At 47.4% G+C, this 115,343-nt stretch carries 90 protein-coding genes, 2 tRNA genes, 1 pseudogene and 1 riboswitch (1 of these 94 running past the window's edge); of the genes and pseudogenes, 49 read left to right on the forward strand and 44 right to left on the reverse strand.

Annotated elements, in window-relative coordinates; genetic code table 11:
• Window positions 1–448: 448 nt before the first annotated feature.
• The 7 genes from AC2204_RS13775 to AC2204_RS13805 form a co-directional block, all read right to left on the reverse strand.
• Window positions 449–2,155 carry an AMP-binding protein gene (locus AC2204_RS13775; protein ID WP_318926259.1) on the reverse strand — a complete coding sequence of 569 codons (1,707 nt, stop codon included), beginning with the start codon at window positions 2,153–2,155 and terminating at the stop codon, window positions 449–451.
• A gap of 30 nt (window positions 2,156–2,185) precedes the next feature.
• The gene (locus AC2204_RS13780) at window positions 2,186–3,319 is read right to left on the reverse strand and encodes a Glu/Leu/Phe/Val family dehydrogenase (protein ID WP_318926260.1); all 1,134 of its coding nucleotides are present in this window, start codon (window positions 3,317–3,319) and stop codon (window positions 2,186–2,188) included.
• Between the two features lie 505 nt (window positions 3,320–3,824).
• A tRNA-Leu gene (locus AC2204_RS13785) sits at window positions 3,825–3,909 on the reverse strand.
• A gap of 195 nt (window positions 3,910–4,104) precedes the next feature.
• Window positions 4,105–5,100, reverse strand: a complete 996-nt coding sequence (locus tag AC2204_RS13790) for a LacI family DNA-binding transcriptional regulator (RefSeq protein ID WP_318926261.1) — start codon at window positions 5,098–5,100, stop codon at window positions 4,105–4,107.
• 181 nt (window positions 5,101–5,281) lie between these two features.
• Entirely contained in the window at window positions 5,282–6,022 is a 741-nt protein-coding gene (gene chbG / locus AC2204_RS13795) for a chitin disaccharide deacetylase (protein ID WP_318926377.1), read from the reverse strand.
• A 70-nt stretch (window positions 6,023–6,092) separates the two neighbouring features.
• On the reverse strand, window positions 6,093–7,406 hold the full coding sequence (locus AC2204_RS13800; RefSeq protein ID WP_318926262.1) for a 6-phospho-beta-glucosidase: 1,314 nt from the start codon (window positions 7,404–7,406) through the stop codon (window positions 6,093–6,095).
• Between the two features lie 197 nt (window positions 7,407–7,603).
• On the reverse strand, window positions 7,604–8,935 hold the full coding sequence (locus tag AC2204_RS13805; protein ID WP_318926263.1) for a PTS sugar transporter subunit IIC: 1,332 nt from the start codon (window positions 8,933–8,935) through the stop codon (window positions 7,604–7,606).
• Window positions 8,936–9,513: 578 nt separating this feature from the next.
• Here AC2204_RS13805 and AC2204_RS13810 point away from each other — a divergent pair.
• Window positions 9,514–10,005: an RDD family protein gene (locus AC2204_RS13810; protein WP_318926264.1), complete on the forward strand. Its 492-nt coding sequence runs from the start codon at window positions 9,514–9,516 to the stop codon at window positions 10,003–10,005.
• Window positions 10,006–10,065: 60 nt separating this feature from the next.
• Here AC2204_RS13810 and lptG read toward each other — a convergent pair whose 3' ends face one another.
• Window positions 10,066–11,136, reverse strand: a complete 1,071-nt coding sequence (gene lptG, locus AC2204_RS13815) for an LPS export ABC transporter permease LptG (RefSeq protein WP_318926265.1) — start codon at window positions 11,134–11,136, stop codon at window positions 10,066–10,068.
• Window positions 11,136–12,236, reverse strand: a complete 1,101-nt coding sequence (gene lptF, locus AC2204_RS13820) for an LPS export ABC transporter permease LptF (protein WP_318926266.1) — start codon at window positions 12,234–12,236, stop codon at window positions 11,136–11,138. The genes lptG and lptF overlap by 1 nt, the downstream gene beginning before the upstream one ends.
• A gap of 193 nt (window positions 12,237–12,429) precedes the next feature.
• Here lptF and pepA point away from each other — a divergent pair, with 193 nt between their 5' ends.
• The 5 genes from pepA to AC2204_RS13845 all read left to right on the forward strand — a co-directional run bounded on the left by pepA (window position 12,430) and on the right by AC2204_RS13845 (window position 19,005).
• Entirely contained in the window at window positions 12,430–13,938 is a 1,509-nt protein-coding gene (pepA, locus tag AC2204_RS13825) for a leucyl aminopeptidase (protein ID WP_318926267.1), read from the forward strand.
• 82 nt (window positions 13,939–14,020) lie between these two features.
• Window positions 14,021–14,473, forward strand: coding sequence for a DNA polymerase III subunit chi (locus AC2204_RS13830; protein WP_318926268.1), 453 nt, complete (start codon window positions 14,021–14,023; stop codon window positions 14,471–14,473).
• A gap of 28 nt (window positions 14,474–14,501) precedes the next feature.
• Complete coding sequence (locus AC2204_RS13835; protein ID WP_318926269.1) at window positions 14,502–17,363, forward strand: valine--tRNA ligase; 2,862 nt, start codon at window positions 14,502–14,504, stop codon at window positions 17,361–17,363.
• Window positions 17,364–17,598: 235 nt separating this feature from the next.
• Window positions 17,599–18,006 (forward strand): DUF2061 domain-containing protein, encoded by a 408-nt coding sequence (locus AC2204_RS13840; protein WP_318926270.1) that lies wholly within the window; start codon window positions 17,599–17,601, stop codon window positions 18,004–18,006.
• 93 nt (window positions 18,007–18,099) lie between these two features.
• Window positions 18,100–19,005: a bifunctional helix-turn-helix transcriptional regulator/GNAT family N-acetyltransferase gene (locus AC2204_RS13845; protein ID WP_318926271.1), complete on the forward strand. Its 906-nt coding sequence runs from the start codon at window positions 18,100–18,102 to the stop codon at window positions 19,003–19,005.
• A 69-nt stretch (window positions 19,006–19,074) separates the two neighbouring features.
• On the opposite strand, the gene AC2204_RS13850 is transcribed toward AC2204_RS13845, so the two are convergent.
• Complete coding sequence (locus tag AC2204_RS13850; RefSeq protein WP_318926272.1) at window positions 19,075–21,513, reverse strand: beta-mannosidase; 2,439 nt, start codon at window positions 21,511–21,513, stop codon at window positions 19,075–19,077.
• Between the two features lie 201 nt (window positions 21,514–21,714).
• A complete protein-coding gene (rraB, locus tag AC2204_RS13855; protein ID WP_318926273.1) occupies window positions 21,715–22,110 on the reverse strand; it encodes a ribonuclease E inhibitor RraB in 396 nt (131 codons plus the stop codon).
• Window positions 22,111–22,862: 752 nt separating this feature from the next.
• On the opposite strand from rraB, the gene AC2204_RS13860 reads away from it, so the two are divergent.
• The 9 genes from AC2204_RS13860 to AC2204_RS13900 all read left to right on the forward strand — a co-directional run bounded on the left by AC2204_RS13860 (window position 22,863) and on the right by AC2204_RS13900 (window position 32,700).
• Window positions 22,863–24,308 (forward strand): YfcC family protein, encoded by a 1,446-nt coding sequence (locus AC2204_RS13860; protein WP_318926274.1) that lies wholly within the window; start codon window positions 22,863–22,865, stop codon window positions 24,306–24,308.
• Window positions 24,309–25,177: 869 nt separating this feature from the next.
• Window positions 25,178–26,398 carry an arginine deiminase gene (gene arcA / locus AC2204_RS13865; protein ID WP_318926275.1) on the forward strand — a complete coding sequence of 407 codons (1,221 nt, stop codon included), beginning with the start codon at window positions 25,178–25,180 and terminating at the stop codon, window positions 26,396–26,398.
• Window positions 26,399–26,486: 88 nt separating this feature from the next.
• The gene (gene arcC / locus AC2204_RS13870; RefSeq protein WP_318926276.1) at window positions 26,487–27,398 is read left to right on the forward strand and encodes a carbamate kinase; all 912 of its coding nucleotides are present in this window, start codon (window positions 26,487–26,489) and stop codon (window positions 27,396–27,398) included.
• Between the two features lie 127 nt (window positions 27,399–27,525).
• Complete coding sequence (locus AC2204_RS13875) at window positions 27,526–28,536, forward strand: ornithine carbamoyltransferase (protein ID WP_318926277.1); 1,011 nt, start codon at window positions 27,526–27,528, stop codon at window positions 28,534–28,536.
• A 534-nt stretch (window positions 28,537–29,070) separates the two neighbouring features.
• A complete protein-coding gene (gene pyrB, locus AC2204_RS13880; RefSeq protein ID WP_318926278.1) occupies window positions 29,071–30,000 on the forward strand; it encodes an aspartate carbamoyltransferase in 930 nt (309 codons plus the stop codon).
• 16 nt (window positions 30,001–30,016) lie between these two features.
• Window positions 30,017–30,481: an aspartate carbamoyltransferase regulatory subunit gene (pyrI, locus tag AC2204_RS13885; protein ID WP_318926279.1), complete on the forward strand. Its 465-nt coding sequence runs from the start codon at window positions 30,017–30,019 to the stop codon at window positions 30,479–30,481.
• Between the two features lie 196 nt (window positions 30,482–30,677).
• Window positions 30,678–31,475 carry a serine protease gene (locus AC2204_RS13890; RefSeq protein ID WP_318926280.1) on the forward strand — a complete coding sequence of 266 codons (798 nt, stop codon included), beginning with the start codon at window positions 30,678–30,680 and terminating at the stop codon, window positions 31,473–31,475.
• 236 nt (window positions 31,476–31,711) lie between these two features.
• Window positions 31,712–32,149 (forward strand): arginine repressor, encoded by a 438-nt coding sequence (locus tag AC2204_RS13895; protein ID WP_318926378.1) that lies wholly within the window; start codon window positions 31,712–31,714, stop codon window positions 32,147–32,149.
• A 164-nt stretch (window positions 32,150–32,313) separates the two neighbouring features.
• A complete protein-coding gene (locus AC2204_RS13900; RefSeq protein ID WP_318926281.1) occupies window positions 32,314–32,700 on the forward strand; it encodes a RidA family protein in 387 nt (128 codons plus the stop codon).
• 61 nt (window positions 32,701–32,761) lie between these two features.
• Here the strand turns inward: AC2204_RS13900 and idi are convergent, their stop codons facing one another.
• From idi to nudF, 8 genes are all read right to left on the reverse strand, one after another.
• Window positions 32,762–33,289 carry an isopentenyl-diphosphate Delta-isomerase gene (gene idi, locus AC2204_RS13905; protein WP_318926282.1) on the reverse strand — a complete coding sequence of 176 codons (528 nt, stop codon included), beginning with the start codon at window positions 33,287–33,289 and terminating at the stop codon, window positions 32,762–32,764.
• 139 nt (window positions 33,290–33,428) lie between these two features.
• Window positions 33,429–34,151: a 1-acylglycerol-3-phosphate O-acyltransferase gene (locus AC2204_RS13910; RefSeq protein WP_318926283.1), complete on the reverse strand. Its 723-nt coding sequence runs from the start codon at window positions 34,149–34,151 to the stop codon at window positions 33,429–33,431.
• 222 nt (window positions 34,152–34,373) lie between these two features.
• Window positions 34,374–36,644, reverse strand: a complete 2,271-nt coding sequence (gene parC / locus AC2204_RS13915; RefSeq protein ID WP_318926284.1) for a DNA topoisomerase IV subunit A — start codon at window positions 36,642–36,644, stop codon at window positions 34,374–34,376.
• Window positions 36,645–36,769: 125 nt separating this feature from the next.
• Complete coding sequence (parE, locus tag AC2204_RS13920; RefSeq protein WP_318926285.1) at window positions 36,770–38,653, reverse strand: DNA topoisomerase IV subunit B; 1,884 nt, start codon at window positions 38,651–38,653, stop codon at window positions 36,770–36,772.
• Between the two features lie 181 nt (window positions 38,654–38,834).
• Window positions 38,835–39,413 carry an esterase YqiA gene (yqiA, locus tag AC2204_RS13925; RefSeq protein WP_318926286.1) on the reverse strand — a complete coding sequence of 193 codons (579 nt, stop codon included), beginning with the start codon at window positions 39,411–39,413 and terminating at the stop codon, window positions 38,835–38,837.
• The gene (cpdA, locus tag AC2204_RS13930; protein WP_318926287.1) at window positions 39,414–40,238 is read right to left on the reverse strand and encodes a 3',5'-cyclic-AMP phosphodiesterase; all 825 of its coding nucleotides are present in this window, start codon (window positions 40,236–40,238) and stop codon (window positions 39,414–39,416) included.
• A 62-nt stretch (window positions 40,239–40,300) separates the two neighbouring features.
• On the reverse strand, window positions 40,301–40,729 hold the full coding sequence (locus AC2204_RS13935; protein ID WP_318926288.1) for a DUF1249 family protein: 429 nt from the start codon (window positions 40,727–40,729) through the stop codon (window positions 40,301–40,303).
• Window positions 40,726–41,376: an ADP-ribose diphosphatase gene (gene nudF, locus AC2204_RS13940; protein WP_318926289.1), complete on the reverse strand. Its 651-nt coding sequence runs from the start codon at window positions 41,374–41,376 to the stop codon at window positions 40,726–40,728. The genes AC2204_RS13935 and nudF overlap by 4 nt, the downstream gene beginning before the upstream one ends.
• A gap of 291 nt (window positions 41,377–41,667) precedes the next feature.
• Here nudF and tolC point away from each other — a divergent pair, with 291 nt between their 5' ends.
• Complete coding sequence (gene tolC, locus AC2204_RS13945; RefSeq protein WP_318926290.1) at window positions 41,668–42,951, forward strand: outer membrane channel protein TolC; 1,284 nt, start codon at window positions 41,668–41,670, stop codon at window positions 42,949–42,951.
• Between the two features lie 115 nt (window positions 42,952–43,066).
• Here tolC and hldE read toward each other — a convergent pair whose 3' ends face one another.
• From hldE to AC2204_RS13965, 4 genes are all read right to left on the reverse strand, one after another.
• Complete coding sequence (gene hldE / locus AC2204_RS13950; protein WP_318926291.1) at window positions 43,067–44,497, reverse strand: bifunctional D-glycero-beta-D-manno-heptose-7-phosphate kinase/D-glycero-beta-D-manno-heptose 1-phosphate adenylyltransferase HldE; 1,431 nt, start codon at window positions 44,495–44,497, stop codon at window positions 43,067–43,069.
• Between the two features lie 86 nt (window positions 44,498–44,583).
• Complete coding sequence (gene glnE / locus AC2204_RS13955) at window positions 44,584–47,460, reverse strand: bifunctional [glutamate--ammonia ligase]-adenylyl-L-tyrosine phosphorylase/[glutamate--ammonia-ligase] adenylyltransferase (protein WP_318926292.1); 2,877 nt, start codon at window positions 47,458–47,460, stop codon at window positions 44,584–44,586.
• Between the two features lie 158 nt (window positions 47,461–47,618).
• Window positions 47,619–49,220: a methyl-accepting chemotaxis protein gene (locus tag AC2204_RS13960; RefSeq protein WP_318926293.1), complete on the reverse strand. Its 1,602-nt coding sequence runs from the start codon at window positions 49,218–49,220 to the stop codon at window positions 47,619–47,621.
• 447 nt (window positions 49,221–49,667) lie between these two features.
• The gene (locus tag AC2204_RS13965; RefSeq protein ID WP_318926294.1) at window positions 49,668–51,182 is read right to left on the reverse strand and encodes a CYTH and CHAD domain-containing protein; all 1,515 of its coding nucleotides are present in this window, start codon (window positions 51,180–51,182) and stop codon (window positions 49,668–49,670) included.
• 184 nt (window positions 51,183–51,366) lie between these two features.
• Between AC2204_RS13965 and AC2204_RS13970 the strand changes: the two genes are divergently transcribed.
• The 3 genes from AC2204_RS13970 to AC2204_RS13980 all read left to right on the forward strand — a co-directional run bounded on the left by AC2204_RS13970 (window position 51,367) and on the right by AC2204_RS13980 (window position 54,080).
• Complete coding sequence (locus tag AC2204_RS13970; RefSeq protein ID WP_318926295.1) at window positions 51,367–52,047, forward strand: TIGR00153 family protein; 681 nt, start codon at window positions 51,367–51,369, stop codon at window positions 52,045–52,047.
• A 32-nt stretch (window positions 52,048–52,079) separates the two neighbouring features.
• On the forward strand, window positions 52,080–53,348 hold the full coding sequence (locus AC2204_RS13975; RefSeq protein ID WP_318926296.1) for an inorganic phosphate transporter: 1,269 nt from the start codon (window positions 52,080–52,082) through the stop codon (window positions 53,346–53,348).
• 114 nt (window positions 53,349–53,462) lie between these two features.
• A complete protein-coding gene (locus AC2204_RS13980; RefSeq protein WP_318926297.1) occupies window positions 53,463–54,080 on the forward strand; it encodes a TIGR04211 family SH3 domain-containing protein in 618 nt (205 codons plus the stop codon).
• 93 nt (window positions 54,081–54,173) lie between these two features.
• Here the strand turns inward: AC2204_RS13980 and AC2204_RS13985 are convergent, their stop codons facing one another.
• Together AC2204_RS13985 and AC2204_RS13990 are read right to left on the reverse strand one after the other, a co-directional pair.
• The gene (locus AC2204_RS13985; protein WP_318926298.1) at window positions 54,174–55,055 is read right to left on the reverse strand and encodes a general secretion pathway protein GspB; all 882 of its coding nucleotides are present in this window, start codon (window positions 55,053–55,055) and stop codon (window positions 54,174–54,176) included.
• On the reverse strand, window positions 55,055–56,722 hold the full coding sequence (locus AC2204_RS13990) for an ExeA family protein (RefSeq protein WP_318926299.1): 1,668 nt from the start codon (window positions 56,720–56,722) through the stop codon (window positions 55,055–55,057). The genes AC2204_RS13985 and AC2204_RS13990 overlap by 1 nt, the downstream gene beginning before the upstream one ends.
• A 151-nt stretch (window positions 56,723–56,873) precedes the next feature.
• On the opposite strand from AC2204_RS13990, the gene AC2204_RS13995 reads away from it, so the two are divergent.
• Entirely contained in the window at window positions 56,874–58,109 is a 1,236-nt protein-coding gene (locus tag AC2204_RS13995) for a multifunctional CCA addition/repair protein (protein ID WP_318926300.1), read from the forward strand.
• Window positions 58,110–58,215: 106 nt separating this feature from the next.
• Here AC2204_RS13995 and AC2204_RS14000 read toward each other — a convergent pair whose 3' ends face one another.
• The 3 genes from AC2204_RS14000 to folB are packed head-to-tail and all read right to left on the reverse strand — an operon-like array spanning window position 58,216 to window position 59,863.
• Window positions 58,216–59,022 carry an undecaprenyl-diphosphate phosphatase gene (locus AC2204_RS14000; protein ID WP_318926301.1) on the reverse strand — a complete coding sequence of 269 codons (807 nt, stop codon included), beginning with the start codon at window positions 59,020–59,022 and terminating at the stop codon, window positions 58,216–58,218.
• A complete protein-coding gene (gene folK / locus AC2204_RS14005) occupies window positions 59,022–59,513 on the reverse strand; it encodes a 2-amino-4-hydroxy-6-hydroxymethyldihydropteridine diphosphokinase (RefSeq protein WP_318926302.1) in 492 nt (163 codons plus the stop codon). The genes AC2204_RS14000 and folK overlap by 1 nt, the downstream gene beginning before the upstream one ends.
• A complete protein-coding gene (gene folB / locus AC2204_RS14010; RefSeq protein WP_318926303.1) occupies window positions 59,510–59,863 on the reverse strand; it encodes a dihydroneopterin aldolase in 354 nt (117 codons plus the stop codon). The genes folK and folB overlap by 4 nt, the downstream gene beginning before the upstream one ends.
• 236 nt (window positions 59,864–60,099) lie before the next feature.
• Between folB and plsY the strand changes: the two genes are divergently transcribed.
• Entirely contained in the window at window positions 60,100–60,717 is a 618-nt protein-coding gene (gene plsY / locus AC2204_RS14015; RefSeq protein ID WP_318926304.1) for a glycerol-3-phosphate 1-O-acyltransferase PlsY, read from the forward strand.
• A 32-nt stretch (window positions 60,718–60,749) separates the two neighbouring features.
• Here plsY and tsaD read toward each other — a convergent pair whose 3' ends face one another.
• On the reverse strand, window positions 60,750–61,769 hold the full coding sequence (tsaD, locus tag AC2204_RS14020) for a tRNA (adenosine(37)-N6)-threonylcarbamoyltransferase complex transferase subunit TsaD (RefSeq protein ID WP_318926305.1): 1,020 nt from the start codon (window positions 61,767–61,769) through the stop codon (window positions 60,750–60,752).
• A 253-nt stretch (window positions 61,770–62,022) separates the two neighbouring features.
• Here tsaD and rpsU point away from each other — a divergent pair, with 253 nt between their 5' ends.
• The 7 genes from rpsU to AC2204_RS14055 all read left to right on the forward strand — a co-directional run bounded on the left by rpsU (window position 62,023) and on the right by AC2204_RS14055 (window position 68,381).
• Window positions 62,023–62,238, forward strand: coding sequence for a 30S ribosomal protein S21 (gene rpsU / locus AC2204_RS14025; protein ID WP_062691783.1), 216 nt, complete (start codon window positions 62,023–62,025; stop codon window positions 62,236–62,238).
• A 26-nt stretch (window positions 62,239–62,264) separates the two neighbouring features.
• Window positions 62,265–62,708, forward strand: a complete 444-nt coding sequence (locus tag AC2204_RS14030; protein ID WP_318926306.1) for a GatB/YqeY domain-containing protein — start codon at window positions 62,265–62,267, stop codon at window positions 62,706–62,708.
• Window positions 62,709–62,839: 131 nt separating this feature from the next.
• A complete protein-coding gene (gene dnaG, locus AC2204_RS14035) occupies window positions 62,840–64,591 on the forward strand; it encodes a DNA primase (protein ID WP_318926307.1) in 1,752 nt (583 codons plus the stop codon).
• 92 nt (window positions 64,592–64,683) lie between these two features.
• Window positions 64,684–66,525 (forward strand): RNA polymerase sigma factor RpoD, encoded by a 1,842-nt coding sequence (gene rpoD / locus AC2204_RS14040; protein WP_318926308.1) that lies wholly within the window; start codon window positions 64,684–64,686, stop codon window positions 66,523–66,525.
• A 223-nt stretch (window positions 66,526–66,748) separates the two neighbouring features.
• Window positions 66,749–66,824 (forward strand) — tRNA-Ile (locus AC2204_RS14045).
• Window positions 66,825–67,300: 476 nt separating this feature from the next.
• Window positions 67,301–67,486 (forward strand): hypothetical protein, encoded by a 186-nt coding sequence (locus tag AC2204_RS14050; RefSeq protein ID WP_318926309.1) that lies wholly within the window; start codon window positions 67,301–67,303, stop codon window positions 67,484–67,486.
• 124 nt (window positions 67,487–67,610) lie between these two features.
• Window positions 67,611–68,381, forward strand: coding sequence for a reverse transcriptase domain-containing protein (locus tag AC2204_RS14055; protein ID WP_318926310.1), 771 nt, complete (start codon window positions 67,611–67,613; stop codon window positions 68,379–68,381).
• 48 nt (window positions 68,382–68,429) lie between these two features.
• Here AC2204_RS14055 and AC2204_RS14060 read toward each other — a convergent pair whose 3' ends face one another.
• The 5 genes from AC2204_RS14060 to AC2204_RS14080 all read right to left on the reverse strand — a co-directional run bounded on the left by AC2204_RS14060 (window position 68,430) and on the right by AC2204_RS14080 (window position 72,142).
• Window positions 68,430–69,983, reverse strand: coding sequence for a replication endonuclease (locus AC2204_RS14060; protein ID WP_318926311.1), 1,554 nt, complete (start codon window positions 69,981–69,983; stop codon window positions 68,430–68,432).
• Entirely contained in the window at window positions 69,977–70,231 is a 255-nt protein-coding gene (locus AC2204_RS14065) for a hypothetical protein (RefSeq protein WP_318926312.1), read from the reverse strand. The genes AC2204_RS14060 and AC2204_RS14065 overlap by 7 nt, the downstream gene beginning before the upstream one ends.
• Window positions 70,224–70,466 carry a helix-turn-helix transcriptional regulator gene (locus AC2204_RS14070; RefSeq protein ID WP_318926313.1) on the reverse strand — a complete coding sequence of 81 codons (243 nt, stop codon included), beginning with the start codon at window positions 70,464–70,466 and terminating at the stop codon, window positions 70,224–70,226. The genes AC2204_RS14065 and AC2204_RS14070 overlap by 8 nt, the downstream gene beginning before the upstream one ends.
• A 72-nt stretch (window positions 70,467–70,538) precedes the next feature.
• The gene (locus tag AC2204_RS14075) at window positions 70,539–71,507 is read right to left on the reverse strand and encodes a hypothetical protein (RefSeq protein ID WP_318926314.1); all 969 of its coding nucleotides are present in this window, start codon (window positions 71,505–71,507) and stop codon (window positions 70,539–70,541) included.
• A gap of 296 nt (window positions 71,508–71,803) precedes the next feature.
• On the reverse strand, window positions 71,804–72,142 hold the full coding sequence (locus AC2204_RS14080) for a hypothetical protein (RefSeq protein WP_036802973.1): 339 nt from the start codon (window positions 72,140–72,142) through the stop codon (window positions 71,804–71,806).
• Between the two features lie 511 nt (window positions 72,143–72,653).
• Between AC2204_RS14080 and AC2204_RS14085 the strand changes: the two genes are divergently transcribed.
• Window positions 72,654–73,733: a hypothetical protein gene (locus tag AC2204_RS14085; protein WP_318926315.1), complete on the forward strand. Its 1,080-nt coding sequence runs from the start codon at window positions 72,654–72,656 to the stop codon at window positions 73,731–73,733.
• A gap of 108 nt (window positions 73,734–73,841) precedes the next feature.
• Here the strand turns inward: AC2204_RS14085 and AC2204_RS14090 are convergent, their stop codons facing one another.
• Together AC2204_RS14090 and AC2204_RS14095 are read right to left on the reverse strand one after the other, a co-directional pair.
• A complete protein-coding gene (locus tag AC2204_RS14090) occupies window positions 73,842–75,164 on the reverse strand; it encodes a hypothetical protein (RefSeq protein ID WP_318926316.1) in 1,323 nt (440 codons plus the stop codon).
• Window positions 75,165–75,734: 570 nt separating this feature from the next.
• The gene (locus AC2204_RS14095) at window positions 75,735–76,970 is read right to left on the reverse strand and encodes a site-specific integrase (RefSeq protein WP_318926317.1); all 1,236 of its coding nucleotides are present in this window, start codon (window positions 76,968–76,970) and stop codon (window positions 75,735–75,737) included.
• A 713-nt stretch (window positions 76,971–77,683) separates the two neighbouring features.
• On the opposite strand from AC2204_RS14095, the pseudogene dmeF reads away from it, so the two are divergent.
• From dmeF to pdxY, 8 genes and pseudogenes are all read left to right on the forward strand, one after another.
• Window positions 77,684–78,629: pseudogene (dmeF, locus tag AC2204_RS14100) on the forward strand (CDF family Co(II)/Ni(II) efflux transporter DmeF).
• Entirely contained in the window at window positions 78,592–79,008 is a 417-nt protein-coding gene (locus AC2204_RS14105) for a MarR family winged helix-turn-helix transcriptional regulator (RefSeq protein WP_318926319.1), read from the forward strand. Before dmeF ends, AC2204_RS14105 begins: the two are co-directional and overlap by 38 nt.
• A 512-nt stretch (window positions 79,009–79,520) precedes the next feature.
• Window positions 79,521–79,619: a tryptophanase leader peptide gene (gene tnaC, locus AC2204_RS14110; RefSeq protein WP_413466705.1), complete on the forward strand. Its 99-nt coding sequence runs from the start codon at window positions 79,521–79,523 to the stop codon at window positions 79,617–79,619.
• Between the two features lie 172 nt (window positions 79,620–79,791).
• Window positions 79,792–79,878, forward strand: a complete 87-nt coding sequence (gene tnaC, locus AC2204_RS14115) for a tryptophanase leader peptide (protein ID WP_413466707.1) — start codon at window positions 79,792–79,794, stop codon at window positions 79,876–79,878.
• A 211-nt stretch (window positions 79,879–80,089) separates the two neighbouring features.
• Entirely contained in the window at window positions 80,090–81,556 is a 1,467-nt protein-coding gene (gene tnaA / locus AC2204_RS14120; RefSeq protein WP_318926320.1) for a tryptophanase, read from the forward strand.
• Between the two features lie 114 nt (window positions 81,557–81,670).
• Window positions 81,671–82,924 carry an aromatic amino acid transporter gene (locus tag AC2204_RS14125; protein WP_318926321.1) on the forward strand — a complete coding sequence of 418 codons (1,254 nt, stop codon included), beginning with the start codon at window positions 81,671–81,673 and terminating at the stop codon, window positions 82,922–82,924.
• Window positions 82,925–83,021: 97 nt separating this feature from the next.
• The gene (locus AC2204_RS14130; protein WP_318926322.1) at window positions 83,022–83,402 is read left to right on the forward strand and encodes a Rid family detoxifying hydrolase; all 381 of its coding nucleotides are present in this window, start codon (window positions 83,022–83,024) and stop codon (window positions 83,400–83,402) included.
• 216 nt (window positions 83,403–83,618) lie between these two features.
• A complete protein-coding gene (pdxY, locus tag AC2204_RS14135; RefSeq protein ID WP_318926323.1) occupies window positions 83,619–84,494 on the forward strand; it encodes a pyridoxal kinase PdxY in 876 nt (291 codons plus the stop codon).
• Between the two features lie 41 nt (window positions 84,495–84,535).
• On the opposite strand, the gene AC2204_RS14140 is transcribed toward pdxY, so the two are convergent.
• The gene (locus AC2204_RS14140) at window positions 84,536–85,009 is read right to left on the reverse strand and encodes an outer membrane lipoprotein (RefSeq protein WP_318926324.1); all 474 of its coding nucleotides are present in this window, start codon (window positions 85,007–85,009) and stop codon (window positions 84,536–84,538) included.
• A gap of 358 nt (window positions 85,010–85,367) precedes the next feature.
• On the opposite strand from AC2204_RS14140, the gene fusA reads away from it, so the two are divergent.
• From fusA to AC2204_RS14155, 3 genes are all read left to right on the forward strand, one after another.
• Window positions 85,368–87,398, forward strand: coding sequence for an elongation factor G (gene fusA, locus AC2204_RS14145; RefSeq protein WP_318926325.1), 2,031 nt, complete (start codon window positions 85,368–85,370; stop codon window positions 87,396–87,398).
• A gap of 659 nt (window positions 87,399–88,057) precedes the next feature.
• Window positions 88,058–89,470 (forward strand): pyruvate kinase PykF, encoded by a 1,413-nt coding sequence (gene pykF / locus AC2204_RS14150; protein WP_318926326.1) that lies wholly within the window; start codon window positions 88,058–88,060, stop codon window positions 89,468–89,470.
• A gap of 310 nt (window positions 89,471–89,780) precedes the next feature.
• Window positions 89,781–90,425, forward strand: coding sequence for an FCD domain-containing protein (locus tag AC2204_RS14155; RefSeq protein ID WP_318926379.1), 645 nt, complete (start codon window positions 89,781–89,783; stop codon window positions 90,423–90,425).
• 577 nt (window positions 90,426–91,002) lie between these two features.
• Here the strand turns inward: AC2204_RS14155 and ilvN are convergent.
• The 6 genes from ilvN to AC2204_RS14185 all read right to left on the reverse strand — a co-directional run bounded on the left by ilvN (window position 91,003) and on the right by AC2204_RS14185 (window position 102,019).
• On the reverse strand, window positions 91,003–91,500 hold the full coding sequence (gene ilvN, locus AC2204_RS14160; RefSeq protein WP_107285451.1) for an acetolactate synthase small subunit: 498 nt from the start codon (window positions 91,498–91,500) through the stop codon (window positions 91,003–91,005).
• A complete protein-coding gene (locus AC2204_RS14165) occupies window positions 91,500–93,218 on the reverse strand; it encodes an acetolactate synthase 3 large subunit (protein WP_318926327.1) in 1,719 nt (572 codons plus the stop codon). The genes ilvN and AC2204_RS14165 overlap by 1 nt, the downstream gene beginning before the upstream one ends.
• A 590-nt stretch (window positions 93,219–93,808) precedes the next feature.
• On the reverse strand, window positions 93,809–95,626 hold the full coding sequence (locus AC2204_RS14170; RefSeq protein WP_318926328.1) for an AMP-dependent synthetase/ligase: 1,818 nt from the start codon (window positions 95,624–95,626) through the stop codon (window positions 93,809–93,811).
• Between the two features lie 375 nt (window positions 95,627–96,001).
• Window positions 96,002–96,961, reverse strand: coding sequence for a transcriptional regulator LeuO (gene leuO, locus AC2204_RS14175; protein WP_318926329.1), 960 nt, complete (start codon window positions 96,959–96,961; stop codon window positions 96,002–96,004).
• A 544-nt stretch (window positions 96,962–97,505) separates the two neighbouring features.
• Window positions 97,506–100,634 (reverse strand): efflux RND transporter permease subunit, encoded by a 3,129-nt coding sequence (locus AC2204_RS14180; RefSeq protein ID WP_318926330.1) that lies wholly within the window; start codon window positions 100,632–100,634, stop codon window positions 97,506–97,508.
• Complete coding sequence (locus AC2204_RS14185) at window positions 100,631–102,019, reverse strand: efflux RND transporter periplasmic adaptor subunit (RefSeq protein ID WP_318926331.1); 1,389 nt, start codon at window positions 102,017–102,019, stop codon at window positions 100,631–100,633. Before AC2204_RS14185 ends, AC2204_RS14180 begins: the two co-directional genes overlap by 4 nt.
• Before the next feature lie 773 nt (window positions 102,020–102,792).
• Between AC2204_RS14185 and leuA the strand changes: the two genes are divergently transcribed.
• From leuA to thiQ, 8 genes are all read left to right on the forward strand, one after another.
• On the forward strand, window positions 102,793–104,337 hold the full coding sequence (gene leuA / locus AC2204_RS14190) for a 2-isopropylmalate synthase (RefSeq protein ID WP_318926332.1): 1,545 nt from the start codon (window positions 102,793–102,795) through the stop codon (window positions 104,335–104,337).
• 169 nt (window positions 104,338–104,506) lie between these two features.
• Window positions 104,507–105,595, forward strand: coding sequence for a 3-isopropylmalate dehydrogenase (leuB, locus tag AC2204_RS14195; protein WP_318926333.1), 1,089 nt, complete (start codon window positions 104,507–104,509; stop codon window positions 105,593–105,595).
• A 27-nt stretch (window positions 105,596–105,622) separates the two neighbouring features.
• A complete protein-coding gene (leuC, locus tag AC2204_RS14200) occupies window positions 105,623–107,059 on the forward strand; it encodes a 3-isopropylmalate dehydratase large subunit (protein ID WP_318926334.1) in 1,437 nt (478 codons plus the stop codon).
• A gap of 17 nt (window positions 107,060–107,076) precedes the next feature.
• Complete coding sequence (gene leuD / locus AC2204_RS14205) at window positions 107,077–107,679, forward strand: 3-isopropylmalate dehydratase small subunit (protein ID WP_318926335.1); 603 nt, start codon at window positions 107,077–107,079, stop codon at window positions 107,677–107,679.
• 97 nt (window positions 107,680–107,776) lie between these two features.
• Window positions 107,777–108,559, forward strand: a complete 783-nt coding sequence (locus AC2204_RS14210; RefSeq protein ID WP_318926336.1) for a DUF547 domain-containing protein — start codon at window positions 107,777–107,779, stop codon at window positions 108,557–108,559.
• A 73-nt stretch (window positions 108,560–108,632) separates the two neighbouring features.
• Window positions 108,633–108,747, forward strand: a riboswitch (TPP riboswitch).
• A gap of 98 nt (window positions 108,748–108,845) precedes the next feature.
• The gene (thiB, locus tag AC2204_RS14215; RefSeq protein ID WP_318926337.1) at window positions 108,846–109,835 is read left to right on the forward strand and encodes a thiamine ABC transporter substrate binding subunit; all 990 of its coding nucleotides are present in this window, start codon (window positions 108,846–108,848) and stop codon (window positions 109,833–109,835) included.
• 81 nt (window positions 109,836–109,916) lie between these two features.
• Complete coding sequence (thiP, locus tag AC2204_RS14220) at window positions 109,917–111,512, forward strand: thiamine/thiamine pyrophosphate ABC transporter permease ThiP (protein WP_413466706.1); 1,596 nt, start codon at window positions 109,917–109,919, stop codon at window positions 111,510–111,512.
• An 8-nt stretch (window positions 111,513–111,520) separates the two neighbouring features.
• Entirely contained in the window at window positions 111,521–112,246 is a 726-nt protein-coding gene (gene thiQ, locus AC2204_RS14225) for a thiamine ABC transporter ATP-binding protein (protein WP_318926338.1), read from the forward strand.
• Between the two features lie 162 nt (window positions 112,247–112,408).
• Here thiQ and AC2204_RS14230 read toward each other — a convergent pair whose 3' ends face one another.
• Window positions 112,409–113,785 (reverse strand): PhoH family protein, encoded by a 1,377-nt coding sequence (locus tag AC2204_RS14230; protein ID WP_318926339.1) that lies wholly within the window; start codon window positions 113,783–113,785, stop codon window positions 112,409–112,411.
• Window positions 113,786–114,081: 296 nt separating this feature from the next.
• On the opposite strand from AC2204_RS14230, the gene rapA reads away from it, so the two are divergent.
• A protein-coding gene (rapA, locus tag AC2204_RS14235; protein WP_318926340.1) for an RNA polymerase-associated protein RapA crosses the window boundary here: on the forward strand, window positions 114,082–115,343 show its beginning. The gene runs 1,657 nt beyond the window's last position; only the first 1,262 of its 2,919 coding nucleotides appear in the window; its start codon is at window positions 114,082–114,084; its stop codon lies beyond the right edge, outside the window.

Here is a 115,343-nt window from a genome sequence, read left to right on the forward strand (position 1 = left end):
CTGAGCCACGCTCAAACACTTCCATCACAGTTTTGTTGTATCCTTCGATACGGCTCAAGGATTTTTACTGATTCTCTTGTTTCAACCGAAGTTGAAGCATAAATTGCCTGTGCCAATATCATTCCTCTGCAGGAATCATACTGTTCGGTCACTCAGTTCATTGATAAATCTTTCGACTTAACCTTTTCACGAGTGCCCACACAGATTGCATGGTCAAATTGTTAAAGAACATACTGACTAGGTTGCTGGCTAAGCGCCGTGCTCCGTGTCAGTGAGGCGGCATTATAGAGACATTGATCGTATTGGCAATAGGTATTTAGAAGAAAATTCAAATAAACTGCCCGTACGAACAAATAACAATCAACCTGATCAAAGGCGCTCATAAAAGATACGCCCTGGCTGTTTTTATCGATTGACCAAATCATTAATATGTATGACTCAATCAACCTCAACCTTGCTCTGAGTGTAATTGTGCCAATTCCAGCTCCTTCATTCGGAATTTTTGCAATTTACCTGTCACGGTCATCGGAAACGTATCAACAAATCGAATGTACTTGGGGATCTTGAAGTGCGTTATTTGCCCTTGGCAATATTCTCGGATGTCGTCTTCAGTAACCGTTTCACCGGCATGCAACTGGATCCAAGCCACCAGTTGTTCACCATAATACTCATCCGGAATACCAAAGACCGCAACCTGCTGGATCTTAGGGTGAGAAAATAAAAACTCTTCGATTTCTCTGGGGTAGATATTTTCACCGCCACGAATAATCATCTCTTTTATTCGCCCGGTAATTTTGACATAACCTTCATCATCCATTGTTCCCAGATCGCCGGAATGTAACCAACCATGCTCGTCTATTGCTTCTTTAGTACCTTTCGTATTGCCATAGTAACCTTGCATTAAGTGATATCCGCGGAAACAAATCTCACCAATCTCACCTAACGGCACGGTTTCTCCGCTTTGAATACTCACTACCTTCACTTCCTGATGGGGTAAGTTTTTACCGACCGTTTCTGTCCGTCGCTCAAGACTGTCATCACGCGAGGTTAAATGGGTTAGTGGCGATGCTTCGGTTTCACCATAACCAATCAGTATTTCACGGCAATGCATATCTTCCATTACCCGTACCATGAGAGGCGGCGGACAAGGCGCCCCTGCCATGATCCCGGTACGCAAGCTACTCATATCATAGCGGTCAAAATCAGCGTGTTCTAATTCGGCAATAAACATGGTCGGCACCCCATGTACCGCCGTGCATTTCTCACTATCAATAGCATGCAATACCGCCGTGGGCTCAAAGTGCTCAGAGGGAATAACAATGCAAGCTCCAACCGAAAAACATAACAGATTTGCCAGAACCATGCCGAAGCAATGATAAAAAGGCACCGGTACACATAACTTGTCCTGTTCGCTAAAGTGCATGGCTTTCGCGGAAAAATACGCATTGTTGAGAATGTTGTGATGACTCAATATCACAGCTTTCGGAAAGCCGGTAGTACCTGAAGTATATTGAATGTTGATCGGATCATCACGGTCCAGACTTTGAGTAATGCTGTCAAGGTCATTATCCGACGTCATTCGACCGCTAGCCAAAACCTCCGGCCAGATTTTAAACCCAGCTGCCGGACGCACAGTCTGTTGCGGGTTATCGGGATCAAAAACAATGACCGCACGCAGGTGCGGAAATGCCTTGCAATTTAACTGAGGCGATGGTGTTTTCAGCTCAGGAATAAGCTCCAGTAACATTGATAGGTAGTCACTATCGCGAAAGGTAGGGATCACAAACACCCCCTGCACTTCGGAGCATTGCAACGCGTAAGCCAATTCCTTTTTCCGATAAGCCGGATTGATGTTGACTAAGACCATGCCGAGACGGGCCGTTGCCATTTGCAACAGTAACCACTCAAGATTATCAGTAGACCAGACACCAATCCGATCGCCTTTGTGAAAACCGCAACCTACCAGGCCTTTAGCCAGCAAATCGATCTCGGCGGATAATGTTTTATACGTTAATCGCTGGTTTTGGGCTAATGATACGACGGCTTCCCGTTCAGGATACTGTTGTACGATATTGATAAAATGCTCAGGAATGGTATTACCGAGCAACGATTGGGTGCCACCACGATGAAAATAACTTTTTGGCGCCATTTTCATAATGTTTACCTCATGTCTGCATATGAAGGTTCAAAGAAAATGAGGGGCCGTCGAAAACAGCGAATAGCGACGGTAAGACATCGCTTTATCTAACCGTTTTTTGGCCAAGGCTATGGCAGCATCGCGAGGCAGCATCGATTGCTCATTGACCCGCTTGAGCACCTGCTCGGTATTGCGACGCACTTTTTCTTCGATTGCTTGAAAAGCTGCCGCCTGAGTTGCACCACGGTATTCCATTGCTGCGCAGATCACCCCGCCCGCATTGGCGATAAAATCAGGAATACATAACACGCCATGCTGATGGAGATATTTTTCAGCTTCTGCCGTACAAGGAATATTGGCGCCCTGCACCATGACCTTGGTGTTCATATGGTGAACATTACCTGTATGGATCACATCCGGCCTGGCAGCCGGGATCCACACATCACATTCAAGACCAACCAGATCTTCCCCCGTGATTTGGGTCGCGTCATTGTAGTCAGTAACAGATTTACCTTCGGTTTTCAGGGTTAACAGTTGCTCTACATCCAGGCCGTTTTGATTACAGATTGCGCCACGGGAATCAGACACCCCCACCAACAACGCCCCCTTATCAACAAGGAACCGACTCACATGCTTACCCACCGCGCCAAAACCCTGCACGACAAATCGCGATCCCTTCACCTTAAAGCCGCACTCTTTCGCTACAACATCAACAACTTGAGTTAATCCCCAGCCAGTCGCCCCCAGTTTGTCGAGGGGGATCCCCCCGAATACATGAGGTAGCCCGACCACCCGGCCAACTTCATCCCGAATCCAGGCCATGCACTCTTCGTCAACTCCCATATCCGGTGCGAAAATATAGGTCTCCTCATTACGTAATCCCTGGGCAAAAGCACGGATTAACTTTTCCTTATCCGCCTTAGGCATTTTGGGATCGGCACATATCACCGCTTTCCCTCCGCCATGAGGCAGTCCCGCAGCGGCATTTTTAAATGTCATAGCCCGAGCAAGCCTGACACACTCCTCCGTTGTGACATCTGGTGCCATACGAATACCACCAATAGACGGCCCCATCGCCACATTATCTACCACCAGCACCGCTTTTAAGTTCACTGAGGGTTCATGCAAATGAATGATTTTAAATGGTCCGAGTTCATCGGAATATTGAAATATCTCGTCCATATTATTTCTTCCGCCAATGACTATTTGTTGTATATAAACCATAGTCACTATTAGCCAAAAATGGCGAGAATAACTGGCACTCCATGGTGTTAAAGTGAAAAATCAGTCAAGCAAAGCCCTCAACATGCCTCTCACCCTAAAACAAAAGCCCGCTTAATCGCCCCGAATACGATAAAGCCTCAGCTTTGTGATAATCAACAACCAAACACCACAAAATCGTGCCGAAAATACACAGGTAATAGTAAAATCAAGATCCAATTTTTTGATGACTGATACGCCGCCCCCTATCTAATCCAAATGCATTATTATTGCTGCTTTTGGCAGATTACCCTGCGCACAGATTCTGCACTTGATGGACCATGGCAAACTTTTCGGAAATGATAACGGGGGGGGGCCTAAACTCGCTTTTCACTGTTTGATGACAAGAAGAAAAGCGAACCTAAGATTTTGATCATGCTAGAAACAACAAAGCCCCGACAAATAGTCGAGGCTTTATCATTTTATCTGGTGCCCGAGGACGGACTTGAACCGTCACGCTCGAAAGCAACGGATTTTGAATCCGTCGTGTATACCAATTTCACCACTCGGGCAGATGCGGCTCATTATACGTATACAAGATTGATGCGCAAGCATTTCTTTCACCGAAACCGTCTCTCGCTGAATTTTCAATCAAGGTGATAACTTATCGCTCACCCATATCCCGTTTTCATCGTTCAAGTCGCCACCGTATGTCGTTACCCTTACGTCAACGCTGCAACAAATGTCCTAGTAAACCAGTACGCGGACTAAATAACTCTTTCGCCTTTGCGGATCCGCAACTCTGGCTCAAAATGACGATTAACGCTAATGCTCTCTTGTTTTATTTGGTTTTTCAGCACTTCAACGGCGACGCGAGCCATATCGCTGATGGGAAAGTGCACCGCTGATACTGTTGGATAAAAACTTGCACAAAGATCGACACTATCAAAGCTAATGAGTGATATCTGCGTTGGTACTTCGATATTATGTTCATGGAAAAACTGTAAAGCCCCCCCTATCATCTCCTCATTACAAGAAAACAATGCCGTCATATCCGGATGATCTTGATAAAGTTTCTGTGCCGCAAGGTAGCCGCTTTCCCGTCCATAGTTACCTTCAATACTCAAGGTCGGTTCAATGGCCATATCTGCGTCTTTCAGTGCATTGATATACCCTTGGTAACGCTGTCTGCTATTGGTACGACTGAGTGGACCCGATATACACCCAATTTTTCTATGTCCTAATTTGATCAGATGACTGACGGCCATATGCCCGGCAAGTGTATGTTCAAACGTAATACATCGGGATTCCAAGCCTTCAACAAAACGATCTAACAAAACAAAAGGGGGCGGTTCCAGAGCCAGTTGTCGCAATTCATCATCACTAAGATAGCGACTGTTAAGCACATACCCATCACAACGAAGATCATGAAATCGGCAAATAGCTTCACGTTCACCGTCAGCACTGTGGCGTCCCTGTGCGGTAATCAGAAACTTCTTATGCAAATCAAGTTCAGACTGAACTTGATCCATCATTTCACCGAAAAAACCACCCGTGTAATTAGTGACCAACAAACCAATCATATTAGATGAAGCCGTTGCGAGAGAACGCGCTATAGCACTGGGACGGTAATTAAGCTCAGCCATTGCTTGTTCGACTTTTCTTTTGGTATCTGCTCTGAATTTACCTTCACCATTAATAATTCTTGATACTGTCGAACGGTTAACGCCAGCTAAAAGAGCAACGTCTTTGATTCTTGCCATAACCTTTGCGTCTTACTTATGATGATTAATTAAGAGGATTATAACAGCTACTTAGCCAGCCCTCGACGGCGTAATGTTGAATCAACACCATGGTTTGCCAGAAAGACGCTCAATCGTGAGTGGTCGCGTAGAGAACACCGTTGCATTATGTCGTTTGTGATATTTGATTTTTTAAACACCGTCACGTATTAGATAATATAGAGAAGTCGCAAACTTCAACACCTTGTCTTCCTAAGGCTTCTTGCAAGTTTTCATCCGTTAAAACAGCCAATTCTTTTGCTCGTATTACATTATAAGTACTCGCATCTAATAAAGGCTGATCAATGAAAGCAGGATGGCACATGACTTCTAATACATCACAGCGATTTTTATGCTTTTTTATAATCCCTAAGAGTTTATTGACACTAATATCATCACCATAAAACTCATTACTGAATATATATCGACAATTACTCGATGTGGCACCATATCCACCGCATTCTCTTAATGGCACTTTATAAAAATGAGCCAGCTCTTGTATTACAGGTAAAATCTGAGGATGAGTATGGGCATGGTGATGACTATCAATGTGACTTAAGCTTAGCCCTGAAGCAAGAAAATGCTCAACTTGCGCGGTGGCTTCATCAGCAATCTGCTGTTCAGAAAAATCCTTCCTCTGCCAAAAATTTTCTCTAACAAAAAATTGGCCACTGTCGCATGTCAAAGAGTGGGCAGCAGTGAGCGGTGCTCCTGCTGTAAATCGCAAATGCAAACCCAGTTTCAGTGACGTCGCAGAAGAGGCCAGATCTATGGCATGTTTATCAGCCGCCATGCCGACCATGAGAGTGGTTGAACGTACCACCCCTGACTGACTGGCAGCGACGATCCCCAAATTAACCCCCGGAGTCAAACCAAAATCATCCGCATTAAAAATCACATGCATAGCATCACCTAAACCTATCAAAAGCGGCTTCCTTGCCGTCCAGTATTTCCAATTCAATTCAAATTAGTTTTTATCCATTGAACTGCGGCAAGTAGTCACGGTTGATTCGCAATATGTCATCCAATATGGCTTTAGCTCGTTTAATATCGGGCACCAGAGGATTATTCGCCAACGCCATTAAGCCTTTGTCATAATCACCATGCACTGCAGCCTCAACCGTCAGCTGTTCGTATGCCTTGACCTGGTGAATCAAACCACTCACCTCTGGACTTAAGTGTCCGACAGCTAAAGGCCGTGCGCCCCAGCTACCGATGACAGCGCTACACTCAATCACTACATCGTCAGGCAAACTTGCAATGGTGCCGTTATTGCGCACATTCACCACATTAACCGTATTAAGGTTGTTGTAGATGGCATCAACCAAGTTGAGTGACGCATCCGAGTAATAGGCACCGCCGCGCTTCTCAAGTTGCTCAGGCTTCCGGTCAAGATTAGGATTCTGATAGAGATCAAACAGCTCACGTTCCGTTTCCATGACCTGTTCTGCTCGCGTTCCTTCGCTTTGTGAGGCTTCCTTTTCTTCTGCGAGCATGGCGTCAGTTTGATAAAAGTAGCGATGATATGGGCACGGAATTGCACCTAAGGCTTTCAAGAAAGCAGGATCCCACGGCTCTTCAAAGATATTTTTCATGCTGAAGTTTGCCCCATCTCCCACTTTTTCGAGCACTTCCGCTGTAATATCCTTGCCATCGAGCCAGACTCGATGAGCCCACACCAAATGATTCAATCCTGCACATTCCAAAGATAAATCATCCGGTGAGCAATTCATCATCTCAGCAATCATCATCTTCATTGAAACTGGCACATTACACAGACCAATGGCTTTAACCTTGGTGTATTTCTGTACCGCCTCTGTCACCAGGCCGGCCGGATTGGTAAAATTAAGCAGCCAAGCATTCGGTGCAAGCTCTTCAATATCTTTACAGATATCAAGGATCACCGGGATCGTACGAAGTGCTTTTGCAAAACCGCCAGGGCCTGTAGTCTCTTGGCCTATCACATCATACTTGAGTGGAATACGCTCATCATTGGCACGAGCCTGCAATCCGCCAACACGGAACTGAGTCATCACAAAATCAGCATCTTTTATCGCTGCGCGACGATCTAACGACGCCTTAATGGTAATGTCGGCGCCAACCTTTTCAACCATACGCCGTGCCAACGCTTCGATAATATCCAGCTTTTTCTGGCCCGGTTCGATATCAACAAAATGGATCTCTTTTACAGGCAAGCGGTCCAGTCTTTTCAATACACCTTCCACCAGCTCGGGAGTGTAGCTACTTCCTCCCCCGATAATGGCCAGTTTTAATGGTAATTTAGTCATAATCCAATCCTTTTACTGATTTCCTTTGTAATGCAGAGCAATCATTTCTGTTGCGAACTCATAGACACCAGTGGATGTCAGCAAGTGCTTTTGCGTATAAGCCATTTCCGGTGTCTTCTGCACCTTACCTTTTCATTATTCAGCTTCAATAAGCTGAATCCGGGTTATAGCAAAACGCTATAACCCGCTGATTATTTTTATGCTGTTGCGGAGGCAGGTGCCTCTTCAGATCCTTGTTCTTTGCGCGCCGATTTACCTTCTTCCTCTAACAGCTGCTTCTCAAACATTTTGAAGAAAGGCAGGTAGATAAATAAATCCATCACGAGTAATCCGATAACAAGTAAGACCGGAGACAGCGTCCAACCTGATCCCCAAGAAGCACCAAGAAGGGCTGGTGCAGTCCAGGCTGTCTGTGAGACGCCCATACCGACTAATCCTGTATGTACCGCGGTATAAGCAACAACTGCATTTAAAACAGGTGCAAAAACAAACGGGATAAACATGGTCGGGTTTAATACGAGTGGGCTACCGAAAATGACCGGTTCATTGATCTGAAAGAAACCGGGCACAATACTCATACGGCCAAGACTGCGCAGGTGAATCGAACGGCTGAACATCATCAGGATCACTAGCGCCAACGTTGCCCCCGAACCACCGATAAAGATATAGAAGTCCCAGAAAGGCTGAGTAAAGACATTGGGGATAGGCTCACCCGCTAAATACGCGGCCTGATTTGCTCCGATATTAGTTAAGAAAATAGGTGAAAGCAGACCAACTACGATGGCTGCGCCATGGATACCGGCAAACCACAACAGTTGACACACTAACAACGCACCAATGATGGCTGGCAATGTATTGGATGCGCTGACCAAAGGCCTGAACATCTCCAGCACCAAGTCTGGGATCAACATATCGTATTGAGCCTGTACAAAGAGACTCAAGGGGAAAATGGTCAGGAATACCACAACCACGGGAATGAGCATTTCAAAAGAACGGGCAATAGCTGGAGGCACTTGCTCAGGCAGCCTGATGGTAATATTGTACTTTTTCAAAATACGGATCAGCTCAACAGAAAAGAATGCACTGATAACGGCAGTAAAAATACCGGTGCCAGACATGTGCCCCATTGATAACGTATCATTTGTTGCCGGTGCCGATGCGACTAAAAAAGACATTAACGATAGCGAGGCACTGGTAATTCCATCCATTTTATAAGCACGCGCCAAGCTATATCCAATTCCCAGTGACACAAAGATGGCCATTAAGCCCATCGTCATTTGAAAGGGCATCATAATGTTGTCAAAGTTAGCCGACGCAAAATCAAGCCAAGCCCGACCGAAGGCATTTTCTGTATCTTCAGCAAATGGTGGAAAAGCTAACACCAAGGCAAAACTACCAACAATAATAAATGGCATCGCGATAATAAAACCATCACGCATTGCACGAACATGCTTCTGATTGCCAACTTTTACTGCGAGCGGTGCAATATTCCTTTCAACGATATTAATTATCGTGTCATAGAGCTTCATAGAACGAATCCTTTTATTTAATATAAAACATCACATTCACAAAATCATGTAGAGATAAACAATATTATTCACCGAAAGTATTAACCAAACAGACACTGGCTAATTAACCATTAACTCAACATCAAATAATTAACGGTAATTACCCCAACACTTACTATCACTATCATCGTTTATTTAGTCACAGCTTATAACGCCGTTAAAATAGTAACAAAACAAAAAATCAAAAAAGCGCAACCGGTTGTGCTTACCGTGAACAAGATCTCAAGTTAATAAGCAAACACTACAACACAGCTAACTTTAACGGTTTTGTGAATATAAAAACCCAAACTGACAGTTGCGTTAATAAGGCGAGCAGAACAACAAAGCCTCCCTGAATGTTTTCATCTTGACGTCATAACGCACATTATTGACATGGTAACAATGTACGTTTTCAGGCTTCTTGGCGGCCGGCAGCAAGCCAAATACTCACATTAAAAAAATAATGTTAAACTGCCCACTGGTACCGAGAAAAATCGGTGAACAAACACGGTCGCCACAGACCTTTCATTTATCGGGCTGGCAACTTACTTGGTGTAAAGATGAGCAAGAAAAAACAACAGGACGTTAAACTGGCAAAACAATACCCGGGCCTATTTCGCCGTCTGGGGGCTTGGGTCTACGACTCTCTGGTCGTAGCCGCTGTACTTATGCTTGCTGGTGGGGCTGCGATGGCCATTATGGTGGCCTTACTCCATTTCGGTATTATCGATCTGGGTGATTACGACGATGTCAGCGCGTACCTGAGTAAACACCCTGTTGCCGGGATCATTTATCCCGCTTATCTCGCAGCCGTCATGATTGGGTTCTATGCTTACTTCTGGTGTAAAGGTGGGCAGACACTCGGCATGCGGGCCTGGAAGCTGCGCATCCAAAATGCAGACGGCTCAAATATTCGTGTGACTCAGGCCTTCATCCGTATGGGCACGTCTGCCTTTGGGTTAGGTAATCTATTGGCTCCCTTTCACAGTCAAAAACAATCATTCCAGGACTTAATGGCCGAGAGTGAAATGATTGTCACCACCGTTAAATAATCGCGAGAATGCGGAACCGGTATAAAAAGAAGAAGGAGCCATCTGGCTCCTTCTTCTTTTTTATAACTTACGTCGCAGCAAATAAAACGTAATCACCAGGAAGACCATACTTGGCCCCAAGGCGCCAATAACAGGATGTAATCGATACACCAGACTCATCGGGCCAAACACTTCATTGGAAATATAGAACGCAAAACCAAAAATAACCCCAGACAGAACGCGTGCGCCCATTGTCACGGAACGCAACGGCCCGAAGACAAATGACAGAGCTAACAGCATCATGACCGCAATCGAGATCGGCTGCAGCATCTTGCGCCAGAATGCCAATTCATAACGAGAGGCATCTTGCTTTGACTCTTTCAGGTACGACACGTAATCATAAACGCCGGAAAGTGACAGCTCCTCAGGTTTTACCGTGACGACGGCTAACTTGTCAGGTGTTAATGAAGTTTTCCAGGCCAAGGTGTCATATTCGGTGTTGGTCTGCTTAACATCCGAAATAGCCGTGACCGTCACATCGGCAAGCTGCCAGCCTTGCTGCTTATCATAGGAGGCTGACTGTGAAAACACCATTTGGCTGAGCTGATCTTGTTCATCAAACTGCCAGATATTAACGGCATCTAGATGATTCTTCTCATGGACACGGCCAATATAAATAAAGTCGTTATCATCTTTTGCCCAAACCCCACGCTGAACTGACAGCATATTCCCCCCAGACGTCCACAAAGCACGAAGTTCGCGCGCTGATCTTTGTGCTTCTGGCGCCCCCCACTGACCTAGCGCCATGACGATAAGCATCAGAGGAACTGCAGTTTTCAGTACTGACAAGCCGATATCAAGTTTAGAGAAGCCTGCCGCCTGCATAACGACCAGCTCAGAGCTCGATGCCAGCGCGCCTAAGCCAATCAATGCTCCCAGCAATACCGCCATCGGGAAAAACATCTCGATGTCACGAGGCACACTCAGCAATACATACACGAGCGCTTTCCATAAATCGTAGGTTCCATCACCCACTTTTCGAAGCTGCTCAACATATTTGATGATGGCGGACAGCCCCACCAGCGTAGATAACGTTAAGGCAGTCGTCGCAATAATCGTTCGGCCAATGTACCAGTCTAAAATCTTAAACATTAACCGCGTCTCCGTAGTTTATCTCTCAGAACCCTCAATGGCATGGTATCCCAGGCATTTAAAGCAATCGCAACTAATAACATCACGCCATTGATTGCCCACAAACCAACAGATGAAGACAACCCGCCATCTTCGACCGAAGATTTAGCAGCGCTAATAGCCAGAAAGTATGCCAGGTATATTAATATCGCAGGGAACAGCTTAGCGAACCGCCCCTGGCGCGGGTTAACGGCCGATAACGGCACAACGACCATGGTCAGCAGAGGAATACACAAGAATAATGAGACACGCCATTGAAACTCCGCTTTCGCCGCCAGCTCTGGATGTTTGATGAGTTCGAGTGTCGGTAATGCATCCCAGTCACGATTTTTTGCGCGAACAGCACGCTGGCCGATCAGCGCTTGATACTCGTCAAATTCAGTTATGGAATAATCAAGCCGGGTCGGGAATCCTTCATAACGGGTGCCTTCTTTCAGATCCAGGACCTGACGACCATCGTTCAGCTCACTGACATAACCACGATCGGCCACCATCACACTCGGACGTAATGTGTCGCGAGCAATCGGCTGTGCCACAAAGACCTTATGCAACTTAGAGCCACTGTCTGTGATGTCATTGACAAAGACGACACCCCTGCCGTCAGGAGCGGTCTGAAACTGACCTTTCACTAACAACTCCAGGCCGGAGTCCGCTTCCACAGCCTCCATCACCCGCGTTTCCTGCTCGGCACTCCAGGGAGCCAGCCACAAGGAGTTGAAAGCGGCCACAGAGCCCGTAAGCATCGCTAGCCACAACGCCGCCTGGATCAGAAACTTATTGCCAATTCCCGTTGCATTCATGACGGTAATTTCACTTTCGCCATACAAACGGCCAAAAGTCAGCAAAATGCCAATATATAGGCTGAGGGGCAGCATCAACAATGTCATTGACGGCATATACAGCCCCATCAATGTCAAAATCAGATCACCGGGAATTGACCCCTCTGTTGCAGAGGCCAGAATACGAATAAATTTTTGACTAATAAATACAAGAAAAAGCACAAAAAGAACCGAAAATTGGCTTTTTAATGTCTCACGTGTCAAATACCGAACAATAATCACGCTTTATATACCCATAGAAAACTTGTTTTTTTACTGGAATCACTATAGTTTTTCGGTAAATCAGTTATTTTTTAATCTTTCGGCTAATTGTTAGCCTGCACTTAATCTTATACCGATAGAGCGGTCCAGCAAGTAAGTGCGGTATTATCTAACATTTAGCATTAATTGTCTTTAGTAGGATGTAGGAGTACGCATGGAGTTCAGTGTAAAAAGTGGCAGCCCCGAGAAACAGCGAAGTGCCTGTATTGTCGTCGGCGTCTTTGAACCACGTCGCCTTTCTCCAATAGCGGAACAACTTGATAAAATCAGTGATGGTTATATCAGCTCATTACTGCGTCGCGGCGACCTAGAAGGTAAGCCGGGCCAGATGCTGCTGCTTCACCATGTACCAAACGTATTATCTGAGCGTGTACTCTTGGTAGGGTGTGGTAAAGAGCGTGAACTTGATGAACGCCAATATAAGCAAATCATCAAGAAAACCATCAGTACATTAAATGAAACAGGTTCAATGGAAGCGGTATGCTTCCTGACCGAACTACATGTGAAAGGTCGCGATACTTACTGGAAAGTTCGCCAGGCAGTAGAAACAACCAAAGAAAGCCTGTACACCTTTAATCAATTTAAGAGCAACAAACCAGAAACCCGCCGTCCACTGCGCAAACTGGTCTTTAATGTGCCGACTCGCCGCGAGCTGTCTCTCGGCGAACGGGCTATTTCGCACGGTTTAGCTGTCGCTTCAGGTGTAAAAGCAAGTAAAGACTTGGGTAATATGCCACCTAACGTAGCCAACCCGGCCTACTTAGCTTCACAAGCACGCCGTCTGGCCGATGATTTTGATACTGTCTCCACCAAAATCATTGGTGAGCAAGAAATGAAAGAGCTGGGTATGACATCCTACCTGGCGGTGGGTCAGGGCTCGAAAAACGAAGCCATGATGTCCGTCATAAAATACACCGGAAACCCAGATTCAACAGCCAAGCCGATTGTCTTAGTCGGTAAAGGCCTGACATTCGATTCAGGTGGTATTTCAATCAAACCATCCGCTCAGATGGATGAAATGAAGTACGACATGTGCGGTGCGGCATCAGTCTTTGGCGCGATGAAGTCACTGGCGAAGCTGAACCTGCCAATCAATGTTGTCGGTATTCTGGCGGGCTGTGAAAACATGCCTGGCGGCAATGCATATCGTCCGGGCGACATTATCACCACGATGTCGGGCAAAACGGTAGAAGTACTGAATACCGATGCTGAAGGTCGTTTGGTGCTGTGTGATGCGCTAACTTACGTTGAGCGCTTTGAACCAGATTGCGTTATTGATGTTGCGACCCTGACCGGAGCCTGCGTTGTGGCGCTGGGTAACCACATCAGCGGCTTGCTAGGTAACCACAACCCGTTGGCTCATGAGCTGATCAATGCGTCGGAACAAGCCGGTGATCGTGCATGGCGCCTGCCAATGTCCGACGAGTACCAAGAACAACTCGAAAGCCCATTTGCTGACATGGCAAACCTGGGTAGCCCCGGTGCCGGTACCATTACTGCAGGCTGCTTCTTGTCCCGTTTCACTAAGAAATATAACTGGGCACACCTGGATATTGCAGGTACAGCGTGGATTGGCGGTAAAACCAAAGGTTCAACAGGACGCCCGGTTCCACTACTGGTCCAATTCCTGTTAAATCGTGCCGGCCTCGAAAACGTCGAATAAGACAGAATACCGACTCGCATCATGATCTGAGTGGGTATAACGGGGCCGAATGGCCCCCCTTTCTTTATTGAGATAAAACACCATGACTCATGCTACGTTTTATATAATTGATGACAAACACCTTGAAGCTGATAATAATTACCAGCTTCATTTTGCTTGTCACCAGGCAGCATTGAGTTACCAGCAAGGCAACAAAGTTTATCTGCTCGCTGAAAGTAAAAAACAGGCAGAACAGCTTGATGAGTATTTATGGCAACAGGAACCTGATGACTTCGTCCCTCACAATTTGATCGGTGAAGGGCCAAGGGGTGGTTCGCCTGTTGAAATTGGCTGGCCCGGTTTACGTCACAGCGGACGCCGTAGCTTGCTAATAAATTTGGCTCAAGATGCACCAAATTTTGCCGTAACCTTCCCACAAGTGATAGACTTCGTCCCTTGCGATGAAAAGCTCAAGCAGTTGGCTCGCGAACGCTATAAGGTATATCGCCTTGCTGGCATTCAATTGCAGACCGCCGCTGCCCCTGAGACGCCCTAATTCCCACATCGATCCTTCTAAGAGCGCTATGGAAAAGACATACAACCCACAATCAATTGAACAAGCGCTATATCAGCGCTGGGAAGAGGCTGGTTACTTCAAGCCTCACGGTGATACATCTAAAGATGCTTACAGCATTATGATCCCACCGCCAAACGTCACTGGTAGTTTGCACATGGGCCACGCGTTCCAGGATACCATTATGGATACCCTGATCCGCTGTGAGCGTATGAAAGGCAAAAACACCCTATGGCAAGTCGGTACTGACCACGCAGGTATCGCAACCCAGATGGTTGTGGAACGTAAGATTGCTGCCGAAGAAGGCAAGACTAAGCACGACTACGGCCGTGATGCGTTCATCGATAAGATCTGGGAGTGGAAAGCTGAATCTGGTGGCACCATCACCAAGCAGCTTCGCCGCCTGGGTGCATCGGTTGACTGGGATCGTGAACGATTCACAATGGATGACGGCCTGTCTAACGCAACCCAAGAAGTCTTCGTTCGTCTGTATGAAGAAGATCTTATCTACCGTGGTAAGCGCCTGGTTAACTGGGATCCGAAGCTACACACGGCGATCTCCGATCTGGAAGTTGAAAACAAAGATAAAAAAGGCTTCATGTGGCACTTCCGCTACCCGCTGGCGGATGGCGTACAGACTGCCGACGGCAAAGATTACATCGTTGTTGCCACCACGCGCCCGGAAACCATGCTGGGTGATACCGGTGTGGCCGTTAACCCTGAAGATCCGCGTTACAAAGATCTGATCGGTAAAGAAATCCTGCTTCCTATCGTTGATCGTCGTATCCCTATCGTGGGCGACGAACATGCCGACATGGAAAAAGGCACAGGTTGTGTGAAGATCACCCCTGCTCATGACTTTAACGATTACGAGGTTGGCAAACGTCATAGCCTGCCGATGATCAACATCCTGACTTTCAATGCTGACATCCGCGACAGCGCGGAAGTTTTCACCACCAACGGTGAAGTCAGTGATGTATACAGCACTGAGCTGCCAGAAAGATACCATGGCATGGAACGCTTTGCGGCACGTAAAGCGATCGTGGCAGAATTTGATAAGCTCGGCCTGCTAGAAGAAGTCAAAGATCACGACCTGACCGTCCCTTACGGTGACCGTGGTGGCGTGGTCATTGAACCAATGCTAACTGACCAATGGTACGTACGTACTGCACCACTGGCAGAGCCTGCGGTAAAAGCGGTTGAAAATGGCGATATCCAATTCGTACCGAAGCAATACGAAAATATGTACTTTGCTTGGATGCGCGATGTTCAAGACTGGTGTATTTCACGTCAGCTTTGGTGGGGTCACCGCATCCCGGCCTGGTATGACAACGATGGCAACGTCTATGTGGGCCGTACCGAAGAAGAAGTACGTGCAAACAACAACCTTGCACCTGTTGTCGTGTTGCGCCAGGACGACGATGTACTCGATACCTGGTTCTCTTCTGCACTGTGGACATTCGGCACCCAAGGCTGGCCGGAAAATACCGATGATCTGAAAACCTTCCACCCTTCAGATGTACTGGTTTCAGGTTTCGATATTATCTTCTTCTGGGTTGCCCGCATGATCATGATGACCATGCACTTTATTAAAGATGAAGATGGCAAGCCACAGGTTCCGTTCAAAACCGTTTATATGACAGGCCTTATCCGCGATGAAAATGGCGATAAGATGTCGAAGTCTAAAGGTAACGTACTTGATCCGATCGATATGATCGACGGTATTGGCCTTGAAGAATTGGTTGAAAAGCGTTGTGGCAACATGATGCAGCCAAAACTGGCCGCAAAGATCGAGAAGAACACCCGCAAGACATTTGAAAACGGTATTGAACCGTACGGCACCGATGCACTGCGTTTCACCCTGGCAGCAATGGCATCAACCGGTCGCGATATCAACTGGGATATGAAGCGTCTGGAAGGTTACCGTAACTTCTGTAACAAGTTGTGGAACGCAAGCCGTTATGTACTGATGAATACCGAAGATCAAGACTGCGGTATGGCTGAGGGTGCTGAGCTTGAGTACTCGCTGGCTGACAAGTGGATCGAGTCTCAGTTTGAATTAGCGGCAAAAGACTTCAATACCCATATCGAAAACTACCGTTTAGATATGGCGGCGAATACCCTGTACGAATTCATCTGGAACCAATTCTGTGACTGGTACCTGGAGCTGACTAAACCGGTTCTTTGGAAAGGCTCTGAAGCACAGCAACGTGCGACTCGCCGGACCCTAATCACAGTGCTAGAGAAAACTCTGCGTCTTGCCCATCCGGTGCTTCCATACATCACTGAATCTATCTGGCAGAGCGTGAAGCCGCTGGTCGACGGTGTTGAGGGTGAAACCATCATGACTCAGGCACTGCCTCAGTTTAACGAAGAAAACTTCGATGCTGACGTAGTCGCTGATATTGAGTGGGTGAAAGCGTTCATCACCAGCATCCGAAATCTGCGCGCCGAGTACGACATTGCGCCGAGTAAAGGTCTGGATGTCATGCTGAAAGTCGCTGACGAGAAAGATGCCGCGCGCATTGCAGCAAATGAAACTGTCTTAGCTGCTCTGGCGAAACTGGACAGCATCAAAGTCTTGGCCGACGGCGAAGAGACTCCTGCTTGTGCAACATCATTGGTGGGTAAATCTACCCTGATGATCCCGATGGCGGGTCTGATCGACAAAGATGAAGAGCTAGCACGTCTAGATAAAGAATCGGCGAAGATCCAAGGCGAAATCAAGCGTATCGAAGGCAAGCTAGGTAATGCCGGTTTTGTTGCGAAAGCACCAGAAGCCGTTGTTGCCAAAGAGCGCGAGAAGCTTGACGGCTACAAAGAAACGCTGGTTAAGCTGGAAGAGCAGAAAGCGACTATCGCTGCGCTGTAAATGCCAGTAGTAACAAGTTTCTAGTTTCTAGTTTCTAGAACATCAGGAGGGCTGACGAAAAATCGTCAGCCCTTTTTAATATCCGACCCAGCTGACCTTTTCATACTCATCTTTTCGAGATCCCTCTTCTCCCCCCACTTCAATTGCTTTTACCTATTAAAACGATAATCACAACCGACTTTTGTTAGTGATAATTATTCGCAATAATAACGCTATTGAGAGAGAGGAAAACATTATGAAAAAAACAATCAGTTTTGCTGCTATTCACTTTTCCGTTGCGTTTACGGTTGCTTACTTACTAACCGGCGACATTCTTATCGGTAGTTTGATCGCTATGATTGAACCTGTGGTTAACACCATCGCTTTCTACTTCCATGAAAAAGCATGGCAGACAAAATCATTAAAACAGTCGCAATACAGCGCGCCTGTTAGCAAAACTATCAGCTTTGCAGCCGTCCATTTCAGCGTAGCATTCAGTGTGGTGTATCTACTGACTGGCGACATTCTTATCGGTAGTGTCATGGCAATGATCGAGCCTGCGATTAATACGGTAGCATACTACTTCCACGAAAAGGCCTGGAACAAAAAGCAGCAACATCAGATTGATAGATCTTTTTTTGACATGATGCAGTGTCATCACTAGCAATAATGTATCAGATCCAAGATAAAGATTGATTGACATGGTTGCTTATCGCAATTAAATTAAGTTGCACACCACAACAAATAAGAAGTCACCATGCAACCACAGCAACTACGTCAACTCTCTCGCCAGCTCGTGCGTCAGCTTGGCTTATTCGAAAGCCATTGTGGCAGCAGGAAGCTGACTCCGGTTCAGGCACATACCTTGATCGAGTTAGAACAAGCACCCTGCACTGTGAATCAAATGGCTGAAAGATTAAAAGTCGATAAATCAAATGCCAGCCGTACCTTAGCGGTCCTGCTCAACTTAGGCTTAGTCACCACCACCCCCAACCCTGATGATAAACGCAGTCAATTGTCCCGGCTCACCGCAGCAGGCGAGCAGACTCTCGGTACCCTACACACACAATTGAACAATCACGTCCAGTTCATCCTTGATCAGATGGACACCGATGAGATTGCGCAGCTTAAAAAAAGCCTTTCCCGCTATACCAAAGCTATCCAGGCTGTCGAGAAGCAGTACGATTACCTGATCCGCCCTCTCCAGCCTCTTGATAATGCATCGGTTGCTGCCGTCGTTCGGCGTGTGTCAGCGGAATATGGGCTGACTGCCGATGAAGGCTATGGTGTTGCAGATCCAACATTAGACAGTATGAGTGATGTCTATAAAGCCGCGAACAGCCAATATTGGGTGATCGAAAAAGATAACCGTATTCTAGGAGGCGGCGGTGTAAGTGCCTTGGCAGGTTCAGATAATCTGTGTGAACTACAGAAAATGTATTTCCTAACCGAATTACGCGGCAAAGGGTTAGCACGGGCCCTTGCCGTTAAAGCGCTGAAATTTGCAAGACTACAAGGTTATAAAGGCTGCTACCTGGAAACTACGGCCAACCTTATAGAAGCCATTGCGTTATACGAATCTTTGGGGTTCGTGCACATTCCACACGCCATGGGCAATACCGGCCACGATGCCTGCGAAGTCCGGATGCTAAAGAGTTTTTAACCGTTAGCACCGAGTCTAACAGGCCCGAATAAGCCCGCTTACTATCTAGCGGGCTTGTTCTGTTCTCTTTTACGCCTGATAGCTTTGGTAAAGATGATAGATGGTTAGACCCGCTACCAGCTCATCGTACGTTGCCGGCCCCAGGTATTTCACCTGCTTTTGATATTCCGGCACCAAAGTAAAACTGGAATCTTCAAACCGGCCGTCACCGGCATATTCCAGATGGACAAAAATCGCCGGCCGACAGCATCCGAGCATCACAAACAGCTGTCCCTCGATCTCTGCCACTTCATAGTGCAGCCCCGGTTCGGCCAGCTCACATTGTTTAGGCCTTAGCGGCAAGTAGGTATTTTCAATCACCTCCTGACCAGAGGTCAGATGGACATGGAAAAATCCATCCGCTTCATGCCCCTCGAGATCTTCCGCCAGCCATTGCCAGGTAACCACGTTTTCATCCGGCTTGAGATAGGTATTCACCGGCTCCCGATAGAGAATTTCGCCCTGCCAGCTTTGCCATACCACTTCCCCTTTCAGTTCAGCGCTCTTACGGCTGTCGTTAATCAGGTGAAGGTCGATCCCCTTATCATTAGGGACAAAAGTCGCCAGCTGAGGCGCAAAGAAACGTCTTGCATGATAATGAAGCTGTTTCCAGCGACCGCTGTATTCCAGTGATGACCACGAACTGACTGGCCAGCAATCATTGAGCTGCCAGTATAAAATCCCTCGGTTCACCGGCTTATGTGCCCGCCAGAATTCACTGGCCGTTTTTATTGCCAGAGCCTGCTGCACCTGACTTAAATACAGCATATTGGCAAAGCCGATCGGAAAACGGAAGTACCGGGTAAACATCTCAGTAATTATCGAGTTACCGCGGTGACTCTTTTGATGCGACTCAAAACTTGGGGAAGTGATGTTCCAGTCTTTCTCCGGTACAAATGTCCGCACCGACGGCAATGATGGCCACGATTGAAAACCAAACTCAGAGCAGAAACGGGGCTTAACCTTCCGGTAGGTGTCGAGATCTTGACCGGAATGCCACACATCCCAGTAATGCATATCACCGCGGCTGTCATCATGCCAGGCATCGCCGAAATCAAGTTCGCCATTACACGGAGAGCTTGCCCAGAAACGGCGAGCAGGATCTTCAATGTTCACGACCTCAGCCAGTGCCCGGTTCAGGCGATCATAGTTGACCACATATTTTTCACGATTCTGGCGTGATTCCGGGTACCAGCCAATCGCACCGATCACTTCATTATCACCACACCACAATGCCAATGAGGGATGATCTTTTAGGCGCCTTACCTGCCACTGTACTTCCTCTTGGACTTCGGCAATAAAATCAGAGGTGGCCGGATAAAGTGCACACGCAAACATCAAGTCTTGCCAGACTAGCAGCCCGAGTTCGTCACAAAGTTGGTAGAAGATATCTTTTTCATACATGCCTCCGCCCCAGACCCGGAGCATATTCATATTGGCAGCAACGGCATCTTCGAGTAACTGGCGGTAACGCTGATTGTTCATCCGACTTGGCAGAGCATCCATCGGGATCCAGTTCGCTCCCTTGGCACTGATCGGCACACCATTGACCTTAAACACCATGCTCTGCCCGGTATCATCGTCGTCGGTACACAACTCTAATTTACGTAACCCGATTTTTTTATGGATTTGATGGCCATCAGCGATGACTTCCAACTCATATAAACGCTGCTTACCATAGCCTGCCGGCCACCAGCGTTTCGGATGATCGATCCGAAACAGCACTGTCGCCTGTTTCGATTGTCGATCTAAGGTTAAGTGATAGGTTTGCGCATCAAAAGTCACGGAGACTGATGCCAGCCCGGTAGTCGCCACGGCTTCATAGTGCACGGTGACCTCAACCTCACAGCGCCAGTCCTGCCAATTTTGCCTGGTACTGACATGGCTGATCCGGACATGTTGGATCGGTTGCAGTTCTATATCCCCGTACACCCCCATCACCGACAGGCAAATCCCCCAGTCCCAGCCGGTATGACACTGGGTTTTACGGATCGTATTCATGTGCGGGATTTGGTTATTTCCTTCGGCCCACGGCACTGGAAACGGTAATTTTTCAGCACGGGACTGAGCCGCCAAATCGGCTCGGTGTAGCACAATTTCAATTCGGTTAGTGCCCACTAACAAACAAGGTAAAATATCGACTTTATGGCGTAAAAACATATTGCTGAAATCGGCAACGGTATGGCCATTGATCCGAATTTCGGCAACGGTATCAAGGTTATCCAGCACTAAATCCATTGCATTGCAGGCTAACTCATTAGCCGTCAGCTCAAAGCTTCGGTAAACAACCCAGTCACACTGACTAACCCACTGCACTTTTGCTTCATTAATGGCCCAGTAAGGGTCAGAGATAATTCCAGCGTTAAGCAGGGCTGAATGGACATCACCGGGTAAGGAAACAGGTATATCAGAAATTGAAGAACGCTGTACACAGGTCAGTAACCACTGACCATTGAGTGAGATTGCCATTGCTAGCTCCGGGAATTAATACCAATTTTAACGGCGATATAGTAAGGCGGGAAAAAAGCAGATGTAGCGGATAAGCGCAAGATATAGCGCAATAAAATGTTTCAATCGCATCTCTGTGATCGAATTAAAACTTTTCTCTGTTCTTTTGGGGCAAAAACAAAAAAGCCGGCCTGTGCCGACTTTTTACATTACCGATTAGGCTTAATCTTCTTCAGGCTCATCTTCGTCATCTTCACCAGATTCGAAGTAAGTGCCCCAACCGTCGTAATCAATGTTGTGCTTTTCCGCCAGCGCAATCAGCTTTTCAGCCTGCTCATCAATTAACTCGGCGTTAAGTGCAGATTCCATCACGGCATCAAAACACACTACTTTACCGCCACCGTCTTCAGGTGCTAGCTCAAGCTCTTCAGCTTCAAGCACTTCAAAGCCCATTTTGAATGCTTCTGCTGCTGCAGCTTCCAGTTCAGCAAAGGTATCCGCTGAGAAGTGGTGCTCAATGGTATAAAGAGCTTCAGGTTCGCTGCCATCTTCCAGCAAAGCTGCAATAATATCGCGGGTTTCTTCCTTTTGCTCTTCAATCAGTTCTGCATAAGACATGGGGTAACTCCACCTATGGAATAAATTTTCACGCAAATATCGCACGGTTTGACTGTAATTACCATATGTTAGTCTGATGGCCGGGAAAAATTGATCCCTGTCAAAGTTCGGTGTGATTCCCACTTCAGTTTAATCACTTTTTCATTGATAAATTAAGTGAATAATATTCCAGCTTATGCACTTCCCCACGACTTCAAAATACGGGTTTTACAACCTAAAATCGCATAAGTACGCGGCCAAACCGTATTCTAACGAGTGATAAGTCGAGCGCCGCCTAAGACTTAGTCATAATCGCCATTATTGCCGCTGCATAATAACAATTACTTTTCAGCGCTCCATCAAAACATATTCACCCAGTTATTGGCGAGAAATACCCTAAAGGCTGATGGCCAGTGATTTTTCAGGGGGATCGCTGCCCTGAAAAAGTGTGAACAACCCCAAGGTTACGCAGGCAGTAGCAGTCTAAAATCAGGGCGTAAAGCAACAACAGACTCGGCGGCAAAGACTGCTGAGCGATAAGTATAAACTTAAGAGAGATATGATCATGAATAAATTCTATGCCGATTCCAAGGCAGAGCACCTACGCTGCATCACCGAGCCCATAGGGTACAGCAGAGCCTAACCCCCTTAACATCCAAGAACACTTTTACTAGGCCTATAGCTTAGCAAACTCTTTTACGCCAAATTCCAAACCTGGCGTGCTGGATCACACCTGAATGCTGAGATTAGGCATAGGGTGCAAGGAGACAATTATGACAACTCAAACGGTAACCAAGGAAGAAAAAGGTGGCTTTTTTGCCAACTTTAAATTCCCTTCCGCCTACACCATTTTATTTGCTCTGATCGCCATTGTGGCGTTGCTGACTTGGATCGTGCCTGCAGGTCAATACGACCGGGTAATGAACGAAGAACTAGGTAAAGAAGTTCCTGTAACCGGTACTTATAAAGCGGTAGAAAGCAATCCTCAGGGTGTTGTCGATATTCTGCTGGCACCGATTGATGGCTTCTATGATCACAACTCATATGAAGCAGCAGCAATCGATGTATCACTCTTCATCCTGGTCATCGGCGGTTTCTTAGGATTAGTTACCAAGACCGGGGCTATTGATGCCGGTATCGAGCGCGTTACCGCTCGCCTGCAAGGCCGCGAAGAGTTGATGATACCGATCCTGATGGCGCTATTTGCCGCTGGCGGTACAATTTATGGCATGGCCGAAGAATCACTGCCTTTCTATACCTTGCTCGTTCCGGTGATGCTGGCAGCACGTTTTGACCCGCTTGTCGCGGCGGCAACCATTCTACTGGGTGCCGGTATCGGTACGCTTGGCTCAACCATCAACCCGTTTGCTACGGTTATTGCAGCTAACGCAGCTGGCATCCCATTCACTGACGGTATCTTACTGCGCGTTGGAATGCTGGTGATTGGCTGGTTAATCTGTGTCGCCTACGTGATGCGCTATGCCAAAATGGTCCGTGCTGATAAGACAAAATCCATCGTTTATGACAAGTACGAAGAGAATAAAGCACACTTCCTAGGCAATCAGTCTGGTGAAATGCTGGAATTCACCACTACCCGTAAAATCATTCTGGCTATTTTTGCCGCTTCTTTTGGCATCATGATCTACGGTGTTGCAGTTGCAGGTTGGTGGATGGCTGAAATCTCAGGCATGTTCCTAGCGTCAACGATCATCATCGGCTTAATTGCGCGAATGAGTGAAGAAGAACTAACATCCAGCTTTATCGACGGTGCCCGTGACCTATTAGGGGTTGCTCTTATCATCGGTATTGCTCGTGGTATCGTGGTTATCATGGACCGCGGTATGATCACCGATTCAATCCTGTTCTCTGCCGAACAAGCCGTCACTGGCCTGTCATCCATCGTATTTATCAACGTGATGTACTGGTTGGAAATTTTACTGTCCTTCCTGGTTCCTTCATCTTCAGGTTTGGCTGTACTGACGATGCCAATTATGGCACCACTAGCTGACTTTGCAGGTGTGGGCCGCGACTTGGTTGTGACTGCATACCAGTCTGCTTCAGGTATTGTGAACCTGATGACCCCAACCTCTGCTGTTGTTATGGGTGGCCTGGCGATTGCTCGCGTTCCTTATGTACGCTGGCTGAAGTGGGTAGCACCGCTACTGGGTATTCTGACTCTACTCATCATGGCTATGCTGAGTATTGGTGCGATGATCTAACCTTAGGCTAGATTTCTACCTCTGATAAAACCGCCGGACGGCGGTTTTATCATTTCTTCACGTCTTGTTTTTCTCGCCTCAGAGCACTTACCGCCTTCGAGGCAACCCAACCAATCAGCCAACCCGCTTTGATGTCAAAGACACATAAAACGGCCCTTCGCTTCTGCGTATATTGCCCTTAAATTGAAGGGCTCATCTCACTCTCAATTCTGTATATTGAGAGTTATTCGGTATTATTATCCCTAATTTAATTTCAACCTCATGATAATGAAAATTTTCTTAACCATACGATGAAAAATAATCACAGCCCTCCATAAAAAGATTATTTAACCCATTAATAAAACCCAATTAATAATAGAGAATAACCACACACACAATTAATCAACCCATCAAAAAGACATGTATTAAAATTACAAAAACAGTAAAATGAAAAATAAAAAGAAAAAATTTGGTTACTATTCCATTAACAACTTAAGTTTATTTAGATAGACAACCAGTTTAATTGCATAAGTTCAACCCCAGGACATATCAATAACCTGAACCCTTTTGAATAAAATTTCACGATATAAAAAATAAAGGATTAAAAACAATATCTTACATAGGGTTTAGTAATTTTAAAGGTAATAACCCAACATAAAAAACCATTAATGAAAACTACCTACAGATGCATGAATAATGTTAATAGAACCGACACCTTAGGTAGTCGTGTTAATAAGTAAAGTGTGACCGGGATCTTAGACTACTATTAACTTAAGAGTAGAATTAAACCCAGAAACGAAACGAAGAATTAAATTAAAATATTAATCTCTTCGAGACAAACAAATAAAGCTAACGATATTACGTTGGCATAAAAATAGAGAGATACGATCATGAGTAAGTTCTATGTAGGTTCTGAAGTAGGTCAATTACGCCGCGTTCTTATCCACCGTCCAGAGCGTGCGCTAACGCACCTAACACCTTCTAACTGCCACGAGTTATTATTTGATGATGTATTAGCCGTTGAGCGTGCAGGCGAAGAACATGATGTATTCGCAAATACGCTTCGCGAGCAAGGTGTAGAAGTTATGCTTCTTGGTGACCTTCTAGCAGATACGCTGGCTGTACCTGAAGCGAAAGAATGGCTTCTTAACACTCAAATCTCTGACCACCGTTTCGGTCCGGCTTTCGCCAATGATGTTCGCTGCTTCCTAGCTGACCTGTCAAACCAAGAGCTCGCTTCAATCCTACTTGGCGGTCTAAGCTATGCTGAGCTGCCTGTTCAGTCATCATCAATGATGCAGGCTATCCACGAGCCTAATGACTTCATCATTGAACCATTGCCAAACCACCTATTTACCCGTGATACCTCTTGCTGGGTATACGGCGGTGTCTCTATCAACCCAATGGCAAAACCAGCTCGTCAGCGTGAAACAAACCATGTTCGCGCAATTTATCGCTGGCACCCAACCTTCGCCGGTCAAGACTTCATCAAGTACTTCGGTGACGAAGAGAAAATCTACGACAACTCGACTATCGAAGGCGGCGACGTACTGGTTATCGGTAAAGGCGCTGTACTTATCGGTATGTCTGAGCGCACAACGCCACAAGGTGTTGAACAGCTGGCTTCTAGCTTGTTCAAGCACGGCGAAGCGAAGCAAGTTATTGCTATGCAGCTTCCTAAGCACCGCTCTTGCATGCACTTAGATACTGTAATGACACACATGCGTGAAGACACTTTCTCTGTTTACCCTGAGGTTGTACGTAAAGACGTTCAATGCTGGAGCCTGACAGGTGACGAGTCTGGCAAAGTAAGTGTTAAAGAAGAAGGTTACTTCGTTAATGCAATCGAAAAAGCGCTGGGTGTAGGTCAATTGAACCTTATCACGACTGGTGGCGACAGCTTCGAAGCTGAACGTGAGCAGTGGAACGATGCGAACAACGTTCTGACTGTGAAGCCTGGCGTGGTTATTGGCTATGAATGCAACACTTACACCAATGAAAAATATGATAAAGCCGGAATCGAGGTACTTTCAATTCCAGGAGATCAACTAGGCCGTGGTCGTGGTGGTGCTCGCTGCATGAGCTGCCCAATCGAACGTGATGGTATTTAAGTCTAACGGCTAATACCTGACACCACACAATATGGCCGGTATCAACGCATATCGGCCAATAAGAAACAAAACCAAGAGAGACGATCCCATGACCAAGCAAACTGTTGTTGTTGCACTTGGTGGTAATGCCCTATTACGTCGCGGCGAGCCACTAGAAGCAGATATCCAGCGCCAGAACATTGCTACGGCAGCAAAAACCATCGCTGAAATCGCGAAAGAATATAACGTCGTGTTGGTACACGGTAATGGCCCGCAAGTTGGCTTACTGGCACTACAAGGGTTGGAATACAAAAAAGTAAGTCCATACCCACTTGATGTACTGGGTTCACAAACCCAAGGCATGATCGGTTACATCTTAATGCAAGAACTGAAGAACATTCTGCCAGAGCAGAACGTATCTTGCATGCTTACGCAAATGAGCGTTGATCCAAACGATCCCGCTTTTGCTGACCCAACCAAGCCTATCGGCCCTGTTTACAATGAAACAGAAGCCCGTGAACTGGCAGAAAAATACCACTGGACAATAAAAGCAGATGGCCAGTACTTCCGTCGTGTCGTACCGAGCCCACAGCCTATCGGCATTATTGAAGATGACGCTATTACGACCCTGATCAAACAAGAGCACCTGGTGATCTGTACTGGCGGCGGCGGCATCCCGGTGAAGAAAGAAAATGGCAAGCTTGTTGGTGTAGAAGCGGTGATTGACAAAGACATGTCAGCAGCCTTCTTAGCGAAACAACTTAATGCCGACGCACTGTTAATCCTGACCGATGCAGATGCTGTATTCCTCGACTGGGGTAAACCAACGCAAAAAGCACTGCGTAACACAACCCCGAGCGAATTAGCGCAATACGAATTTGATGCGGGCTCTATGGGTCCGAAAATTGATGCCTCTTGCGAGTTCATCAAACAAGGCGGCAAGTTAGTTGGTATTGGCTCACTGGAAGCGGGGTTACGCATCCTTAAAGGTGAAGCTGGCACAAATATTATCTCAGAATAACAGAATAGTTATTCACAACAACCCAATAATACGATAAACAATATATATTGAAGGCCGACACTTCGCATCGTCATAACAAAGACCGTGCGTCGGCCAGAGAGATACCGATTATTAAGAGGAAAACATCATGGCTTTTAACCTTCGCAACCGTAACTTCCTAAAATTACTAGACTTCACTCCACGTGAAATTCAGCACATGCTAGAACTAGCCGCTGAGCTTAAAAAAGCGAAGTACAACGGTTACGAGCAGCCTCGCCTGACTGGTAAGAACATTGCGCTGATCTTTGAAAAAGCGTCAACGCGTACTCGTTGTGCATTTGAAGTTGCTGCATATGACCAAGGCGCTAACGTAACTTACTTGGGCCCATCGGGTTCTCAAATCGGTTACAAAGAGTCAATGAAAGATACCGCACGCGTTCTTGGCCGTATGTACGATGGCATTGAATACCGTGGCTTTGGCCAGGAAATCGTTGAAGATCTTGGCGCTTACGCTGGTGTTCCAGTATGGAATGGCCTGACTGACGAGTTCCACCCGACTCAAATCCTGGCTGACTTCCTGACTATGCAAGAGCACGGCCGTGGCAAGCAACTGCATGAAATGACTTTCGCTTACCTGGGCGATGCACGCAACAATATGGGTAACTCCCTAATGGTTGGTGCTGCGAAAATGGGTATGGACATCCGTCTGGTTGCTCCTAAAGCATTCTGGCCTGAAGCTGAGCTAGTTGCCCAGTGTCAGGAAATTGCAGAAGAAACGGGTGCGAAAATCACCATGACTGAAGACGTTCAAGAAGGCGTTCAAGGTTGTGATTTCCTATACACTGACGTATGGGTATCAATGGGTGAAGCGAAAGAAGCATGGGCTGAGCGTATCAACCTAATGATGCCTTACCAAGTCAACATGGACATGCTAAAAGCAACCGGCAACCCACATGTGAAATTCATGCACTGCCTGCCAGCTTTCCACGGTGAAGACACTGTTGTTGGTAAAGAGCTTGCTCAAGAATACCCAATGCTTAAAGACGGCGTTGAAGTAACGGATGAAGTAGTTGAATCTAAGCACTCTATCGTATTCGACGAAGCTGAAAACCGTATGCACACTATCAAAGCAATCATGGTAGCAACACTGGGTCAGTAATCGACTCTCTTGAGTTTTAAAGATTCGACGTAGAACCCCTTAAAGCTCTTATAATTAATGCCATCCTTCGGGGTGGCATTTGCATTTATTGCCACAATGAAAACCACACCACTACTGTGATTAATCTTTATTTTCAAAGCCTTAAAGCCAAAAATCCCATTTACAGGGAAAACTCACGCTTGCATAAAATCCCACAAAATGAATACTTCAGGCAAACGCTTGCGCTCACAGGAAATGGGCGTATAATCCTTCGCAATTTGTCAAAACAGAGTTAAAAAATGAACCAGGCAGTTAAGCACAACTTGACTCACAATCGTCGAAAATCGGCGGTGGTTTTATTTTTCTGTTTTTCCGATTTTAAAAAAAGCCTCCTTTTTCAAGGGGGCTTTTTTTTGTCTGCTTTTTGCGTGAAAGCCGACAACTTTAAACGTTTATCTGGCAGAAATTACATTCGATGAATACATTGGATTAAAAGGGCACCAGAAAGGGTTTAAAAACATTTCTATCAGTTATCTATTATAGGGAAGAGAAGCCATGGCGAACTCGTTGTTTCAAAAACACATCATCTCCATTCCGGAATTAAACCGAAGTGAACTTGAACTTATTGTTGAAACTGCTGGAAAGTTAAAAGCAGAGCCAAATCCAGAACTACTTAAAAATAAAGTCGTGGCGAGCTGTTTCTTTGAGCCATCAACACGGACTCGCCTCTCTTTCGAAACCGCAGTACAGCGCCTGGGGGGAACCGTTATCGGCTTTGATAACGGTGGTAACACATCCCTGGCAAAAAAAGGCGAAACACTGGCTGACTCAGTGCAAGTCATTTCTTCTTACGTGGATGCTTTTGTCATGCGCCACCCGCAAGAAGGTGCCGCACGTCTGGCCTCTGAATTCTCTAACGGCGTACCGGTTATCAACGGCGGCGACGGTTCTAACCAACACCCGACCCAAACGCTGCTGGATCTGTTCTCTATCTTCGAAACCCAAGGTCGTCTTGATAACCTTAACGTAGCATTTGTGGGGGATTTGAAATATGGCCGCACAGTCCATTCACTGACCCAAGCGCTATCGAAGTTTAGCAACATCAACTTCTTCTTCGTTGCACCAGAAATCTTGGCCATGCCAGATTATATTTGCGAAGAATTAGACCAGGCAGGTATCAACTACAGCCTTCACGCCACCATGGAAGAGGTGCTCCCTCAGCTGGATGTTCTGTATATGACTCGCGTTCAGAAAGAACGGTTTGACGAATCAGAGTACGCGCACATGAAGGCCGCATACATCCTGACGGCCCCTATGCTGGCTGAAGCACGCGACAACCTGAAGGTATTGCACCCATTACCACGTGTCGATGAAATTACCGTCGACGTAGATAAAACCAAGCACGCTTACTACTTCCAGCAAGCAGAAAACGGTGTTTACGCACGTGAAGCACTACTGGCACTTGTACTGAACGAACAACTTTAAGCAGGAGATGACAGCAATGACTAAGGAAACTCAACTACAAGTTGAAGCAATTAAAAACGGTTCTGTTATCGACCATATTCCCGCTAACGTGGGGATCAAAGTACTGAAACTGTTCCAGATGCACAAAACCAACCAGCGTGTGACTGTCGGTCTTAACCTGCCGTCATCAGCATTGGGAGCCAAGGATCTGATCAAGATTGAAAACATCCTCCTCAGTGAAGACCAGGCTAACCAGCTTGCCTTGTATGCGCCTAACGCAACCGTTAATCAGATTGAAAATTATGAGGTGGTTAAGAAGCTGACACTGTCGCTCCCAGAGTTCGTTAATGCGATTTTCAAGTGCCCGAATAGCAACTGTATTACCCATAATGAGCCTGTTGACAGCAGTTTTAGTGTCACCGCGAAGAAAGAAGATGTACAACTCAAGTGTAAATACTGCGAGAAAGTCTTCTCACGCGAAATTGTCACCGAGCGTAACTAAAGAGCCGTCGCACCGCACATAAGGCTTAAAGCCGGTTCATAATAAAAAAGCCAGCCCATTATTGAGCTGGCTTTTTTCTCACATCCGAGACACTCCCCTTCAGGCAGCAACTCCTACCTTTGAATTAACTCTTATAAAACCTGATTCAGCCCCTATCGCAGCAACGCTGAACCAAGTCTTTTCAAAGGACTGTAGCATGAAGTTATTTATTGTTTTTTCCTTGTATACATTGACTGCACGCATGATGGCCGCCATATTCCTTGCGGCGGCAGTTACCGGCTGTGTCACGACCAATGGCCCGATCAGCCGCACGCCCGCCAATAATGCTAATCAATTAGTGGTCATTGGGGTGCCCATATTACTGGGCGGATTTGGCTCATCCGTACCTATCAACGATAGCTATCAGATTACCGCCAAGCACGTTGCCCGCTTGTCATGGGATCTTGATGTCATTCACCACCCGTACTGTGATTTGTCCTTAATACGCACTTCTTCTCAGCATGTACCTGACTGGGGGCTGATCTATCCCGACCAGAAGGTCACCCACGAAGGACACTCTTTACTGGGTGGCAGCATCAAAGGTGAAGGGAAATACCTGCAGGATGTTATTGATACCAATACCGACTGTCTTTATTCACTCAGCGATGCCCCGGTAATGTCCGGAATGAGCGGCGGGCCCGTATTCAATGAAAGCGGCGAAATCGTTGGCATTACGGTGGCGATCGTGCATAACCCGGAAGATCTCACGAACTTGCGCCCTGCCGAGCGCTATAGCCAATTTGTCCCTGCGACCTTAATTTTTGACTGGCTCAAACAACTTGGTATCGATACGTCTTATGCCATGCCTGATCTCGCTAACGTACAAGTTTCCTCTTATGTCAATCAGTTAAACCAGCAACAAGCTCGTCAGCCTGAACCCCAGGTGGCTCAGGCAATCCCGTCAAAGTCCATAATAAGCCGTTATAAAAACAACAATAAAAGTCTCACAAATTAAATGGGATATAATTCTTGTTTTTGCTAATGCTGCCAGATTATTGTTTGGTGACAAGGGTCAAATTACCCCGTTAAAGTTACTGTTATTATCCTTATGCAGGATTATGCAACACTTGCATAATTGCTGGGCCATAAAACAATAATGATACGATCTTTGTACCCAATAATAAGGAGTTGCCCGTGAATGGATACGATATACACGGTGCGATAGATGCGGCGGCAGTTGATGAAAGCATCATGACTGCGTGTAAACGCCTACTGCAACAGCAAAGCTTTACCACCCAGGATGATATTCGCCACCGACTCATTGCGCTCGGTTACGACGATGTCAGCCAGTCAACAGTATCACGCCTGCTCTCTCGACTTGGGGTGGCGAAGGTTCCTAATGCCTACGGCAAAAAAGTGTATTGCCTGACGGTGGAAAATGAACCCGTACAGGTTAGCTCATCCATTGCATCACAAATTGAATTCATTACCCATAATCAGCTGGTTGTGGTGGTAAAAACCCACCCCGGCGGCGCACAACTGGTCGCCCGTCTTATCGATATCCAGCCACATGATGAGATTTTAGGGACTGTCGGCGGAAATGATACGGTAATGGTTGCTCCTAAAGATATCAGCCGTATTGAAGAGTGCGAAAAAGTCGTCAAAGCACGGCTCGGTATCCCCGTTTAATTGGGTATCAGCCCCTTGACCATCACACTTTTCTCTTTGATATATGCCATAACACAGCGGCATCAAACCCTTTGACCTGAAAGCCGTTGCGCTGCAAACTAGGACGCCAGTATTAACGACTGGCATGACTACCCACGTTGTGAATGACTTAATAAGGATAATCAATGACTCAAGTTCTACATACTGATCAGGCTCCAGCGGCTATCGGCCCTTATGTTCAAGGCGTTGATCTCGGTAACATGGTGTTGACTTCCGGCCAGATCCCAGTGAACCCGGTTACAGGTGAAGTCGCTGAAGCTATCGCAGAGCAAGCTCGTCAGTCACTGGACAATGTAAAAGCGGTTGTTGAGTCTTCAGGCCTGAAAGTTGCTGACATCGTTAAAATGACCGTTTTTGTAAAAGATCTCAATGACTTTGCAACCGTAAATGAAGTATATGGTAAGTTCTTCGATGAACATAACGCCCCTTACCCGGCACGTTCATGTGTTGAAGTGGCACGCCTGCCTAAAGACGTAAAGATCGAAATCGAGGCTATTGCTGTACGCAAGTAACCCGGTTCAGATCCAAAAAAAGCTGCCTCTGGCAGCTTTTTTTATCTTCATCTCAAACCAATTAATGATGAATAACATGCTTTAGCACCTGTGGAAACCAGGCCGTAAATTGCTCAGGATCCATCGTTAATGCCTGCTCTAATTCTGATTGCGACCACCAGCGATAAGCCATCACTTCATTCAGGTTTGGCGCCACCTCGATTGTTTTAATGCTGGCGACCAATACATGGTCAAGCTCGTGCTCTATCAACTGGTTATCCAGCTCTGCGCGATAGACAAAGCTCGCAATATCATGCAACTGGGTAATACCGGTAATACCCATTTCTTCCTCTAGACGGCGTAATCCCGCTTGCTCTATCGTTTCGTTCTGTCTTGGGTGTGAACAACATGTATTGGTCCACAAACCACCGCTGTGATATTTACCCAACGCACGCTGGTGCATTAAAAATTCTCTTCCCTGTACCGTTTCACGATACAACAAAACAGAAAAAGCCAAATGCAGTGCCCCTTCACGATGCGCTTGCATTTTTTCCTGCACGCCTTGCACCTGACCGTGCGGATCGACTAATACAACCAGCTCTTCAATCATTACTTATCTATCTTCTACACAATATAAAAAATAAAAAGGACATGCCATGAACATGTCCTTGTTTTACAGCGGCACGTTTAATAACAGATCAATCCATCGTGCCCATTAGTGCATGTAATTCTACTATCACAAGCTGATTTTATGCTGAACGCCTTGCGACTTCGGCATTCAATTCAGCGAGTTTATCTTCCATCATTGTACGACATTTATTCGACAGTTCGCGCACGTCTTCTTTCGATAGCCCTTCGGTTGATACTGGCGGCAACACTTCAACGATCACCACGCCATTATCCCAACGGTTCATTTTTACATTTTCTGTCGAACTACAAACAATCGGCACCACAGGTACACCGGCACCAATCGCGGCATGAAATGCACCAGTTTTAAATGGCAGCAAACCACGGCCACGGGAACGAGTACCTTCAGGAAACATCCATACCGAGACCTGCAGTTGCTTGATCTTCTCTACGATCTGGCCGATGGTTCCCACCGCCCGGCTCCGGTTTGCACGGTCAATCAAAATGTTGCCCGTGATCCAGTAAAGCTGTCCAAACAGCGGCATCCAAACCAGGCTTTTTTTCCCGACCGTCACAGTACGTGGCATGATGGCACCAGAGACCGTAAACAGATCATAGGAATTCTGGTGGTTAGCAACATAAATGCTGGCTCCTACATCTTCAGCCCCTTCGGCGAAACGGAGTTCCAGCTTCATTCCCAAGATGCGTGACATCTTGCAAAAAAGACGGCCAACGGTATAAACGTTTTTCGGATTGCGCGGGCTTAATAAGCAGTAGCCACAACCAAAAACAAACATGAATACAGCAAAGATTGCGACTGCTACAACGCGCAATATAAATATCATGGAGCTCTCCTCAGCGTACAAGCGTTCGCTAGTATACTCAGGCAAAGAGAAATTACATCAATTATGTGGATATATTGAAGGTAAATTGCGTGGCTCTCACAATCCTGAACCGATGAAACCAATCGGCAGAAACAACAAACCCTCCGTTGAGGAGGGCCTGTCAAATACACTTACTTTCTGAACGTCCGGTTATCCCAACAGGAACACCTCTCCTGATTGGAATTATTCAGTATTACCTGACGGTTGCTCATTCGATGTCACTTCCAGTCGGGTCACTCGCTGAAGACCACGCGGCAACATCGTCCCCCGGCGTCCGCGCTCGCCGCGGAAGTTATCAAGATCTGTCTGTTTCAAGCCAAGCTTGCGCTTACCGGCATGCAACGTCACCTGGCATCCTTGTGGCAATACGACTAATTGCGACAAGAACTCCTCTCGAGATTTAGAGCGGGCTGCCGGTATGTTGATAATCTTATTCCCCTTGCCTTTACCTAGTTGCGGTAAATCTTTAATCGGGAACAACAACATTCGCCCTTCATTGGTGATCGCCAAAATTTCATCATTATTTAGATCAAAAATTGGCTGGGGCGGCATCACCGCAGAGTTTTCAGGTACCGTTAACAGCGCTTTACCGCTCTTATTTTTCGATACCATATCCGTGCTCTTACAGATGAAACCATATCCCGCATCAGAGCCCATTAACCACATCTGCTCATCTTCAGCCATTAATACCTGACGCATAGTCGTGCCAGGCGTTAAGTTCAGGCGTCCCGTTACCGGCTCTCCCTGACTACGCGCAGAAGGCAAGCTGTGCGATTCAAGCGCATAACTGCGACCATCCGAACCGATCAGGATAGCCGGCAAGTTACTTTTACCACGCGCATGGGCGAGATAATTATCACCGGACTTATAACTCAAGCTGCTTGGGTCAACATCATGGCCTTTAGCGTGACGGATCCAGCCTTTTTCAGACAACACAACCGTGATGGCTTCACTTGGGATCAGGTCACGTTCAGTCAGGGCTTTGGCTTCTTCACGCTCAACGAGCGGCGAACGGCGATCATCGCCATATTTCTCAGCATCAGCTAAGATTTCTTTCTTAATCAGCGTGTTCAGGCGACGCTCAGAGCCCAGCAGTTTTTCCAGGTACTCACGCTCTTGCGCCAGTTCATCTTGTTCGCCGCGGATCTTGATCTCTTCAAGCTTCGCCAGTTGACGCAGTTTGATTTCAAGAATGGCTTCAGCCTGAATCACACTCAATTCAAAGCGCGACATCAGCTCGGCTTTCGGATTTTCTTCGGTGCGGATGATCTCAATCACTTCGTCGATGTTGAGATAGGCCGCCAATAAACCTTCAAGAATATGTAAGCGTGCAATCACCTTATCCAGACGGTACTGCAAGCGACGACGTACCGTAGTACGACGATATACCAGCCATTCGTTGATAATTTCCAGCAACCCTTTGACTTGCGGACGCCCATCAAGCCCCAGCATGTTCAGGTTAACCCGGAAACTCTTTTCCAAATCGGTCGAGACAAACAGATGATTCATCAATTGCTCGCAATCAATACGATTAGAGCGAGGAACAATGACGATACGGGTTGGGTTTTCATGATCAGATTCATCACGCAAATCGTCGACCATTGGCAGCTTCTTCGCCCGCATCTGATTGGCGATCTGTTCGAGCAATTTGGCACCGGATACCTGGTGGGGCAAAGAAGAAATAACGATGTCGCCATTCTCTTTATGCCATACCGCACGCATCTTAATGCTGCCCTTGCCGGTACGATAGACTTTCTTCAGGTCACTTTTTGACGTAATGATTTCGGCTTCGGTTGGGTAATCCGGGCCTTTGACAAATTCCATGATGTCATCGAGATCCGCCTTCGGATTCTCGATCAAGTGCACGGCAGCACCTGCGACTTCACGGGCATTATGCGGCGGAATATCGGTTGCCATTCCCACCGCAATACCGGTAATACCGTTCAGCAAAATATGCGGTAAGCGTGCCGGCAGCATTTTCGGCTCATTCATGGTGCCATCAAAATTCGGCACCCAGTCTGCGGTTCCCTGGCCCAGTTCACTCAGCAGGACTTCAGAGAAACGTGACAGGCGGGATTCGGTATAACGCATTGCCGCGAATGACTTCGGATCATCGGGAGCACCCCAGTTTCCTTGGCCGTCGACTAACGGGTAGCGGTAGGAAAAAGGCTGCGCCATCAGCACCATCGCTTCATAGCAGGCAGAATCACCATGGGGATGGTATTTACCCAGCACATCACCAACGGTACGTGCTGATTTCTTGTATTTTGCCGTCGCTGACAGGCCCAGCTCTGACATCGCGTAGATAATACGGCGCTGTACCGGCTTAAGACCATCACCAATAAAGGGTAAGGCTCGATCCATGATTACGTACATGGAGTAATTCAAATAGGCGTCTTCGGTAAACTTCCGTAACGGAAGCTGTTCAACGCCATCCATTGAGACATCAGTCATGGTAGGGTAATCCGTTTAATATTTTCGTTGTTAATCGCTGCTTGCTCAGGCAAACAGCGATCAAACTCAATCTTGTGCATGTTGGGTATATAGCAGATACGTAATTCGCACCTCGCCTAATTGCATCAGACTTCAGCCATATCGCCTTTATCTTGCAACCAGTGACGGCGATCTTCGGCGCGTTTCTTACCGAGTAACATGTCCATCATTTCATTGGTCTGCTGATCATCATCAATGGTCAGCTGAACCAGACGGCGCGTATTGGGATCCATCGTGGTTTCACGCAGCTGCAACGGGTTCATCTCGCCCAGACCTTTAAATCGCTGGACGTTCACTTTGCCACGTTTGCTGCTGAGTCGCTCTAAGATGCCATTTTTTTCCGCTTCATCAAGCGCGTAGTACACTTCTTTGGCTAAATCGATACGATACAGCGGAGGCATGGCAATATAGACGTGGCCTGCACGAACCAAGGACTGGAAGTGTTTCATAAATAATGCGCACAGCAAGGTGGCAATATGCAGACCATCGGAGTCCGCATCGGCAAGGACGCAGATTTTACCGTAACGTAAGCCACTCAGATCATCACTATCCGGATCAATGCCCAGCGCCACTGAAATATCATGGACTTCTTGTGATGCCAGTACCTGATCGGCAGACACCTCCCAGGTATTCAGGATCTTACCGCGCAGCGGCATAATGGCCTGGAACATCCGATCCCGCGCCTGTTTGGCGGAACCGCCCGCCGAGTCACCTTCGACTAAGAAAAGCTCAGTCCGGTTAAGATCCTGCTGCGAACAGTCCGCTAACTTACCTGGCAGTGCCGGGCCGGAGGCGATTTTTTTACGTACCACCTTCTTACTGGCACGCATTCGGCGATGCGCATTGGCAATACACACTTCCGCCAGCTGTTCGGCAAGTTGCGGCCGTTCATTCAGCCACAGGCTGAAAGCATCTTTAATGACACCAGAGACGAAAGCGGCACACTGGCGGGACGACAGGCGCTCTTTGGTCTGACCCGCAAATTGCGGATCCTGCATTTTCACTGACAGTACGTACGCACAACGATCCCAGATATCATCAGCCGTCAGCTTCACGCCACGCGGCAGCAAGTTACGGAATTCACAGAACTCACGCATCGCATCGAGCAAGCCCTGACGCAGGCCATTAACATGGGTACCGCCCTGAGCGGTCGGAATGAGGTTAACATAACTCTCGGTAATGAGTTCGCCACCCTCCGGCAGCCAGAGCAGTGCCCAGTCCGCGGCTTCTGTCTGGCCAGAGAAGGCACCGGTAAACGGCTCTTCCGGCAGCAAGGTATAACCTTTAACCCCTTCGGCCAGATAATCTTTCAGGCCGTCTTCGTAACACCAGCGAATGGTTTCGCTGTTCACTTTATCGGTAAAGACAATCTCAAGTCCCGGGCAAAGTACCGCCTTCGCCTTAAGAACACTTTTCAACCGGGTAACAGAAAATTTAGCACTGTCGAAGTATTTAGAATCCGGCCAGAAGTGAACGCGGGTTCCTTTGGCACGACGGCCACAGGTACCGACCACTTCCAGCTCGGAGACTTTATCGCCATGTTCAAAAGCGATTTCATAAATCTGTCCGTCACGCTTTACTGACACTTCAACGCGAGTAGACAGGGCATTAACCACTGAGATCCCCACCCCGTGCAAGCCACCAGAAAACTGATAACTGTCACCCGAAAATTTACCGCCGGCATGGAGTTTACATAAGATAAGCTCGACCCCGGATACACCTTCGACAGGGTGAATATCTACGGGCATACCGCGGCCATCATCGATCACTTCCAACGACTGATCAGCATGAAGGATAACTTCGACTTTACGGGCGTGGCCAGCCAGTGCCTCATCGACACTGTTATCAATGACTTCCTGACCCAGATGATTTGGTCGTACCGTATCGGTATACATGCCGGGACGGCGTTGTACTGGCTCAAGGCCATTCAGAACCTCAATGGCTCCGGCGTTATAGCTTTTATCTGTCATATCACGGATAGGTTACTTGAAATTTTTGCAACAATAGTCAGTAACCCCAGCCCGGTTGTCAAGCTGAGGTCTACGGTATTACCCACAATTGTGAGTAGGTTATAGCCTTAATAGCCGGGTTATGCCCTAAATGTCCGGTTATAACCTTAAATAAGTAGCAGGTTACACCTATGGGGTCTGATCACAACCCAAGGAATTGAATAATGTCGGCAGGAAAGCGGTCAAAATCAACAAAACTATGGTCGCCATCAGGCTCCAACGTCTGTTTACAGGCGGCATATTTTGTCACAGCCTGGCGATAGTCCAGCACTTCATCGCCCATTTGCTGTAATAACCAGAGTAACTCAGGATGAGGGATTTGCTGAACATCCATGGCTTTTAATTCATCCATATGATGAGGCTCAAGCCAGTATTTCTCATGAGTATAAGGGTTGGCTTGCTCTCCTAGGTAGTCAACCAGCAGCTCATAAGGCTTCACTGCAGGATTCACCAAAACGGCGGGGAATTGATAACGGCTACTCAGCCACGTTGAGAAATACCCCCCCAGCGAACTGCCCACCAGCCCAATTTTGTATTCTTGTTTCAGCTCACTCACTAATTCGTCAATGAACATTGCTGCTTGGGCCGGATAGCACGGCAGTTGCGGGATCACGACGCAAATGTCAGGCCGATGTTGCTGGCAGTAATCGGCCATCACTCTGGCTTTCAGTGACTGCGGTGAACTGTTAAACCCATGAATATAAAGTAGCAGAGGCTTCATTTAATAACCTACTGCCTCAAAGTCGGGAGTAAAGCCACTGCCCTGCAAACGCGATACCGCAGTATGTAACTGTCCGTCACGGGTTAATTCAAGGTGACGCCAACCCGGGGTGATTTTATCCAGGGCAAAATCACTGGAATCAGGCAGAAACTGGATGCACGTCGATGGCGTGGCGAGCACCCGAACCCCGCGATAAGTCAGATCTAATTCCTGATGAATATGGCCACACAGTATGGTACTGACCTTAGGATATTTGCCAATCACCTGCCAGAAGGCATCACTATTATGCAGCTGATGCTGATCCAGCCAGGTACTGCCAGCATCCAATGGATGGTGATGCAATAATACCAACGCATGGCGCTCAGGATACGCTGCCAGAGCCTGATCCAGCATCATAATCTGCGCTTCGCTCAACTCGCCGTGGGGAACGCCTGGCACTTGGCTATCAAGCAAAATCACCTGCCAGTAATCACCTGCCAGCACTTGCTCGCATGACTTGATTTGCGCCGATGGCAGCACTGACTGCATGCTGGGCTGAAAATCATGATTACCCGGTAACCAGAAGCACGGCTGTGACCATCGTGCAATACCGCCAGCAAAATGCTGATAAGAAACTTGACTGTGGTCTTGTGAAATGTCCCCGGTTGCCACAATCGCATCAAACGGGCGTGCAGCCGCGTCTACAGCATCCAATACTGCATCAAAACTATCTTTAGTCACCACTCCCAACAAGCTACCTGCTTCATCAGCAAATAGATGGGTGTCGGTGATCTGGAGTAGAGCCACACTATCCGGGTTCGTTTGTGGCAGCGAGTACGTCTGCAAAACGTTAAAAACCTTGTCTGTTTAATTCAAATCTAATTAGCTCAGCATACTTCTGTCGCGGTTTAACAAACCGACTGTTTACTGATCCCATTTTTCAGGCAATATGCCAACCAATCCCCCAAAAAGCGATTGACCTGATGCTTCTCATCTTTTTGGTACATCCGCAAATTCGGATAATCATACCTTGGCTTAAGTCTCGAAATCTGCTGGGCGCGACACACTTCTGCCACTCTGGCATCGTGGTACAACCGCACAGTGAGTTGGGGGATTAAGTATTCTGCTACATCACCAGTGTTGTGCTGCCATAAACTTACCACCGTTGTATAACGGGTTGACTCAATAATTTTCAGTCTATATTCATGCTCAAAAACCTGATATACGCACTCATCTCCTACCGCATCATTTTTTGGCAGTAATGGAAGCAACTTCGCATAGTTGGTTTCATATAATCGCATGAGACCAGCAAGATCAACGGTGTATCTTTTATTCAATCGGTGTCCTTAGACCACTGAGTTTGTAATCGAGAATAGTTTAACTGCAACCATTGTAGCGCAATGATCGAAGCCGCATTCTCTATTTTACCCGATTCGACCCACTGGTACGCCTGTTGACGTGTCACAACATGCACCCGAATATCTTCGCCTTCTTCTTCGAGACCATGAATGCCCTGTGCCCCGGTACTATCAATACAACCAACAAACACATCCAGCACCTCAGAACAACCACCGGAACTGGAGAGGTAACGGGTGACTTTATCTAAATCCGTCACCGTCAGGCCTGCCTCTTCGACCGCTTCACGACACACCACGTCCTGGGCTGATTCGTCAGGTTCAATAATACCAGCCACAATTTCCAGCTGCCAGGGAGTGCAATCTGCCGCCATCGCACCAACCCTGAACTGCTCAACCAGTACCACTTTATCCAAGATGGGATCATAGGGAAGCAAAGCCGCTGCATGTCCGCGTTCAAACATTTCACGATCCAGCGTCTTGCTCCAGCCGCCGGCAAATAGCCGGTGACGGAAGCGGTACTTTACCATCCTAAAAAAGCCTTGATATAACATTTCAGTCGACAAAACATCGACATCTTCCTTGCCATACACAATACCATCAAGGCCCGCAGGCATCTTCTTACTCATGCGTGATCTCCATTTAGCCGTATTTTTCCATTCAAAAGGGTCTGCAGCAATGATCAAATTCAACTTTTTTGATAAAAATTATAATTTCTTTTAAGTCCGTACCAATTACAGGGTGAATTACCATCAAGATGTGCTCAAATAAGCAACGTAATATAGAGGTTACAATTACATATGATTAATTATTAAGCTAAATAATGCATAAAACTACGTGTGATCAGTTTCAAGCAAGGTATCTTAAGGTACACTCATTATCTGCGACCATTTTTATTATCAGGATCAGGAAAGGCATCCATGAAAAAATTGCTTCCGCTCATTATCAGCGTTGCGCTTGGCGCTTTAAGCCAGACAGCTCTGGCTGATGATCTCGCTGATATCTACCAACAAGCAAAACAAAACGACCCTCAGCTGTTAAGAGCTGCCGCAGATAAAGATGCAGCCTTTGAGGCAATTAACTCATCTCGTAGCTCACTACTGCCACAGATTAACTTAACTGCAGGCTATAACGTAACCAGTCTGGATGGCGATGATGAGGGGATTAACGGCGGTCTGAGCCTGAGTCAATCTATCTATAACCGTTCTAGCTGGATTAACTTAGACATCGCCGAAAAGGTTGCTCGCCAGAGCGATTCAACCTATGCAGCATCGCAACAAAATTTGATTCTGCGTGTTGTAAGCTCCTACTTTGATGTCCTTAAACGGATGGATGATCTGGAGTTTATCCGCGCAGAAAAAGCGGCTGTTGGCCGCCAGTTGGAACAAACCAAACAACGCTTTGAAGTCGGTTTATCTGCGATCACCGACGTGCATGATGCTCAGGCGCAATACGACAATGTGCTAGCCGATGAAATCATCAAAGAAAATGCGCTGACTAACAGCTATGAAGAACTACGTGAAATAACCGGCCAGGAACATAAAGAGATCAACATCCTGGATACCGCACGTTTCTCCACCAGTGCCCCGCAAACCGGCGTGCTGGATCTGGTCAAAGATGCCGAGAACGAAAACCTGACGCTGTTAACCGCGCGCATTTCACAAGATATTGCGCGTGATAGTATTTCACTGGCGGAATCCGGCCATCTGCCGACCCTGTCGTTTGATGCCGGCTACAGCTACAACGAGTTAAACCAGTTCAATGATGATGGTACTATCACCGCGGGTATCAATCTGAACCTGCCTGTTTATACCGGTGGCAGAACAACCTCAGAAGTGAAACAAGCGCAGTTCAACTACATTTCGGCCAGTGAAAATCTGGAAGGATCATACCGTAGCGTCGTAAAAGATGTCCGTGCGTTCTATAACAATATCAATGCATCTATCGGTTCTGTGCGTGCTTATCAGCAATCCGTGATTTCTGCCCAGTCCGCACTGGAAGCAACAGAAGCCGGATTTGATGTCGGGACACGTACGATTGTTGACGTATTAGATTCCACCCGTCGCCTTTACGATGCTAACCGCCAGCTGGCTAATGCCCGCTATGATTACATCTTGAATCAGATCCAGCTTAAACAGGCCGTTGGTTCGCTCAATGAGCAAGACATCATCGATATCAATGTCGGCTTGATGAACAGTAAATAATACGCTGACCGTCGTATTCAATAATGAATACGACGTCAGGTAGGACGTATAAAAAAAGCGCCATTTTCTGGCGCTTTTTTATGAGACTTTTTTATGACACTACTTGGAAAAGTGCTTACCCACGTCCACCGCGGATAGATTCAATAATTTCGGTGGTGGAACAACCATCTTCAAAATTCAGCACCCGCACCTCTCCACCAGCGGCAATCACTTCTTTACCGCCAGCAATTTCTTCCGGTTTGTAATCGCCACCTTTTACCAGCAGCGTGGGCAGAATTTCGCTAATTAAGCGTTGCGGCGTTTCTTCGGTAAAGGAAACAACCCAATCAACAGCCCCCAATCCGGCTAACACTGCCATCCGGCGATCTTCCGGGTTGACCGGACGGCCCGGGCCTTTCAATGCCCGCACCGATGCATCTGAATTTACAGCAACAATCAGACGATCGCCCAATTTTGCGGCCTCATTTAAATAAGCCACATGGCCGGCATGCAGAATATCGAAGCAACCATTGGTCATCACCACTTTCTCACCGCGCCGTTTTGCCGCCTCCACAGCCAATTGCAGCTGCTGTTCGGCCATCACACCGAACCCCGTATCCTGACAGCCATAGATCGCATCAGTCAATTCAATCGTCGAAAGGGTTGAGGTACCCAGCTTAGCCACCACAACACCTGCTGCGGCGTTAGCCAGCTTACACGCATCAGACAGCGATTTACCCGCCGCCAGTGATGCCGCTAATACGGAGATCACCGTATCGCCAGCCCCTGTCACATCATAAACTTCCTGAGCCTGAGTAGGCATATGCAGGGGCTCCTGACCTTTTTGCAGCAACGTCATACCATGCTCACTACGCGTTACCAGCAGCGCATCGAGATCAAACCGGTCAATCAAGGCCAGGCCTTTTTCGACTAACTCTTCTTCGCTACGCACCTTACCGGCCACGGTTTCGAACTCGGAAAGATTTGGTGTCAGCAGGGTCGCACCGCGGTAGCGCTCAAAATCAGCACCTTTAGGATCGATAAGTACCGGTACCCCCGCCTCATGGGCAAGTTCAATCATACTACGGATATGTTCAAGGGCACCTTTGGCATAATCCGATAAAATGACCACTTTCACATGGGGCAGCGACTGTTCCAGGCGCGGTAGTATCTGTTCGGCATCCACATCGTGGAAGCCTTCTTCAAAATCAAGTCGAATTAACTGCTGCCCACGACTCATCACCCGTAGTTTGGTGATCGTAGGATATTCAGCCAGTGACACAAAGTCACAGCGCACATCCAGCGAAGAGAGCTTTTCTGTTAAGGCTTTAGCCGCTTCATCAATCCCGGTCAACCCGACTAAACGCGCATGGCCCCCCAACGCAGCAATATTCATCGCCACATTAGCCGCTCCACCAGGACGTTCTTCAACCTGATCAACCTTTACAATCGGTACCGGCGCTTCCGGCGAAATGCGTGCGGTTGGCCCATACCAATAACGGTCTAGCATGACATCACCAACAACCAGCACATCAGCTTGATCATAGTCTGGAAGAGTCAGTTTCATTTTTATCTCCGGGATAGTAAAAACAGCCAGATACTAACATAAAGGTATATACCCAAACCACCTCATGATGGCTTTGACCTGATTCATTATTCAGCCTGTTCCGCCGGCTCCAGGTACTGCTGCCAGATCTGTTTGACAACCTCTCGCTCTGTGCCAAATTGCTGTTCATCCACGTAGGCAGGTAAGCCCAGTAAATTGAGGCGATGAACTTCGTCTCGCATACTGCAATAGGCCTGCTTCAGCGCAGTAGCCTGAGACAGGCTCAGGATCTCATATTCAGCCATGGTATCGAAAATACGCACATTGTCAGACCAGCGGGTTAACGCCGGCTGCTGGCTTGCATGTTGCAAAACCAGGTACTGAGCAATAAATTCGATATCGGTAATTCCGCCTTGGTCCTGCTTCAGACCAAACATGCCCGCTTTTTTGCTCCCCATATGCTCTCGCATTTTGTGGCGCATCGCCACCACATCATGCTGCAGCTGGTGCGGCTCCCGGCATTGCGTCAGGATCTGCCGGCGGACATCAGCAAATGCCTGCTGCAAAGGCGCGTCACCATACACCATGCGAGCCCGTACGATGGCCTGATGCTCCCAGGTCCAGGCTTCTTTGTGCTGATATTCAGCAAACGCTTCCATGGTGCTGACCAGCAGTCCGGATGCACCTGACGGGCGCAGACGAACATCAACGTCATACAATACGCCGGATGAAGTGCGGGTTGAGAACAGATGAACAATACGTTGTGCCAGCCTCAGATAAAACTGACGACCATCAATCTCTTTTTTCCCCGTGGTATTAACATCAGCCGGGCAGTCGTGCAAAAAGACCAAGTCAAGATCAGAGCCGTACCCGAGCTCCCAGCCACCGACCTTACCATAACCAATCACGCCAAAGCCTTTGCCGTCACGATCTGTCAGGTGGCTAGGTTCACCGTATTTTTCAGCTATTTGCAGCCAGGCCTGATTCACCACTGCGGCAATAATCGCTTCAGACAAGTAGGTTAGATGGTCGCTGACTTTCATCAAAGGCAGAGCACCTGCAATATCTGCCGCCGCAATCCGCAGCAACTGCGCCTGCTTAAACTGACGGATCGCTTCCATCTGCTGCTCCATGTCTTCTTCGGGGATCCGCGCAAGATATTCGCGAAGCTCCTCGCCGTACTGGTTCAACGGCGTTGGATTATAGAGATGTTGCGGATCAAGCAACTCATCAAGCAGAATCGGATATTGTGTCAATTGGTTGGCGACCATCGGACTGGCGGCACACAGACGCACCAGCTGGTTTAATGCAGCGGGGTGCTCACTCAGTAATTCGAGATATGTGGTACGGGTCGCCACACGCACAATTAACTTGATCACTCGCGCTAGCACCGGTGCCGCATCCGGACGCAATACGATCCGCGCCAGTACCTCCGGCATCAGTTTGGCCAGAACTTCCCTGCCGCGAGGCCCTAGCGTACGCTTTGCCAGCTCAGCTTTCATTCCCAGCAAAGTACTGGCTTGACCGGCCTGGTCCGGCGCATTCAGCTCCGCCAGAATATTAAGCAGTACTTCTTCATTTTTCGCCATTGCCCACAATTCATGGTATTGCGACTCAGCAGAACATTGGCTGTCATCATCATCAGTACCAATAATGTGATCAAACACCTGGTGTACGGCAACCATATGCTGCTGAGTCGCCGCGTGTAAGCCCTGCCAATCTTCATAGCCCATTGCACACGCCAAGCGCATCTGATCCAGAGGCTTATCCGGTAAGGTTTGAGTTTGCTTGTCATCAATAGCTTGCAGCAAATTTTCCAGCTTACGCAAAAAGCAGTAGCCCTGTTCTAAATCGCTCACTTGCTCGGCGGGTAACAGTGCTAACTGTTTAATTGCCGATAATGTTTCCAGTAGCCCCCTGCTGCGCAGGCTCGGCTCGCGGCCACCGCGTATTAACTGAAAGGTCTGAGCAATAAATTCAACTTCGCGGATCCCGCCGGCACCCAGCTTAATATTATTTTGCAGGCCGCGACGACGGACTTCGCTGCTGATCATTGATTTCATCCGGCGTAATGACTGTATGGCACTGAAATCGATATAACGACGGAAAACAAACGGCCGCAGCATCTGATGGAGTTCCTGATACTGGGTAAAGCTTTCGCGGCCCATCACCCGCGCTTTAATCATCGCATAGCGTTCCCAGTCCCGTCCCTGCTCCTGGTAGTAATCCTCCAAAGCAGCATAACTCATCACCAGCGGCCCGCTATCGCCAAAGGGCCGCAGACGCATATCAACCCGGTAACAGAAACCATCATAAGTTTGCTGATCGAGCGCTTTGATCAGTCGCTGCCCTAAGCGGGTAAAGAACTGTGAATTGGCGAGACTGCGTCGCCCGCCGCGAGTCTCACCGTTTTCCGGAAACGTGAAAATCAAATCGATGTCAGATGAAAAGTTCAGTTCGCCACCGCCCAGCTTTCCCATCCCCAGAATAAGCATCGGCTGTGCTTCGCCGTCAGCATTGGTTGGTGTCCCCCACTCTTTACAGCATTGGGTATAGATCCACTGATACGCTTCCATGATCAATGCTTCAGCCAGCAAAGAGAGGTGGGCCAGACTTTGTGCCAATGTGGCTTTCGCGGTGAAATCCCGCCAACCTATCCATACCATTTCCTGGCGGCGGAACGCCCGTAACCGGCGCATAAGCCCCGCTTCATCCGTGGCCGTGGCCAGCAACTGCTGCAACTGATGACGGTAGTGTTCACCATGCTCAGCATCATCAACATGTTCAGCCAGCCAAGGCAATAGTTGCCCGTCACGTACCATCGAGCCGGAGATGAAGTCACTCAACCCAATGACCTTATGCAACTCGGCCTGACGCTCTGCCGGCCATAGGGAAAGCAGCTCAGGATGAGCGTGTTGAAGTTTCTCCAGCGCCTTGGCTGAAGCGGCAGAAAGTAGATCCGGCTGCTCTTGATGTTGTGTCATAGCGGTTCCTTTGATTATTTCCTGGCGAGCGTATACCCAAGCTACCTTGGGTATAATACCAATTCCATTAATAACTAAGATACCATACAACAACGCCCACCAAAGGTGGGCGTTGTTTCTTTAATGACAGGATGTGTGAGCCGTCAGATATTGCCAGATCAGATCCGGAACGACTGAATTTTGCTTTCCAGTTGATTGGCTTGATTTTGCATGGTGTCTGATGTTTCAGAAAGCTCTGTCACGACCACGACCGATGCTTCTACCAGCTCGCGAACGTTGGTCAGGTTCTGATTCATCTCATCGGCCACCGTCGTTTGCTGTTCGGCGGCAGAGGCGATATGGAAATTCATATCATTGATCCGCTGGACCTGCTCAACAATTTTATCGAGCTCCCCCCCCGCACTGGTCACCAAATCAACACCTTCCGCCGCTTCCACCACACTCTGCTCCATCAGCGAAACCGCTTGTTGGGCACTGTTTTGCAGCTGGGAGATCATCTCCTGTATTTCAACGGTCGCTTTCTGGGTACGCTGCGCCAGGTTACGCACTTCATCGGCAACGACAGCAAACCCCCGGCCGGCATCACCGGCACGAGCCGCTTCAATCGCCGCATTCAGTGCCAGTAAGTTCGTTTGCTCAGAAATACTCTGGATTGTCACAATCACACTGCCAATCTGCTCTACGCGCTCTTCAACCTGATTCACCGCACCGGCTGACTGGCTGATATCCTGCGATAACTGATTAATAGTCACAATGGTCCGAGATACAAACTGCTGGCCCTGGGCCGCTTGTGCTGAGGTCCCTTCCGTTGTGTTGGAGGCATCACGGGCATGTTCCGCAACAGTCTGTACCGTTGACGTCATCTCACTCATGGCGGACGCCAGCTGATCAATCTCGTTAAACTCTTCTTGGGCCGACTCTTTGGTTTCTACCATGCTGATCGACATCACTTCCGCCAATGCCGACAACTCCGAAGACGTGTCGCGTTGGCTACTCATAACATCCCGTAACTGAAGACGTGTTTTTTCCAGCTCTCTGGCCAGATCACCGTACTCATCACGGCAATCCATTTCAATCGCCTGAGACAAGTCACGGGTTGCCAGAGACTTAATACTCTCAGCCAGATAATGAGTCTGGCGCAGCATGATCCCCGCGCCCCCCAGAAGGATCACGATGAAAACCGCAATCATCAAACCCGTCTGCCATGCCACCTGGAGCAGAAAACCACGGTAATAGCTCTCTGCCTCAGAAGCCGATTGCGAAGCGACAACCACCCAATTCCGGCCCGGTAATTCAATCACATATTCAAAGCGCTCTTCTTCATTCAGCACGACTGGCCCCGCGCCCGTGTGTTGCATCAGGTAACGGGGCAAATCCATCCCCTGAGCGGTAATATCGGTCAGTTCACTGATTGTGCGAACATTCGGATGGCCTAATACCTTGCCGCTGTCACGCTCGACCAGATAAAGGTAGGCACCTTTTTGCCAGCTTGTCGCCTGCGCCTTAATCGCCTGCTCAGCCAGTTGTTTGCCGTCTTCCCCCCGGGCGAGCAAAGTGCCCAGTAATGCCGCATTTGTTTGCGCCAGCTCTTCCGTGCGGTCTTGCTGGATCTGTACCACTGACTGGTAGAAGGTATTTGCATCCCACAACTGCTTACCAATAAGCAGCAGGGTACTAAACACCATCAACACAATAAGCTTAGGCACGAGACGAATGTTCGTGAGTCCTTTTTCCCATGGTTTAAACACCATCTTGGCCATTTTAAATCTCCGTATTGTAAGCATGCCAGCCGTTAAAAATTATGTAATTTATAGTGATACAAGATCTTCAAGGCTCAAAACCAGAAGTTAGAACGAATTATTTTTGAGCTCAAAACAATTAGGCCATTCTATATCCTTGCTATGGATTACGAAAATTTAATGATGAAAAAGATCGATGCCGTCAAACATGAATTCAATCCGATAAGCCTGGTGGCCTGAGTACTCTCTTTTATGCCGGAGCAATTGCGACCCGCTTCATGTTTATGCCGCAAGATAAATATCTTTACATTCTTTCGTGGCTATCGACATCATCATTTACCCGCGGCTCTGGTGCGTTCAATCACTTCAGATCCAGGGAAGCAGAAAGAGAACGGTGATAGAAACAGAAACGCCCCAGAAGAGGGGGCGTTTTAATGGGGGCAGCTTAAATAGCAGGGGCCGGAAACATTACGGCCAGTATGGGATCAGTTCGACCCCCATCTGGCGAGTCTGATCCATGGCATGGAGTAATGACTCTTCTTGACGACTGAGCCATTTCTCAAGCTGTTTACGGTCGTCGTCGTCATACTGTTCGACCAGTGCCCGAACCGGCTCTAACTGACGCAAATCCTCGATGCCGCGTAACAAGTCTAACCACGGCATTCTGAAGGCTGCACGTTTTTCTTTATCATACAGTTCGGCAAAACAAGTGCCGCTCATCAGGTTGCGAAATAACCGCGGCTGCTGATCAAAATAATCAATCCGATTTAATGTTCGCTGAGAAGGGAAAACGTCAAGTAGTTCATCCCATGAACGCGACAGCACGGCATCAGCAAAAGGCTTAATACTGCCCGCTAATTTGATACGCGCTTTATCGTCAAGGAACGGCTGCCAGCCACGGCTTAAAATCCAGCGACTGAAATCGAGTAACAGACCACAGTAACGAGCCGATGTCAGCAGCCGCAAGATATCGTCCGCCTCGGGCAACTCATCAAGCCGTGTTTGCAACTGCTTCTGGAGTGACTTACGCATATTCAGCTTTTTCAGCACCTGGCCTTTCTCTGCTAATAGCTGCGTAATGCAGGCCGCTTCTTCCAGCCAATCCAGCTCACCTTCCAGCCAGTGCAGTTCTTGGCGCAACAACGCACTCGCCCGGCGAGGGATCAAACCACCAAATACCACCAGTGCCTGACGAATTAACGCTAATGCCTGGCTGATTTGGTGCAGCGCTTCTTGATCTTGGCACTCAACATAAATCTGTTCATGATAATGCCAATGGGCTAACGCATGCTCTAAGGTGTTGACGAAAACTGTCTCAACCGACTGCTGGGCGTTAACGGCGACAAAAGGCAACGCTTTCACCTCGTCACCGACATAACCTGCGGCCAGGCGGTAACCACGGGCAGCCTTGCTTAAATTGCCCAGCCGCATGCCCCCTTCCGCACATAACTCGCGTGCCAGCGTAAACAACGCGTCGGTTTGACCGGATTTCAGTTCTAATTCAACTTCACAGATAGAATCGGTTTTACCGTTCGTACTCACTTCCCCCTGATCAAAAGCCAATTCGATCTGGCTACCATCTGGCATGGCGATCAGCCATTGCTGACGTTCAAAGTCAGTAGAAAACAGAGGGCTGAGCTGTTGCTGCACGAGAGCAACATTAACGCTCTCAGGCCACGCATCGGCGGGATGCAAGAAGAGATCCGGATCGGTTCCATTGGTTTCAGCATTATATTCCGGACGTTGGTGCAACCCTGCAACCACCCGTCCCGCTGTCTTCAAGGTCTGAACAAAAACATCATCAAAGCGGCGGATCCGCAGTCCAATATCATGCTGGCGAAGAATTTGGTCTGGCGTATCAAAGTAGGTATTACCTAAAATTCGACTACTTTGCTGCAAAATTTTCGCATCGCTAATCACGCGTAGAAGCTGATCTGAAAATTCTGGTGAGACGAAAAACTTCAGTTCTATCTCGGTTTCCATAGTTGTCCCTATAAACAGTGGCAAACCAAGGATATTTCCTTATGTGCCTGGGGGCAAGTGAGAAATATCAACAAAACCTTGATCAAAAGAGGTTCCCCTCTCCGAACATATACGTTAACATGCGCGCCTCAATGACCATCGCTCAAGAATTAGCCATTTAAGGCACTCTCTAGGTTGATCGGCTATGCCAGTAAATACAATTATGGGGCTCTTTGCTAAATCCCCAATCAAACCACTGCAACGTCACGTTACTCGCGTAAATGAATGTTGCGATTTGCTCGTTCCGTTCTTCGAGGCATGTCATGCCGGAGACTGGGATAAAGCATCTCACTTACGTGAACAGATCTCGCAGCTTGAAAAAGATGCGGATGTGTTGAAGCGTGAGATCCGTCTGAAACTTCCTCGCGGTCTTTTCATGCCAGTCGATCGTACTGACATGCTAGGGCTTCTAACTCAACAGGATAAACTAGCTAATCTGTCCAAAGATATCGCAGGTCGAGTCTTAGGTCGTCAGCTACAAATCCCTGTCGCCATGTATCCTGATTTCGTCGCATACGTCCAACGTTGCCTTGACGCCGCTGACCAAGCTCGTCGAGTGATCAATGAACTGGACGAACTGCTAGAAACAGGTTTCAAAGGCAGAGAAGTAACGCTAGTTGCTGAAATGATTAATCAGCTTGATGTCATCGAAGATGATACTGACAGCATGCAGATTATTTTGCGTCAACAACTTATGTCCATCGAAGACCAATATAACCCGGTGGATGTAATGTTCCTGTATAAAATTCTCGAGTGGATTGGCGGTATCGCTGATCAGGCACAACGTGTCGGCTCGCGACTAGAAATAATGCTATCGCGCTCATAAGCACGAGAATTTAACAATAACAAGGTTTTACAATGGAAATCCTGGCTAACTACGGCACCATTCTTATTATGGTGGCGGCTATCTTTGGTCTTTTGATGGCGATTGGTATTGGTGCAAATGATGTTGCCAATGCTATGGGTACTTCAGTAGGTTCAAAAGCACTTACCGTTAAACAAGCAATCATCATTGCGATGGTCTTCGAATTCGCAGGTGCTTACCTTGCCGGTGGAGAAGTCACCGATACCATCCGTAAAGGTGTTATCGATATGTCATTCTATACAGCCCAACCAGAAGTTCTGGTTTACGGCATGATGTCTGCACTGCTTGCTGCCGGTACATGGCTACTGCTCGCTTCTTATATGGGCTGGCCAGTATCAACAACACACTCCATCATCGGTGCGATCATCGGTTTTGCGTGCGTGTCTGTCGGAACTGAGGCTGTTGACTGGAATTCAGTACAAGGTATCGTCGGTAGCTGGCTGATCACGCCATTGATCTCGGGCTTTTTTGCCTATGTGATTTTTAACAGCGCCCAGCGTCTGATCTTTGATACTGATAACCCCTTGATTAATGCCAAGCGTTTTGTCCCTATTTATATGTTTATCACTGCGATGGTCATTGCGTTGGTGACAATTAAAAAAGGTTTGAAACACGTTGGATTACATTTATCAAGCGGTGAAGCATGGGCTGCATCAATTGCGGTTTCTGCACTGGTGATGATGTTTGGCTATGCTTATATCAGTAAGAAATATACCGATGATGGCAGCTCTGTTGATAGCAACGGCTATGCTGGCGTAGAACGCGTATTCAGCCTGCTAATGGTTGTGACGGCGTGTGCGATGGCATTTGCTCATGGCTCTAACGACGTAGCGAATGCGATTGGCCCACTATCCGCGGTTGTATCCACGGTTCAGAATATGGGTCAAATTACCGCGAAAAGTGCCATTGCATGGTGGATACTGCCATTAGGCGGCATCGGCATCGTGATCGGTCTGGCAACAATGGGCCATAAAGTAATGGCAACCGTCGGTACTGGTATTACAGAGCTTACCCCGAGTCGAGGCTTTGCTGCTCAGCTAGCAACAGCATCAACGGTAGTATTGGCTTCTGGTACAGGTTTGCCTATCTCGACCACACAAACCCTAGTGGGTGGTGTGATCGGCGTTGCTTTTGCTCGTGGTATTGCAGCATTAAACTTAGGTGTCGTACGTAACATCGTCGCATCCTGGGTTGTAACGCTGCCAGCCGGTGCCCTGCTTGCAGTCATTTTCTTCTATGTAATGCAAGCTGTCTTTGGTTAAAAGTGGCTCAGGTTCAAAAGAGGGAGGCTTTGCCTCCCTTTTTCTTGCACCCAAGAGATAATCTTTTTAGTATCTGTGGCTCTTAAAGAATACAGGCTCCTCAAGGATCAAATTGTGAAGCATCTAATCAGCATTTTATTATTAGCTTTCGCTGTTGTGGCCGCACCCGTGAAAGCAGAGCAGGTTCGTTATATTTCAGACGATCTGTTCACCTATATGCACCGCGGCCCAGGCACCCAATTCCGTATCATGGGTAGTGTTGATGCCGGCACCAAAGTCGCGCTACTTAAAACCGATAAAGAAGCCGGTTTTAGTCAAATCACTGATGATCGCGGCCGTAGCGGCTGGGTAGATTCAAAGTTCATTTCCTCTCAGCTTGGACTGAAAGACCGTTTCCCAGCACTGGAAGCGGAACTGAAAAAAGTCAAAGCAGCACTTGCAGAAGCAACTAAATCAAGTGATGAGCAAAATGCCGGCCTTAAAAACTCACTGAAACTACGTAATACGCAGATCAGTGAACTGGAAGAGCAGAACATTAACCTCAATAATCAATTAACGTCATCTCAGGCTGAAATTCGCGAGCTACGTGCGAAGATCGATACTCAGAAAGACGACTTGCTGATGAAGTGGTTCACTTATGGCGGCATGGTAGCTGGCGTCGGTTTATTGCTGGGGCTGATTCTGCCACACCTGATCCCGCGTCGCCGCAAGCGTAATAACGGTTGGACATAATCTGACTTTATCGGATTAACGAGACAAAAATGGCAGCCATCTGGCTGCCATTTTTTATTCTGCTGCTTTTAGTGATTCGGCGATTCCGACCAATTACCACTCAGACAATGCAGGCATCACAATATGGTAAGACTCAAAATCAAACACCACCTGACGGGGCTCGATACGGCGTAATACCACCCCGGGTGCCAACTCATCTCCTTCATACGCTTCCCTGCCATTCACTTTCACCCAGCGGCTATTCGCTGTTGATGAATATATATGGGTTTGAAAGTCGAGTGTTGGTATTCGATTCTGCACCGCGGCAGGTAAGTCACCAATGGCGATTGCGGCCTGTGCGTTATTTACATTATCTGCGGCCGTGTTATTGACCGTTTCCATCTCTTCTTGCAACGGCTCACCATCTGTCGCGGCAATCGCTGATTGCAACTGCCGTGCTAACTCCGGTGACAGCTCAGAAAGATCGAGATCATCCAGCTCCCAGTTATTTGAACCGGTATTATTACTGGCTGTATCGCCCGCTAGACTGCTACTGCGCCCATTACGCCGGCCATCTGTGGCCGCTTCATTCTGATAAGAAGTATTATTCAATGTCACCGCATATGACATTGCCCCCACAGTTAACGGTTCGGTAACCAAATTTGGGTAAGGGAGAAATTCAACACCAGGGATCTTTCCGGCGATGTCCGGCACAGCTGCAGGTGATACAGCCGATACGGCACTGCGCTCTGCCGGGATCACCGATGCTAACGACGATGATTGAGTTTGTGTTGCAGGCGTCAGCCGGGTATAGCCAATCGCACCCGCCACGGGCAAAGCGACAATCAGTACTGGCAGTAACCAGACTGGCAAACGACGAGGCCGAGTGGCTCTGAGCGAGCTGACCATAGCAGCCCCAGAATGATGGCTTGCGGCCTGATGATGAACCGAATGGCTTTGTTCTGAGCGCTCAATCGCCTTAAGCAAATTCGACATTAACGTTTCTCCGGTTGCAGCGTAGGGCCCGGCAAGTTCAGCGCGGAATCAAGCACCATCAGGGTCATAGGCCCTGCTATACCATCAGCAGTAAGATCTTGTGAACGCTGAAAGCGACGCAGGTTCGCCAGCACCGATTGATCAAAATAATTCTGCTTATTTTGTATATTGCCAAGAAAAACATTGAGCTGCTGATTCAGCCACTCAACCCTTGGGCCGCGCTGGCCATAACGAATGCTGGTCTTGCTTCCCAAGGGCGGGCGCCACAGCAGAGTATAATCCCCCTGCCAGTGCCGTTCAAACCAGCGATGTTCAACCGCAATCCGCTCTCCGCCAAACAGCAGCTCAACGGTTTTACGGTTCAAGGCGTAGATCACGGCATAGAACTCTTGCTGCTGATTGTCACGCAGCGTCACCATGACTGGCCGGTTAATAATATTAAGCTGCTCTAACCGGGTCTTGCCCTGATGACAGGTTAGCTGGATACGCTGGCTGGCTGCACAATTCGCCTGGTTAATCGCCGTCTCATACCCCCAGAGCTGATACAGGGTCTGCATGGCCTGACGCTCATAGCGACTCTGGCTGATCGCTTGTTGCAACTTCTCAGCCTGTGTCGCGACAGGCTGAGGCTGCGCCTCTGACGGTATGACCTCAACAGGTGATGTGGTGAGAGCCGATGGCGCTTGCTGAACAGAACGCTGTTCACGGCTTTCCTGGGCAAGCGAAGCCGTCTGTTGAAAATGCCAATACAGCACCCCCGCAGATAATACGGCCCCCAAGGCAATGGCGCCGCCCCAGCGTACGATACCCGAACTTCCCCCTGCATATTGACTGCCGCCGTTCTGGTGAGTCGTCGGCAGCTGCCAGTTCAGTGTATCTTCACACGCTTTGGTTACCATGGCCTTAGTAACCTGATGAGAGGCATGCTGACAGGCCAGCTGCATTGATTTATCGCACACCAGGTTGATCAGGCGCGGGATCCCATTAGTCGCTTTGGCTATCTGGCGGATCAGTGCCGGCTCAAACACCGGATACAGGCAGTCAACTGCATGCAGGCGATAACGGACATATTCCCCCACTTCAGCGGCGGACAGTGGGATCAGGTGATAGCGGGAAGTTATGCGCTGAGCCAGCTGACGCAAGCGATCTTGCTGTAATAACTGGTGTAATTCAGGCTGACCAATCAGCACTACCTTTAGCAGCTTACGACTGTCGGTTTCTAAATTAGTCAGCAGGCGTAGCTGCTCTAGCACGTCGGGCATCAGGTGCTGGGCTTCATCAACCAGCAGCAGGGTTTGCTTTCCCTGGCTGTGGTTTGCTAATAAGTGCTGATAAATCTTGTCGGTTAAGACTTTAAAGCTGGCTTCTTGCGAATAACCCAGCCCCAGTTCATCACAAATCGCCGCCAGCAAATCATGTGCCGATAAGGCGGGGTTAAGAATTACCGCAACTTGTGTTTCCTGAGTCAGACGAGAAACCAATGCCCGCAGGACGGTCGTTTTTCCCGTGCCAACCTCCCCGGTCAACAAAGCGAACCCGCCGCCGTCTGACAGACCGGCCAGCATATGCGTTAATGCTTCACTGTGCCGTTCACTGAGATAGAGGAAGCGAGCGCTGGGTACAATTGAAAATGGTGTTTCAGTTATCCCGAAAAAATCCTTGTACATACCTTATACTCTTGTACCTGATCCACACAGATCAAATTACCTGCGATGACTATCATTGTATACCTTGATGCCGTATTGCAGCGACCAATGTCGAAAAAGGTAGTCATTCAAAAATGTTATAGTGATTCAATCAGCACGATAGGAGTAAAATTTGCAGACATATCTTGTTGGCGGTGCGGTACGCGACGCCCTGCTGGGGTTATCGGTCGAAGATAAAGACTGGGTCGTTGTCGGTGCCACCCCCGAGCAAATGCTGGCGCAGGGATATACCCAGGTTGGCAGTGACTTCCCGGTGTTTCTGCACCCCAAAACAAAGCAAGAATACGCCCTTGCCCGTACCGAACGGAAATCAGGTCACGGCTACACCGGATTTGTCTGCTATGCGGCACCCGATGTCACTCTGGAGCAGGATCTGCTACGCCGGGACCTGACTATCAATGCCATTGCTCAGGCCGACGACGGGACACTGGTTGACCCCTACCACGGCCAGCAGGATCTCAACAATAAAGTCTTGCGCCATGTCTCACCAGCATTCGCCGAAGATCCGCTGCGGGTACTGCGCGTGGCTCGCTTTGCCGCCCGCTTTGCCCATCTAGGTTTTACCGTGGCCGCAGAAACCATCGCCTTAATGCAGGAAATGGTCGTCACCGGTGAGTTAGCCGCCTTAACCCCCGAACGGGTTTGGAAAGAATGGGAGAAATCCCTCTCGACCCAGCACCCTGAAATTTTTTTAACCGTCTTGCGCCAGTGCGGCGCGCTGGGACTCGTGATGCCTGAAATTGATGCCTTGTTTGGCGTACCACAGCCCGAACAGTGGCACCCGGAAATTGACACCGGCCTTCACACATTGCTGGTAGCGCAACAGGCCGCGTTATTAAGCCAGGATAAGGCGGTCCGTTTTGCCGCCCAGGTACATGATCTCGGGAAAGCGTTAACTCCCCAGGAAGAGCTACCAAGCCATAAAATGCATTGCCATACCGGGTTAAAGGCAATAAAAACGTTATGCCAACGCTTGCGGATCCCCAATGATTATCGCGATACCGCACTGATGGTATGTGCTCAGCATACTAAAATTCACCTTGCCGATGAGATGCGCCCGGCGACCTTTATCAAAATATTGGATCAGATAGATGGCTGGCGAAAACCCGAACGGGTTAACCAGCTAGCACTATGCTGCAGGGCTGATGCGCGAGGCAGAACAGGTCATGAACAGGATGAATACCGCCAAGCTGACATCTTGGTGGCCGCGTTTACCGCCGCCCAAGGTGTTGCCGTCAAGCCGATTGTTGAGGCAGGCTTTAAAGGGAAAGAGATCAAAGAGCAGCTTGCGATTCGTCGTGCTGTTGCTGTTGAGGAAGCGCTGAAACCGCTGAGATTCAGACACTAACACTGCGTCTCCGTTTCCATCAAAACACAAAGCCCGGCAACGTCAGCCGGGCTTTGTTCTTTTCACAATCGGTATCAGCACCATTTTATACGGTGATTCAACGCCGCTATGACTGGATCAGCAAATATGCAATCAAGCCACCGCCCAAGAGCAGGCGGTAGATAACAAACGGCATCATCCCCAAACGGGTTACCAGCTTGAGGAACACATGGATACAGGCATAAGCGCTGATAAAAGAAACGGCTATGCCTATGTTTAACGCCCCAAAATCGACGGGTTCGCCGCTGGTCACCAGCTTCGTGCCAAGATAGCCACCAGCCAATAGAATAATCGGGATCGACATCAGGAACGAAAAGCGGGCTGCCGCTTCACGGGTAAACCCTAAATACAGCGCTGCCGTCATGGTCGCCCCTGAACGCGACGTGCCCGGGATCATTGCGGCCGCTTGTGAGAATCCGATAAACAGCGAGCGTTTCCAATCCGTCTGATATTCATCATCCTGCTGAGTTGCACGTTTATCTACCCACCATAGCAACAAGCCAAATACGATGGTCGTACAGGCAATAACCCAGGCTGAACGCAGATACAGCTCAATAATATCTTTCATGAACAAGCCAAAAATACAGGCCGGAATCGTTGCCAGTACAATCATCCAGGCCAACTTAGCTTCTGCGCTGCGATGGCCTTTGAAGATCGATCCAATCCAGGCTGATAGCAAGGCCACCACTTCTTTGCGGAAGTACAGGATCACCGCCGCCAACGTACCGACATGCACGGCGACATCAAAGGCTAACCCCTGATCGCTCCACCCTAATATCTCGGAAGGTAAGATCAGGTGGGCCGAGCTTGAAATAGGCAAAAATTCTGTCAGCCCCTGGATCAGGGCCAGCATAAAGGCTTCAAAATGACTCATTAATTATCCTCTGTTACTAATTCCACCGGCCACAAGGCTTGAGAATGTTCAAATGCCTGCCATAACTGCCCGATGGTACGACCATCACCCGGAATCACGCGATCAGGGCAAAGCTCCGCCATCGGCCATAAAACAAAGGCAAATTTATAAAGGTCTGAACGTGGAACGGCAGGGCCAGCCTCACGTAACTCCTCACCGAACAACAAGATATCCAGGTCTAACGTTCGACTTTGGTTTTTTTGCGCATTCGGCGACCGCCCGTATTGCAGCTCCAGCTGTTTAAGGGTCTGTTGCAGACTATCAAGTGTCAGCGACGTCTCTATTTCAACCACACAATTAAAAAAATTGGGGCCGGTAAAGCCCACGGGCTCGGCTTCGAAGATTCGAGACGCCCGGTAATGTGCACCCAGTTCTCTCAGCTCAGTCATTGCAGCCTGAATATGGTACTCACGCTCAATATTGGATCCCAGGCTGATGTACACTCTGGTCACTTGCTGCCTCTCTCGATCTGAACCCCGACACCACGGGCATTAACAACCGCGCCGGGTTTGGTGACCCGCACCTTCAGCCAAGGAACAGAAAACCGCTCCATAATCAGACTGGCGACTTCTTCCGCCACCCGCTCGACCAGTAAAAAACGGCCATTCTGAATATGGTCCGTCACCGCGGTACTGACCGCGGCGTAATCCAATGCATAGACCACATCATCACTGTTTGCCGCCGGGCGATTATCGTGCGCCATTTCCAAATCGAGCACGAGTTTCTGTTTTATTTCTTGTTCCCAGTCATACGCCCCGATAGTGGTGATAACTTCAAGATGTTCGATAAATACTAAATCCATGTTCAATCGCTAATTTTGTTAGAGGTCGGATACCTAATGTGAGCAAAAGCGCGTATTATCAGGTCGTAATCGTCAAAAATTATGACATTCATTCGTCAGGTCATTATATTGCATATCAACCTGGAGTGGCACTATACCACATGAGTGAATATCTGGGATGGAACCGGGTGATTATCATCACGATAACACCTGAATGATACGGCAGCGATGTTGTCGCTAGCCCGCTGGAATTTTGCATGACGCCATTAGTTCTTCTGATCATCATTGGAGCCTACCTGCTAGGCTCTATATCGAGCGCGGTCTTAATCACCCGGTTCTATGGGCTGCCCGACCCCCGCGATTCAGGGTCAGGCAATCCCGGGGCGACCAATGTCTTACGCCTGGGCGGCAAAAAAGTCGCAACCATGGTGCTGATCTGCGATATCTTGAAAGGTATGCTGCCGGTCTGGCTCAGTTACTACCTCAACATCAACCCATTCTTACTTGGCATTATCGGTATTGCCGCTTGTCTCGGCCATATCTATCCGATTTTCTTTCATTTCCGGGGCGGAAAAGGGGTTGCGACGGCTTTGGGGGCACTGGCACCAATCGGCTGGGATCTCAGTGGGATGTTGATTGGAACATGGTTGCTGGCGGTATTTATTACCGGCTACTCATCGCTTGCTTCACTGATCACCGCACTAGCCGCGCCGATGTTAACCTGGATGGTAAAACCGGAATACACCATGCCGGTCTCAATGCTCTCTTGCCTGATTGTACTCCGCCACCATGACAATGTACGTCGTCTGCTGGAAGGTAAAGAGACCAAAATCTGGCAAAAAATAAGCCGCAAAACCAAATCCGGATCGAATTGATTAATGCGGCCCTGTCTACTTGCTGCGATAACTTAGTTGTTCACCGGCTCCAGCTGATCAATCGGCCAGCGCGGGTAGGCTTTCACCGCAAGATCGGTGGTTTCCTGATTCTTCAGGCGCTGCATGCCAGCATAGGCAATCATTGCACCATTATCGGTACAGAACTCAGTACGCGGATAAAATACCTCACCCTGCATCTTCGTCATCAGCGCCTCTAATTCCTGACGCAAGTATTTATTCGCACTTACACCGCCAGCAATCACTAACCGTTTCAGGCCAGTTTGTTTTAACGCGCGCTTACATTTAATCGCCAGCGTATCAACAACCGCCTCCTGGAAGGCAAAGGCAATATCAGCACGGGTCTGCTCATCGTCCTCATTGGCACGAATGGTGTTGGCGGCAAATGTTTTCAACCCAGAAAAGCTAAAATCCAGCCCCGGACGATCGGTCATCGGTCGCGGAAATTTAAAGCGTCCCTGGGTGCCTTTTTCTGCCAGCTTTGATAACAACGGGCCGCCAGGATAGTCCAGCCCCATCAGTTTCGCGGTTTTATCAAAGGCTTCACCTGCGGCATCATCAACAGACTCACCCAGGATCTGGTAGTCACCAATGCCTTTGACTTCCACCAGCATGGTATGCCCACCAGAAACCAGCAGGGCCACAAATGGAAATTCAGGTGCATTATCTTCCAGCATCGGAGCCAGCAGATGCCCCTCCATGTGGTGTACCGCGACAGCGGGCAGATCCCATGCATATGCCAGGCTGCGACCGATGGTGGCACCCACTAGCAATGCCCCCACCAAGCCAGGCCCTGCAGTGTAGGCCACACCATCAAGATCGGCTGGTGTTAGCCCTGCATTTTTCAACGCCTCTTTGATCAGCGGAATGGTTTTTTTTACATGATCGCGCGACGCCAGTTCTGGCACCACGCCGCCATAATCAGCGTGAAGTTTTACCTGACTGTAAAGCTCATGTGACAGCAGACCTTTTTCATCATCGAAAATTGCAACGCCTGTTTCGTCACAGGAGGTTTCGATGCCCAGTATACGCATAACAACCTCTATACTATTAGAGTGCCAATCTGATTAAATATGTCGCCCTTTCAGAGCACTTAACACGTCAGATTGGTATTTAGGGGGAGTAATTGTGGGCCATGTTACCGCCCTTGACAGAAATTAACCAGTTCATGGTTGCAGAATGCTTTACAAATGCCCCCTAATCAGATTAGAATTTCGCACCATTTTTAATCAGCTGACACTCTTCGACTGTCAGCGTTAAACCGAATCACTCTGAGGTGAGTATTACATGCCAGTAATCAAAGTACGTGAAAACGAACCGTTTGACGTAGCACTACGTCGTTTCAAGCGCTCTTGCGAAAAAGCAGGTGTTCTTTCTGAAGTACGTCGTCGTGAGCACTTCGAAAAGCCAACAACTGTACGTAAGCGTGCGAAAGCAGCGGCAGTTAAGCGTCACCTGAAGAAATTGGCTCGCGAAAACGCGCGTCGCGTTCGTCTGTACTAATCGTCAGATAACGAAAGGATCGCGTAATGACTCTGATTGAACGTCTGAAAGACGAACAAAAAGCGGCAATGAAAGCGAGAAATAAACCTCGCCTTGGTGCCATCCGTTTGGTTCTTGCAGCTATCAAGCAACGTGAAGTTGACGAAAGAATAACACTTTCTGATGACGATGTTGTTGCTGTATTAACTAAGATGGTTAAGCAACGCCGTGACTCTGTAGCTCAATATGAAGCTGCAAGTCGCCAGGATCTTGCTGATGTTGAGCTTGCTGAAATTACAGTGCTTGAAGAATTTATGCCTCAACCACTGAGCGACGACGAAGTTGCCGCTCTGCTGGATGACGCTATTGCTTCTACAGGTGCTGCCAGCATGCAAGACATGGGTAAGCTAATGGGCGTGCTAAAACCGCAGATTCAGGGTCGTGCCGACATGGGTAAAGTTAGTCAATTAGTGAAAGCTAAGCTAGGCTAAAACTAACCCAATTCTACAACAAGCCGTGCTATCCATTAGGAATGCGCGGCTTGTTTGTATTTTACCGTCAACATTTTTCAGTCTATTTTTACACTCTATTCCCATAATTATTTTCAGGTGTTACTCATTGTATGGCAGGAAAAATCCCTCGTTCATTTATTGATGATCTCATCACACGACATGACATCGTGGATGTCATTGATGCACGAGTGAAGCTAAAGAAACAGGGTAAAAACTTCGGTGCCTGTTGTCCTTTCCATAATGAGAAAACCCCTTCCTTTTCTGTCAGCCAGGAAAAGCAGTTCTATCACTGTTTTGGCTGTGGCGTGCACGGTAACGTTCTTGACTTCGTCATGGAGTTTGATCGGCTTGAGTTTGTCGAAGCCGTTGAAGAGCTTGCCTCACAACTCGGTCTTGATGTTCCCCGTGAAGACGGCGGCAAACCTTCTGGCCCACGTACTGCAGAAAAAAGAAGCCTGTATGATCAGATGGGGTTAATTTCACAATTTTACCAATCCCAACTCCGTACTCCTGATGGACAAGTCGCGATCGATTACCTGAAAAACCGAGGCCTGTCCGGTGAAGTCGTGCAAAAATTTGGGATCGGTTATATCCCCGATCAATGGGATATGGTCCGCAGCCGTTTCGGCCGGGATCCTGAATCGCAAAAATCACTTGTCACCACCGGCATGTTGATCGAAAACGATAATGGTCGTCGTTATGACCGTTTCCGTGGCCGAGTGATGTTTCCGATCCATGATCGCCGCGGGCGCGTCATTGGCTTTGGCGGCCGGGTATTAGGTGATGGAACCCCCAAATACCTTAACTCGCCGGAAACCCCGATCTTCCATAAAGGTCGCGAATTGTACGGCCTTTATGAAGTGCTGCAAGCCCACAGGGAACCCGAAAAGCTCCTGGTTGTCGAAGGATATATGGACGTCGCAGCCCTGGCGCAATTTGGGGTTGATTATGCCGTGGCCTCTCTGGGAACGGCTACCACAGGCGATCATATCCAGACACTGTTTCGCCAGACCAGTACTGTCGTTTGCTGTTACGACGGTGATCGGGCAGGCCGGGAAGCGGCATGGCGCGCCATGGAGCAGGGACTGCCCTTCCTGACCGATGGGCGACAGTTGAAATTCATGTTTTTACCCGATGGTGAAGACCCGGATTCCTGTATTCGCAGTGAAGGCAAGGAAGCATTCGAGCAACGGATCAACCAGGCCATGCCCCTGACAGAGTTTTTATTTAATACCCTGATGCAACAAGTTGATACCAGCAGCAAAGAAGGTAAAGCCAAAATCAGCACCCTGGCGGTTCCGCTGATCGATAAAGTGCCAGGTGGAACGCTGCGACTATACTTACGTGAGCAGCTCGGGAAAAAGTTAGGTTTACCAGACGAAACACAACTTCAACAGCTAATATCAAGGCAAGGTGTTGAAACTAAAAAAGTTGGTCAACCCGACATTAAGCGAACACCAATGCGTGAGGTGATCGCATTACTGATCCAGAAACCGAACTTTGTCAACAGCCTCGAATTTGACATGGCGGCATTTGAAGGAATAAACGTAGCTGGGTTAAATTTATTGCTGTCAATAGTTGATAAATGCCGAGCTAACCCCAATATCACCACAGGCCAGCTACTAGAGAACTGGCGTGGTAATAAGCAAGAATCCATGATGGCCCGTTTGGCGGCATGGGAACTGCCTCTGTCAAAAGACGAGGACAACACTCTAGATGTATTTTTAGACGCCATGGACAAAGTAATTGGCCAGTGCGTTAAACAACAAATCGAAAAATTGCAGGCGAAATCAAATACCGTCGGCTTATCAGTCGAAGAAAAGCAGGAGTTACAGTTACTATTACTGAACCGTCCTGGCTAGTATGTAGTCAACAATTAAGAAATTTGTTATAGTTAATGGTTTGCATCTCTGCACACTAAATTCTCACTCAGACCCGAAGTTGGATATCGTCTATGGAGCAAAATCCGCAGTCTCAGCTAAAGTTACTTGTCGCGAAAGGCAAAGAGCAAGGCTATCTGACCTACGCCGAAGTAAATGATCACCTGCCGGAAGACATTGTTGATTCCGATCAGGTTGAAGACATTATCCAAATGATCAATGACATGGGTATTAAGGTAGTTGAAACCGCTCCTGATGCCGATGAATTGATGATGACTGAAGATAATGCAGATGAAGACGCCATCGAAGCGGCGGCCCAAGCGTTATCTAGCGTAGAAAGCGAGATCGGTCGTACCACTGACCCGGTTCGCATGTACATGCGTGAAATGGGTACGGTAGAACTACTTACCCGTGAAGGCGAGATTGATATCGCAAAACGCATTGAAGATGGTATTAACCAGGTTCAGTGTTCAGTAGCTGAGTATCCTTCTGCAATCGCTCACCTGTTAGAGCAATTTGATAAAGTTGAAGCCGACGAGCTTCGTCTGACTGATATCATCTCTGGCTTTATTGACCCGAACGAAGAGCAAACCGCATCACCGACGGCGACTCACATCGGTTCAGAGCTAAGCGAAAGCGAACTTGAAGATGAAGATAAAGATCTTGAAGACAGCGATGACGACGAAGAAGAAGAAGAAGATACTGGTATTGATCCAGAGTTAGCTCGCGAGAAATTCCTCGAGCTACGCAACTCTTATGAAAAAATGGCGACAGCAATTACGACTCACGGCCGCCACAATGCGAAGACCGAAGTGGCTGTTGCAGAGCTATCTGAAATTTTCAAGCAGTTCCGCCTGATCCCAAAACAGTTTGATAAGCTTGTTCGCTCACTACGTGATTCCATGGATAAAGTACGCACCAATGAGCGTCTTATCATGCGTATGTGTGTCGATAACAGCAAGATGCCAAAGAAAACCTTTATTAAATTCTTTGCTGGCAACGAATCTTCAAGTGAATGGATTGATGAAGCACTTAATTCTGGCAAGCCGTATGCCGAGCGTCTGAAGAACTATGAAGAAGATCTTCGTCGCGCATCATATAAGCTGAGAATACTGGAAAAAGAATCTGGCCTGTCAATCGAACGTATTAAAGATATCAGCCGTCGTATGTCTATCGGTGAAGCGAAAGCCCGCCGAGCGAAGAAAGAGATGGTTGAAGCAAACCTACGTCTGGTTATCTCGATTGCGAAGAAATACACCAACCGTGGTCTGCAATTCCTGGATCTGATCCAAGAAGGCAACATCGGCCTGATGAAAGCGGTAGACAAGTTCGAATACCGTCGTGGTTATAAGTTCTCAACTTATGCAACATGGTGGATCCGTCAGGCTATCACTCGTTCGATTGCTGACCAAGCGCGCACTATCCGTATTCCGGTACACATGATTGAAACGATCAACAAACTGAATCGTATCTCTCGCCAAATGCTACAGGAAATGGGTCGTGAACCTTTACCGGAAGAACTGGCTGAGCGCATGCAAATGCCTGAAGACAAAATCCGTAAAGTGCTTAAGATTGCCAAAGAGCCGATTTCGATGGAAACCCCAATTGGTGATGATGAAGATTCACACCTAGGTGATTTCATTGAAGATAACACGCTGCAGCTACCAATGGATGCCGCGACAGCAACGAACCTGCGCGGAGCAACTAACGATGTTCTGGCCGGTCTGACGCCTCGTGAAGCTAAAGTCCTTCGTATGCGTTTCGGTATCGACATGAACACTGACCACACCTTAGAGGAAGTCGGTAAGCAGTTCGACGTAACGCGTGAGCGTATTCGTCAGATCGAAGCGAAAGCACTGCGTAAACTCCGTCACCCAAGCCGTTCAGACGTGCTACGCAGTTTCCTTGACGAGTAACTGCTGAAGTTTACAATAAAAAAAGCGAACCTTCGGGTTCGCTTTTTTATTTCCGCTCCAACCTTCTGCACTGCTCTCATCATTTCTCCAGCCCGGTAATCGTAATCTCTCCTTACCTAATGATTACAAGGCAATAATTTTTTAACTGCCTAAAAAGCAAACAAAACATCGCCTTTAATCGCTAGACAAGCGTCAGGTCATCCCATATAATTTCCCGCACACTGGCCCCTTAGCTCAGTGGTTAGAGCAGGCGACTCATAATCGCTTGGTCGTCTGTTCAAGTCAGACAGGGGCCACCAGATATAGAAAGGCCGAGGCGGTTAGTAACCACTTCGGCCTTTTGCATTTCTGAAAGCTGTGTAGCATATATGTAGCATTTATTTCTATCTAACTTCAGACTCTTTGCCCCTCAATCTCATCAAATAAGAATCAAACAACAAATTTGATGTACTCATCTAAATAAACTCATAGCATTCATATGCTGACTGCCTATAAATCAATAAAAAATGCCCCCAGTCAACCACAAGGCTTACTAATCAATAAATTAGAAGAATTAAGATTGACTTACAGTACCAGAAATATATTATAAAAATCCCTGGCATAAGGCGGTTCGGTCCGTCACCTCTTACAGTTGTCACTTAGTGATTGTATGCCCGACTTGGATATCCTAATTAGTTATCTCATTAATAATTTGATTAGTTATCCCTCCAAGTCATCTTAAACAAAGTCATGCGCTTGCGCTGGGCGTGTCAGGGATGGTAAGAGGAGAATAATTATGAATAATAATTGCCGCCCTGTCGAAGATAGCACTCAGCCTAAGAAGAGTTCAATGAAGAAATTCATTCAGAACTCTGAGCTTTGTATGCGTATTTATACGTATGCAGACAAGCTTGGCCTGCTTGACAAGCTAAAGGATGTGGATTTTAGCGAACTTTTTCAGTCGATTGTAGACTTTTTGTAATTGTTAGCTACGAGAAGCGTAATACACAGGTGAGTTAGGCGGTCAAAACTTAACCAGGCCTCATCTGTGGAATCTTCGACATGGCTTTTTTTAATTACTCCTCCCCCCTCGTTTGAAGGCCAACATGAATTCACCTGTAAGCTGGACTGAAAAATATGAAGTAAAGCCAGGTCGGTGGGTATATGTCCCAAAAGAAGAAACAAAACTACTCGGTCGAAAAATCATTGATGTAGTTAATAAAAAATGGACAGCTCCCGAGTACTTTTTTCACCTTAAGAAAGGGGGGCATGTACGAGCTTTAAAAGAACATACTAAGAATGTTTTTTTCTCTTGTTTAGACCTGACTGACTTTTTTGGTTCAATGAGCCGAACAAGAGTTACACGTTCATTAAAAAGCCATATAGGTTACGAGGCAGCCAGAGCACTAGCCAAAGCCTCAACAGTTCCTCACCTAAGAATGAATGAACACAGTCACTCGATACCATATGGCTTTAGTCAATCACCGATTTTAGCCACTTTATGTCTCGATAAAAGCACGTTAGGACAATGCATAAAACAGTGCCATGAAAGTAGAGATGTCACTGTTACCATTTATATGGATGATATTGTTATTTCCTCTAGTGATTCAGTCTATCTTGCAACTTGGATAACACTATTTAAAGAAGCAGCACTAAAATCAAAACTTGTTCTCAATGACTCCAAAGAATCACCAATTGCAACAAGTGTTGAGGTTTTCAATATAGAGCTATCCCATAAACATTTAAAAGTGACAGAAGAACGATTTAATTTATTTTATAAGGCTTATAACGAAAGTGATTCACTCCAACAACGTAATGGTATTGGCGGCTATGTATGGACGGTCAATCCAGCTCAAGCTAAAATGTTAGATCAATAGAAACAATAATTATCGGTTCTAAAATACACTTATTCACAGAACTCCAAGTTAAGGCGCGCATGGCACCTGAAACGCTATGCGCCATTCATGTAAGCGGGTAATGATCGCTTTGCCCGCTATCGTGACACCTTTAAGCGCCCTGACAAGCTCGCTCTCGCAATACTGGCTGGTCTTCACAGCTCCGGTATCGGTATCAACCGACAGCTCATAGTGAGGCTGGAAAGCCTGCTCTTTGCGTTTGCAGAACACACCACCCATCAGTTGGGTAAAGCTTTTCCAATCACTGCTATCAGCCGCTTCTGTAATTTGCTGGGCCACTTTTCCTTCACCCAGTAACGACTTAAGACGGCGCAGTTCACGCCAAACAGTAACGGAGCAACCACCTAATTGCTGAAACTGCCTGATACCCCAGCAAGCGGCCCATGCATCAACACGCGCTGCGGCGTTTTTAGGATCTTCGCCATAAATTCCGGAATCCAGATTCTCACCATCGATATTCTTTGAAATGTACTTAGCGATGTAGCCTGTTGCCGATCCTTTGCTCTCGTCAATCTTGACCTCGGTGAAACGATGTTGGTCTGCGCCCTTCTCTTGGCTATCTTCGCGCATGGCATACTCACGCATGATAGACGTCATGCCTTGGTAGTGTTCCGGCTCAACAAACAAGAGTAAATGCCAGTGCGGCGTTCCATCATGCTGTGGCTCTGCAACCCGAAAACCATAGAAACGGATCCCTTCACGATGTAACTTAGAACGAATCAGCTTCCATACCTCATTGAGGTACTGCTGACCATCCAACGGCGTATAACCTTCCCAGTTGGGATTTTCCATACCAGACTTTGAATAACTGCGGTGATACTTAGACGGGCAAGTAATGGTGATAAAAGTCGCAACATGACCAAGCCCTTTCGCCAACTCTTCAAAGCCCCTCGCCCTTACCATCAACTCGGCTTTACGGATTTTAGGATCAGCGACGCCTTTTTGTGACAACTCCAATAGCGAGAAGCTCTGTCCATCCTGATTAGTTGCGATGGTGTTAGCCAGGTACTCTTGCTGAAAGTGTTTCTGGTTTATCCTGGCTTTCAAGGTTGAATTGGAACAATAGATGCCCTTAATACGATTAACCTGATTGAGGTGATGATAAACCAGCTCAACATTACGGTTATGGGCTTTACGTAACTTACGAAGCCACCACTTATCATCACAAAGACGGCCTGTGATCCCTTCCATTGAATAACTTTCACGGCTTGGAGACTTCACACCTTGAATAGTAGCAAACTGTTCAAGCTGCAAAAGTGCCTCTTCTGGTTCGTTGATATGGAAACGACGAAGAGAAAGGCAAGCAGACGAAAAACTCTTGGCATCAGCCCGTAGCCCATCTTCACTGACATTAAGATTGAGCTTTTTAATAGGAATTGAAATCTTATTGGCGAGAGAATCCGTTGTTTCCCTGAGGTACGCATTGCGATCCCGTTTGCTCGGCATTGAAAGATAATGGTTAAACAGTTTCTGCTGAACAAAATCAGGAAAAGGCCGAAGACGGCCTTTTACAAATTCCTTATCGTCCCAGTCGACCACGGCAAAATTTAACCCTGTTAGCATAACGCCATCTTCCCTTTCAGCGTGATAGAGAAGCGATCCCAACGAACACCATACTTCTGAATTTCGTGGTACTTAATCAAGCCTTCACGGCGAAGTTTGCAAATGGTTGGATGAATAATTCGAGTTGTAAGGGGATGAGATAAAATCACCTTCCCTTGCATAGAGCAGTATTCAGAGCAAACATCGAACGTATGGCCTTGCTTCAACCATTCCAATACATTCTTTTGCTCTTTAGTGAGGTTATGCATAAGCGCCCCCTTCATGAGAGAGTTGATGCATTTTGCGATGGCTATCTAACCATTGGTCGAGATCTTCTTTGAGGTATCGCACAGCGCGGCCAATTTTAATAAACGGCGGGGATTCAGTGCGGTTCTTGCGTAGCCCTTCCATTCGCGACTGACGAAGGAAGGAACGGCTCATGCCGATGTAGTGGGATGTTTCTTGTTCTGTGTATACACGTTTTTCTTGAGTTGCTGACTGCATGTTTGTGTCTCCAGTTGTTTACTGAGAGACAATCTACAACTGCAAAACGTCACGTTACGCTGAGCGTGACGTTCAGCGTGATACTTTTTGTTTTCGTTCTTTCTTTACCTCTGAAACAAGGTTTTTGAAGCGGGAAAAACCTGTTGTCACTTGGGCTTCAGTACCAACACCAAAACGGATTATCTGTTCCGAATCCATTTCATCAATCACGCACTCATCATCAAAACGACGGGTTTCGGTTAACACATCTTCTTTTAAGGCATTCCAAACCTGCCTTGACCCTAAATCAGGCCAAACATCTAAGATGGAATGAATCACCACCTTGAGCGGGTTTGTCTCCATATTTGGTTTTATTGGCTTTACCGTTTGGCTTGAAAGCGAATCCTTTTGGTTAACGGTTCGGTTAGTTACGCCTAAACGTTCAGGTTGTTTTAAGCAATCAATACCAAAATATTCGGTTAATTTTCGAATATCAAACCGTAACTGTTCTGGCTTAATTTCTATAGGTTGAATACCAAGCTGTTTAACGGGTGCATCGACAAATAAAGACATCCAATCATCAAATAACTTAACCTTTTCGCCCTGCTCTAACGCTTTTTGCTGCTTTTCCTTAATATGATTCAAAGAGGCTAGTTGGTCAGATACCTCACCAACAGAGCCACACGCCACGAACAGAGATGTAGGCACATCACTTCGGTATAGTAGCTTCGAAAAGGTGCGGTTAGGCAAACCAGCGAACCGATCCCGACAATCTACGATCGCCTTGATTCGCTCTGGCTCTTGGATCTTAAACTGTTCAAGGCGAATACTTTTGCCTTCACAAAGCAACGTTTGGGATTGTTGTTTGGTTAAGCTAACTGTACCGTTATAGTCAAACAGACCTAATAAAGCATTTGTTTTGCTTACCAAGCCGAAATCTTTTCCTTCTATCCAAGCGCATAATGCAAGATCTTGGCGCTCGACAGCATCTAGTAAGTCACTTTTGGTTAGGCTGGTTATATCGGAGATCTCATCAATTCGATAGAAATTGCGCTTTATCATATGCATCAGTTATTGGTTGCAAAGATTACAAGTTATCGATTGGGTTCGATTAGCTCAAATAGACCGCTGCATAGCCGTTAAGTGACTCGCATTTATCGATAAGAATTACTCTTTGACTCAGTTATAAACTGATTACTCAAATCCATATGGCTATCGAAAAGGCGGGAGCATTGCCTTAGGACAACGAATCTAATTTTTGGTAATTTCAACGCCAAGTTCAGCCTTTATCTATCACGCTTTTGCCCCATTCCTTGCTAGGGGTGCCAATTCGCCGATTTCAACTTACTGAATAATTTTCAGTCCATTCGGGTAATAAAGGTTTGCTCGTCATCCACAAAAGCCACAAAGCCGCCGTAATAGATAAACACCCGACCACGCCCCTCAACTAGGCAGGCAAGCTGTGGGTTCAAATCTTCTTCGTTATCCTGGCTTTGAAAAGTGCCGGTATCGGTGATTACGCCGCTGAGTGTAGGCAAATATCCATAAGTGCGCTTGGCTTGATCAATCAGGTTCAATTCGCTGGCGGTAGAGAAGCAAAAGGGGATCGCACCGGCTTCTTCGATAAATATAGTTTTCAGTTCTTCAAAAGCTGTAATCACCAGCCAGTCGATGCCGTTAACATGATGGATAAACATAGAGTTTCTCGTTAATTCTGATGCGGAGATTTTATCACTATCAGGGGCAGAACGTAGTAGAGATTTAGTTGCTAAAGGCGGTAATTCTGTGCCATTTCCGGACATTCACTAAGCCAACTTGAAACACGTTTTTGCCCCATTCGGTGTTAGATCAAATACTCATTCATAAGCTGTTCAAGCTGATTTTCGATACTTGACGTAATGTGATGATGGTCTGTTTTTCCGAGAGTCAGCATCGCACGCTACTTCCAATACCTAGCGTTGCGCAAATTTTAATGGTTCTTAGCGGCATTGTTTTTTCGCTAGCTATCAGGGACAGCTAGCTTTGATTCCTCTTAGAAGAAGCATGAGTATATTGAAAATATATTCAAACATTAAATAGCCACTTGGTATGTCATATTTATAAGCATTTGATAATCATGGTAATGTTTTACTTTTGTTGATGTCGTTCACGGATCTTAATTACAGTTGCTGATATTTTTCCACCTTGTAATAATTGCTAGTTAACATTATGAAAATTAATAAACTTTTACCCTTGGTAGCTGCCATTTCTGTTTTATGTGGCTGTGTATCGGTATCTCGAACAGAAAAACCATTCCTTTACGACATAACCACTTATCCTGAGCGCGTTGAAGTAAACAAAGATAATTGGGATGAGGTTGTAAAAGTCAGCTATATGGCTAATATGCTAATGGAAAACGATAATCGCGCTGAAATCATAAAAAAGGTGACTAATTCAGAGGTTGTGAAAGAGTGGAACTCTGCACAAACTGCCACGGTCGCACAAATGTCGACAGACTTAGCTGTGGGGCAATTTAACTCTGGGGCTGGAGCGCATGTGGCAACCGCCGTATTTGCCGCTGATGTGTTGTTGGGTGAGTTCTTCGATGGTAGTGAGGACTTCGCAACAAGAGCATGGCTACCAAAAACATACAATGGACAAGAGTTAAATACTGAGCAGCAGGCTCAAGCAGCGTTAGTCGATTTTTCTATCAAGCGAGCACAAAAAGTCGCGAAGACATTAGGCTGGGAAACAACATGTATTTATGGCTGTGAATCAACACGTATTGTAATGCATTTTAAAAATACACAAGAACGCCCACTACATGCTGATTACATCTATAAGCCTGCCGAGTTTGTCATTCAAATTTCGTTCAATCCATTGATTAAATTTGATGCTCAAGATCCCATTCATGCATTAATGGGGGAACCACTTAGTTGGAAAACTAATGGACATAACTCTTATTTTGTCAAAGTGTTGAGTGGTCTTGTACACGATGAAAGTGCTGGGTTCAAATTTACCGTTGACGAAAATAATGGAGACAAATATATTTTCGCTTACAGAAACATGGGTGAAACGCATATGGGGCGCGACATCCTTCGTACTTATCACAGCACACCATACACCTTGTTTGGTTCTAATGATCAATATCCACGCGTGATCTATTACAACGGTGTGGCTTACACGTTCTTGAGTAACAGCAACACTTATATTGCGTCTGATTATCTTGATGAACCGTATCTACTGGACGGCAAAGCGCCAGTTCGAACTCCTGTAGAGAGCCAGACACAGGTTGTAGACGGTTATTAGATACAAATATTTTGGGGACGTTTTGGGTTATAGACGCCATCTCTCCGGTCTATGCGTTCTACAATATTTGGAAAAGAAGGGAGCGTTATAGCTCCCTCATTTTTTCTATTAATATTTAGCTGGTATTACACGTTTTACATCGTATAGCGTTTTTTCTTTATCAGTATCGACCACAACATATTTCATAGCAGCACCAATCTTAATGCTTCGCTTAAGATCGCTTGCAACAACATTATTCATAGTAAGTCTTTTTGTTGTCAATCTATAGTCACTCATAAGACCGATATGTTTTTTTGCTTGAGGTGGGATATTAATCGAAAGATTATTTTTAGTTTCAATATCTTCACCAACGTAGAATGATAGCGCATCTACTTTAACGAATGAATTTGTGTTGTTAACCACCACTATTTCACTGTTATCTTTAGAAACTAAAGAGATATTCCTATCTTTTAATGCAGGGAAGTAGTCTATCTTATCTGACTTTTTGTTATTAACTTGATACGTTACAGATAGTTTTTGGTTATGGCCTAAGCCAACCGATTTGTCACAACCGCTGGTTGATAGTGACCATTGACGAAATTGATTTGTATCACAATTAACCGTAAATGTTACTAGTTCTTTTTTGAATTTTATTTGCTCATTTAGAGCTTGATATAATTCAGGCATGTCTGAAAAAACGGTCCAAGGTGTAGATAATTCAATATCGACGTGTCGCTGGCCCAACCTTATTGCTTGTTTATCAAGGGTATCCTTGTACAACTTACTTTTATCAATAAAATGAATATCTAGTGAGTTCTTTAACTGCAAATATTTTTTATCAATGGCGGCATTCAGACTATCTTCATTTTCTTGCTTATCAACAAGAAATTTATCGAGTTCGTTTCGCAACTTATTCAGGTCGATTTTTGAACTGGCATCTTTTACGGCTTTCTCATATGCATCTATGTCAAACTCACTTGTATAGTGACCTTCAGCAGATAACGCCCCAAGGCCAAAAGAGAAAACAATGTAAGCGGCATTAAGGACTGTTGATTGTGCTACATCACCTGCACTTAGTGTGGATGAACGGAACAATTGATCTTTAAGTTCCTCAGAGTCACAAATTTTATTATTGGGTTTTGAGGCACTGCCTAGTAAACCTCCGGTAGAGCAGTCAATGTTTGATACAACAAATTGAGGTTGCATGTCATGGAGAGACACCCAAGGCTCTTCAGAAATTCGACTTGGAGTTTCTCCACCGCGTTTGAATTTTGAAAAGCTGTAATTACCTTTTTTATCTTTTTCTAGGTAACCATAAAGATTAACCTCTGAGAACGCGTCACTTGTCGAAATGTTGGTTGAATCATTATTTGAATTATTAGGTGTTGAAGTTGAAGAACAGGCGCTCATCAGTACACAGGCGGTTAAAACCACTGACTGTTTTAAATTCATGATATTAAATCCATATGGGTAATATTTTATTACAACTAACAACATTATAATTGCAACACATTGTTTTTAATATCTATTGTTATGATTTGTGTGATTTATGTGATTTTTTAGCTTAGTATCCAGTTTAGAGTACGACTAAATCGAGAGATGAGTGAGTTTTCACAAGTTGTAGCAAAAAAATAAATATGATCTGCTTAATAGCCGTTACTTATAAGTTAACCAAGCTCATCGGCTCCGAAAAACTCAAATTAGAAAAAATCTAAGGTTTTTGTGCCCAAAGCAGGCAGGCTAGTGAAAATTATTTATGAGGTCATTTTGACCATCCTAAAAATTTCCCACGTTCGGTTCTTCTCGTTTGTGAGGGTAACAGTGTGAATAACGATGTCGGTAGTAACAGATCAGTACTTGGTAGTTTGAGGTACTTTCTCTTATCCGACAGATCCAAGTTTAAGCATAAGTTCTAAATCACTTCTGTCCAAAAGCAACTCAGCCGTGTTCTTTCTATCATCAACAATAGAACGCTACACTTTGATGGTGTTGTATGGCGCAATAGGAGCTAAAGCGAATTAATCACCCGATTAGGTTTACCGCAGCCGCTTTGTGCTCCGGTGCCAAATGCGCGTATCTCAAAGTCATGTTCAAATCAGCATGCCCCAACAATTCGCGAACAGTATTCAGATCAACGCCAGCCATCACCAACTTACTGGCAAAGTGATGACGTAAGTCGTGAAACTTGAAGTCTGTTATATAAGCAGCTTCCAGCACCAAGCCCCAAGGCTTCTTCACATCCGTCAGGGGTTGGCCTGTTTTCCCCTCATATATATAGAGGGAATCGGAATTTTGCTGTCGCCAACTTTCCAATATTGAAAACGCCTCATTATTAAGAGGTACGATTCGTCCTTCTTTTGATTTAGCATTACTGGCGCGGACCGTTAAGTATCGACCTGAAAAAGAAATATCCCCCCAAGCAAGGTTCAACAGCTCACCTCTACGTAATCCGGTATTCATAGCAATCAATACCAATGGCTCAAGGTAATCAGAAAAGGCTATCTCATCCAAACTCGGTGAAGGTTCTTTATGTCGTTTAATTTTGTGTTCATTTGCTGATTGTCTAGCAAGGCGAATTTTCTGATCGCGGTCTTTAAGTGCATGCCGTAATCTCTTCTCTTCCATCTCGGTTAAATATCGCACCCGAGTATTATCACTCTTGATTGCTTTAACCTTACTGAGTTCATGACTGTCAATGAGCCCCCACTCTACTGCACGAGATAATGCCCCCTTCAGAGTATTGACGGTGTAATTGATCGTTGCAGGTGCTTTACCCAATCTACGTTGTTCACTGCGCCACTTTTCCAAATCCCACGCTGTTATTTGGTCAAGGTCTCTTTTTAACAGGAGGTCGAATCGAGAACGAAGGTGGTTAACGATTCGGTTAGCTGTTTTAGGATTGCGGGTATGTAAGAAAGGGAGGTAACGTTCTTTGAGGAAGACTGACAAATTGAGGTGTTTACGACGAAGGGTATCTTCTCTTGTTTGTTTCTTCACGGCATGAACATCATTACCTTTTGCTACCTCACCCATTTTCTCTTTGGCAAGGTCTCGAGCCTGTGCTGGCGTTAGATCACTGGCGGGACCAATCTTGTAGTTGACCTGTTTTCCATCAAGACGGTAGTAAAGGTAATAGACGATACGACCCGCACTGGAGATTCGAGCATGAAAACCGAGAATCTCAGTATCATTGAGTCGTTTGTCTTCAACTGTGAGCTGTTTGATGGTTGAGGCCGATATCTTCTTCTTCAATGCCATTTCATTCGCTTCCCTGCATTAGGCCACTCTCTATATGTAGCATATATGTAGCAAATGAATTGTATTTCAGTAGATCTCAGTGAACAACGAAAAACCAACTCGTAACTATAAGTCATTGATAACAAATGGAGTTATGTCACATTACTGTTCACTGGCGTTCATTGGAATTCACTAAAAAATCGACTCATAATCGCTTGGTCGTCTGTTCAAGTCAGACAGGGGCCACCAGATATAGAAAGGCCGAAGCGGTTAATAACCACTTCGGCCTTTTGCATTTCTAAAAGCTGTACTACAAATTTTTCAGGCTTCCATTCCCGACGACTATTCCCCCAGCAGAGAGTGCTTTATCCTCCGGCCGCAACGCTGGCAACCCGTTTTACAGATGCACAGACTTGCCGAAGTATCGTTATATACACCTATAACGCGGGGCTGAATCATCCTGCTTGTAACTCGCATCACTCCTAATCGGACTTGATTCATTTAACACGCCGCTGCCCCAAAACGTATTTCAGGACTTCCTGTTAGCCATTACAGTGGTTAATGAGGTCCCTAGCACTACAAGCTCTCTATCCAGAGCCACTACCATTCACCGAATAGGACACAAATATGTGCACTCGATATCTACGTTTGACAATGTTTGACAATCAAACTAAATTGACAATCAAACTAAATTGACAATCAAATAATTTGACAATCAAACTAATGGTGGGACTTTGAACTTATCACTAAAACATCATCATGATTTTTCAGGCCATAACCATCATGGTGAAAAGAGAACGTTCTACGTACTGATACTAACGGTCATGACAATGATCGTTGAGATTGTTGCAGGGACAGTATTTGGTTCAATGGCGCTGTTGGCTGACGGCTGGCATATGGGAACTCATGCTGCTGCATTCTGCATAACATTATTCGCATACCGTTATGCTAAAAAACACGCGGAAAATGATAGATTTTCGTTTGGTACCGGCAAGGTGAGTGTGCTTGGTGGCTACACGAGTGCGATTGCATTAGGGATTGTGGCGTTATTAATGTTTGCGGAGTCTGTACATCGATTATTTAACCCACAAAACATCCAGTTTAATGAGGCTATAACTGTCGCATGTGTCGGTCTGGCAGTAAACGTTGCAAGTATGTTCTTGCTTGGAGATCATCATCATGATCATGACCACTCTCATTCACATGATAATGGGCATAGCCACCACCATGATCATAACCTCAGAGCCGCATACCTACATGTTCTCGCAGATACACTCACTTCACTGCTCGCAATAGTCGCACTACTTTTTGGCAAGTTTTATGGATGGAACTGGCTTGATGCCTTTATGGGTATGGTGGGAGCCGTCGTAATTACGAAATGGACACTTAACTTGCTCAACCAAACGAGCCCAATCTTACTTGATGAGAATATTGACGAGGCATATCGTATTGCCATCAAAGATGAACTTGCTCCTTTTGCGACGGTAACTGACTTACACATTTGGAAAATTAGTGGGCACCATTACTCTGCAGCAATAACACTGGACTCAACAACCAGTTTGACGGCTGGTGAATACAAGCAAAAGCTTGCCAAGTTTGATAAGATTAATCATCTTACTCTGGAAGTACATACCTCATCACCATGCGAAACATAGAGCTTTTAAATCAACTTCTTACTGAGTTTTACGATAAAATGTCGTCTTGGGAGCAATCTGTTGTGAGAGAAACGGGTTACTCCCTTGCTCAAGTTCATACGATAGAAGTGTTAGGTGTTCATGGTGCTTTGAGGATGAAAGAACTAGCAGAGAAACTAGGGATCACGACTGGAACCTTAACGGTTCAAATCGAAAAACTCGTTACCGCAAACTTAATCGAGCGTTGTGCCCATCCTAGTGACCGCAGAGCTATCGTTGTCAGACTGACAGAAGAAGGTCAGATAATTCACCGCCATCATAATCAATTACACTTGGATTTAGTTAAGGATCTCACTAGACATATCGATCCTGAACATGAGGAGCTTTTTGCTTCATGCCTTAATAAAATGAACCAAGAATTTTAACAAGGTGTGATAAAAAAGACGCAACGCTGTTCATCGCGGTTGCGCCTCATTAAAGCGTGGATTATAGGATTGGGGTGATATCTTGCTTGGTATATTCGTCAGCTTTTACATCAACTGGCGTATAGTGTTGATAAATCATACACCTCTTGACAAAACTCCACGCTAAGGGGCGAATGTTAAACGCTAACACCCTGCCCAATTGTCCTGACCACTCACCCACCCTAGAAAAGATTGGCGACTGAAAATTCACTGAATCATGACTGAGTATTGTCTAGAGGTAACCTGCGTATATGAGATGTGGATGGCACTAAACCGATAGATTCAAACCAAATGCAAAGCCCTTTACTTTCTATCTTTGACTTCGGTCACAACCTGACAGCCATTCAATTTCCGCATGCGATTTTTTGCTTGGCTTGGTCACATTTATTGATAACAAGCATATATTTAACAATTGAACTATAGGATACTTTCGTCATTAGTTTAACGCATTGCTTTTCCATATAGGACATAAAATGAACGTGTACCTCAAATGGCAATCAACTTCGGCGCTAACATTGTTAGCCTGGTATAACGTAGATCACAAACTATCCTTTCATTTATCTTCAGAGTAAAGTCTAGAGGCGAATTTAGCGCAGCCTCAAAAAATCAATATATTTTAACAACTAACTTTTAATGTTATTAGGTTAATTTAATTGTGTGGTGTCAATTCGCACCTGCATATTTAACCCATAATAATGAACGTTAATTTTTAACTTGTTTTTCATATTGGAAAATAACATGAATATGTATCTGAGATGGCAATCATCATCTTTGTCATTGCTGACACCATGGTATATTGAAGATAATAAAATATCTTACTATTTCCCATAAAAATCATTCTGATCGCGTTTACGCCTGATTTATTGTAGGCGACATTAGCAACCCTGATATTTCGTTATTTATTTGGCGCGATTTTATTCACCATAAAAATCAGCACATCCGATAACGTTGAAGGAATGTTATTCATTTAATTTTTATTTTTTATAAAACCAAATATTAACTTCTGGTGAACAACACACCACATAAGAGTAAAGGCATTATTATGGAAAACTTTAAACACTTACCTGAACCATTCCGTATCCGTGTTATTGAACCGGTAAAACGTACTACTCGTGAATATCGCGATGAAGCTATTTTAAAAGCAGGTATGAACCCATTCCTACTAGATAGTGAAGACGTATTTATCGATCTACTGACTGACAGTGGAACAGGTGCAATTACTCAAGAAATGCAAGCCGCGATGTTCCGCGGTGATGAAGCATACAGCGGTAGCCGCAGCTACTATGCACTTGCAAACGCGGTAAAAGATATCTTTGGTTATGAACTAACCATTCCGACCCACCAAGGTCGTGGTGCCGAGCAAATCTACATTCCTGTTCTTATTAAGAAACGTGAAATGGAGAAGGGACTAGACCGTAGCAAGATGGTCGCACTGTCTAACTACTTCTTTGATACAACACAAGGTCACACTCAGGTGAACTGTTGTGTGGCGAAAAATGTATATACAGAAGAAGCGTTTGATACCTCGGTCAATGCCGACTTCAAAGGTAACTTTGACCTTGTCAAGCTAGAAGAAGCGATCCTTGCCGCAGATCCTGTAAACGTACCTTACATTGTAAGTACTATTACCTGTAACTCTGCAGGTGGTCAGCCTGTTTCTATCGCCAACCTAAAAGCCGTGTATGAGATCGCGAAGAAGTATGATATTCCAGTGATTATGGACTCTGCTCGTTATGCTGAGAATGCCTACTTTATTCAGCAGCGTGAGCCTGGTTACAAAGATTGGACTATCGAAGAGATCACTCGCGAGTCCTACAAGTATGCAGACGGCCTGGCGATGTCGGCAAAGAAAGATGCCATGGTACAGATGGGTGGGCTGCTCTGCTTCAAAGATGAGTCGATGATGGATGCGTACACCGAGTGTCGTACTTTGTGTGTGATTCAGGAAGGTTTCCCAACCTACGGTGGCCTGGAAGGCGGAGCGATGGAGCGTCTTGCCGTTGGCCTTTATGACGGTATGCGTCAGGAGTGGCTGGCATATCGCATCGGTCAAGTGCAATACCTTGTAGATGGCCTGGAAGCTATCGGTGTCGTCTGCCAGCAAGCGGGTGGTCACGCAGCATTCGTAGACGCAGGCAAGCTGCTTCCACACATTCCTTCCGAGCAGTTCCCAGCCCATGCACTGGCTTGCGAACTCTATAAAGTTGCGGGTATCCGCGCAGTTGAAATCGGCTCTTTATTACTAGGTCGCGATCCAGCGACGGGCAAACAACATCCTTGTCCTGCGGAGCTACTTCGTCTGACTATCCCGCGTGCGACTTATACTCAAACGCACATGGATTTCGTTATCGAAGCGTTCCAAAAAGTGAAGGAAAACGCCGCAAATGTGAAAGGTCTTGATTTCACCTATGAGCCTGCGGTGCTTCGTCACTTTACTGCTCGACTCGAAGAAGTTGAGCCCGCGCAAAAGGTGACAAAAACGAAAACCAAAACTCTAGAAGAAGCTTAATTACAATAAAAGAGCGCAACCCCTTGGGGTTGCGCTCTTTTCCTAAACACATAATAAAAAATACGGTTTAGGTTCATCAATCCAATGACGTGAAATTACAAGAGTGACTGAATTATGGAAAAGAGTCCGACGTTAGTAATAAGTGATAGCATTAAGGAAAAGAATCCGTCGTTAATCGGTGGGGCATGCATTATAGCCAGTGTCTGCGTCGGTGCAGGTATGCTAGGGCTCCCAAGTGCGGGAGCCGGTGCATGGACTACTTGGTCTGTTTTCGCGATTACATTAACAATGGTCGTAATGACCGTTTCGGGTTGGATGCTGCTAGAAGCTTTTAAGCATTATGACTTAAAGGTCTCTTTCAACACGGTAACCAAAGACATGCTTGGTGATAAGGTCAACATGTTCAATAACCTGACGGTGTATTTTGTAGGGGGTATTTTACTGTACGCCTATATCACATCTTCAGGCCTTATCCTTCAAGATGTTCTGGGCCTCGATAGTAAAATCACCTCTATCTTGTTTGTATTGGTGTTTTCAGCCTTTGTGTGGCACTCAACTCGAGCAGTAGACCGAATTTCCGTTGTTCTAATCGCATTTATGGTCTTAAGCTTTGTCTTTGGTGTGTCAGGACTGGCGATCAAGGTCGATATGTCCATCTTGTTTGACACTATCAATGAAAAAACAAGCTACGCCCCCTACGCTATGGCGATGCTGCCTGTCGCGTTGACCTCGTTTGGTTATCACCATTCAGTGGCTTCAATGCGTGCGTATTACGGCGAAGAGCGAAAAGCAAAATACGCGATTTTGGGCGGCACAGTCATCGCATTAAGTCTGTATTTCCTGTGGCTGTTCAGCATTTATGGAAATCTGCCTAGAAGCCAGTTTGGATCGGTGATTGAGCAAGGCGGTAACGTAGATGCACTGCTAGCCGCGTTAGGCTCAGTCATTGAGTCTGAAAAAGTGGCGAATGCGATCAATACCTTCTCAATGGCAGCTATTCTCTCTTCTTTCATTGGTGTGGGTCTTGGGGTGTTTGACTATTTGGCCGATCTGTTCAAGTTCGAAGACACCAAGCAAGGTCGTGCAAAAACGTGGTTGGTGACGTTCTTGCCACCACTGATCCTGTCATTGCTCTTCCCGTTTGGTTTTGTGATTGTAATTGGCTATGCCGGCGCTGCAGCAACGGTTTGGACCTGTATTATTCCGGCTCTACTGGTGAGAAAATCACGCTTGTTAGAGAACGGTAATGAAGGCTTTAAAGCGCCAGGTGGCAAGCTAATGATTGCTTTCGTCATTGGCTTTGGTGTCTTAACCGCCGCCTTCCACTTCTTGTCGATGCTAGGCATACTCCCGGCATTTACAGGCTAAAAAAATCTAAATCCGTATCATCATAATTGGCTGGTTATCTCCCCCTCTCATTAAGAAAACAGGGATAGCCAGCTTATTAAATAAATAGGAATATAACATGGTTGCAATTAATACCCCCGATGCGCCTGAAGCTATTGGTCCATACGTGCAAGGTGTCAATTTAGGTAGTCTGGTCATAACCTCAGGCCAGCTACCTATAAACCCAGAAACTAAGGCAATGCCGGATGATGTTGCTGAGCAGGCAACTCAATCTTTAAGAAATGCATTAGCGATTGTAAAAGAAGCGGGACTGGACGCCAAAAATATCGTTAAAACGACGGTCTTTGTCAAAGATCTGAATGACTTTGCCCGTGTTAATGGGGCTTATGAAGCCTTCTTCAAAAAGCATGACGCGCCTTTCCCAGCTCGCTCTTGTGTTGAAGTGGCTCGCTTACCTCTGGATGCAAAAGTTGAAATTGAAGTTATCGCCTCACGATAGTTTTATGGCTTTAAAAAGCGCGTTTTCATCCTAATGGATGGCCCTGTCATACACCAATGACAGGGCTGAATATTTTAAACTTAATTATCCACTCTCATTTCAAGTTCATTTAAAATAAAAACAATAAAATCACCAAATGCAACTTTAGACTATCCCTATGACTCTGAATTCGCCATTTGGATGCCTCCTTGAATAATTTATAGAAAGGAAAATATTATGCATGGCATTCTGTCCATTCAATCACATGTTACTTACGGGCACGCAGGAAACAGCTCTGCTATTTTCCCGATGCAAAGAATGGGGTTCGAAGTCTGGCCAATACACACTGTCCAGTTTTCTAATCATACCCAATATAAACAAGGTTGGACTGGACGTGCTTTCTCTGCCTCAGATATTGATGAACTGGTTCAGGGGCTTGATAACATTGATGCGCTAGCGCGTTGTAAAGCGATTCTCACGGGCTATCAAGGCAGTGCCGAACAATGTGAGGCTATCATCAGAACGGTAGAAAGAGTAAAAGCCAAAAACCCTTCATCCTTATACATCTGCGATCCTGTCATGGGGGCGCCGGATAAAGGTTGCATCGTGGCTCCCGGCATTACGGAATACTTAGTGGATCATTTAATGCCAATGGCAGATGTCATCGTGCCGAATCAATTCGAACTCAGTCAATTTGCACAAATGGAAATCAACACGCTTTCTGATGCAGTGAAAGCTTGCAACATTGCATTAGCTAAAGGTCCAAGAGTTGTTCTGGTTAAGCATTTATACTGTGTTTCAGACGATAAGTTCAGCATGCTGTTAGCTACCCCTGAAGGCTGTTTTCTGGCACAGCGTCCTCATTTACCTTTTGCTCAGCAACCTGTCGGCGTGGGTGACCTGATATCTTCAGTATTCACCGCGGGTCTATTAAAGGGCTACTCAACAATCGAGGCATTTCAACATTGTCATGATGCTTGCTATGGCGTGCTCAAACACACTCATCGACAGAACGAGTGGGAATTACAAACCATTCTGGCTCAAAATGAACTCGTCAAGCCCAGCGAGACATTTCCGGTGGACATGATCGACCTGAACTTGAAGATGGCGTAACGGTAAAAAACGGTTTACTGGGGTATTGCCTTTAGTCAGATTTAGTTGGCCGGCACAACCCGAGCCTGACTGCCATCAATATTGACCTGAACTTTCTGGCCGATCTGAAAGATCATGTTCGGATTCGCCTCCTGAACGATGGCAATCACTTCTCCGTTATCCATTTTAATTGTCAAGTTAACACCATTACGGCGAGTAGCCGCATCCGCGGCTTTACTACCGGCGACGCCACCCAGCACTCCGCCACCGATAGCGGCTATATCTGAACCTGAGCCGCCACCAATTTTAGAGCCTAAAATCCCACCAACGGCGGCACCGGCAACGGTACCGACAAGCCTTCCTCCACTTTCACCTTCAATGGTAACCGGTTCGGCTTTCATAATGGTGCCATAACGTACCCTTTGGATCTTCCGTGTATCCTGGACGCCATAAGAGTCGCCATAAGGGTTGCTCGAACACCCCGCAAACACAAAAACAGAAAGCAGCAACATGAGAGAGAAAGAGGGGATCTTCATGGTGAACTCCTGAAAGAAAGGATTTAAAACAAGTATAGCAACTCTGTATCTCTGCCATGGCTTCAGCAACGACTTCATTGCTCTGCTTCTGCGACCAAATTTATGATTTAACACACAACTTAGCCGGTATAGCGCAGACTTCCCATACCAGGTATTAAGATATGTACTATCTATAATGTAGTGCCGATTTTTTATACTGATTGCAAAAAGTGCTTATAAGGAACGTGGCCTAAAGGCAGTAACGTTACGGATGGAATAGCAACCGGTTTTGCAACGCTGGTATTAATCAAGTCGCACCTGAACGAACACCATTGCATTTTGCTACCACCACCGGTTCGATTACCAGAGGAGGCCACGTATGTCTGTGGCGCTAATTCGCAACATCGCATTTGCTGGGCAATCCGGCTCAGGAAAAACCAGCCTGGTTGAACGTCTGCTGTTTGAGTCCGGCGCCATCAAGACGCTTGGTGAGCTCCCGCGGGGTACTACCGTGACAGACTTTGACCGTCAATCCATCGATTACCAGCACTCGGTAGAAGCCACTCCCGTTAACTTCTGCTGGCAAAAAAATCAGTTTAACCTGATCGATACCCCGGGAGCCGGGGATCTGATAGGCCGTGCGATGAGCATTTACCCGGCGATTGAAACCATCGCGCTGGTGGTCGATGCCACCGCCGGGCCGGCATCACTTTCCGACCAGCTGTTTCAAATGGCCCATGACCACAAGAAGTGCCGTCTGATCATCATTAACAAGATAGACGCAGACGGGATCAACTTACATGCTCTTTTGGCTCAGCTGAAAGAACGTTATGGTCCGCAATGCCTGCCCATAAACCTGCCCGATCCCGGCGGGCATGAGGTGGTAGACTGTTATTTTAAACCGGACCCCGACGAGCCGACGCTGTTCAGCACCGTCGAGGAGGCGCACGACGCTTTAATCGATCAGGTGATTGAAGTCGACGAAGAACTGATGGAGGTTTACCTGGAGCAGGGACAAGATCTTAGCCCGCAGCAGCTGCACGCTCCCTTTGAGGCTGTACTGCGCGATGGCCAGCTGATCCCGGTCTGTTTTGTTTCGGCCCAAAGTGGTGCCGGGATCCGGCAACTGTTGCGGATAATGAGCGAGCTCATACCATCACCTCTCGAAAGCAACCCCCCACTCTTTTATAGTGGCGACAAACCGATAACCGTAAGCCTGAGCGAAGAAGATCATGTTGTTGGCCATGTGTTTAAGGTCAGTATCGATCCATACATGGGCCGGATGGCCTTTGTCCGAATTTTTCAGGGTGTACTGACGCCCGACAGCCAACTCTACATTGACGATGGAAAAACGTCTTTCAAAGTCGGGCACCTGTACCAGGTACAGGGTAAACTGCGACGTGAAATTCAGCGCGCCGCTTCCGGTGATATTTGCGCCATCGCCAAAATTGACGAGCTGCAATTTGATAGCGTTGTACACAACTCCCACGACGAAGACGGCTTGCATTTGGCCAGCCTTAACCTGCCTGCACCTATGTATAGCCTGGTCGTGCATCCGGCACGGCGCGGTGATGAACAAAAACTTTCCGATGTATTGAAAAAACTCACGTCTGAAGACCCGAGCCTGCAGGTAACACACCGGGTACGGGTTAACGAAACCCTGCTGACCGGTATTGGCGAGTTTCATCTCAAGATTGCGCTGGAGAAAATGCAACAGCAGTACAAGCTGAACGTACAAACCAGTGCACCGAGTATCGACTATCGCGAAACGATTACCCGCCCAGCCGAAGCACACCACAGGCACAAGAAACAAACGGGAGGGGCCGGGCAGTTTGGCGAAGTCTATCTCAAGGTTAATCCCTTGAGTCGCGGTGAAGGCTTTAAATTTGTCAACAAAGTGGTGGGCGGGGCAATTCCCGGGCAGTTTATTCCGGCGGTGGAAAAAGGGGTGCGTCAGGTACTCGAAGAAGGCGCGATTGCAGGCTATCCGTTGCAGGATCTGGAGGTGATCGTCTATGACGGCAAGCACCATAGCGTGGACTCCAAAGAGATTGCCTTTGTATCCGCTGGCCGTAAGGCATTTTTAGAAGCGGTAAAACAGGCAGATCCAATTATCCTGGAGCCCATCGTGGATATAAAAATCCTTACCCCTTCAGACTGTATCGGCGATATTTCCGGGGATTTATCCAGCAGACGCGGCATGATCAACGACTCACAACCGGAAAGTCAGGATCGTACCTTGATCCAGGCCAAGGCTCCGCTTACGCAGCTGCAGGACTACTCGCAGCGCATTAAATCGCTAACCCGAGGAGAGGGCAGTTTTAGTTTGTCGCTCAGCCATTTTGAACCGGTTCCCACCCCATTACAGCAGCAGCTCACCGAAGCGTACAGGGAAAGCGATAGTGCCTGAGATAGATGGCCAGCGGCCCGGGACGCTTCCTGGCTCAGCCTTGTCCCACCGTTGCTAGCCCGCGGGCAGTCAATGCCCGCAGGCGAGCCTTTGCGCAAAAAATGTAACAGTCAATTCTAATAGTGTGATAACGGCCCTGCCCACCACAATCATACAAATCGAAACTTTATTTAAATAAAAGAGCAATAAATCGCTTATGTATTGATAAATGACAAAACTTTATTCGAGATTCCGTAGATAATCACCGTCATCCTTTCAAACATGAAGGCCAAAAGCATGACCGCTATCACAGGGTGATAATAGATAAGAACTCTGTTATAATACTGCGCTTGTTTATCGCACAGATTTATGGCTACAGATTTATGGTTGCGTGATCGTTGATATCACCCCTTTTTCATCGTTGCCTGACATGAAGAATCCGCGGTAACTTAGGAAAGAGCCACTAGAACCAGCCTTATAAAAGCAACTAGCTGCTTTCATAAGGCAAGATTTTTGTAAAAAATTTGTATTATCACCACACCCTGCAGGCGGTAAGTTGAAGATTTATGATCTACTTCTCACTTTGCGGTCATTATTCAACATTAATGGTCCGTAACTTTCAGGTATAACACTGTGGTTAAATTTCCCTTGGGTAAAAGTTTGTCCGGAGACAATCCTCAATGAAAAAGACCAAAATCGTATGTACGATTGGACCTAAAACAGAATCTAAAGAAATGCTTACCAAACTAGCTAACGCTGGTATGAACGTAATGCGTCTAAACTTCTCTCACGGTAACTTCGAAGAGCACGGTCAGCGTATCGACAATCTTCGTGAAGTAATGACCGAAACAGGTATGCCTCTGGCGATTCTGCTTGATACTAAAGGCCCTGAAATTCGTACTATCAAACTAGAGAACGGTAATGATTTTGCTCTAGTTGCTGGTCAAGAATTCACATTCACTACTGATATTTCTATCGTTGGTAATCAAGACCGTGTTGCGGTTACTTACCCTGGTTTTGCTAAAGATCTTGTTAAAGGTAACATCATCCTTGTTGATGACGGTCTTATCGAGATGGAAGTACTGGCAACCACAGAAACTGAAGTTAAGTGTAAAGTCCTTAACAACGGTGACCTGGGTGAAAACAAAGGTGTTAACCTACCTGGCGTTTCAGTAAAACTGCCTGCACTTTCAGAGAAAGATAAAGCAGACCTTAAGTTTGGTTGTGAGCAAGGCGTTGATTTCGTTGCTGCTTCTTTCATCCGCAAAGAAGAAGACGTTAAAGAGATCCGTGAACTGCTAAACGCTAACGGTGGCGAGAAGATCCAGATCATCTCTAAAATCGAAAACCAGGAAGGCGTAGACAACTTCGACTCAATCCTTGCAGCTTCTGACGGTATCATGGTTGCTCGTGGTGACCTGGGTGTTGAAATCCCGGTTGAAGAAGTTATTTTCGCTCAGAAAATGATGATCGAGAAGTGTAACCGCGCTCGTAAAGTCGTTATCACTGCAACTCAGATGCTTGATTCTATGATCAAGAACCCACGCCCAACGCGCGCAGAAGCGGGTGACGTGGCGAACGCAATCATGGATGGTACTGATGCAGTAATGCTTTCAGGTGAATCGGCTAAAGGTAAGTACCCTATCGAAGCGGTAACTATCATGGCAAAAATCTGTGAACGTACCGATTCAGCACTAAAAGCAGAGCTTGGCTCACGTCTGGACAGCCCACGTCTGCGTATCACAGAAGCGGTATGTAAAGGCGCTGTTGACACCTCTGAGAAGCTAAATGCTCCTCTAATCGTTGTGGCAACAGAAGCAGGCAAATCTGCACGCTCTGTACGTAAGTACTTCCCAACAGCTAACATTCTGGCTCTAACAACTAACACTAAGACTGCGGCTCAGCTGGCGCTGACTAAAGGTGTTACACCTGTTGTTGTTGATACAATTGACAACACTGATGCATTCTTCAACCGTGGTAAAGAGCTTGCTCTTGAAACGGGTCTGGGTGCGAAAGGCGACATCGTTGTTATGGTATCGGGTGCACTAGTTGATTCTGGCACCACAAACACAGCATCAGTACACGTACTATAATTCGTAGACTGAATAAAAAACGGGAGCAAATGCTCCCGTTTTTTATATTATCTTATTAATCTCCCTCCCCCTCCAGACTGGTATGTATTCACAGTTCCAGCCTTTCTGTATCGCGCCCTGATATTATTAATCGTATACTCACCAGACAGCAGATTCTTTCAAGGAATACAGTCGCATAATAATCATGCTTCGGTTGCTAAGAAAGCTACGATCGTATCCCCAGCCATCATAACTTGACGAGGCTCTCGGGAGAAAACAATAAAAACCTGTGAGGAATTCAGTGTCTAGTCCTACTTTGACCAACACAGTCATGGAATTGATTCGACAAGACATCTTGCTTGGTGAACTTGCACCAGAGCAAAAGCTTGTTGTTGCCGACTTAAAAGCCCGTTATAACGTAGGTGCGTCTCCGATCCGGGAAGCTCTTGTTCAGCTATCATGGAAAAAATACGTAAAATTCGCCCCCCAAAAAGGGTGTTGGGTTGCTCCTGTTTCAGTCGATGAGCTCGAAGATCTCTTTGAAACCAACCTGGTGCTATCAAGGGTCCTGCTGGAACGCGCTATTCTCAATGGCGACGAAGCATGGGAGCTGAATATTTTGACCAGCTACCACAAACTCCACCGTATTAACCCAGCCGATAAGACCATTGATTTTTCTGAGTGGGAAAAACGCCACAGTGAATTCCACCTGGCACTGCTTGAAGGCTGCCAGTCTCCTGTCATGCTGACCCTCTACCGTGAAGTGTATGAACAGATCGAACGTTATCGCCATATCTGGATTAACCACAGCCGCGAATATGAAGAGCGCTATCATGATAACGGCGAGCACGAAGCGATGATGAAGGCGGTACTGGAACGTAATACACCGCAAGCGCTAGAATTGCTTAACAACCACTTCCAACGTGCAATTGCATTCATTAAGACCTATATACCTAAAGCCCCTCAAGATGTGTGACTCGGTTTTTACTTTTAATTCATTCTCTTACCGTGGCTTGAGTATGTATCATTGATTTGAAGCTCGATCAAAGATCGAGCTTTTCTGCGATTACGAACCGTTGTCTTTGTTTGCACGAAACAAGGCCAGATGTCAGCCAGAGCGTCAGAATGGTCACCCTACCAGCCAAAGATTTCTTTATGATGGGTATTGAGCAACAATACAGCGAGCAAAAAATAAATCGCGCTAATTTTAAACCCAAGCATCAACAACAACAGGATCAAAAAACGCACTATAAACTTATTGATCATTGTTAATCCTCCTCTTCTTCTCCTAGCAAGAGTCCTTTCACTTTGATCTCAGTGCATCCAATGCGCTCAAGCGCCGCCAGCCTCACCCACTCCAACCAAAATCAAGATGGTCATACCCTTATTTAGCTGCCGGTTAGTTTACTCCTTCTCTCCCATGGTGGCTTTTATTAGACTTTAGTCTAATAGTCATCACCTGATGATAGTTTATACCAACCGAATTCCGTTTCTGCACGCAGCAAAAAGCCCAACTCAGGCTAAGCCTGAATTGGGCTTATATACCAAATGCCTTACGCTTTTAGTGCACGTTCGCCACGGGCCATACCAACAACACCACTTCGGGCAACCTCAACAATATCGGTCGCTTCCCCCACCGCGGCAATAAAAGCATCCAGTTTGTCACTGGTTCCCGCGAGCTGAATGGTATAGATCTGGCTGGTCACATCCACGATTAATCCACGGAAGATGTCCGCAGTGCGTTTAACTTCAGCCCGAGCAAAACCGCTGGCTTTTACCTTTACCAGCATCAGTTCACGCTCAACATGCTCAGCTTCGGTAACATTGCTGACCTTTAAAATATCGATCAGCTTATGCAGTTGCTTCTCGATTTGCTCATACGCCGCATCATCTTCTACATTGGTGGTGATATTCAGACGTGACAAGGTCGGATCATCGGTTGGTGCCACCGTCAGTGATTCAATGTTATAGCCTCGTTGAGAAAACAGGCCAACGACACGGGACAATGCACCGGGTTCATTCTCAAGCAATACTGATATAATCCTGCGCATTATGTTCTCTCCGTTTTACTTAACCACATTTCACTCATTGAGCCACCACGAATCAACATCGGGTAGACATGCTCGGTTTCATCAATACTAATATCAACAAAAACCAGCTTATCCTTCAGTGCCAGCGCTTTTTCCAGCTCACTATCAAGCTTGGCCGGATCTGAAATGCGCACCCCGACATGACCATAAGCTTCAGCAATCGCCGCAAAGTCAGGCACCGAATCCATATAAGAATGAGAGTGGCGGCCTTGATAAATCATGTCTTGCCATTGTTTAACCATGCCTAAGAAGCGATTATTCAAATTAATGATTTTAACCGGTATATCGTATTGTAATGCTGTCGACAGCTCCTGAATATTCATCTGGATACTACCATCGCCGGTGACACATACCACTTCAGCATCAGGCAGGGCAAACTTCACCCCCATCGCCGCCGGCAAGCCGAAGCCCATGGTGCCCAGACCGCCAGAGTTGATCCATCGACGAGGTTTATCAAACGGATAATACAACGCGGCAAACATCTGATGCTGACCAACATCCGAGGCAACATAGGCCTCACCATTCGTCAGTCTGTAGAGCGATTCAATCACCTGCTGTGGCTTTATACGTTCATTACTTAACTCATAACTCAGACACTTACGTGCACGCCATGATTCTATCTCTGCCCACCAGCTATCAATGGCTTGCTGGTCATTGCCGCCATCCTGCTCTGCCAGCAATTTAATCATTTGGTTCAATACGGTATCGGCCGAACCGACAATGGGAATATCAACGGCAATCGTTTTCGAAATGGACGACGGGTCAATATCAATATGCATGATGGTAGCATTCGGACAATATTTCTCGACGTTGTTGGTCGTACGATCATCAAAACGAACACCGATACCGAAAATAAGATCGGCGTTATGCATCGCCATATTGGCTTCATACGTTCCGTGCATGCCCAACATGCCTAAACAATTTTTATGGGTTCCCGGAAAGGCCCCAAGCCCCATTAAGGTATTAACTACCGGTATGTTCAGTGACTCCGCCAGCGTCAGCAGCTGTTCGCCACAGTCCGACATAATGGCGCCGCCCCCCACATACAGAACCGGCTTTTTTGCGGCCTGCAAGGCTTTTAATCCCCGTTTGATTTGGCCTTTATGCCCCTGCGTTGTTGGGTTATATGAACGCATGGCGATCGATTCAGGGTATTGGTAAGGATAAGTTTCAGCCGGGTTCAGCATGTCTTTCGGAATATCGATAACCACAGGGCCAGGACGGCCGCTTGCAGCGATATAAAAGGCTTTTTTGATGATTTCAGGGATGTCTTCCGGCTTTTTCACCAGAAAGCTGTGCTTTACAACAGGGCGAGAAATCCCCACCATGTCGCACTCCTGGAAGGCATCATTACCAATCAGGTTGCTCATTACCTGACCAGAAAAGACAACCAGTGGAATGGAGTCCATATAAGCAGTAGCAATACCCGTAATGGCATTCGTCGCGCCCGGGCCTGATGTTACCAGTACCACACCGACATCACCGGTTGCACGGGCATAACCATCGGCCATGTGCACTGCCGCTTGCTCATGGCGAACGAGTACGTGTTCAATATCACTTTTCTCATGCAGTGCATCGTAGATATCAAGTACTGAACCGCCGGGGTATCCGAAGATATGTTTTACGCCTTGATCGATCATTGAACGAACGATCATATCGGCGCCGGACAACATTTCCATATTTCTTGCCTCCAGGTTGATTACACCAACCCATAGCGCTAATTCTTCCTTAAAATAAAGCTCAACAGAAAACGGGGGAATGCCTGTAAGCGGGAACCATACAGACAACAAACCGAGTTAGATAGTGCAGCTAAACTTTATCATTGTGCGTTATCAGGCGCGTCTGGGGCCGTTTGTGAGTATCCTATACCACACAAAATACCACCGCCCGATAAACAATTAGCTATAAGGGCTGATATAACATAGTTAGGGCTTATTTTTAGCCTAAATTGAAATTAGTGTTACTTTTTCATGCTATGCGAGCTACTACCGGTCATAACAAGCAGCAGTTACCTGCAACAACTTTAACGCTTTTTTAGCAATCAAGTCTATTGCTGAAAAGCATGTTTGACCTATTCATCTGGATGCAAAAGAAATTAACCCTATTCGTCCGGAGCTTACCCTGTGTGCCAGTAGGTATTCACTGCAACTGGCCAAAAATTCAGATAGAAACTCTTAACGTAAACGGAAAGATAAAGAGAGAATGGTGAACAAGTCTCCGAAAACAACAAAGGGGCCATGTGGCCCCTTTACGCAGAATTATTGATTATTTACCGTACCGACGATTTTTTATGGCTCTCTTCGTACATCCGCTCAATTTCCTGGTGGTAACGATCATGAATGACCTTACGACGCAGTTTCTGGGTCGGCGTCAGCTCGCCTTTATCCATCGAGAATGATTTAGACAGCAAGGTGAATTTCTTCACCTGCTCAAAGCGCGCCAGATCTTTTTGCAACTCTATCACACGCTTCTCAATCAACTCCACAATCTGGTTATGTTTCACTAGTTCAAGGCGATCGTGATATTTAATGTTCAGCTCGCGGGCATGCGCTTCCAGAGTGTCGAAGCAAGGTACAATCAGTGCAGAGACAAATTTACGGGTATCAGCAATCACGGCAATCTGCTCGATAAAGTGATCTTTACCGATCGTTCCTTCGATGACCTGGGGTGCAATATATTTACCGCCAGAGGTCTTCATCAGCTCTTTTATACGATCGGTGATAAACAGGTTGCCCTGCTCATCGAAACGTCCCGCATCACCGGTTTTTAAGAAGCCATCTTCGGTAAAGTTCTTCGCGGTTTCTTCCGGCATTTTATAGTAGCCGCGCATCACCATCGGGCCACGGACCAGGATTTCATCGTTCTCGCCGATCTTCACTTCAGCACCCGGCATTGACATACCGATAGAATCAGGATTAAAACACTGATCATCCCAGCATGATACGGTCGCCGTGGTTTCGGTCATACCATAGCCAAGCTTAACGTTAATGCCTATTGCGTGAAAGAAACGGCCAATCCCAGCGTCTAACTTTGCCCCGCCACAAGGCATGAATTTGATCTGTCCGCCCAGCAGATCACGCAGCTTAGCCAGGACCAGTTTATCAGCCAGTTTATAGCTTTTTTTCAGCATCACTGACGGCTGGCGTTTTTCCTGCTGGCAGGCCGCCATACGCGCCCCCATATTCACCGCCCAGGTAAAGATCACCTTACGGTGAAAAGGTGCACGCGCGACTTTATCATGAACCGCAGAGTAGATTTTCTCGTACACCCGAGGAACCGCAGCCATGACATTCGGCTTTATTTCGACCAGAGCTTCACGCACCTTGTTGGTGTCGGCCAGATAGCAGTTGACCGCACCACGGTGCAAGACAAAAAACGTCCATGCCCGTTCAAAAACATGAGAAAGCGGCAAGAAACACAGTGATGTATCACCTTCGTCCAGAGCCAGATTCTGATCATGGCCTTCAAGCTGAGACGCAATATTGGCGTAATCCAGCATCACGCCTTTAGGTGTTCCTGTTGTGCCGGAGGTATAGATCAGAGTCAGCAGATCATCCATCGCTTTAGAGTCCAAACGATGTTCAAGTTCAGCTTCTAAGTCGGGGGTAGCACAAGCTATAAAGTCATTGAAATGACAGACTAATGGGTGATCAGATAAGATCACATCATCAGCCAGCGCAACAATGCGCTCCAGTTGAGGGCATTGCTCGATCATGTCAACAGCCGCATCGTGTTGCGCCTGCTCACCGACAAACAGGATACGCACATCGGCATTGTTGATAATATAAGCCGACTGCTGCGGAGTATTGGTTGGGTAGATAGGTACGGTGACACAGCGATTATACAAAGCCGCGACATCAGCAATGGTCCAGCGGGGCATATTATTGGAAAAAATACCGACTTTATCCTGAACGTTCAGCCCTTGCGCCAACATGGCTAATGCCAGTTGTTGGATCTGCTCGCCAAACTCAGCCCATGAAATATCCTGCCACTGGCCTTCAACCTGATGACGTAAAGCAACCTGATCGCCTAAACGGGCGATCTGGGTACGAATTCGATTTACTATGTGATAGTCGTGTTCGGCCATAACTACTCTGCTATTCTAGCTTACACTTGTAAGCCCACTTGAGCTGAGAAGTCTACCTTTGATGTAAATAAAGGCAACTATAAAGGGCCACTATTTATCTTTTTTGCTATTTCGTTCTCAGTACCAGCCCTTATCCCTACAGGCTTTATACGAGTGATTAATAGAATGACTACAAGTATAAGAAAGTACGGCCATTCTGTTACACCCATTCCTTCAACAAGCCGGGCTACCCTGTACGACAAAAATTGCAATGATGCTAATTACATCGATTATCTGACCATTCAGAAAATTAAGGGATTTGGAGTCAATCGACTAAACCAGAAATTGAAACATGAGCATAAATAAAAAGCCGGCTGGCGCCGGCTTTTAAGAAAATCAGAAAGAGGAATTGCCACATATGGTGAGCAGCTGATCACGCATCCAGATATGGCCTTTATCTTTTTGCGAAGATTCATGCCAGCTCAGATAACCACTAATGGAGGCCGACTCAAACGGTAAAGGCAACACTTTTAACTGCAGGTTTTCGGCAACAGATTCCGCTAGCCAGCGAGGGGCGACAGCAATCAGTTCAGATTGGCCAACCATATACATGATATTACTCAGACTAGCGCCCTGGTAAACCTCCTGATATGAGGTGTGCTGATTATAGATATGATCGGCAAACATCTTCACGCCCGGCTGAGACTTGAGTACCGCATGCGTTTCTGAGGCAAACATCACTTCAGAAATCGAGTCTCCGCTGATCCTCGGATGGTTACCTGCCGCAATGACGACCAGCTCATCGCTGAATAATTCGCTACTGCAAAAACCCGGATCATCAAAGCGAACGTAGTCGATCACAAAATCAATCTCCTGATAACGCATTTTTTTCGTTAGCTCTGCATCAAATTCCGCTTCAAACTGCATTCGTAAATTCGGCGCCTGCTTTGTCACATTACGCAGGATCCGAGGAGCAAAACGCATATCCGACGGGCTGCAAATCGCCAGCTTAAAAGTACGAGTTGAGCTTTCAGGCGAGAAGATTGACGAAGGCAGTTCATTCTTCACCAGCTGCAGTGCCTGGCGGATTGGACCAAACAGCTGCTTAGCACGCTGCGTTGGCTGGATACCTCGACCATGACGAATAAAGAGTTCATCATTAAACATCACCTTTAAACGAGCAACCGCGTTACTTACCGCAGGCTGAGACATACCCAGGCTGTGCGCTGCTCGGGTGATGTTCTGCTCTTGCATAACGGCGTCAAATACTGTCAATAAATTAAGATCAACACTTCTTAAATTTGACTCTGTCTTGTAACTATCAGCAGGGTGAATAAACGAATTGCTACGTGTCATATGTTGCCTCTAAATGAAGTTATCCGGGCGCATCCGTTATGCCATCGCTGAATTAAAGAACCGAAATTTTGTTCTCAATTAAGTTTACCCAATACCGGGATGCACTAGTATCATTCAAATAGATTGATGTAACCAATAGCTGAAAATCGGCAAGTGTAAGCAAATATAAACCACACGCAAGAAATCCAAAATAAATCATTAAGTATCAATAACTTGAAAACAAATAAAAAGACCTAAAATAACTATAAATAAAATAAAGATGTAATTACAATCGGAAAATGTCACTTTTTTGTCCGATTATCATGACGCTTAAACGTCACCATTTCAGGTTTAAAAAACAATTAATTAGTTTGAGTGATTAATTATCGGCGCTAAGAAGGGCCTTAATACCGGATCATTTCGGCCATCGCGGACCAAGCAAATAAAGACATTCAATACGACACCAGGGATACAACTTAATCGCAGTAAAAAAACGAGGCACTGTTAATTGCCAGTGCCTCGTTTTCGTTGCTCTTTGTGACTGGCCACTCTCAGCCGTTAACCATCAGGCCGCCAGTGCTTCATGCTTACGCACTAAACCAAAATCCGCCAGAATGGCGTAAGCCGCCGGGATCATAAACAACACCAGCAGGGTCGATGTAAAAATACCGAACACAATAGAAACGACCAAAGGTTGAATAACCTGAGCCTGTAAACTGGTTTCCAGCAATAGAGGCAACAGGCCTGCTGCGGTTGTCAGCGACGTTAAGAAAACCGCCCGAAAACGCTCTCTACTGGCTTTCACCACCGCGTCGTGGACACTGTCACCGTCATCAAGATGGTGACGAATATATTGCACCAGCAGAATCGAGTCATTCACCACCACCCCCGCCAATGATACAAATCCCATAATACTTGGCATACTCAGTGCGTAACCCAACAACCAATGGCCCCAGAGTACCCCTATAGCCGCAAGCGGGATCGCCAGCAAGACCACAAAAGGTTCCAGGTAGCTGCGGAACTGGAAGCTGAGGATCACGAACACACCGAAGATCCCCAATGCAAAACCAATGCCCATTGACTGGCCCGTCTCAGCGGTATCCTTCGCCTCACCTTCAAAGTCAAACCTCAGCCCGGGATACGTCTGCTGCAACTGTGGCATCAAACGGTTGCGAAATTCCTTCAGCACTTCAGCCGAACTGATCTTGCTGCTCTCCAGATCACCAAACACACTCAGGGTTCGTAACCCGTTCACCCGTTGGATCCGGACATAATTGCGTTGGTGTTCCAATCTCGTCACCGAGGCCAGCGGGATCTGGCTGCCATTACCGAGGATAATGGGAAAACTGGCGAGGATTTGCAGGCTGGCCGCTTCCTGCTTATCAAAACGTACTTCTACCTCTATATTTTCCGGACCGAGCTGAATTTCATCGGCGGTCCGGCCAAAATAAGCAGCCCGCAGCTGAGAAGCGATCATTTGCCCGTCGACACCAAAATTTTCAGCCCCGGGACGCAACGTCACCAGCACCTCCGGCTTCCCCATCCGCATATCATCCAGCACGCCGGACACCCCATCAAACTCATTGAGGAAGCGCTGAATGTCAATCGATGCCGCCTTCAGCTGATCCAGATCATCATGCTGCATGCGAATTTCAACCGCCCGTCCGCCCGGCCCCATGATCGGCTGCTTAAAGACCAGAGACACCGGATCGGCGATGACGCCGACCTCTTCCCGCCAGGCCGCAATGAAATCATCGATCATCGTATTGCGCGACTCTGCACTCAGTAAATCGAGCCGAACTGTCGCCACATGAGGACCATTTTCATCAGCATCGGCATTGAAGTTGTATTGCTCGGTAATATGCTCAACGAGAATTTGACCGTCTTCTTTACTGGCACTCCATTGCTGATTGAGCTTTTCTGCCGCCACCACTATCTGCTGTACGACTTTTTCAGTCTGAGCCAGCGACGAACCCGGCGGTAAAATCACCCGCGCTTCAGCAATATCACCGTCCAGTTCAGGAAAACCGATAAATTTCAAAGCGCCGCCGGCAAGAAGTGACAATGAGATAAACAGCATCGCAATCACACTGCCGAGGAACAGATATCGCCAGCGTACAACGGCCTCTACGGCAGTCACCAGCTGCTTCTGGCGAAATGCTTCGAATTTATTTAAGAACCAGGTTTTGAAGGCTAAGTTCGGTTTTTCCCCTTTGGCACCACGGCCTTGCTCGCGCTGTTTTGTTAGGGAATGACTTAAATGGTGCGGCAAAATCAAAAACGCCTCGACCAGACTTAAGGTCAGTACCAGAATTAGCACCTGAGGCACCACCTTCAGTACCGCCCCCATTTCGCCTTGAAGAAACAGTAAGCTACCGAAAATACAGACAGTCGTGAGATAGGATGACAGTACCCCGGGGAAGACTTTTTTCACCCCGTTGGTCACCGCCTCGGTAACCGGCTGACCGCGTTCGAGATGGGCGGCAATGGATTCAGCGATCACAATCGCATCATCCATCATAATACCAATCGCCATTAACAGGGCGACCAATGACATGATATTGATGGATAACCCCAACCCTGCCATGAGAAACAGACTGCCGAGAAAGGCGACAGGCAATCCCGCCGCCACCCAGAATGAATAGCGGAAAGTGAAAAACAGCCACATAGTGGCAAACACCAATGTCACCCCTTGCCAGCCATTTCTGACCATCATGGTTAAGCGATCCCACAGCAGCGATGACAAGTCATTGGTCATACTGAGAGTGACACCGGTTGGGGCGATCTGGTTTTCATCTTCGACAAACTGTGCGACCCGCTCTTTAATACGCAGGGCATCGTCCGCTTTATTCTTACTCACCTTCAATATCGCGGAGGGCTGGCTATCAAACAGGATCTTTTGTTCATCGAGCTTAAAACGATCGGTAAGCGTCGCGATATCGCCAAGTCGCAACACACCCCCTTCACTGTCTGCGCCGATAACGGTTTGTGCCAGGGCCGCGGGTGTGATCTTTTGTTCATCAAAGCGGATCAATAAATTCTTATCGCCGAGCTCGATGTTTCCGCTCGGTAATGTAATATTCTGCCGTGCCAGACGGTCAGCAACATCACCGACACTCACCCCCAACTGGCGTAATGAGGCTTCTTTGAGCTCGATCCGGATCTGGTGATCGGAAAAACCACTCACCGCCACTAAAGAGACCCCATAATCGAGCTTTAGCTTGCGTTTGAGCTGTTCGGCATACGCTTTCAGCTGCGGCCAGCTGGTATCGGCATTAATCGCCACATCGACGACCGGCTCATTCCAGTCCAGCTCACGGACAATCGGAGATTCAATCTCGTTAGGAAAATCATTAATTGCATTGATTTGAGTTTGTACATCCACCAGCATCCGCGACACGATATCGCTGTGGGTCAACTTTAAGATCAAAGAAGCCGAGCCTTCTACGGCTTCACAGCGGGTTTCCACGATATTGGCCAGCCCGTCAACAGCATCTTCCATCCGCATACAGATACTCTCTTCCACCTCTTGTGGTGAAGCGCCGGGATAGGCCACCGAGGCGATGATGTAGGCAGGTGAAAATTCAGGGAAAGTTTCCCGTTTAATTTGCGGCAGTGAAACCAGGCCAAGAAGCAGCAAGGTCAGCATCAACAAGTTAGCGGCCGTCGGATGACGCGCGAAATAACGGATCATAACGTCAGATCCTCTGCCGGGGTTGCTTTTTCTGACAATGCCCCTTCCATCGACAACGCTTCTTCCACCGCTTCACCATTCAGACTGACGATCCTGACCGCCATCCCCGATACCGCAGGTAGCAAATCGTTAGTGATCAGTTGTTGCTGATCCGCCAGCTCGCCGCTGATGGCAACGACCCCATCTCGGCGAAACAGAACCTTAACTGGCTGAATTTTCAACACATCCCCGTTAATGCCATTATTTCCAACCAGATAGACATGATCGCCATGCAACGCCCGCTCGGGAACGATCCAGTGGGCATTCGCCTGGCCTTCAATTTTCGCTTCGACAAACATACCGTTAACTAATGGGGGGGCTGTTTCCGGTGATAATTGACTGTAATCCTGGGCAACTTCCAGGATCACCCCTACCGTGGCTTGGTTGGCATTGACGGTATCACTGATACGGGTCACGTTTGCCGGCCATTGCTGGATAAAACTGCCGCTGGAAAGCCGGATGCTAGCAGTCAGATCAAGCTGATCCCCCCGTGGGCGCCCATCGGCGTGGGCGGTATACTGAGTCAGGCTTGAGGCCAGTACCTGCATATCATGCAGGGCAACCTGTGCATCGATCTCGACCTTATTGATGCCATGAGCCACCAGCATCGACTGCTGCAGGTTGACCACCTGATCCTGTTCAATATCGACACTGGAAATTCGCACATCAATCGGCAAAACAATGACCGTTTTTTCCAGCGAGCGTTTAGCTTCCGCCTGACGAGATTGATTGATCTGTAACTGCGCGAGTGTCACCTTGCGTTCACTGGGTAACACGATCAGCTGGTTTTCAATATCCTGCACGTTTTTCTGGCTGGCAAGATAGGCTTGCTTTTCTAAATCCAGCGCTGACTGGGAAGCCAGCCCTTTCCGGCGCAACTCTTCCTTGCGGGCCACTTCTTTTTGGCTGATCGCTAGGCGGTTACGTTCAATTTTTAGTGTCGCCTTGAGGTTCTGCTGCTCCTGATCTAACTTGGCCAGTTGTGCCTGGCTGGAGCTGATATCCGCCTCGGCCTGAGCCAGCGTCAATTCATAATCCCGCGGATCAATTTTGATAATGACCGTTCCGGCATCCAGCACCCGGCCTTTTTCTAAATCAGGATGACGATAGACAACTTTACCGGTTACCTGGGCAATCGCCTGCCATTCAACCTTCGGTTTTACCCGGCCAAAACCACTGACCACAGGAGCCAAAGGCTGCTGCTGCAAGCTAATCACATCAACCGCCCGCGCCCGGTTTGCCGCCGGTTTCACTCCGGGGGAGGGGCGCATTTTGATAGCCAGAGCCAGCACCAGAACACCCAGTAAAATGGTGGGAACAAGCAGTAACTTCCGGTTGCTTTTCACGTGTCATCATCTCCTTGCTCAGCCAGGATCCCTTGCATCAGTACCTTGACATTGTGATCAGCCAATTCCATTAAATAGGCTTCATTGATGGATAGAAACCTTGCAGTAAGGCAGCGCGACAAACAATTTTTTGCCTGACGCAACCAAACAGGTTCTGGTATCAGACTCTCCGACGGGACGACCTGCCTTCGCGATCATCATGTCGTAACCCACTCATTATTAATTATTTGATTAATAATCTACGCTACAAATAACAATGTTGTTCACTGCTTTTAGTCACTCCAATATAAGCAAATGATTAATGACTAACCGTGCTCCCCTTCATCATCTCAGCAATTAGATCCCTTCCTGTTACAATTATGCAAACACCGGAATATGCCGAAGTCACACCGGAAGTAACAGAGATCCACCGCGGTGAAAGTCATTGCCATTATCTACGGGTCCCCTCTCACACTCAAGCACTTAAAAATCAGCAAGATAGCAATTATCGAAAAATAAATAATCAATTAATGGTTGACGTTTGTCCTGTCTATTTGGTATTCATTTGTTAACCAACTTTGTGGATATCATTTAAAAAATGAAAAATCGTTTCTCTCTACTCCTAAGCCTCCTCCTTATCGTGAACAGTTCGCGCGGGTAGCTTATGGTGAGAAACACCACTAAGAATTTAAAAAACCCGCGCAATCAGCGCGGGTTTTTTCATATACAGGGCCAGCGCAAGCGGATGCAGACAATGCCAACTCAAAGGCAGGCCAACAAAAAAGGATGTTGCAATGAAAGATCAGGTCATTATTTTCGATACCACCTTGCGCGATGGTGAACAGGCGCTATCTGCCAGCCTTACGGTTAAGGAAAAACTTCAAATCGCTTATGCGCTGGAGCGCCTGGGTGTTGACGTGATCGAAGCCGGCTTCCCGATCTCCTCACCGGGTGATTTCGAATCGGTACAAACCATTGCTAAACACATCAAAAACAGCCGGATCTGTGCCCTGTCGCGGGCTGTTGCAAAAGACATTGATGTCGCCGCCGAGTCACTGAAAGTCGCCGAGGCATTTCGCATCCATACTTTCATTTCTACTTCTACTATTCACGTCCAGGACAAGCTGCGCCGCAGCTATGATGATGTCATCGAAATGGGTGTTGCTGCGGTAAAACGCGCCCGTAATTATACCGATGATGTGGAATTTTCTTGTGAAGACGCTGGCCGTACGCCGATTGACAACCTGTGCCGGATGGTCGAAGCCGCCATCAAGGCCGGCGCCAGCACCATCAATATCCCGGACACCGTGGGCTATACCCTGCCCAACGAATTTGCCGGCATCATCACACAGCTGTTTGATCGCGTGCCGAACATCGACCAGGCGATTATTTCCGTTCACTGCCATGACGATCTGGGCATGTCGGTTGCCAACTCGATGGCGGCGGTGCAGGCAGGAGCCCGTCAGGTCGAAGGAACGATTAACGGCCTGGGCGAACGTGCCGGTAACTGTTCGCTGGAAGAAATTGCGATGATCATCAAGACCCGCGCTGACTTTCTGGGGGTTCACACCAACATCAAACACGACGAAATTCACCGCACCAGCAAACTGGTCAGCCAGCTTTGTAATATGCCGATCCAGGCGAATAAGGCGATTGTCGGTGCCAATGCATTCAGTCACTCCTCGGGGATCCACCAGGATGGCATGATAAAGAACAAAAATACTTACGAGATCATGACCCCTGAATCGATCGGCCTGAAAAACCAGGCACTGAACCTAACCAGCCGTTCAGGCCGCGCTGCGGTTAAAAACCATATGGATGCACTGGGTTACACCGAAAATGATTACAATCTTGATACGTTATACACCGACTTCCTGAAGCTGGCCGATCGCAAGGGGCAGGTGTTTGACTACGATCTGGAAGCGCTGATGTACTTTGCCAACCTGCGTGATGAAGATGACTTTTTCAAGCTGAATTATCTGAGTGTGCAGTCTGGCAGCATCATGGCGACCACCAGCATTAAATTACAATGTGGTGATGAAGAGAAATGTGAAGCTGCGGTTGGTAACGGGCCGGTTGACGCGCTATACCAGTGTATCTACCGCTTAACCGGCTATGAAATCGTGCTGGACAAGTTTGATTTGACCGCCAAAGGCGAAGGCGAAGATGGCCTGGGCCAGGCCGACATCATTGCGAACTACAAAGGCCGTAAATATCACGGTACCGGTCTGGCTACCGATATTGTTGAAGCCTCGGGGCAGGCTCTGCTTCACGTAATCAATAGCATCTACCGCGCAGATCAGATAGCTGAAATCAAAGAACGCGTTGCGACGGTTTAACCAAACAACCTTATTCAAAGTTAGCTTGATTCAACGCTATTTGGTGCAAGAACACAGAGAAAACGTGGAGTTTATAAGGATAAATGAGCACTTTCGATACCGTGCTTGTACGAAATAGCAAAGATGCAAGTTAACGAAAACAGAAATCAAAAATGGAGACAGCATAACCATGGCAGGTACATATAAAATAGCGGTTCTACCGGGCGACGGTATAGGCCCGGAAGTCATGCAACAGGCGCATAAAGTAATGGATGCGATTGAAGAAAAGTTCGGTTTCACTCTAGAGCGTTCAGAGCACGATGTCGGCGGTATTGCGATTGACAACCATGGCTGTCCGCTTCCCGAATCAACCATGCAAGGCTGTGAAGCATCAGATGCGATTCTGTTTGGCTCTGTCGGTGGCCCGAAATGGGAACACCTGCCACCAAACGATCAGCCTGAGCGTGGGGCGTTACTGCCGTTGCGGAAGCATTTCCAGCTGTTCTGCAACCTGCGTCCGGCACAAATTCACAGCGGCTTAGAAAGCTTCTCGCCATTGCGTGCCGATATCTCCGAACGTGGTTTCGATATTGTGGTTGTCCGTGAGCTGACCGGCGGTATCTACTTCGGCCAACCAAAAGGGCGGGAAGGCGAAGGCCCGCAAGAGAAAGCATTTGATACGGAAGTTTACCACCGCTACGAAATCGAGCGTATTGCGCGTATTGCCTTTGAATCGGCACGGCTGCGCGATAAAAACGTCTACTCAATCGACAAAGCCAATGTACTGCAGAGCTCTATTCTATGGCGTGAAGTCGTCGAGGAAGTGGCAAAAGAGTACCCGGATGTCACGCTGAACCACATGTACATCGATAATGCGACCATGCAGCTGATCAAAGATCCGTCACAGTTCGACGTGATGCTCTGCTCAAACATCTTTGGTGACATCATCTCTGACGAATGCGCAATGATCACCGGTTCAATGGGCATGCTGCCTTCGGCCAGCCTGAACCAGGACAAGTTCGGTATGTATGAGCCGGCCGGCGGGTCAGCGCCGGATATCGCGGGGAAGAACATTGCTAACCCGGTCGCGCAGATCTTATCTGCAGCCCTGATGCTGCGTTACAGCTTGGGTGAAGAACAAGCCGCACGTGCCATTGAACAAGCCGTATCTCAAGCACTTGAAGCCGGCGAGCTTACCGCCGACCTAGCCGGCAAAGGGGAAGCACTGAGTACCAGCGAAATGGGCGATAAAATCGCTGCATACATTCGCCAAGCCTAAGCACCACCGATTCAAGGAGCATTGAGCATGTCTGTAAAAGCAAAAAACGGAACATCAAAAACACTGTATGAAAAAGTCTACGATGCCCACGTCGCGGTAGCAGCTGAAGGTGAAACCCCGATTCTGTATATCGATCGCCATCTGGTCCATGAAGTTACCTCACCGCAAGCTTTTGATGGCTTGCGTGAAAAGGGCCGTAAAGTTCGCCAGATCGGCAAGACTTTCGCGACGATGGATCACAACGTTTCAACCCAGACCAAAGACATTAATGCATCGGGTGAAATGGCTCGGATCCAGATGGAAACACTAGCAAAAAACTGTCAAGAGTTTGGTGTCACCCTATATGACCTGAACCATAAATATCAAGGCATTGTCCACGTCATGGGGCCTGAGCTGGGGATCACCCTGCCGGGTATGACCATTGTCTGTGGTGACTCGCACACCGCCACCCACGGTGCATTTGGCTCCCTGGCATTTGGTATCGGCACATCAGAAGTCGAGCATGTACTGGCAACACAGACCCTGAAGCAGGACCGGGCTAAAACGATGAAAATCGAAGTCAGAGGCAAGGTTGCTGAAGGCATTACGGCCAAAGACATCGTGCTGGCGATTATCGGTAAAACCACCGCATCTGGCGGTACCGGGTATGTGGTGGAGTTCTGCGGTGAAGCCATCACCGATCTGACCATGGAGGGGCGTATGACCGTCTGTAACATGGCCATTGAACTGGGTGCAAAAGCCGGTCTGATCGCCCCGGACCAGACCACCTTTGACTACATTAAAGATCGTAAGTTTGCCCCTGTCGGTGCGAACTATGAAGCGGCAGTCGAATACTGGAAGAGCCTGAAAACCGATGATGACGCTGAGTTTGATGCCGTTGTGACCTTAGATGCAAAAGCGATCAAACCTCAAGTCACCTGGGGAACCAATCCGGGTCAAGTTATTGCTATTGATGAATTAATACCAGGCCCTGACAACTTCACCGATCAAGTAGATAAAACCTCAGCAGAAAAAGCACTGGCCTACATGGGGTTAGAAGCAGGCAAGAAATTATCTGACTTCAACATCGATAAAGTCTTTATCGGTTCTTGCACCAACTCTCGAATCGAAGACATGCGTGCAGCGGCGGCGATTGCCAAAGGGCGCAAAGTCGCAGCCAGTGTTCAGGCTCTGGTGGTTCCGGGATCGGAACAAGTAAAAGCCCAAGCTGAGAAAGAAGGGCTGGATAAAATCTTCATTGAAGCCGGGTTTGAATGGCGCCTGCCGGGTTGCTCAATGTGTCTGGCGATGAACAATGACCGTTTAGGGCCAAAAGAGCGCTGTGCGTCAACCAGTAACCGTAACTTCGAAGGTCGCCAGGGTCGTGATGGTCGAACGCATCTGGTGAGTCCGGCAATGGCTGCGGCAGCAGCATGTGCCGGCCACTTTGTTGATATCCGCGACTTAGATAACGCAACGGCTTAATCAGGAAGGAACGAACAATGACAGGTTTTAAACAGCACACAGGATTAGTGGTTCCACTTGATACCGCGAATATTGATACCGATGCGATCATTCCTAAGCAGTTTTTGCAAAAAGTAACACGCACAGGGTTTGGTAAGCACCTGTTCCATGACTGGCGCTTTTTAGATGATGCCGGCGAGCAACCGAATCCGGAGTTTGTGATGAACTACCCGCGTTATCAGGGAGCCAGTATCCTGCTGGCTCGGGAAAACTTCGGTTGTGGCTCATCCCGTGAACATGCCCCATGGGCACTGGCTGATTACGGCATTCAAGTGATGATTGCGCCCAGCTTTGCCGATATTTTCTATGGCAACTCAATCAACAACCAAATGGTGCCGGTTCGCCTGACAGAGCAGGAAGTCGATGAGCTATTCCACTACGTTGAAGCTAACGAAGGTGCCGAGATCACCGTCGATCTGGAAGCGATGTCAGTGACCGCTAACGGCAAGTCGTATTCATTCGAAATTGATGAATTCCGTCGCCACTGCTTGCTGAACGGCCTTGATAACATTGGTCTGACCCTGCAGCATGAAGACGAAATCACGGAATACGAAAACAACATTCCGTCATTTCTTGTTTAACGTAAGCAATCACTAACCCAAGGCGCTCTGTCTGAGCGCCTTTTCTTTATACCTAAGCCGTTGAATGCTAGCTTTTAGCCACAATAAGGGAACAACGATGCGCACCTTACTTTCGCTATGCCTGTTAATGGTGTCGAATAGTCTTTGGGCAGCCCCAAAAGCCGATCTGTGGCCTTACTGGCAGCAAAGCAATGAAGCCAATAGCACCGCAGTTTCCCATGTCCTCTGGCAACAACTGCTGGACAAGTATCTCGTGCAGCAACCTCAGCAGACGTTGTTTCGCTACCGCGCAGTTTCCGCCAATGATAAGTGGGATCTTGACCGCTATATCCGCTCCCTCACCGCCAGCGATCCCCTTAAGTATCGAAAAAGCGAGCAATTTGCCTACTGGGTTAACCTCTACAATGCGCTCACCGTCCGACTGATCCTGGATAATTACCCGCTGAAATCGATCACCAAACTGGGTGGGTTCTTCACTTTCGGACCTTGGGATGAGGATCTGATCACCATCAATGGCAAACAATTGTCACTCAATGACATAGAGCACCGTATTTTACGCCCGATCTGGCAAGATCCGCGTATCCATTATGTCGTCAATTGTGCCAGCCTGGGGTGCCCGGATCTTCAGCCTCAGGCCTTTACTGCCAGCAATAGCGAAGACTTACTTGACCAGGCCGCCATCCGCTTTGTGAACAGCACCAAGGGCGTTCAGCTGACAGGCGATAAAGTCCGCCTTTCCTCTATCTATGACTGGTATGGCGAGGATTTTGGTAATAAGGCCGCACTGCAAAATCACCTGAATCAATACTGGAAAGGGGCTCCAGTGGAACTTAACCACATCAGCTATGATTACGACTGGGCGCTGAATGAAACAGAATAAGACAGTGCACGCCATTAAATCAGCACAGGCGTATTACGCTGGCAACAGACTGCTTAGCGCATTACAATAGCTACCGTTCTCATTGGGGAGTCGATGTTGTTTAAGCAACTAAGGCTGAGATTGCTGACGCAGAACCCATTGAACCTGAACCAGGTCATACTGGCGTAGGAATTGAGAAAATAGCCGCTGCTTGTTTTACCAGAGCAAAAGCATCAGACAACACCTTCTCAACCTTCGCTCACTTGAAATAATTGTCCCGCAGGATGTTGGGCATCAGGAGCGCATCGTGAAAAAACGACTACCAATTCTTTCTCTGTCTTTATTAGCCGCAAGCTCGGCATGGGCCAGTGACAATACCTTAACGGTCTATACCTACAGCTCATTTGCATCAGACTGGGGACCGGGCCCGGCCATCGAAAAAGCCTTTGAAGCCCAATGCAATTGTAACCTTGAGTTCGTCGCCCTTGATGACGGGGTGTCGATCCTAAACCGTGTCCGCCTGGAAGGCCGCAGCACCAAAGCGGACATCTTGCTGGGGTTAGATAACAACCTGATGGCGGAAGCCAAGCAAACAGGCTTACTGGCCGTACATAATGTCGATACCGGTGCCGTTGACCTCCCCAATGGCTGGAGTGATACAACCTTTGTTCCGTACGACTACGGCTATTTTGCCTTTGTCTATGACTCGGAAAAGCTAACTAACCCGCCCAAGAGCCTGGCAGAGCTGATCCAACGTGATGATATCAGCGTGATCTATCAAGATCCCCGCACGTCGACACCGGGGCAAGGCCTGATGCTGTGGATGAAGTCGGTCTATGGCGATAAGGCAACCGATGCCTGGCAGCAGCTGGCAAAGAAAACAGTCACCGTCACCAAGGGCTGGTCTGAAGCTTACAACATGTTCCTTAAAGGGGAATCTGACATGGTGCTGTCTTACACCACGTCTCCGGCTTATCACATCATTGCTGACAAAGAGATCAAATACCGGGCCGCAGAATTCAGTGAAGGTCACTACATGCAGGTTGAAGTGGCGGCTAAGCTGAAAAACAGTCCAAATGCCAAACTGGCCGATCAGTTCATGACGTTTATTCTGAGTGATGAGTTCCAGTCTGCAATGCCAACCGGTAACTGGATGTACCCTGTCACCAAACAAGCATTACCGGCAGGTTTTGAGCAATTAACCCTGCCCGAGAAAGCCTTGCAATTCAGTGCAAAGGAAGTGGCATCACAACGTCGCGGCTGGATCCGCGAATGGCAGAATGCCCTTACGCAATAGCGCTGCTACATCCCTCCACTGAGCGCTCTGACTGAAGAGCGCTTACAAAAAAAGAATATTATCAATAATGGTCACTGACTTTTGAATACCCGTTTTCGTGCTTCACTGCCCGGCATGATCACCGCCGGGCTGATCGCCATCGTGGTGATCAGTGCCATCACCGCGTTGATCAGTCAGGCGACCGACTTTGACTCTCTGAAGATCTGGCAAGACCCCTATCTGCGCCACGTGGCGGGATTCAGCTTTTATCAGGCTTTGCTCTCGACCTTGCTCAGCGTAATGCCGGCTATTCCGGTTGCCTATGCGCTGTCGCGTCGGCAGTTTTTCGGCCGTAGCTTATTGCTGCGGTTATTTGCGATGACTCTGGTGCTACCGGTACTGGTTGCGGTCTTTGGCCTGCTGGCGATTTACGGCAAAAGCGGCCTGCTGGCTGCCATACTGGGCATCTGGCAGCAGCCGCTACCGTTTAACCTTTATGGCTTAAACGGCATTTTGCTGGCGCATGTGTTCCTTAACTTACCGTTAGCCACCCGTCTGTTACTGCAAAGTATCGAAGGGATCCCTTTTGAACAGCATAAACTGGCAGCCCATCTGGGTATTACGGGCTGGAGTAAGTTCCGCCTAATTGCCTGGCCGCGCTTAAGGCAACAGCTGCCTCATGTGATTGGTCTGGTTTTCATGCTCTGCTTTACCAGTTTTGCGGTGATTATGTCACTGGGCGGCGGGCCAAAAGCCACCACCATCGAGCTGGCAATTTATCAGGCGTTGCGCTATGACTTCGACCTGGCAGCCGGAGCCGTTCTGGCGTTGTGGCAAATGCTGATTTGCTGCAGCCTAGTGTTATTCACCCTGCGATTTGCGAAACCACTTTCAACCCTGACGGGCTCGGTGGCAGAGCACCAACCTAATTATCTCGACAATCGACGGGCAAAAATCTGGGACTGGAGCTGGATCAGCCTAGCCCTGCTGCTCGTTCTGCCGCCCTTACTCGCCGTCATTGGTGCCGGGCTCAACAGTAAACTTCCCCAGCAACTGGCCGAGCCCGCGCTGTGGCAAGCCATCGCAAATTCACTCAGGATCGCGGTGGTTTCCTGCCTGATCGCCGTCTTCAGTGGTCTCGCTATCTTACTGACCAGTCGCCACTGGCGCCTGCACAATAAAAGACTTCGTGCTGATGGAATAGAACTGCTCGGCACCATTATTCTGGTTACCCCCAGCTTAGTGCTCAGCACCGGGATCTTTTTGCTGCTGCGCCAGTATACCGATGTCTTTGCCACCGCTCTTTGGGTGATTATCTTCGTCAATGCGTTAATGGCTCTGCCATATGTGATAAAAACCCTGAGCCAGCCAATGCTCCATGTCGCTCAGCAATACAATCCATTGTGCCAGAGCCTGGGAATGAGCGGCCTGTCACGCCTGCGGCTGGTTGAGTGGCGCGCCCTGCGCAAACCGATCGCCCAGGCTCTGGCGATCGGTTTTGTGCTCTCGCTCGGTGATTTAGGGGCTATCGCCTTATTTGGCAGTCAGGATTTCCAGACCCTTCCTCTGTATCTGTTTCAGCTGTTGGGAAGTTATCAGATGGATGCCGCAGCCGTGGCGGCCTTGCTGCTGCTATTACTCAGCCTCGGATTATTTACCTTGGTCGAGAAAGTTCTTATTTCTGATCATAAAAAGTAGAAGTCATCATGCTCAAACTCAATCACTTATGTCACCACTATGTACACCCCGGCCAGTCAGCCCAGAATAGAATACAACCTATGGTATTCGACCTGCAGGCTGAAAAAGGCGATATCGTGGCATTGATCGGCCCTAGCGGAGCCGGGAAAAGTACCTTGTTAGCCATGGTGGCGGGTTTTCTTAACCCTGACAGCGGTGAATTGCACATTGCCGGGCAGCCGATAACAAGCCAAACGCCCGCCGAGCGTCCGCTCTCCATTTTGTTTCAGGATCACAACCTGTTCCCCCACCTTACAGTGTTTGAAAACATCGGCCTTGGGATCCACCCCGGATTAAAGCTAAGCCGGGAAGATAAAGAGAATATAGTCGTCGCGGCATCTCGGGTGGGAATAAGCAAGTATCTCGACCGCCTGCCGGAACAACTCTCCGGCGGGCAGAAACAGCGGGTGGCGCTGGCACGCTGCCTGATCCGGCAGCAACCCTTACTGTTACTCGATGAGCCGTTCTCGGCGCTCGATCCGGCGCTGCGCAAAGAAATGCTAACACTGGTAAAAAGCCTCGCAAAAGAGCAGCAAATCACCGTACTGATGGTCACCCACAGCCCCGAAGATGCCCTGAAAATTGCCAATAAATGCGCGTTCATCTATGAGGGGCAAGTGACGGTGTCAGGCCCGACGCGGCAAGTGCTGGTCGAGCCTGAAGATGAAGCATTGAAGAAGTACTTAGGTATTTAAGATGTGTGAGGTTCTATGGTTCGATGGTTCTATGGTTCTATGGTTCTATGGTTCTATGGTTCTATGGTTCTGCAAGTTTGCTCTAAAGCCCCATACGGTCAATAAGAGCAACAACAAACACCGCCACAGAACCACAGGGCCACTGGACCGCTTTTCCCTTTACTACAAATTCTCTTCCGCAAATTCAGCAAGACGACTGCGGACAACCCCATTGAGGTAGATGTTGGCACTGCCTTCAAAGTGTTTAAAGCGTTCGACAATATAGGTTAAGCCCGATGTAACGGGTGAGAGATAACTGGAGTCAATCTGAGACAGGTTACCGGAACAGACCAGTTTGGTACCTTCACCGCAACGGGTAATGATCGTTTTGATTTGTGAAGCCGTTAAGTTCTGGCATTCATCCAGCAATACAAACGCATTCTGAATTGAACGGCCACGCATGAAGTTAATGGATTTGAACTGAATATTGGCTTTCTCAAAGATATATTTCATTGAGCCATCAGTACAAACATCGTTTTTATGTAGCGCTTCCATAGTATCTGTTACCGCCGCTAACCACGGCATCATTTTTTCTTCTTCCGTCCCCGGTAAGAAACCAATAGATTCGGCAATTTCCGGAGTGTTACGGGTGACAATAATCTTGTCATACATGCTTTTTTCAATCACCAGCTCCAGCGCGGCGGCCATTGCCAGAATCGTCTTACCGCACCCGGCCGGACCGGTCAGAATGACCAGATCAATATCAGGGTCGAGCATCGCATCCAGCGCCATTCCCTGATAGACATTTTTAGGGTGGATCCCCCATGCCTGGCGGTGCATCAATCGCTCATGACCCAGATCTTTGACCGTGACCGTTGCACCATCAATACTGTCGATCCGGCCCGCAAAATCATCTCCGTCATCAAGAAGGTACTGATTAAGATAAGGAGCCTCAAACAGCTCTGTCGGCAAGGTATGCACGGTGGCACGCCCGCGGCTTTCCGTCTGACACTCCCCGACCCGATCCCAAAACAGCCCGTCAAATTGATGAAAACCTTTACTTAATAATTTTACATCATCAATAAGCTGATCAGAGCGATAATCCTCAACCTTATAGACGCCGGCACCTTTGGCGCGCAGCCGCATATTGATATCTTTGGTTACCAATACGACTTCGCGCGGAGCATAGTGAGATTGCAGGTACAGAACCCCGTTAAGAATCCGGTTATCGCCGGCCTTATCAGCAAATGCGTGCACCATTTCTTTGATCGTGTAATCGGCAAAAATAGCAACCGTCCCTTTATGACCGCCATCATGAGTAAAAGGAATTCCGGCAGAAATCTGCTCGGGGGTGGCATCGTGGAAGATATCTTCCAGCGCGCGGATGGCTACCCGAGCATCGCGGGAAACATCACGTTTACTGTCTTTAATCCGATCGAGCTCCTCCAGTACCGTCATCGGAATAACGACATCGTGCTCGTGGAAAGAATAAATCGCGAGAGGTTCATGAAGTAGAATATTGGTATCAAGTACAAAGATTTTCCGTGCATAATCGTCCATAAGCACCTCCTTGGTAGCATCCTGATAGCAAAATAAATTGCCACTACACTTAAACGTACGTCAAAACACGGTAGTTACTATTAAAGACCGGAGATCATGAAATAAATGTGACAAAAATACTGTGACGGATTTGGGCAACTTTCGCCGTGACCTCAATCACATCATGCAGTAACATGACTCCCCTTTTTACCGATGCGAATTCTGGCTTACACTTAATCTCAGTGTAGCCCAAAGATCACAAAGCGTCGGGCTTCACATTTTCCTTAATATCAAATAATTAGAAGGTTTTTACCGCTATGCCATTTGCTTTGGGCCAACGTTGGATCAGTGATACAGAGAGTGATTTAGGTTTAGGCACTGTCGTTGCAGCAGATGCCCGTACTGTCTCCCTGATGTTCTCCGCCAGTGAAGAGAGCCGCTTGTATGCACGCCATGATGCTCCTGTTACCCGTGTAATGTTTAATATTGGTGATGTGGTTGAAAGCCATGAAGGCTGGTCACTAAACGTTGAAAACGTTGAAGAAAGTGGTGGCGTCTTTACCTATATCGGTACCCGCACAGACACCGGGGAAGAGAACGTTACACTGCGTGAAATTTTCCTCTGCCACCAAATCCGTTTTAACAAACCGCAGGATAAATTATTTGCCGGCCAGATCGATCGTATGGATCGGTTTGCCCTGCGTTACCGCGCGCTAAAAAATCAGTACGAACAACATAAAAGTCCGCTTCGGGGCCTGTGTGGTATGCGTGCCGGTTTAATCCCGCATCAGTTATACATCGCCCATGAAGTCGGTCGTCGTTACGCACCACGCGTGCTGCTGGCCGATGAAGTCGGCTTAGGTAAAACCATTGAAGCGGGCATGATCATCCACCAGCAAATACTGTCAGGCCGTGCCGAGCGCATCCTGATCCTGGTGCCGGAAACGCTTCAGCATCAATGGCTGGTTGAGATGATGCGTCGCTTTAATCTCCACTTTTCAATTTTTGACGAAGAACGCTGCGTTGAAGCCTATGCCGATGCGTCAAACCCGTTTGAGACCGCGCAATACGTGCTGTGTTCGCTGGACTTCCTGCGTAAGAGCCGCCGCCGTTTTGAGCAGGCTCTGGACGCTGACTGGGATCTGCTGGTCGTCGATGAAGCGCACCACCTGGAGTGGAGCGAAGACAAACCGAGCCGCCAGTATCAGGTGGTAGAGGCATTATCCGAAAAAACCCCTGGCGTACTGTTGCTCACCGCAACTCCGGAGCAACTTGGCCACGAAAGCCACTTCGCCCGTCTGCGCCTGCTCGATCCGGATCGTTTCTACGATTATGGCGCTTTTGTTGAAGAAGAGCGCCAGTACGCACCGGTAGCCGAAGCCGTCTCCCGCCTGTTGTCCGGCGAACAACTGGACCATGATGCCAAAGAGAGCCTGACAGCGCTGCTGTCAGAGCAAGATATCGAGCCGATGCTGCGTATTATCGAATCTGGCGAGATCGATAATGAACAATCACAGACGGTACGCCATGAGCTGATCGATAACCTGATGGACCGTCACGGTACCGGCCGCGTGCTGTT

The organism is Photobacterium sp., assembly GCF_057456235.1.

Coding starts and splice junctions, on each gene's coding strand:
- AC2204_RS13775 (WP_318926259.1), bottom strand. CDS start 2,155: ATGAAAATGGCGCCAAAAAGTTATTTTCATCGTGGTGGCACCCAATCG.
- AC2204_RS13780 (WP_318926260.1), bottom strand. CDS start 3,319: ATGGACGAGATATTTCAATATTCCGATGAACTCGGACCATTTAAAATC.
- AC2204_RS13790 (WP_318926261.1), bottom strand. CDS start 5,100: ATGGCAAGAATCAAAGACGTTGCTCTTTTAGCTGGCGTTAACCGTTCG.
- chbG (WP_318926377.1), bottom strand. CDS start 6,022: ATGCATGTGATTTTTAATGCGGATGATTTTGGTTTGACTCCGGGGGTT.
- AC2204_RS13800 (WP_318926262.1), bottom strand. CDS start 7,406: ATGACTAAATTACCATTAAAACTGGCCATTATCGGGGGAGGAAGTAGC.
- AC2204_RS13805 (WP_318926263.1), bottom strand. CDS start 8,935: ATGAAGCTCTATGACACGATAATTAATATCGTTGAAAGGAATATTGCA.
- AC2204_RS13810 (WP_318926264.1), top strand. CDS start 9,514: ATGAGCAAGAAAAAACAACAGGACGTTAAACTGGCAAAACAATACCCG.
- lptG (WP_318926265.1), bottom strand. CDS start 11,136: ATGTTTAAGATTTTAGACTGGTACATTGGCCGAACGATTATTGCGACG.
- pepA (WP_318926267.1), top strand. CDS start 12,430: ATGGAGTTCAGTGTAAAAAGTGGCAGCCCCGAGAAACAGCGAAGTGCC.
- AC2204_RS13830 (WP_318926268.1), top strand. CDS start 14,021: ATGACTCATGCTACGTTTTATATAATTGATGACAAACACCTTGAAGCT.
- AC2204_RS13835 (WP_318926269.1), top strand. CDS start 14,502: ATGGAAAAGACATACAACCCACAATCAATTGAACAAGCGCTATATCAG.
- AC2204_RS13840 (WP_318926270.1), top strand. CDS start 17,599: ATGAAAAAAACAATCAGTTTTGCTGCTATTCACTTTTCCGTTGCGTTT.
- AC2204_RS13845 (WP_318926271.1), top strand. CDS start 18,100: ATGCAACCACAGCAACTACGTCAACTCTCTCGCCAGCTCGTGCGTCAG.
- AC2204_RS13850 (WP_318926272.1), bottom strand. CDS start 21,513: ATGGCAATCTCACTCAATGGTCAGTGGTTACTGACCTGTGTACAGCGT.
- rraB (WP_318926273.1), bottom strand. CDS start 22,110: ATGTCTTATGCAGAACTGATTGAAGAGCAAAAGGAAGAAACCCGCGAT.
- AC2204_RS13860 (WP_318926274.1), top strand. CDS start 22,863: ATGACAACTCAAACGGTAACCAAGGAAGAAAAAGGTGGCTTTTTTGCC.
- arcA (WP_318926275.1), top strand. CDS start 25,178: ATGAGTAAGTTCTATGTAGGTTCTGAAGTAGGTCAATTACGCCGCGTT.
- arcC (WP_318926276.1), top strand. CDS start 26,487: ATGACCAAGCAAACTGTTGTTGTTGCACTTGGTGGTAATGCCCTATTA.
- AC2204_RS13875 (WP_318926277.1), top strand. CDS start 27,526: ATGGCTTTTAACCTTCGCAACCGTAACTTCCTAAAATTACTAGACTTC.
- pyrB (WP_318926278.1), top strand. CDS start 29,071: ATGGCGAACTCGTTGTTTCAAAAACACATCATCTCCATTCCGGAATTA.
- pyrI (WP_318926279.1), top strand. CDS start 30,017: ATGACTAAGGAAACTCAACTACAAGTTGAAGCAATTAAAAACGGTTCT.
- AC2204_RS13890 (WP_318926280.1), top strand. CDS start 30,678: ATGAAGTTATTTATTGTTTTTTCCTTGTATACATTGACTGCACGCATG.
- AC2204_RS13895 (WP_318926378.1), top strand. CDS start 31,712: ATGACTGCGTGTAAACGCCTACTGCAACAGCAAAGCTTTACCACCCAG.
- AC2204_RS13900 (WP_318926281.1), top strand. CDS start 32,314: ATGACTCAAGTTCTACATACTGATCAGGCTCCAGCGGCTATCGGCCCT.
- idi (WP_318926282.1), bottom strand. CDS start 33,289: ATGATTGAAGAGCTGGTTGTATTAGTCGATCCGCACGGTCAGGTGCAA.
- AC2204_RS13910 (WP_318926283.1), bottom strand. CDS start 34,151: ATGATATTTATATTGCGCGTTGTAGCAGTCGCAATCTTTGCTGTATTC.
- parC (WP_318926284.1), bottom strand. CDS start 36,644: ATGACTGATGTCTCAATGGATGGCGTTGAACAGCTTCCGTTACGGAAG.
- parE (WP_318926285.1), bottom strand. CDS start 38,653: ATGACAGATAAAAGCTATAACGCCGGAGCCATTGAGGTTCTGAATGGC.
- yqiA (WP_318926286.1), bottom strand. CDS start 39,413: ATGAAGCCTCTGCTACTTTATATTCATGGGTTTAACAGTTCACCGCAG.
- nudF (WP_318926289.1), bottom strand. CDS start 41,376: ATGAGTAAGAAGATGCCTGCGGGCCTTGATGGTATTGTGTATGGCAAG.
- tolC (WP_318926290.1), top strand. CDS start 41,668: ATGAAAAAATTGCTTCCGCTCATTATCAGCGTTGCGCTTGGCGCTTTA.
- hldE (WP_318926291.1), bottom strand. CDS start 44,497: ATGAAACTGACTCTTCCAGACTATGATCAAGCTGATGTGCTGGTTGTT.
- glnE (WP_318926292.1), bottom strand. CDS start 47,460: ATGACACAACATCAAGAGCAGCCGGATCTACTTTCTGCCGCTTCAGCC.
- AC2204_RS13960 (WP_318926293.1), bottom strand. CDS start 49,220: ATGGCCAAGATGGTGTTTAAACCATGGGAAAAAGGACTCACGAACATT.
- AC2204_RS13965 (WP_318926294.1), bottom strand. CDS start 51,182: ATGGAAACCGAGATAGAACTGAAGTTTTTCGTCTCACCAGAATTTTCA.
- AC2204_RS13970 (WP_318926295.1), top strand. CDS start 51,367: ATGCCAGTAAATACAATTATGGGGCTCTTTGCTAAATCCCCAATCAAA.
- AC2204_RS13975 (WP_318926296.1), top strand. CDS start 52,080: ATGGAAATCCTGGCTAACTACGGCACCATTCTTATTATGGTGGCGGCT.
- AC2204_RS13985 (WP_318926298.1), bottom strand. CDS start 55,055: ATGTCGAATTTGCTTAAGGCGATTGAGCGCTCAGAACAAAGCCATTCG.
- AC2204_RS13990 (WP_318926299.1), bottom strand. CDS start 56,722: ATGTACAAGGATTTTTTCGGGATAACTGAAACACCATTTTCAATTGTA.
- AC2204_RS14000 (WP_318926301.1), bottom strand. CDS start 59,022: ATGAGTCATTTTGAAGCCTTTATGCTGGCCCTGATCCAGGGGCTGACA.
- folB (WP_318926303.1), bottom strand. CDS start 59,863: ATGGATTTAGTATTTATCGAACATCTTGAAGTTATCACCACTATCGGG.
- plsY (WP_318926304.1), top strand. CDS start 60,100: ATGACGCCATTAGTTCTTCTGATCATCATTGGAGCCTACCTGCTAGGC.
- tsaD (WP_318926305.1), bottom strand. CDS start 61,769: ATGCGTATACTGGGCATCGAAACCTCCTGTGACGAAACAGGCGTTGCA.
- rpsU (WP_062691783.1), top strand. CDS start 62,023: ATGCCAGTAATCAAAGTACGTGAAAACGAACCGTTTGACGTAGCACTA.
- AC2204_RS14030 (WP_318926306.1), top strand. CDS start 62,265: ATGACTCTGATTGAACGTCTGAAAGACGAACAAAAAGCGGCAATGAAA.
- dnaG (WP_318926307.1), top strand. CDS start 62,840: ATGGCAGGAAAAATCCCTCGTTCATTTATTGATGATCTCATCACACGA.
- rpoD (WP_318926308.1), top strand. CDS start 64,684: ATGGAGCAAAATCCGCAGTCTCAGCTAAAGTTACTTGTCGCGAAAGGC.
- AC2204_RS14050 (WP_318926309.1), top strand. CDS start 67,301: ATGAATAATAATTGCCGCCCTGTCGAAGATAGCACTCAGCCTAAGAAG.
- AC2204_RS14055 (WP_318926310.1), top strand. CDS start 67,611: ATGAATTCACCTGTAAGCTGGACTGAAAAATATGAAGTAAAGCCAGGT.
- AC2204_RS14060 (WP_318926311.1), bottom strand. CDS start 69,983: ATGCTAACAGGGTTAAATTTTGCCGTGGTCGACTGGGACGATAAGGAA.
- AC2204_RS14065 (WP_318926312.1), bottom strand. CDS start 70,231: ATGCATAACCTCACTAAAGAGCAAAAGAATGTATTGGAATGGTTGAAG.
- AC2204_RS14070 (WP_318926313.1), bottom strand. CDS start 70,466: ATGCAGTCAGCAACTCAAGAAAAACGTGTATACACAGAACAAGAAACA.
- AC2204_RS14075 (WP_318926314.1), bottom strand. CDS start 71,507: ATGATAAAGCGCAATTTCTATCGAATTGATGAGATCTCCGATATAACC.
- AC2204_RS14080 (WP_036802973.1), bottom strand. CDS start 72,142: ATGTTTATCCATCATGTTAACGGCATCGACTGGCTGGTGATTACAGCT.
- AC2204_RS14085 (WP_318926315.1), top strand. CDS start 72,654: ATGAAAATTAATAAACTTTTACCCTTGGTAGCTGCCATTTCTGTTTTA.
- AC2204_RS14090 (WP_318926316.1), bottom strand. CDS start 75,164: ATGAATTTAAAACAGTCAGTGGTTTTAACCGCCTGTGTACTGATGAGC.
- AC2204_RS14095 (WP_318926317.1), bottom strand. CDS start 76,970: ATGGCATTGAAGAAGAAGATATCGGCCTCAACCATCAAACAGCTCACA.
- AC2204_RS14105 (WP_318926319.1), top strand. CDS start 78,592: ATGCGAAACATAGAGCTTTTAAATCAACTTCTTACTGAGTTTTACGAT.
- tnaC (WP_413466705.1), top strand. CDS start 79,521: ATGAACGTGTACCTCAAATGGCAATCAACTTCGGCGCTAACATTGTTA.
- tnaC (WP_413466707.1), top strand. CDS start 79,792: ATGTATCTGAGATGGCAATCATCATCTTTGTCATTGCTGACACCATGG.
- tnaA (WP_318926320.1), top strand. CDS start 80,090: ATGGAAAACTTTAAACACTTACCTGAACCATTCCGTATCCGTGTTATT.
- AC2204_RS14125 (WP_318926321.1), top strand. CDS start 81,671: ATGGAAAAGAGTCCGACGTTAGTAATAAGTGATAGCATTAAGGAAAAG.
- AC2204_RS14130 (WP_318926322.1), top strand. CDS start 83,022: ATGGTTGCAATTAATACCCCCGATGCGCCTGAAGCTATTGGTCCATAC.
- pdxY (WP_318926323.1), top strand. CDS start 83,619: ATGCATGGCATTCTGTCCATTCAATCACATGTTACTTACGGGCACGCA.
- AC2204_RS14140 (WP_318926324.1), bottom strand. CDS start 85,009: ATGAAGATCCCCTCTTTCTCTCTCATGTTGCTGCTTTCTGTTTTTGTG.
- fusA (WP_318926325.1), top strand. CDS start 85,368: ATGTCTGTGGCGCTAATTCGCAACATCGCATTTGCTGGGCAATCCGGC.
- pykF (WP_318926326.1), top strand. CDS start 88,058: ATGAAAAAGACCAAAATCGTATGTACGATTGGACCTAAAACAGAATCT.
- AC2204_RS14155 (WP_318926379.1), top strand. CDS start 89,781: ATGGAATTGATTCGACAAGACATCTTGCTTGGTGAACTTGCACCAGAG.
- ilvN (WP_107285451.1), bottom strand. CDS start 91,500: ATGCGCAGGATTATATCAGTATTGCTTGAGAATGAACCCGGTGCATTG.
- AC2204_RS14165 (WP_318926327.1), bottom strand. CDS start 93,218: ATGGAAATGTTGTCCGGCGCCGATATGATCGTTCGTTCAATGATCGAT.
- AC2204_RS14170 (WP_318926328.1), bottom strand. CDS start 95,626: ATGGCCGAACACGACTATCACATAGTAAATCGAATTCGTACCCAGATC.
- leuO (WP_318926329.1), bottom strand. CDS start 96,961: ATGACACGTAGCAATTCGTTTATTCACCCTGCTGATAGTTACAAGACA.
- AC2204_RS14180 (WP_318926330.1), bottom strand. CDS start 100,634: ATGATCCGTTATTTCGCGCGTCATCCGACGGCCGCTAACTTGTTGATG.
- leuA (WP_318926332.1), top strand. CDS start 102,793: ATGAAAGATCAGGTCATTATTTTCGATACCACCTTGCGCGATGGTGAA.
- leuB (WP_318926333.1), top strand. CDS start 104,507: ATGGCAGGTACATATAAAATAGCGGTTCTACCGGGCGACGGTATAGGC.
- leuC (WP_318926334.1), top strand. CDS start 105,623: ATGTCTGTAAAAGCAAAAAACGGAACATCAAAAACACTGTATGAAAAA.
- leuD (WP_318926335.1), top strand. CDS start 107,077: ATGACAGGTTTTAAACAGCACACAGGATTAGTGGTTCCACTTGATACC.
- AC2204_RS14210 (WP_318926336.1), top strand. CDS start 107,777: ATGCGCACCTTACTTTCGCTATGCCTGTTAATGGTGTCGAATAGTCTT.
- thiQ (WP_318926338.1), top strand. CDS start 111,521: ATGCTCAAACTCAATCACTTATGTCACCACTATGTACACCCCGGCCAG.
- AC2204_RS14230 (WP_318926339.1), bottom strand. CDS start 113,785: ATGGACGATTATGCACGGAAAATCTTTGTACTTGATACCAATATTCTA.